The following is a 112,578-nucleotide window of genomic DNA, read 5'->3' as shown; positions in this document are numbered from 1 at the left end:
GGAGCACGGGCTGGACTTCTATCTGAGCAAGTACCGCCGTCCCGACGGCTTCATGCGCACCCTGGTGGCCAGCGACGGCTCGCCCCTGGACGACAAGGTCGACCTCTACGACCAGGCCTTCGGGCTGTTCGGCCTGGCCATGGCCAGTTCGGTGCTGCCCGAGCGCGCCGACCTGCCGGCCCTGGCCGTCGCCTTGCGCCAGGCGCTCTACGCCAAGCTCAAGCATCCGACGGCCGGCTTCGAGGAAAGCGTCCCGCGCACCCTGCCCCTGCTGTCCAATCCGCACATGCACCTGTTCGAGGCCAGCCTGGCCTGGATCGACGCGGGCGGCGACAGCCAATGGCGGGCCATGGCCGATGAGATCGCCGAGCTGGCGCTGGCCAAGTTCATCGATCCCAAGAGCGGCGGCCTGCGCGAGTATTACGACGGCGACTGGAACCCCGCGCCGGGCGTGGACGGCCGGATCGTCGAGCCCGGCCACCAGTTCGAATGGGCCTGGCTGCTGCTGCGCTGGGGCAAGCTGGCCGGTCGCGACGACGCCATCGCCGCCGCCCTGCGGATGATCGCGATCGGCGACGGTCCCGGGGTCGACCCGGCCCGCGGCGTGGCGATCTTCGCCCTGCTGGACGACATGAGCGTGCACGATGACATCGCCCGCCTCTGGGCCCAGACCGAGCGGATCAAGGCCGGCGTGCTGGCCGCCCAGGTCGACGGCGATCCGCGCTGGTGGACCACCGCCGCCGAGGGCGCCGAAGGGCTGATCAAATATTTCGACGTGCCGGTGAAGGGTCTGTGGCGCGACAAGCTGCGGGCGGACGGGACCTTCGTCGAAGAAGCCGCGCCGGCCAGCTCGTTCTACCACATCGTCTGCGCGATCCTGGAGCTGGACCGGGCCGTCAGCGCCAGGTCGTGACCAGGAGCGTGGCCGAAGTGCTGGCCGTGACCGCCGTCTGAGCGTCGAGCGCGAGGTGGTCGCCGGCGGCCCAGGCGCGGCCGTCGCCCAGCAAGGCGCCGCTCAGGACCTGGATGCTGGCGATCGGCAAGGCGGCCGTCGCGCCGGGCTCCAAACGCCAAATCTCGACGCCGGCCTGTCCGGTCTGGGCGACGGGCTGACGCTCGACGCCGCCGTTGACGGTCACCGGGTGACGGTGCGCCAGGTCCCGGCCCTTGGCCTTGAGGCCGTCGACCAAGAGCTTGACCGACTGGGCGTCGTCGCGACGGCACACCAGCACCGCGTCCGGCTCGGCCACGATCATCAGGTCCGCGACGCCGATCACCCCGACGAACGGACCGGTGGACCGGGCCAAAACGCCGCGGGTCTCGACCAAGGTCACATCGCCGTGGGCAGCGTTGCCGAAGCCGTCCTGAGGCGAGGCGCCCCAGATCGCGTCCCAGGCGCCCAGATCCGACCAGCTGAAAGCGGCGGGCGCCACGGCGGCCTTGTCGGTGCGCTCCATCACCGCGTAGTCGAGCGAGATTTTCTTGGCCCGGCCGAAACCCTCGGGATCCAGACGCAGGACGTCGCCGTCCGAGACGGCCGAGGCCAGGGCCGCGCGCGCGCCTTCGGCGATCGTCGGCTCGAAACGCTCCAACTCGCCCAGCAACACCGAGGCGCGAAAGGCGAAGTTGCCGCTGTTCCAGAGATAGCCGTCGGCGACGTAGCGCTCGGCGGTGGCTAGGTCGGGCTTCTCGACAAAGGCGGCGACCGTGAAGACCCCCTCGCCCGCCGGGGCGCCAGGACGGATGTAGCCAAAGCCCGTGGCCGGTCCGGTCGGGCGCACGCCGAACGTGACGATCAGCCCCTCGCTGGCGGCCTTGCACGCCAGACGCGCGGCGTCGCGGAACACTTCGGGCTCGCCGACATGGTGGTCGGCGGCCAGCATCAGGACCACGCCTTCCGGATCGCGGGCCTCGACATAGGCGGCGGCCGCGGCCACGGCGGGCGCGGAGTCGCGCGCCTCCGGCTCGATCAGCACCGCAACCGGGGTCTCGATCTCGGCCGCCTGGCGGCGCACGAAGTCGGCCATGGCGGCGCCGGTGACGATGACCACCTCGCGCCCCTCGGACAGGTCGCGCACGCGCAGGAGCGTTTCCTGAAAACTTGAATGGGGTCCCAGAAGCTTGAGAAATTGCTTGGGACGGTCCGGACGCGAAGCCGGCCAAAGACGGGTGCCGGAGCCGCCGCACAGGATCACGGGGTAGATCGCGCTCAAAACAAATTTCCCTAGACATCGCGGCGACGCCCTCGTCCCCGGAATCGCTCGTAGCATGGGCGCGCTACGGACTCATAACGCCGCTCTCGGCAACCGGGAAAAATCTCAAACTGGCGTTCCGGCGTGCAACTCCGCCAGCCAGGCGTCAGCCGTCGCGTCCGAAGGCATGCGCCAGTCGCCGCGCGGCGACAGGGCGCCGCCGGACGAGATCTTCGGGCCGTTGGGCATGGCCGAGCGCTTGAACTGATTGGCGAAGAACCGCGTCAGGAACAGCTCCAGCCAGCGCTTGATCTCCGGCAGGTCGTAGGCGCGCCTGGCCGCTTCGGGGATGCCGACCGGCCAGGCGCCGGCGGCGGCGTCACGCCAGGCGGTCCAGGCCAGGAAGGCGATCTTCGACGGCGCCATGCCGTAGCGGGTCAGATAGTAGAGGTTGAAGTCCTGCAAGGCGTAGGGGCCCACGAAGCTCTCGGTGGCCTGGACCGCTTCGCCAGGCACCAGCTCCGGCGAGATCTCGGTGGCCAGGATGTCCTCCAGCAGGTCGCCAGTGGCTTCGTCGACGTCGCCCGAGGCCGCCACGAAGCGGATCAGGTGCTGGATCAGGGTCTTGGGCACGCCGGAATTGGGATTGTAGTGGCTCATCTGGTCGCCGACCCCGTAGGTGCACCAGCCGAGCGCCAGTTCCGACAGGTCGCCGGTGCCCACCACCATGCCCCGGTGGTGGTTGGCCAGGCGGAACAGATAGTCGGTGCGCAAGCCCGCCTGGACGTTCTCGAAGGTCACGTCATAAACCGGCTCGCCCTTGGCGAACGGGTGGCCGAGGTCGGCCAGCATCTGCTTGGCGGCCGGGCGGATGTCGAGCTCCTCGGCGGTGACGCCCATGGCGGTCATCAGCTTCCAGGCGTTCGACTTGGTGCCTTCGGAGGTCGCGAAGCCCGGCAGGGTGTAGGCGCGGATGTCGGAACGCGGCCGGCCCAGCTGGTCCATGGCCTTGGCCGCGACGATCAGGGCGTGGGTCGAATCCAGGCCGCCGGAGACCCCGATCACCAGGCTTTTCGAACCGGTGGCCTCGACGCGGCGCGCCAGGCCCTGGACCTGGATGTTGTAGGCCTCGTAGCAGTTCTCGGCCAGCTTGGCGGGGTCGGACGGGGTGAACGGGAAGCGCTCGATCGGCCGGACCAGGACCAGGTCGCCGGCCGGCGGCGTGAAGTCCAGCGAAACGATCCGGAACGGCGCTTGCGGCGGGTTCAGCGCCATGGCGTCGCCGAAGCTGCCGACCCGCATGCGCTCCTGGCGCAGCCGCGCCACGTCGACGTCGGCCACGGCCATCACCGGTCCGGTCGAGAACCGCGGGCTCTGGGCCAGCAGGTTCCCCATCTCGTGGATGTCGACATGACCGTCCCAGGCCAGGTCGGTCGAGCTCTCGCCCGCTCCGGCGGCCGAATAGACATAAGCGGCCACCGCCCGGGCCGACTGGCTCGCGCACAGCAGGCGGCGGGTCTCGGACTTGCCGATGGTGATGTTGCTGGCCGACAGGTTCAGCAGGATCTCGGCCCCGGCCATGGCCTGGGCGGTGCTGGGCGGGGTCGGGGTCCAGACGTCCTCGCAGATCTCGACCCCGACCGTGAAGGCGACCTCGCCCAGATTGCGCAGCAGGATGTCGGTTCCGAACGGCACGGCCTGGCCGGCCAGGTCCAGGGTGCGGCCGACCACGCCCGCGCCCGGCGTGAACCAGCGGCGCTCGTAGAACTCGCGATAGTTGGGCAGGAAGCTTTTCGGGATCACCGCCCGCACCCGGCCGCCCTGGATGGCGACCGCCGTATTGTAGAGCCGGCCGTTGTCGCGCAGCGGCGCGCCGACCACGAACAGCGGCGCCAGGGTCTTGCTCTTCTGGGCCAGGGCGGCGATCGCGGTCTCGACCGCGTCGAGCAGGGCGTCCTGCTGCAGCAGATCGTCGATCGTGTAGCCGGTCAGGCCCAGCTCGGGCAGCACCAGCACCGCGACGCCGGCCTCGTGGGCCTCGCGCACCAGGGCCAGCGCGCTGGCGGCGTTGGCCGCCGGATCGGCCAGCTTGACCTTCGGAACCGCCGTGGCGACCCGGACGAAGCCGTGACGATAGGGCGAGAAGAACGACGGCTTGCTCAAGCGCTGGCCTTCCTCTGTGTCTAGAGACTCTGCCCTATCGGTCTTGCCCGGGGAGAGCAAGGAACACCGCGACGCGGGCGGCGGGGCGACGCTACACTCGCGGCATCCGAGTCACACAGTCCGACAAGACCTTCATGCAACAGCCTGCTTCGCCCTCCGAAACGCTCGATGGGATCGCGTTCGACGCTCCGGCGGGAGCCGGCCGGGTCGTCTTCCAGGGGCTCAAGGCCATCACCGGCGTGACGTCACAGCGCTATCGCGTCCAGTTGCCGCGAGGCGTCGAACGTCGGGTCCAGCTTCGCTTCGACGCCGAGGGCCCCCAAGGCGCGTCGTACGACTGGACCATCGTGTCCGACTGGTCGACAGAGCCGAGGATCGATATCGATCTGGCCGCGGCCGGAACCTACAGCCTTCATCTGGACCTTCGCGCCGGCGAAGAGATCAGCGCCCATTTCGTGGCGCAGGCGACGGCGATCGACATCGGGCGGTTCGGCCAGCTCTGCAATCAGACCGCCGCGCGGGTGCGGCGGCGGCACATCGTCGATCCGGCTTGCAACTGGTCGCCCACCGACATCAAGGCGCTCGGCTCGATCCAGGCCTTGGCCGACGCGATCAAGGATACCTATCCCGCCCGCTCCACGGCGCTGCGCGCCGCCACGGGGCTGGACTCCGAGCGAGTGCTGCTGGCCGTCCACGCCATGAACGTCGTCTCTGGGCTGTACATTTTCGGCCACCAGGATTCGAACCGCTCGGGCTGCGTGCTGAACGAGAGCGAAGGCCCGATCGTCAAGCCTCGTGACTACCTGGCCAGCCGCATCGGATGCTGCCTGGACTTCAGCTGCATCCTGGCCGCGGTTCTCGACGCGCTCGGCGTCGAGAACCGCGCCGTCAGCATCAAGCGCGACCATGTCTTCAACGAGATCACCGTCGAGGGCCGGACCTTCACGCTGGATCCGAGCATCAACACGCTCTACACGCGCGCCTATGCCGAGGCGCTGGTCGAGCCGGTCGAGGTCTTCGCCTGGCCCGTCTTGTCGCTGGCCAGCGAGCAGGCGCATCGCGCGCCCCTCGACGCCCTGATCGCCTTCCTCGCGATCGCGATCGATCTCTATGGCCCCAGCGACCTGCTCCACCACGACCCGAAGGCCGTCTTCGCCGAGAACTATCGGATCCTGCGACCCTGACCCCGAAAGGACGGGCCGTCCATCAGGCCCGCGCCTCCGCGAACTTGCGGTCGTAAGCGTCGCGGTTGGCCAGGACGTGGTTCATGTAGCCGATAAAGCGCTCGTACTCCGCGCTCTTCCGCTCGGCTTGGACCTGCCTCAGGCTCCGCAGCTTGTCGTCGGCGGTTTCGCCCTCCGCGATCCACCAGACCGGGTGGGCGTTGAACTGCACATCGCCGCCCTCTGCGAACAGGTCCAGCGGCGTCTTGGCCCGCCAGCGCATCGAGCTGTCCGCGACATAGGTGAACCGTTCCCGCATCGCGGCGGAATAGGCTTCGACTTCGAACAGGCTTTCGATGTCGAAATAGGCGGAGTCAGTCGGCACGTGCTGCGACGCGCTGACGACTGGTTTTCCGGCGATCGCCGAAAGGAGGTCGCGTTCGCGGCGGACCCGGTCCACGGCCGCCTCGGCGTCAGCGATGTAGGACGAGTCCCAGTGCAGGCCAACCTCGTGGCCCATGTCGACGATGGCGTTGATCGCGGCGCGCCCTTGGGCGTCGGTCGCGGCGTAGAAGTCGCAGCCCATCAGGACGAAATAGGTGGACCTGACACCGAGGCCGGCCTCGATCTCCCCCATGCGGCGCGCGTAATCGAGGTCGAAGTCGACGTCGTGCCGCAGCGCGATAGTCTTGCCCGTCCGCGACAGCGACTCGCCGACGGGCGAATAGACGTAGCCGGCGTCGAGCCCGGCGCGGAGAACGGCGGCGTAGCCGTCAGCGGAGAACGAGATCATGGGACGTCCTGCTTCTGGGCGTTGGGCGGGTTTTCATATCGGGCCCGGATCCGCCGCGCGGGCGAGCCGACATAGATGCTGTTGGGCTCGAGGTCGCGAATGGCCACCGCGCCGATGCCAAGCATCGTGTCGTCGCCGATCTTGATCCCCTCGGCGATCGAGACGTTGGGCGACAGCCAGACGCCCGCGCCAAGCTTGACGCTGCCGCTCAGCTCGGCGTGCGCCGTGAGGATGCAGTTCTTGCCCATGACCACGTTGTGCGCCACGTGCACATGGTCATCAAACTTGCAGTAGTCGCCCACGACGGTGGGCTCGATAGTTCCGGCGCAGACCGTGGTCTGGCCGCCCACTTCCACGAAATCGCCCAGCACCACGCCGCCTAGGTGCGGAAGCCTGATGTTGTTGCCGTTCTCGTCGGTGTCGACGCCGAAGCCCTCGTCGCCGACCACGGCGCCGCTTTTGATCAGGCAGCCGCGACCGATCCGGACCCTGGGACCAATCACGGCGTTGGCTCGTACCTCGGTGTCGGCTCCCACGATGCTGAAGGCGCCGACGGCCGCGCCGGGACCGATCGAGGCCGTGGGATCGATCGTCGCGGTGGGGTGAACGTACGCGGTCGGTGAAATCCCCGCTTCGGGCTTGAAGACGAACAGGCTCGTCGCCCGGGCGAAGGCGCCGCGGGGGTTGGGCATGCGGATATGCGGCGGCGCGAACGTGACGTCCGCGGCGGACGGGATTAGGAACAGTGTCTGGGTGTGGCCGGCCACGCGCTCGAACAGGGCGGCCGAGTCGCGGTTGATGAAGCCCAGATGGTCGGGCAGGGGACGATCCAGCGTACAGGGGCCCTTGATCGGCCGATCCTCCCCCACCAGCTCGGCGCCAAGCAAGGTCGCGATATTCGAGGCGTGAACTTTCATGCGCCTTTCCTCCTGGCTTTGCCGCTACTCATAGAGCTCGATCAGTCGACGCGAAACGACGCGGCGTTCATGGCGGGCCTCGACGTAGCGGCGGTTGCGCGCACCGATGTCGGCCCAGCCGTCGGAGCGTTCGATCGTTTGAAGGATGACGTTCCCGATATCCTGCGGCGTCGCGCTGATCACGGGCAGGTCGTCGCCATACAGCGATCGGAGATCGTCGCGTATGTAGCCAATGGTCGGCACACCGAGCGCCATGGCCTCGACCGCGAACACCCCGTAGGCGCCGGCCAGGAGCTGGTCGACCACCAGATCCGCGTTGGCGACCTCCTCCAGCACTTCCTCGTGGGTTCTTTGGGTCATCAGTCGCAGTTCGACGTTCACGCCTCGAGCTTTCAGTTGGGCGCAGGCCTGCTGCAGATAGACCGAGCCCTTCAGATCAACAGCGGACGGCGCGTGGACGATGCGGACGACCTTCGGGTCGCGATCGTGAACCTCGAAGCGAAGCTTCGCCGCGTCCAGCGCTTCGAGATCAACCGGTTGGGGCAGGAAGGTCGCGTTGGGCACGAACTCATGGATGTCGGGGGTATAGACCACCACGCGCCGTCCGAGGCTCTGGGCCACCTCGCGGGCATGGGCGCGATTGCGGTTGCACGCCATCGGCCAGCAAGCCTGGCACGGGTTGATGGCGTATTTCTGCTGGGCGACCTTGGAATCACGGATGTCGCATCCGTGGAAGTGCATGACGACCTTCTTGCCGGCCAGTCTCAGGGCCGGGATGTCCTCCAGGCCGTCACCCCAAAGCGAATAACCGAAATGGAAGTTGAAGACGTCGTAGTCGATCAGCGCGGCGACGGCGTTGTCGGCGGTGAACCCGGTGATGGTCTGGTCAACGTCCCGCTGGTAGACGCCGGCCGGAAAGCAGACCGCCTTTGAACCGTATCCCGCTTCGCGCTCGGTCTTGGCCAGAATCCCGGGGATCCCGGCGATATTGAACGGACCGTGGTAAACCCTAGGCTGTTTCTTCATTGCGAGGCCATTGGCGATTCAGCTCGTTATCTGTGTATGGCGCGTATGTCAGCCTGTCGGCCGCATCTAGCTCGATTGAAGCCAAACGATCAACCGTATTGGAACTCGGGGTTGCGCCCGGTAAGTGATGATGCGACATCGATTGCCACTTTAAAGCTCGCAGGACATCGTTATCCATGCGCATCGTCATGCTGACGGACGATTCCAGCTCGATAGATCGCCGTATTCTTCTCGAGGCCGACTCTCTTATCGCCAAAGGGCACGAGATAATCCTTCTGGCCCGTCACATAGACGGTTTGCCGGACGGCGCGAGGATTAACGAACTCAAGGTCGAATACGTCAAGTTGAACCCCTACAGGCTGGCAAAGCCGGCCTTCCGGGACTTCGCCTTCGGCATGGCCCGGGAGATCAAGCGCTTCGTCAAGAAACGAGCGCCCGCCAGCGCCTGGAAGCCGCTTCGGCGGAGCAAGGCGTTTCTCGGCAAGACCTATCTGTGGGTTTCGATGGTGCGTTCGGCGCCGGAAGCCTATGTCCGCCGCGACGCGACCCGGACCTTCGACTCCTGGACGCCTTTGCACCGGCGGGCCGCGATCGGCGCGAGGCTGATGGCCATCATGGCGATCGGGGCCGCCGCCCAGACCGTCCGCTTCGTCCGCGCCCTGCGCAATACGCCCAAGGTGGGCCAGGTCTCGTTCCTGGCCCAGCCCATGAAGCCCCACGCCTGGGACCAGGCGCTGATCGATCGGGCGATCTACTACGACCCCGATCTCATCCACGCTCACGATCTTCCGCAGTTGTTCGCCGGCGTGACCGCGGCCCGCAAGCTGGGCGTGCCGCTGATCTACGACGCCCACGAGGTCTATCCGGAAATCTCGACCCTCACCCCGGCCGAACAGGAGTTCCTGGTCATTCGGGAACGGACGCTGGTCAAGCACTGCGACGCGCTGATCACGGTCAACCCGTTCTGCGGCGAGTTCATGGAGAAACGCTACGGCTGCAAGCCGTTCAACGTGATCACCAACGCCACCGAACGCACGCCGGCCCTGGAAGCCAACCCCCGGCCACGGCGCTTTCACGAACGTCTCGGTCTGCCCCCCACTGTCCGGATCCTCTGCTATCAGGGCTGGTTCTCGAAGGATGGGCGCGGTCTGGCCGAGTTGGTCGCGGCCATGGCGGATGTCCGCCACGACGTGCACCTGGTCATGATCGGCTATGGCGACCACGACTATTTCAGGGACATCGCCAAACGCACCGGCGGTTCAGCCCGGGTCCACACCCTGGAAGCCGTGCCCTGGACCGAACTGCTCGAATGGAGCGCGTCGGCCGACGTCGGGATCATCCCGTACCAGCCGATCGACTTCAACCATAAGTTCTGCTCGCCCAACAAGCTCTACGAGTTCATCGCCGCCCGGTTGCCGGTCCTGGCCAACGACCTGGTCTATTTGCGCCAAGTCGTCGAGGGCGAGGGCTTCGGGCTCGTGCGCAACCTGACCGACCCCAAGGGGATGGCCGCGGCGATCAACGAGATGTTCGACCCAGCGACCGACATCGTCGGCCAATCGCGCCGCAACCTCATGGCCAAGGGCCCGGGTTGGGAATGGCCGGTGGAGGCGGAGAAACTCCTGCGGATCTACGACGGCGTGATCGCCTCGTCCCGGGACGAAAGATTGCGCGGCCCGCCTGTTCACCCTCGCCTGCCGGCCGCCGGCGAGATTTCGCTCGTCGAGGAAGCGGCCCAATGACCAAGCCCGTCGCCGCCTCCGTCGCGGACATGAGCCTCGCGGGCAGCGCGTGGGACCGCGCGTGGGCCGAGGTCTTCGCGAGCTCCCTCGAAGATCCGCTGCGCCCCGCCGCGGAGTGGACGCGCGCGCCCCTGCAAGGGCTTCACAAGGCCTCAAGCGCCGAGGTGTACGCGACGGCCCTGGCGGTTCACGGGCCGACCAAGAGCGCGGCGCCCTGCGGCCTGTTCCTGCCCGGCTCCGCGATCAAGGGCCGCCGCGTTGTCGAACTGGGCTGCGGCTACGGCTGGCTCGGCCGGCAGGTCGCGCCATGGACCTCGCGCTATCTGGGCGTCGACGTCTCGCGCCTTTCGCTGTGCGTCGCGCGGTCGGCCCGCGGTCCCCGCATGCGCTACGCCCATATCTCCGACCAAGCCGTGTTCCGCGACCTGAGGGGCACGTTCGACACCCTGTTCACGCGCAACACCTTCTTCCACTTGAACCGCGCCCACGCTCTTGGGGCGCTGCTTCGCGGTCGGGAGCTCCTGCGCCCCGGCAGCCTGGCCGTCGTGGACTTCTGCACGATACGGCCGGGCTCGATCGCCGGTACCATCCACGACCACGATGCGCCCTTCGATCACGCCGCGCCCACCTGCGGCTATTCCTTCACCGAATCTCAAATCGCGACGCTTGCGCGGGACGCAGCGTTTGATCTGGAGGAAATCAAGCAAGACAGTACGGGCACGCACTGTTATGCGCGCTTGAGATTGCGTTAGCCTGACGCACGCTTCGCTGCGGCAGGCCGGAAGATGGACGCTGATGTGACGCCTTTGCTTACCGTGACCGGCCTGTGCCTCTGCCTCTGCGGCGCGATCCTGGCCTTACAGACCTTCTCGCTGATCGAACGACGGCGGGCGCGAGTTCGCGAAGCGTCCGACCGGCAAGCGGCCTTTCGTGAAAACCAGGACCTGCTCGCCGAGCGCTTCAGGGCCGAAGGCCGGCGCGCGGAAAGCGATCGCGCGGAGATGCTCGAGCGGCTGGATCGGCTGGAGGCGTCTTGGCGCGCCGCGAGCGACGATCTGCGGGCGGGTCTGGAGCCTCTCGTGCGAGCCGACGATCTGCGGGCGGGTCTGGAGCCTCTCGCGCGAGCCGACGAGCTGCGGGCGGGCCTCGAGGCCGCCGCGGAGCGGGACACGGCGACGCGCGCCGGGCTGGCGGGATTGATCGAAACCCTACGTGGCGACGAAACGGCCTGGCGCGGCGCCCATGACGAGCTGCTGACCCGGTTGGCGGCCCAGGATTTGCGCGGCGGCGAGGACCGGGCGGCCGTCCTGGCGCGAGTAGACGCGCTGGACTCGGCGCGCGCGGCGAATCACGAGAATTTCCTGACTCGGTTGGACGCCCTGCGGGACCGGATCGACGACGATCGGAAGGCCGTGCTGAACCGCCTGGACCAGGATGACGTCGCGCGCCAGGCGAGCCTGGTCGAGAGCCGCGCGGCGCGGCAAGCACTGCAGGGCGGCCTGCGCCGGATCGAGGCGCTTCAAGTCATCCCCGCCGTCCAGCACCTGAAGATCGAGCAGATCGGCGGCCAAGCCGTGAAGGTGATGGACCAGCAGCTCGACTTCGGCGTCGACATCCTGCGGGCGGTCGATCTCTCCCACGCGCATCGGGGATGGAAGCCCTCGAAGGACGGGCGCCCGCCCTATCCCGTGTTCGCGCCCGGCGCGGAAGTGGGCCAGACCATATTCAGCACCCACGCCTTGGCGATCAATTGCGCCGTCCTGGCCGACCTCATCAACATCAACGGCGCGGCCCCGTACAAGGCCACGCTCGACGCCTTGGTCGCGGATATCACCCGAAATTCGGACCCCGCCGCGGTCGGCGGCCGGAAGATCCGGCTCGATTACGATCACTCCCTGCTCGGCGCGACGATCCCCGCGGGCTGGGCCAGCGCGTCCGCCCAGGCCGAGGCCGCGCTGGGCGTCCTGCAGCTCGCCCAGGCCAAGGCCATGCCGGAACCGTATCGCGCGCTGGCGCGCGAACTGATCACGCCGCTGATCGCGGGTGACGAGGACCTCGTGCGGCGGGACGCGGGCGGCTATCTCTGGCTGGAGGACATGCCCCCGATCCACGGCAAGCCCCTGCAAAGCCTCCACGGCCATCTGCTCGCGACCCTGGCGGTCTATCGTTATGTCCAGTGCACCGACGACAGGGCGGCCGAGCCAGTGCTCCGCGCCTGCCTGGCCACGGCCGCCCGCTATCTTCCGGAGACGCGCCGGCCTGGCGAAACGCCGATCTTCTCGCTGGCCTATCCGGAAACAGGTACGCCGCAAGGGATGGCCCTCCGCGCCCTGGTCATTGACCTAGGCCTGATTTCCCGCCACCCGATCTTCGACTCGATCGCCAGCGCCTTCGCCAGCGACGTCCCGCCCGCTAGTTGAATTTCGGGATTTCGAGCCCGTGCAGTGTGAAGTGATCCTCGGGCTGCACGTCGATCGCGACGGTCTCGGCGTCCAACGGCCTGTCCAGCAGCGCGCTTAGGCTGGCCGCTGACTCCAGGCTGGCCGCTGAACCGGGCGCGAAGCCGTACACGGGCAGGGCGTCCAGCTGGGCCTGGATATGCTCGTAGTAGGACTGCTGGTAGTGGTACGGCGCGGGTCCCCACTTGTGTTCGGCGTCCCCCAGGGTTTCGGCCCGCGGCGCCGACACGACCCAGCAGTTCAGGCGGCGCTTGAGCCCCGCATAGCAGAGGGCCAGCAGGTCGTTGTTCCGCGCCACCCAGTTGACGTCGTAGTTGACGCTGGTCTCACCGGCCACCGAGCGCGGCGCCCAATAGGCCTCGTGCAGGACCAGGGGCCTGCCGCGACACGCCTTGCGAAGACCCTCGGCGAAGGCGTCGAGCGCGGCTTCCCGCTGGTCCATGTAGGGCCACGCCTCCACCAGCGGTCGCAGGCCGTTGTGCTCCAGGAACGGCGTACCTTCAGCGATCTCCTGCAGCTCCGGCGAATAGGTCATCATCCGCCCGTCCGCCGTCGCCACGCAGGCGCACCGCTCATCGATCAGGTCGACCACCAGGCAGTCGAAATCGGTGTCGCGGAGCGTTTCGAAAACACGCTTGGAGGCGTTCAGGGCCACCGTCTCGCCGCGCCAGCGGGTGGCGGGTTCCTGGGCGACCGAAAAGTCCGGCTGTACCGGGGGCGTGTTCAGGGCGATCATGGACTGCCGTCCGAGGTAGCACTCGACGGACCAGCCCTTCTCGGGAACCAGACCGAATATGTCACGAGTGACGCAGCTGCCCAGTATCGCCACACGCATGAAACGCTCCCTGACCCGCCTCGCGGCCTTCAGTCGACAGCCATGGCGGATTCTTCCGCAAAATCCCAGAGCAGAATAGCCCCTTGGGGCGCGGTCTGGGTGCTAGGCGCTTTTCGACGGTTCGACCGGCATGGCGTGCTCAAGGATCGTTTCCATCGGATCCGCCTCGGCCGATTGCGGTTCCGGTTGCGCTTCCGGCTGGCCCCAAGGCAAGGAATCGGGGCCGACATATTGCTGGCTCTCGACCTCGCCCCCGGCGCCCTCCACCACGACGCCCGCGCCGCCGTCGGACTGCTCGGCTAGGCTGGTCGCGAACGCCATGGCGTCGCCGTAGTCGTTGGTCTGGAGCAGCGTGTCGCCTTGCCGGCTGACCCGCCAGCCGTCTCCGTCCGCGGCGACATTGATGAGTTGCTGGAGCACGAAAAACCTCAAGCTTGTGAGGAACTCAACGCCCGCCGCGCACCCACCGTTCCTTTTCAGGCCGCCTCGCCGCCGATGCAGGACAGGGCGATCTCCAGATTGCGCAAACCGTCCCAGCCCGTGACCGGCGCGGGCGCGCCGTTGCGGATCGCCTCGAGGAACGCCTCATGCTCCAATTGCAGCGGCTCGGCTTGGCGCACGAACAGATGCCGCGTCGTATAGGCGCCATTGGGCATGAATGCGGAGTGCTCAACGACCTGTCGCGTGATCAGATCCGCAACGATGAACTTCGTCGCCGTCGCGATCTTCATCTGGCGAACCCGGAACGGCGTCAGCCAGTTGCAGTCGATCTGGGCGCTGGCGCCGCTTTCCGTTCGCGCGAGGATCAGCGCCACGTCCTGGCGCGAACCGTGCACGCGATCGTGCTGGCACGACACCTCGGCGATGTCCGACCCCGTGATGTAGCGGACGATATCGACGTCGTGCACCGCCAGGTCCATGATAACGCCGACGTCGGCCATGCGCGGCGGGAACGGACCCGCCCGGGTGATCGAGACCGACACCACCCGCTCGCCTTCGCAGGCGGCCTTGGCGGCCAGGACGGCGGGATTGAAGCGCTCGACGTGACCGACCATCAGCAGCCGGCCCGCGACGTCCGCCGCCGCGATCAGGCGCCGGGCTTCTTCGGGAGTGTTGGCGATGGGCTTTTCGACCAGGACGTGGACGCCGTTGGTCAGCAATTGCTCGGCCAGGGGCGCGTGCAGATGGTTCGGCGTCGCCACGACCGCGAAATCCAGGCCCGCATCCAACGCCTCGGCGATGTCCGCGAAACCGCCGCAACCGAGCGCGCCGGCGACCTGCGCCCGCTTGTCGGCGTCCGTGTCGACGACCCCTACAAGCTCGACCCCGGCCGCCTGGCGCAGCATGCGAGCATGATAGGCGCCCATGACGCCCGCGCCGAAGACGGCGCCGCGAAGCGTTTTCATCTCTGTTTCCGGTTTAAGGCGCGGGTTACGCCGCCGCGTGGGTGGACGCCATGTAGGCCGCCACGGCCTCCTGATAGGGGCCGTCGAACGCGATGCGGCCATCCTTCATGAAGATGCCTCGCTGGGCGATCGCGTCCGATAGCGACAGCGCGTGCGTGGCGAGAACGACCAGGCCGGCGTTCTTGATGATGTTGGTCATCCGCGCGGTGGCCTTGTCGATGAAAGCCGCATCGCCGGCGCCCAGCACCTCGTCGATCAGCATGACATCGGCGTTGAAGCTGGTCGCGATCGAGAAGGCCAGGCGGATGCGCATGCCGGCCGAATAGGTCCGGATCGGCAGGTCGATGAATTCGCCCAGCTCGGCGAAGTCGACGATCTCGTCGACCAGCGCCTTGGCTTGTTTGGTGCTGGCGCCCATGTAGCGCGCGCGGATGACGATATTGTCGCGGCCGCTGGTGTCTTCCTCCATGCCACTGCTCATGTCGAGCAGGGTGCGGATGGTGCCGCGACGCTCGATGACGCCCGACGTCGGTTCGTAGATGCCGGCCATCAGCTTCAGCAGAGTGGACTTGCCCGCGCCGTTGCCGCCGATCAAGGCGATGCGGTCGCCGGCGCTGGCCGACATCGTCACCGAATTGAGCGCGCGCACCAGCAGACGGTTGTGGTCGGCGGAGCTGCGGCCCAGCTTGAGCGGCTTGATGATCTGCGACCGGAACTGTCGCGCGGCGACGCCATAGACCGGGAAGTTCAGGGTGACGCTGCGGAGGTTGAGGCTAGCCATGGGTCAGATCCAGAAAGGCAGACGTCGACGGGTGAGGACGAAGGTGCCCACACCGACGAGCAGGCACACCAGGGCGATCACCACCGCGGCGCTCCAGGCATGGGGCATGGTGTGCTCGTTGATCAACGGCGCCCGCAGCACGTCGAGCAGATAGGTGATGGGGTTCAGGGCCACGATCCCGCGGTTGCGGACCAGGGATTCGGGCCGCCAATAGACCGGCGACAACAGGGCGCCGATGCCCATGACCATGGTGATGAGGGGCATCAGATCGCGGAATCGCGGGGTCAGGCACGCCACCGCGAACACCAGGCCCGTCACCGCCGTCACGACGAGGAGGGCGCCGGGGATGATCAGCAGCATCGACCAGTCCGGACGAATCCCGACGAAAATGGCGACCAAGATGAACGCGAACAGGTGGTGGGCGCTGACGATCACGTTGCGGATGACCGTCGACATGATCATCAGGCCGTAGGGCATGGGCGCACCGGTCAGGTGTCCACGCGCCACGATCAGGGTCGTGCAGGCCTCGATCAGCGACTGGGACAGGAACGACCAGATGATGATGCCGGTCAGCACGAAGGGCAGCGCCTTGCGCAACTCGCCGCCAAACAGGCCGGTCATGACGAAGCTCAGCGCGCAGGCCGTCACGAGGATAGAGATACTGACCCAGAACGGGCCGATCAACGATCGCGAATAACGCAGCCGGATGTCCTGCCAGGCCAGGAAGAAGGCCAGCGGGAGACGGGCGATGCTTTCCCGCAGATCCCGAAAACTAGTATTGAGTGCGTTTTTCATCATCCGTCCGAGCGGCAAGCGACCGCGAGCTGAGCCCCCCGGAGGAAGCCGGGAAACCGGGCCAAATTTAGACTGTCGCCACCGAGCCGCTGATCTCGAGTTCGAAGCCACAGGGCGAGGCCAGGAACACGCGGTCGCCATCCTGCGACACCACAGACATCCGGCGCCCGGCGGGAGAAATGTAACCGATGATGCGGGCGGGGTTGCCCACCACGAGCGCGTGGTCGGGCACGTCCTTGGCCACGACCGAGCCGGCGCCGACCAGGGCCCAACGGCCGATCGTCACGCCGGGCGTCAGGATCGCCCCGCCGCCGATGGACGCGCCATAGCGGACGGTCACGCCGGAGACGACCCAGTCGCTGGCTGATTTGAACGAACCATCAGCATTGATCGCACGCGGAAAGCGGTCGTTCAGCAGTACGCAGTGAGGACCAAGCAGGACCCCGTCTTCAACGACCGCCCCCAGATATACGCTGACATTATTTTGAATCTTACAGTCAGATCCAACTTGTACGTCCATGTCGACAAATGCATTTTTGCCAACCCCAGTCCTGTCGCCGATCACGGCGCGCTCTCGGACTTGGGCGTTATTCCAAACCTTTACACCTTCACCCAGTTTCGCCAGCGGATGGACTTCGGCCGTCGGGTGGATCAGAACGGTCATTAATTTATCATCTAGTCCGCGATTTGGTGGCGACGGAATGGCCTAAAAAGCGTCTACGTGTCAAGCGAGCACACACAACCCACACCCGCTCTCGCTCAACGGAATCTGGAGCTTCGCATAATGCAACGCCGTGTTTTCAGTGTAGTCGGCGCACGCCCCCAATTTATCAAAGCCGCTCCAGTGGAACGCGCGTTTCAACAAAGCGCCGTATCGAATTCGTATCTCGTCCATACCGGTCAGCACTACGATACGAACATGTCCGACGTATTCTTCGACGAGCTGCGAATTCCCGCGCCGTCGTTCAAACTGAACATCTCGGGCGGCTCTCACGGCCAGATGACAGGCCGCATGTTGGAAGCTCTAGACCAGCTGTTCATCGCCGAGAAGCCAGACGGCGTGCTGGTCTATGGCGACACCAACTCCACGCTCGCGGCGGCCCTGGCCGCCAGCAAGCTTTCCATCCCCGTCTTCCACGTCGAAGCCGGTCTGCGGTCGTTCAACCGCGTGATGCCGGAAGAGATCAACCGGGTCCTCACCGATCATGTCAGCGACCTGCTCTTCTGCCCCACCGAAACGGCGGTGACGAACTTGCGGCGAGAAGGCTTGCTCAAGGGCGTGCACGCCATCGGCGACGTCATGCAGGACGCGACCCAGCAGGCGGCGGCCCGCGCCAACGAGGTCTCCACCATCGTGAAAGACCTGGGGCTCGAGGGCACGCCTTACGTGCTCTGCACCATCCATCGCGCCGAAAACACCAACGACCTGAGCCGGCTGCGGGAGCTGCTGGACTATGTCCGCGCCACAGCGGGAACGCGGCCTATCGTGTTTCCGGTGCACCCGCGGACGCGCAAGATCTGCGAGGAGGCCGGTATCGGCCTTGACGGCTTCATGCCGATCGATCCCGCAGGCTATCTGGACCTGCAGCGCCTGATCAACGGCTGCGAGCTGGTCTGTTGCGATTCCGGCGGGCTGCAAAAAGAAGCCTACTTCCACCGCCGCCCCTGCGTCACGCTGCGCGACGAGACCGAATGGGTCGAGACGATCGACGCAGGCTGGAATCGTCTCTGGCGGACACCCGAATACACCGCGCCGCGCCGCGAGATCGCCGACTACGGCGACGGCCACGCCGCCGACCGCATCGTCGAGCGGATCGACGACTGGTTCGCGAGCGCGGACCGATAGAGCCCGGGACGGAGCCTCCTGGTTCGGCTCGCGCCGAACTCAGGAGGCCATCGCCTCGACCGTCCGGCGGTGTTGGTGGGCCACATCGTGGAACTGCTGGTACCACAGCTCCAGAGACAGCATTCCCCACGCGGTCCGCGAGAACGAACCCATCTGGGTCATGTTCTTCAGCACGACGTCGCGGCGCATCCACGGCCGCGAGCCGGCCCGGGCGCTGTGGAACGTGTCGTGGACGAAGCTCTTCAGCTCACCGCCGAACCACTCCTTGAGAGGCACGGGGAAGCCCATCTTGTCGCGGCGGGTGAGCAGCGATGGAGGCAGGCGGTGGCCGAAGGCCTCGCGCAGGAGGTGCTTGGAGACCCCGCCTTTGAGCTTGATCCCCGGCGACAACGACGAGACAAACTCGACGACGGGACGGTCGAGGAACGGCACGCGGGACTCGATGCCGTGCGCCATGCCCATGCGGTCCTCGACCTGCAGCAGGGCCGGGAGCAGGAACCGCATGTCGAACCGCATCATCTTGTCGAAATAGGCTCGCTCGCCCACCCCGTCCGCGTTGAACTCGGCGGTGAAGCGCTGATGGACGTCGGCCATCGGGAGATCTTCGATCTCCACCTCGCCGGCCATGTCGACAGTGCGGTTGATCAGGCGGAAGTAGCGCTCGTCGAACGCCCCGAACAGGCCCGACGACCAGCTCGACTTGATCATCGGCTGGTATTCCCGCAGCGAGTCCAGCTGCGGGAGGATGGTTTCGAACCTGAGGTCGCGCGTGCCGGGATCGTCCTCGCCCTGGATGGCGGACCGCAGGCACTGCTCCAGATAGGCGACCATGTAGCGGCTGTAGCCGCCGAAGATCTCGTCGCCGCCCTGTCCGCCGAGGACGACTTTCACATGCTGGCCGGCCAGCTTGGAGACCATGTATTGCGGGAACGAACCTGGCCCGGCCACCGGCTGGTCCAGGTGGTAGATCACCTTGGGCATGGACTCGATGAAATCGGCCGCGGTGATGTCGATCTCGTGCAGCCGGCCCGAGGCTAGGCCGGCGGCTTCGCGCGCATAGCCGCTCTCGTCATAGCCCGGGAACTGCGTGAACTTGCCGTGGAAGAAGTCACGGTTTTCGTGGTGGCTGTCGGCGGCCATGATCGCGATCAGGCTGGAATCCACCCCGCCCGACAGATAGGCGCCGACCGGCACGTCGCTGCGCAGGTGCAGCGCCAGGGAGTCCTCGATCAGGGCCGACAGCCGATCGGTCGCCTCAGCCTGGCTGATGTCGATACAATTGTACTCGGGCCTCCAGTAGGCGCGGATCTTCACCTGACCCTTCTCGCAGACCAGCGTATGGCCGGCCGGCAGCTGGCGGATGCCCGCGAACAGGGTGCGGTCGCTGAGCGGGATCTGCAGCGCCACATATTCGGCGAACGCGTGCGGGTCAGTCTCGACGTCGGGTAGGAAGGGCAGCAGGGTCTTGGCTTCGGACGAGAACATCAGCGTCCGCCCGACCTGGGCGTAGTAGAGCGGCTTGATGCCGAACGGGTCGCGCGCGATGACCAGGCGCCGGGTCTCCGGCTGCCAGTGCGCGTAGGCGAACATTCCGCGGAAGCGCTCGACGGCCGCGTCGCCCAGCTGGCTGTGGGCGGCGAGGATGACCTCGGTGTCGGTGCCGCTCTTGAACGTCCAGCGCCCGGCGAACGTCTCGCGCAGCTCGTGGAAGTTATAGACCTCGCCATTGTGGACCAGGACCGAACCGTCCTCGCCCTTCATGGGCTGGGCGCCGCGCTCAGATAGATCGACGATCGCCAAGCGACGGTGCGCAAGGCCGACCGAGCCGTCCGGCGAAGTCCAGATGCTGTGACCGTCGGGGCCGCGGTGGGCCTGGATGTCGTTCATCATCTGCAGCCGTCGCGCGAGTTGAGGCACGCGTTCACCATCAAGGTGGATCATGCCCGCTATTCCGCACATACCGATCTCCGACGACGAGCTTGGATTGAGCTGGGTTCTTATATGGGTGAAGGCCGGTTTCCAACCATCAGTTCCCTAGACGCGGAACGTCAAGGCCCAGCTCCTGAAATGTCTTAATCTCGTTGCTTTACGTGCGGTTGTTGAAAAGGTATGCCCGACCCTCCAAACGGGAGGCGTTATTTTGGTCGGACGTATCGCGGTCGTCGGATGTGGTTACTGGGGCAAGAATCTCGTCCGTAATTTCTCGGAATTGGGCGCCCTGGCCGCGGTGATCGATCAGCAACCGGAAGTCGCCCAAGCCCTGGCCTCCACGTACGGCGTCCGCGCGCTCTCCCTGGAAGCGGGCCTGGCGGATTCGTCGATCGAAGGCGTCGCCGTGGCCGCGCCGGCCGAGCTGCATGCCGAGATCTGCATCGCCGCCTCGCGCGCTGGCAAGCACGTCTTCGTCGAAAAGCCGATCGCCCTGACCGTAGAGGACGCCGAGCGGATGAAGGCCGCCGCCGAGGCCGCCGGCAAGGCGCTGATGGTCGGCCACCTGCTGCGCTACCACCCCGCGTTCGAAACCCTGGCCGGCATGATCAAGGACGGCGCCATCGGTCGGGTGCTCTACGCCTACTCGGATCGCCTGAGCCTGGGCAAGTTCCGGGTCGAGGAAGACGTCTGCTGGAGCTTCGCGCCTCACGACCTGTCGATGCTGCTGACGATCATGGACGCCGACCCCGTCGAGATCTCGGCGACGGGCGTCTCGTCCGTCACTCCAGGCGTCGACGATATGAGCCGCATCGAAATGGCTTTCCCGGGCGGCGCCCGCGCTCACGTCTTCACCTCGTGGCTGCACCCGTTCAAACGCCACATGCTGACCGTGGTCGGCGAGACCGGCATGTTGGTCTTCGAGGACTCGGCCGCCGCGGACAAGCTTCGCCTGTATCGCCACGGAATCAAGAGGACGTCGGGCGCGCCGGAGCCCGTCAAGGGCGACGCCGAGGTCATCCCCTACCCCGCCGACGAACCCCTGAAGCGCGAATGCCAGCACTTCCTCGACGTCGTGACGGGTCGTGTGGCCGCACCGGAGACCTCCGCTGACGAGGGCATCCGCGTGCTCAAGGTTCTGGCCGCCGCCACGGCTAGCGCGGCCAACGCGCTCTAAGATCCTCACACTCTCAAAATCGGACTCAAATTGGAGCTTCCTTGATGGCCACCTCTCCCTCCACGCCGCTCGCGTTCATCGACCTTCTTGCTCAACGCCGCCGCCTGGGCGACCGCATTGACAAGGCCGTCATGGGGGCCGTCGACGCCGGCCAGTGGATCATGGGCCCGCAAGTTCGCGAATTCGAAAAGCGCCTCGCCGACTTCGGCCAAGCCAAGCTGGCGCTGTCCTGCGCCAATGGCACCGACGCGCTCGCCCTGCCGCTGATGGCCTGGAACGTGGGTCCGGGCGACGCCGTGTTCTGCCCCAGCTTCACCTTCGCCGCGACCGCCGAGGTCGTTCCGTGGGTGGGCGCGACGCCAGTGTTCGTGGATGTCCTGGCCGACACCTACAACATGGATCCCGCAGACCTAGAGGCCGCCATCGAGAAGGTGAAGGCCGAAGGACGCCTGACGCCGAAAGTCGTTATCGCCGTGGACCTGTTCGGCCAGCCCGCCGACTATCCGGCCATCGCGGCCATCGCCAAGAAGCACGGCCTGAAGCTGATCGCCGACTCCGCCCAAGGCTTCGGCTGCACCCTGAACGGCCAGCATCCGATCCACTGGGCCGACTGCACCACGACCAGCTTCTTCCCGGCCAAGCCGCTGGGCTGCTACGGCGACGGCGGCGCGGTGTTGTCCAACGACGCCGGCCTGGTCGAACTGATGGACTCCCTGCGCGTGCACGGCAAGGCGACCCAGAAGGACATCGAGGGTCGCTCGTTCACCCACGATCCCAAGTACCTGAACATGCGGGTCGGCATGAACAGCCGTCTCGACACGATCCAGGCCGCTATCCTGCTCGAAAAGCTCGACGTCTACGCCTGGGAGATCGAGCAGCGTAACGCGATCGCCAATCGCTACGCCGAACAGCTGGCCGGCGTCGTCAAGACCCCGATCGTCATCGCCGGCGGCGTTTCGAGCTGGGCGCAGTACACCATCGAGGTCGAGGACCGCGACGACTTGGCCCAGAAGCTGAAGGCGGTGGGCGTGCCGACCGCGGCCTACTATCCGATCCCGCTGCACCTGCAACCGGCCTACTCCGAGCACCCGCTCGCCCCGTCGGGCCTGCCGGTCACGGTGGACAAGGCTTCGCGCGTCATCAGCTTGCCGATGCACCCCGACCTGTCGCCGGAAGATCAGGCTTACATCACCCAGAGCGTTCGCAACGCGATCGGCCAAAACGCATGAAAATCGACCTGTTCTCCAAGCACGACACCGACGCGGCGTTCGAGGCCCTCGCGGTGGAGTGGGTGCGCCGCGCCGAGGCGCGCGACGTCACGGTCGGCGTCATGGGGCTGGGCTATGTCGGTCTGCCCCTGGCCCGCGCGTTCGTCGAGAGCGGCGTGCGCGTCATCGGTTATGACATCGACCAGCCGCGCGTCGGACTGCTGAACGCCGGCAAATCCTACTTCGCCCACATCGGCGACGAGGTGGTCTCCCAGATGCGCGCCAGCGGCCGCTTCGAGGCGACCTTCGAAGCGCAACGCCTGGCCGAGGCCGACGCGATCTTGCTCTGCGTCCCCACCCCGCTCGACAGTCACCGCGAGCCCGACCTGTCGTTCGTGCGCGACACGACCGAGGCCGTGGGCAAGGTTCTGCGTCGCGGGCAGCTGGTGGTTCTGGAATCCACCACCTATCCCGGCACCAGCTCGGAAGTGCTGATCCCGATCCTGGAGCGAGCTTCGGGCCTGAAGGTGGGACGTGACTTCGCCGTGGCCTACAGCCCCGAGCGAGAGGATCCCGGCAACCCGCACTTCAACACCAGCACCATCCCCAAGGTGGTGGGCGCCGACACCGACGCGGAGCGCGCCATCGGCGTCGCCCTGTATGGCCTGATCACCACGCCGGTGCCGGTCTCGAGCCTGCGCGCTGCCGAGGCGGTGAAGCTGACCGAGAACATCTATCGGCTCGTCAACATCGCCTTGGTCAACGAACTGAAGGGCGTCTACAACAACATGGGCATCGATGTCTGGGAAGTCATCGACGCCGCCAAGACCAAGCCGTTCGGCTTCCACGCCTTCTATCCGGGTCCGGGCCTGGGCGGTCACTGCATCCCGATCGACCCCTTCTACCTGACCTGGAAGGCGCGGGCGTTTGGCCTGTCGACGCGCTTCATCGAGCTGGCCGGCGACGTGACCAACCAGCTGCCGCGCAACGTAATCGAAGCCGTGGCTGACGGACTCAGCGATCGCCTGTCGAAGGCGATCAATGGCGCGAAGATCCTGGTGATGGGGCTGGCTTACAAGAAGAACATCGACGACATGCGTGAAAGCCCGTCGCTGATCCTCATCGATCTTCTGCAGTCCCGCGGCGCCAAGGTCTCGTACCATGACCCGTATCTGCCGGTGATCCCCGCCACCCGCGAACATCCTGAGCTGGCGGGCTGGGAGTCGACCCCGCTGACGGCGGAGAACCTGGCGCAATTCGACTGCGCGCTGATCTCCACCGACCACGACAACGTCGACTACGAACTGCTGCTCGAACAGTTGCCGCTGATCGTCGACACGCGCAACGCCACCGCGCGTTACGCCAAGACCCACGGCTGCAAGATCGTTCGGGCCTAAGCCTCCGGGCTATCGATCCGCGGCGAGGCGCGCGACCTCCGAGACGAAAGCCTCGGCGTTCGCGCGCCAGCTGTGAAGGCGGGTGAACGCCGCCGCCCCGACGCGCGCCTCGGCCAGATCGGCGTCGGTCAGGCTAGCCACCCGGGCGGCGATATCCGTCGCCCCCGCCCCCGACGGCACGAAGAAGGCCACGCCGTACGGCGACGCGAGTCGCTGGATCTCGGGCAGGTCCGTCGCCAGCATTGGAACGCCGGCCGCCGGATACTCCCAGAGCTTGTTTGGGCTGCAGTGGCGCTGATTGAGGTTCAGGTCCTCGTAGAGCAGCGCGCCCAGGGCCGCGCCCACGGTCCATTGAGGCAATTCGGCGAACGGCGCGGGCGCCACGAAGCGCACCCGATCGGCGTCTGCCCGCGCCCGCAAGCTGGGCTCCAGGCGCCCCGACCCCATCAGCACCAGGGCCCACCCCTCTGGAAGCCGGGCGCCGGCGTCGACCAGCGCTTCGAGCCCGCGCATCGGCGCCAGTCCGCCCTGGAAGAGCAGGATGCGGGTCGAGGCCGGCAAGCCGGCCGCGCGGTGGAGGCGGCCATCATAAGCCGGCGGCGTCTCCAGCTCGCCGGCGTTGTGGACGATGACCGCAGGTGGCAGGCCGGGACGTCGTTCCGCATAGAGCGCCGCGATGCCCGCATTGACCGTGACGAAGCCGTCGATCGCGCCCGCCGCCCGGGTCTCCACCTTTTGAACCCAGGCCTGCCGGCCGGAATCGGTGTGGTCTTCCTCCTCATGGAACTCGTGCGCGTCATAGAGCACGGCCCCGCCGCCCAGAGCCTTGAAGCGGACCACCGCCGGGAGGGTCTCCGGATCGGAGCAGACGACGACGTCAGGGCGCCAGGCGGCCAGGACGTCGGCCAGGGCCCGAACCTGGCCGCGATAGGCCAGCCAGCTGGAGGCGTCACCTATCGCATCGCGCGTCGCCCGGCCCGCCGCCAGACGGGCCCCGAACACTCCCGCGGCCAGCACGATCCCGCCCGTCATCGCCGTCCGCGTCCGCGCGGCCCGCCAGTCGGGTGTCGTGACGTCCGGCGCGGACCGGGCGTGGTCGATCATCGCGAAGCATCCGACTTCAGCGCCAGCGGCCCGCAGGGCGGCGCGCTGCTTGAGAAGGCGGCCGTCGCCGCGATCAAAGAGTTTCGCGACCAAGGCTATACGGCGGCCCGCCAGGATCTGGCGGGGTTCTCGGGCTTGCGGCATGGTTTCGTATACCCTAGGCCTCGCCGCGACGGACAGGCGATTTGTCCACGCTATCGCCCAACCGGGAGTCGGAGTCGAAGACCATGTGCGGCATCTGGGCCTCGATCGGCATTATTCGCGACGGCAGGATGCTGGCGCCGATCCAGCGTCGCGGACCGGACGGCGAAGGCTGGCGAGAAGGCCTCGACGGACAGGTTCCGGTCGTCCTGGGCTTCCGCCGGCTGGCGATCTACGATCTTTCGACGGCGTCCGACCAGCCCATGACGCGACGCGTGTCGGCCGACGATCCCGGCCTCCACATGGTGTTCAACGGCGCGATCTACAATTACCGCGCCTTGCGGACGGAGCTCCAGGCGTTGGGGCATGCCTTCCACACCGAGGGCGACAGCGAGGTCCTGCTGGCCGCCTGGGACCACTGGGGCCCGGGCGCCCTAGCCAGATTCGACGGCATGTTCGCCTTCGCGATCCACGACGCGCGCCGCCGCAAACTGATCGTGGCCCGCGATCGGTTCGGCGAGAAGCCCGTGCTGTGGGCCCGCGTCGGCCTGGGCCAGGACCGGGGCTTCGCCTTCGCGTCCGACGTCCGGCAGCTCCTGCCCTTCCTGCCCGACGGCCGGCGGCTCGACGCCGACGTCGCCGCCGATTTTCTGAACGTCGGCTCGGTTGACACCGGCGACGACACCTTTTTCGCGGATATCAAGCGCGTTCCCGCCGGCTGCTGGGGCGAGTTCGATCTCGACCCCGCCCGCCCGCCGACGCGCGAAGCGTTCACATCGTGGACCCAGCTGACGGCGCCGCCGGCACGGGGAGACGACCTTGCCGAGCAGCTGCGTTCGGCCCTGGACGATGCGGTCGCGCTGCGACTGCAAGCCGATGTTCCGGTCGGCAGCTGCCTGTCTGGCGGCCTGGACTCAACCCTGCTGGTGAGCCTGGCCCAGAACACCCTGGAGGCGCGAGGCTCGCGCGGTATCCACACGATCAGCGCCGTCTATGATGACGACGACGCCCTGTCCGAGCGCCCCTATCTCGAGGCCGCCCTCGCCGGCGACCGCCATCCCGCGCGTCTGATCACGCCGACTGCGGACCAGATGCTGGACCATTTGGACGACGTCATCGAAGCCCAGGGCGAACCGTTCGGCCACAGCTCGATCTGCCTGCAATGGTTCGTGTTCCGCAGCGCGCGGGAAGAAGGCCTAAAGGTCATGCTGGACGGCCAGGGCGCCGATGAGCTGTTCGGCGGCTATGACCATATGATCGGCTACCACCTGGCGGATCGCCTCGCCGCCCTCGACCTCGGCGGCGCGCTGAGGTCCAGCCGGGCCCATGCCGGCGACGGCGGCGTGTTCTCGACCTCCACCCTGGCGAAGTCGGCGCTGATCAGGCTGCTGCCCGAAACCGGCCTGCGCAAGATGGCCCGCCTAAGGGGACGGTATCCGCCCCAGGATTGGCCGGTCCGCGGCCGCGAGCCGGACGCCGCGCCCCACCGCCCGGGCTGCAATCGCTACGACGCCATGACACGGGACATGCTGGCCCGGGCGTCGCTGCCCGCCCTGCTGCGCTTCGAAGACCGCAACGCCATGGCGCACGGCGTCGAAAGCCGCTTGCCCTACCTGGCGCCGCGCGTGGTGGATCTGGCCCTGGGCATGACGGCCGAAACCAAGATGCGCGACGGCTGGACGAAGGACGTCCTGCGCCGCGCGGCGACCGGCCTGATCCCGGACAAGATCGCGCGCCGCCGTCGCAAGCTGGGTTTCGTGACCCCGCAGGACCAGTGGATGGCCGACCGCTGGCGGCCCTGGGCCCTGGAACGCCTGGCCGAGGCGCGCAAGAGCGATATCTTCGACCCCGCGGCCCTGGACGCGATCACGGCCCGGGTCGGCCTGTCCGGAGACGCCAACGCCGCGGCGTTCCGCATCGCGGTTTTCCTTCGTTGGGCCGCGATCTTCGAGATCAGCCTCTGACCACGGCGCGCATCATCGCCAGCAGGCGCCGCGCGGCGTCCTCCGGGGTGTCCGCGACAGGACCGTCGCGCTCGCCAGGCCGCCGCTTGGCCAGGCTCGACAAACGATCGGCGGCGTCGCCCGGATCGTAGCCGCCGATCGCGCGCCAAGGTCCTTCGCCGACCGCGATGATCGGCGCGCCGACCGCGCGGTATTCGTAGACCTTGCCCGGTATGGCCGTCGCGTCGGGCGCGGCGGTGACCAGAAAGCCGTCCGCGGCCGCCTGCATCGCGCGCGTCTCGTCATAGGGGCGCGGTCCGTGCAGGCGCACGGCGTCTCCCGCCCCGGTCGCCCGCAGCGCGGCCCTCTCTTCCGGGGTCAGCCGGCCAACGAAATGGAATACCAGGTCCGAACGTCGGCGCACGGTGGCGGCGATCGCGGCGCACAGCGGCTCGATCCCGCAAGCCGGATCCGAAAGCGACACGCTGCCGGTATAGAGGACGTGGACTCCTCCGGGTCCCAGGTCGACCGGCGGAGGCGGCGGCGCCGCGAACTGGGCCAGCACCTCGATCGGGCGACCAGGCGCCAGACGTCGCGCCTCCCGTGCGACCACCGCGTCCACGCCGATAATCAGGTCCGCCCGGACTAACAACCGCCGCGCGATGACGCCTTCCACCATCCGGCGCCACGGATGGGACAGCTCAGCGCGGAACGGACGGGCCAGCCACTCGTCGCGCAGGTCGGCGACCCAGCGGGCCTGGTGGCGGCGGCGCAGGGCTGGGCCGGCGCAATGGATCGATTCCGGCGGGCTGGTGGTAAGGATCCAGTCGGGGCGGAACCCCTCCAGCGACCCCGCGGCCCGAACCGCTCGCCGCACCCAGCGGATCTCGGCGTCAGGCCACAGCAGCCATGATCGCGCCAGGTCGCGGAGCCGCGCCGACAGGGTCGGGGGCGGCGCGGGGACCGGAGGGGCGTCGGCTTGCTCGAGGGGCGGCGCGTGAAGCAGGGGCGCGACGACGCCCTTCACGCCAGGCGGCAGGCCCGGCGCGACGACGCGGACCTCGGCGCCTAGCGCCTCCAGGGCGAGGGCCAGCAGATAGGGACGTCGCGCGCCGCCCGACACGAGCGGCGGAAAGTGGCGAGCGATCAGGAGGACGTTCAAGCCCTCACCGGGTCGGTCGACCTCAGCCACCGACGCGTTGGAGCTGCCCGTCGACGACCTCGTACTTCTCGCCTGTCCGGGGACAGGTCAGATCGGCGCGCAGCACTTCGCCGGCATGGCTGACCCAACCGATGCGGCGGGCGGGAACCCCGGCCATCAGGGAGAACGGCTTGACGTCCTTGGTCACCACCGCGCCGGCGGCGATGAAGGCGTACTCGCCCAGTTCCGAGCCACAGACGATGGTGGCGTTGGCGCCGATCGTCACGCCCTTGCGAACCCGGGTGGGCGCGAACTCACCCCGCCGGTTCACGCCCGAGCGCGGGGTCACCACGTTGGTGAACACGCAGGACGGCCCGCAGAACACATTGTCCTCCAGCTCGACACCCTCGTAGAGGCTGACATTGTTCTGGACGCGACAGTTGTCGCCGATCGTGACGTTGGGTCCGACCATGACGTTCTGGCCGAAGGAACAGTTTTTGCCGATCCGGGACCCGCTCAGGATATGCGAGAAATGCCAGATCGACGTGCCTTCCCCCAATTCCACGTTGTCGTCGACATACGAGGACGGATGGACGTTGACCGACATATTTCAATCCATGGCAAGCTTCGGGGCTGGTTCGACCTAATCCCTCCCGTCGCCCTTGGCAACATGCCCCCGCGCTTGCGCGTTCCCTTGCGGGTCGAGGCGCAATAGGGCAGAGAGGCGCTCTTTTTCCGATCCGACAAAAGACGGCCATGAGCTCTTCGCAACTCCCCTCCGAGCCGCGTGACGCGGCTCTGGTCATGGCCGATGCGATCCGCGTCCTGGCGATGGACGCGGTCGAGGCCGCCAACTCCGGCCACGCCGGCATGCCCATGGGCATGGCCGACGTCGCGACCGTGCTCTGGACGAAGTTCCTGAAGTTCGACGCGGCCAAGCCCGACTGGGCCGATCGCGATCGCTTCGTGCTCTCGGCCGGCCACGGCTCGATGCTGCTTTACGCCTTGCTGCACCTGGTCGGCGTCAAGGAAGTGACGATCGAGCAGCTGAAGCGGTTCCGCCAGCTGGGCTCGCTGACACCCGGCCACCCCGAATACGGCCACACCCCCGGCGTGGAGACCACGACCGGCCCGCTCGGCCAGGGCCTGGCCACCGCCGTGGGCATGGCCATGGCCGAACGCTCCATGGCCGCTCGGTTCGAAGGCCTGGTCGATCACCGGACCTGGGTGATCGCCGGCGACGGCTGCCTGATGGAAGGCGTAAGCCACGAGGCCATCAGCCTGGCGGCCCGCCTGCGCCTGTCGCGACTGACCGTGCTGTGGGACGACAACGACGTCACGATCGACGGCAAGGTCAGCCTGTCGGAGAGCGGCGACCAGATCGCCCGGTTCAAGGCCGCCGGCTGGGCGACCAAGGCCATCGACGGCCACGACCACGGCCAGATTCGCCGGGCCCTGGCCTGGGCGACCAAGCAGGACCGTCCGACCCTGATCGCCTGCAAGACCCAGATCGGCCGTGGCGCGGGCGCGATGGAAGGCCACTACAAGGCGCACGGCGTGCTCGGCGCCGAGCACACCGCCGCGGCGCGCCAGACGCTTGGCTGGTCCCACGCGCCGTTCGAACTGCCCGAGACGGTGGCCAAGGCTTGGCGGGCGGCGGGCAAGCGCGGCGCGCGGGTGCGCAAGGCCTGGGAGCGCGAGGTCGCCGCCTCCCCGAAGTCGGCGGAGTTCCGGCGCGCCGTGACCGGCCAGCTGCCGGCCGACGCCTTCGAGGGCCTGGACGCCCTGATCGCCAAGCGCGTCACCGAAGCGCCCAGCAACGCGACTCGGGTCTTCTCGGGCGAGGCGCTGGCGGCTCTGGTCCCGGCCATTCCGGAGATGATCGGCGGGTCGGCCGACCTGACCGGCTCGGTCAACACCCTGGTGTCGGGCATGGGCACGTTCGACCAGCCCGACTATGCCGGACGCCACGTCAATTACGGCGTCCGCGAGCACGCGATGGCGGCGGCGATGAACGGCATGGCGCTGCACGGCGGCGTCATCCCCTACGCCGGCACCTTCCTGGCCTTCGCCGACTATTCGCGGCCAGCGATCCGCCTGGGCGCCCTGATGGGAGTTCGCGTCGTCCATGTGATGACCCACGACTCCATCGGCGTGGGCGAGGACGGCCCGACGCACCAACCCGTCGAACAGGTCGCCAGCCTCCGGGCGATGCCCAATCTCAACGTCTTCCGGCCGGCCGACGCCGTGGAAGTCGCCGAATGCTGGGCGCTGGCGCTGAAGAACCCCAAGGCCCCGTCCGTGATGGTGCTGTCCCGCCAGAAGACCAACGCGGTTCGGCGGCAGGCTTCAGACGGCAATCTCAGCGCCCGCGGCGCCTACGAGCTGCGCGCGGCGTCCCGCGAAGCCCAGGTCACGCTCTTCGCCACGGGGACCGAGGTCGCCGTCGCCGTCGCGGCGTACGACCAACTGGAGGCCGAAGGCGTCGCCACCCGCGTCGTCTCCATGCCCTGCTGGTCGCTTTTCGAAGCCCAGGACCAGGCCTATCGCTCGACCGTGGTCGGGACCGCTGGCGTCCGCATCGCCGTCGAGGCGGGGGTTCGCCAAGGCTGGGATCGCTATATCGGCGCCGACGGCGGCTTCGTCGGCATGACGGGCTACGGCGCCAGCGCGCCGGCCGCCGAACTGTTCGAGACCTTCGGCATCACGGCCAAGCACGTCGTCGAACTGGCCAGGACGAAACTGGCCGAGACGCACCGCACATGAGCCGAACGCTCGACATCGACAGCATCCGCGCCGCCGCCGCCCGCCTCGCGGGCCAGATCGAGCGCACGCCGTGCCGCTATTCCCGGACGCTGTCCAAGATCACCGGCGCGGAAGTCTGGGTGAAGTTCGAGAACCTGCAGTTCACCGCGGCGTACAAGGAGCGCGGCGCGCTCAACAAGCTGATGCTGCTGTCCAATTCCGAGAAGGCCCGGGGGGTCATCGCCGCCAGCGCCGGCAATCACGCCCAGGGCCTGGCCTATCACGGCGCCCGCCTCGGCGTGCCGGTGACCATCGTCATGCCCAAGACGACCCCGTTCATCAAGGTGCAGCACACCCGCGACTTCGGGGCGACCGTGGTCATCGAGGGCGAGACCTATGACGACGCGTCCACCCACGCCCGCAAGCTGCAGGTCGAGCAGGACCTGACCTTCGTCCATCCGTTCGACGACTACGACATCATGGCCGGCCAGGGCACGATCGCCCTGGAGATGCTGGAGGACGCGCCCGACCTCGAGGTCCTGCCGGTGCCGATTGGCGGCGGCGGCCTGATCAGCGGCGTGGCCACGGCGGCCAAGGCCGTCAAGCCCGACATCCGCATCATCGGCTGCGAGCCGGCCATGTACCCGTCCTTCACCGCCAAGATGCGCGGCGTCGCCGCCCACTGCGGCGGCCAGACCATCGCCGAGGGCGTGGCGGTCAAGCAGGTCGGCGAGCTGACCTACGGCGTCGCCCGGCCGCTGATCGACGACGTGCTGCTGCTGGAAGAGCCGCACATCGAGCAGGCCGTGGCCCTCTACTGCAACGTCGAAAAGACGATCGCGGAAGGCGCCGGCGCGGCCTCCCTGGCCGCCCTGCTGGCCTATCCCGAGCGTTTCCGCGGCAAGAAGTGCGGCCTGATCCTGTGCGGCGGCAATATCGACACCCGCCTGCTGGCCTCGGTCCTGACCCGCGAGCTGGTGCGCGCCCAGCGCCTGGTGTCCCTGCGCATCGTCGGCGACGACCGCCCAGGCCTGCTGTCGACCGTGGCCAATGTCATCGGCACGATGGGCGCAAACATCATCGAGGTAAACCACAACCGCCTGGCCCTGGACGTGCCCGCCAAGGGCGCGGAGTTCGATATCACCATCGAGACCCGCGACGCCCAGCACACCCAGGAGGTCATGGACGCCCTGCGCGAGAAGGGCTACCCGCCGCGGACGGTTTAACATCCTTCTCCCCTTGCGGGAGAAGGTGGCGCGAAGCGCCGGATGAGGGATCTCTCAAACAGAAAAGCCGCGACCGGCCCTTCGGCCTGTCGCGGCTTTTTGCGTTCTTCAACTCCTCACCAGACCTCCTTCGGAGGCCACCCTCTCCCGCAAGGGGAGAGGGAGCGGCGCGAACTACAGCAGCCCCTTGATCATTTCCCGCGCCGCGTCGGCCAGGTCGGGGCGCTTCAGGGCCAGGGCGACATTGGCCCGCAGCAGGCCGATCTTGTCGCCGCAGTCATAGGTCTCGCCCTCGTATTCCAGGGCGTGGAAGTCCTGGGTCTTCAGCAGCGAGAGCATCGAGTCGGTCAGCTGGATCTCGCCGCCCGCGCCCTTGCCCTGCTTTTCCAGCAGGTCGAAGATCTCCGGCTGCAGGATGTAGCGGCCCGAAATGAACAGGTTCGAGGGCTCGGTCCCCTTCGGCGGCTTTTCGACCATGCCGGTCATGCGGTTGAGGCGCCCGTCCCGGCCGTCCAGCGCCACGATGCCGTACTGGTGGGCCATGCCCTCGGGGGCCGGCTCGACCACGACGATGTTGCCGCCCTTCTGGTCGTAGGCCTCGATGGCCTGGGCCAGGGCCGGGGTGCCGGCCGACATCACCATGTCCGGCAGCATCACCGCGAACGGCTCGTCGCCGACGATGTCGCGGGCGCACCAGACCGCGTGGCCCAGGCCCAGCGGGGCCATCTGGCGCACGAAGCTCATCTCGCCGGGCCGGGGCAGTTCGCCCAGCAGCTCTTCCAGGATCTCGGTCTTGCCCTTGGCGGCCAGCGCGGCCTCCAGCTCGACCTGGTGGTCGAAATAGTCCTCGATCGCGCCCTTGTTGCGCCCCGTCACGAAGACGAAGTGCTCGATGCCCGCCGCGCGGCCTTCCTCGACGATGTAGGACAGGATCGGCCTGTCCACGACGTTGAGCAGCTCCTTCGGGGTGGTCTTGGTGCCGGGCAGGACCCGGGTGCCGAAGCCCGCGACGGGAAGGACGGCTTTGCGGACGGGTTTCATGAGGGCCTCGTGAAGGGTCGCTGGGAGGATCACTGGGTGGGGACGGTTTCTAGGGCGCGCCGCGATCCCGCGCCACCACTGTTCTGTGACTGTCCGTCTCAAACCGGGGCCAAACTTGGGAGCGCCCAAAATCGGCGCGCGGGCGAACGCGAATTGGTCTAGCACGGACGAATATCCGTCGGAGCCCGTCGTCTCATGGTTCGCCCCCTCAGCTTCGCCCTCGCCCCCAAGCTTCTCCTTGCCGCCGTCCTCGGCGCGGCCCTGGCCCTGTCGGCCTGCGGTCCCAGCAAGAAGCAGCAGGAAAGCCTGGCCGCCGCGCAAGTGTTCATGGCCCAGAACGCCAAGCAGCCCGGCGTCGTCACCCTGGCCGACGGCCTGCAGTACAAGGTCGTGCGCTCGGGTCCGCCGGGCGGCGCCAAGCCCAACCCGACCGACGAGGTCAAGGTCAATTACGAGGGCAAGCTGGTCGACGGCACGGTGTTCGACAGCTCCTACGCGCGCGGCGTGCCCGCCTCGTTCCCGTTGCAGGGCCTGGTGCCGGCCTGGAGGGAAGCCCTGGTCATGATGCGCCCCGGCGACGAATGGACCCTCTATGTCCCGCCGGAACTGGGCTACGGCGCCCAGGACAAGGGCCCGATCCCCGGCAACAGCGTGATGATCTTCCGGATCGAGCTGATCGACGTGCTGCCCTCGGAGATCCAGGCGCCCAAGCAACGCGCGCCGGCCTAGGGCTGATCGACATTCGGTCTCGAAAGCGAAAACCTCGTCCTTCGACAGGCTCAGGATGAGGTTTTCTACCGCCGCGACCTGCAAAATGGTCCTCATCCTGAGCTTGTCGAAGGACGAGGACCACGCACCGGGCTTGAACGTCGCTCGCCTCACACCTTCGGCACGGCCATGCCGCGCCGCACGGCGGCCCGCTCGCCCACTCGCTCCAGCCAGGCCCGCGCGGCCGGTAGAGGGGGACGGTCGGGCTGGATCTGCTCCAGGATCTCCAGCGCGGCCTGGGTCCAGGCGAAACTGGCGATGTCGGCGATCGAATACTCCCTGCCGGCCAGGTAGGGGACCTTTTCCAGCCGCCCCTCCATCACCCCCAGCAACCGCCGCACCTCGTCGGCGAAGCGGTCGATGGCCAGCTCGACCAGCTCGGGCGCCCGCAGCGCGAAATAGCCCAGCTGGCCGGCCATCGGCCCCAGGCCGCCGACCTGCCAGAAGGTCCATTCCAGCGCCGCCACCCGGTCCGGACCCGAAGGGGCCAGGAGCTTGCCGGTCTTCTCGGCCAAATAGATCAGGATCGCCCCGCTCTCGAACACCGATTGAGGACCCTCCGGCGCGTCGTGGTCCACGATGGCCGGGATCTTGTTGTTGGGCGAGATGGTCAGGAAGTCGGGCGCGAACTGCTGGTTCTGCCCGATGTCAATCGGATGGACGCGGTACTCCAGCCCCAGTTCCTCCAGGGCGATCGGGATCTTGCGGCCGTTGGGCGTGGTCCAGGTGTAGAGGTCGATCATGGCGCGCGTCTCCGCTCATCTTCGAAGCATAGAACGCGAAGCCGGCCGTTAAGGCTCAGCCCCGGTAGGCGCGCGCCGAGACCCGCGCTAGGGTCGCGCCATGGTCCCGTCCTCCGAAATCTCGTCCTCCGAAGTCCTGGCCGCCCGCGCCGTCGACATCCTCTCCACCCTGGTGGCCTTCGACACCACCTCCCGGCTGTCCAACCTGGCCCTGATCGAGTGGGTCGAGGCCTATCTGGCGGACCTGGGCGTCGGCTCGCGCCGGGTGCCCAACGCCGACGGGACCAAGAGCAACCTGCTGGCCAGCATCGGTCCGGAAATCCCCGGCGGCGTCGTGCTGTCGGGCCACACCGACGTGGTGCCGGTCGACGGCCAGCCCTGGAGCAGCGACCCGTTCGTCCTGACCGCGCGCGACGGGCGGCTCTACGGCCGGGGGACCTGCGACATGAAGGGTTTTCTGGCCCTGGCCCTGGCCGCCGCCCCGGACCTGGCCAAGGCCCGCCTCGACCGCCCGGTCCACCTGGCCTTCTCCTATGACGAAGAGGTGGGCTGCCTGGGCGCGCCCGACATGATCGCGGTGATCGACCAGGAACTGCCCCGCCCCGCCCTGGTGGTGGTCGGCGAGCCCACCGACATGGTCGCCGTGCGCGGCCACAAGGGCATCGCCAGCTTCCGGGTCACGGTCACGGGCCGCGAGGCCCATTCCAGCCTGACCCATCTGGGCGTCTCGGCCAACATGGTCGCCATCAAGCTGATGAGCCATCTGGTCGAACTGTCCGAGCGGCTGGAGCGCGAGGCCGACCCCGCCTCGCCGTTCACCCCCAAGGGCGCGACCCTGACCGTCGGCCAGATCAACGGCGGCACCGCGGTCAACATCCTGGCCCGGGAATGCGTGTTCATCTTCGACCTGCGGGTCCCGGCGGGCCAGGACCCCAAGGCGATCCTGGCCGACTTCTTCGCCCTGGCGCGAACGCTGGACGCCGAGGTCAAGGCCAAGGCCCCGGAGGGCGGGGTGCGGGTCGAGACGCGGTCGATGACCCCGGCCTTCGCGCCGGAGGTCGACGGCGCGGCCGAGACCTTCGCCCGCCGCATCGCCGGCGACAACGGCCCGCCGCGCGTGGTGCCCTACGCCGCCGAGGCCGGTCAGTTCCAGGGCGCGGGCTTCTCGACCGTGATCTGCGGTCCCGGCTCGATCGACCAGGCCCACCAGCCCGACGAATATGTCGAGATCAGCCAGATGGAGCGCGGCGCGGCCTTCATGCGCCGCCTGATCGAGGACCTCTCAGCGGCTTGATCACGCTGCGCATGCGCAGCAGGTCCAGGGGATTCCAGGTCATGGCCGCGGCGATCTCGCCGACGGCGGCGGTGCGTCCGGCCTGAAGTTCGCGCCGGGCGGCCAGGGCGGGGCCCAGGTCCTTCAGCGCCGCCACGATCCCTCGCCAGGCGGGCGCCGCCTCGCCGCGCGTCAGGTGCCGGACCAGCAGGACCAGGGTGGCCAGCACGTGCAGCGGCGCGGTCCACCACAGGGCCGACGGCGTGTTCTTCACATAGACCCAGATGCGGTTGCGCGATCCGTGGAAGAGCGAGAAGTCGGACCGCACGCCGGTCGAGGCCGAGCCGACGTGATCGACCACCGCGCGCGGCGCCAGCAGGGTGGGCTCCCCGATTAGCCGCAGGCGATAGCCCAGGTCGACGTCCTCGCAGTAGCAGAAGAACCGCTCGTCGAACCCGCCCATCCGCAGGAACAGCGCGCGGTCGATCAGCATGGCCGCGCCGCAAGCCGAGAAGGTTTCGCCTTCGGGCACGGCGGGCGGGGCGGGGTTGTGATAGCCGCCACGATAGGGAAAGCCCGCCAGGGTCATGACGTCGCCCGTGCCGTCCAGCAAGGCGGGTTCGGCGGCATCGCGCTGCAGCGAGGCGAAGCAGTTCACCTCGGGGCGCCGCCGCGCCATCGCCACCAGTTGGTCCAGCCAGTCGGGGGCCGGAAAGGCGTCGGGGTTGAGCAGGGCCAGCCAGCGGCCGCGCGCTTCCCGCGCCGCCAGGTTGTTGCCCGCCGCGAAACCGAGATTGGCGCCCGGCAGCAACAGCCGGATCGCCGGATCGGCCGCCGCGGCCGCCTGGGGCGCGCCATCGCTCGAGGCGTTGTCGACCAGCAGGATCTCGAAATCGCCGAAGATCTGCTCCCGCAGGCCCTTCAGGCAGCGCGCCAGGGTCGGGCCGCTCTGATAGGCGACGATGACGACGCTGATCAGAGGCGGCGCCTCGCTCTTGCCATTGCCGGTCGGGCGAGCCATGCGTGGCGAACTCATTCCAAGGGGTCCGATTGATGAAGATCACGCCGGCGGCGATTCCCGAGGTGCTGCTTATCACGCCCACGCGCCATGGCGACGAGCGTGGTTGGTTTTTGGAGACCTTCCGCCAGTCGGCCCTGGACGAGGCCGGCTTTTCGGGCGGCGTCTTCGTGCAGGACAACCACGCGCGCTCGACCCGGCGCGGCGTGGTGCGCGGCCTGCATTTCCAGGCGCCGCCGCGCGCCCAGGACAAGCTGGTCCGCTGCGTGCGCGGCGCGATCCTCGACGTCGCGGTCGACATCCGCCGAGGCTCGCCGACCTTCGGCCGCTGGGTCGGCGCCGAGCTCTCGGCCGACAACGGCCGCCAGCTGCTGGCCCCTAAGGGCTTCGCCCACGCCTATTGCACCCTGACCGACGACTGCGAGGTGATCTACAAGGTCACCGACTACTACGCGCCGGAGACCGAGGGGACCTTGCGCTGGAACGACCCGGCCCTGGCTATCGACTGGACCCTGCCGGCCGACGCGATCACGACCAACGCCCGCGACGCCGCCGCGCCGCTGTTGGCCGAACTGAGCACGCCCTTCGCCTACGGCGCGTCCGCGTGAGCGTCGCGGACCTGACCTGGAGCTCGCCGGACGGCCTTGCCCTGCACGCCCGCGACTACGCGCCGACCGCGCCGGTCTCCGGCGCTCCGGTGATCTGCATCCACGGCCTGACCCGCAACGCCCGCGACTTCGAGGACCTGGCCCGGCGCGTCGCCGCTCTCGGCCGCCGGGTCATCGCCGTCGACGTGCGCGGCCGAGGCCGCTCCGCCCGCGATCCGCAACCGCTGAACTACCATCCCGGGACCTACGCGATGGACGTCGTGGCCCTCCTCGAGGCGACGGGGATCGAGCGGGCGACATTCATCGGCACGAGCATGGGCGGGATCATCGCCATGGTGCTGGCCTCGATTCGGCCCGAGGCCATCGCCGGCGTGGTGCTGAACGACGTTGGTCCCGAACTCTCGCCGGTGGGCCTGGCCCGGATCGGCGGCTATGTCGGCGGCGACTCGGCCTTCGCGACCTGGGACGAGGCGGCCGCCTACGCCAAGACGATCAACGGCGCGGCCTTTCCCGACCACGACGACGCCGACTGGGCGGCGTTCGCCCGTCGATTGGTGGACGAGACGCCGGAAGGCGCCCTGGTCCTGGCCTACGACCCCGAGATCGCCGCGCCGTTCAAGGCCGCCGACCCGGAGGCGCCGCCGGCCGACATGACCCCGCTGTTCCGCGCCCTGGCCGCCTGCGGGCCGGTGTTGCTGGTGCGTGGCGAAATCTCCGACCTGATCGATCCGCCGATCGTTGAGCGCATGCGCGCCGCGGCGCCGGCCATGACCTATGCCGAAGTCCCGGGCGTCGGCCACGCGCCGATGCTGACCGAGCCCGAGGCCTGGGACGCGATCGCCGCCCTCCTGGCCGAGGCCGACTGACCGTCCGGCGGCTATCGAAGCCTCGCGGCAGATGATATTCCGCAAGCGTGCGCAGGCTGAAGGATTAGGGCGTGAAGATACTGGTCACCGGCGGCGCGGGCTTCATCGGCTCGGCGGTCTGCCGCCTCCTGCTCGGCGAGACGGGCGACCAGGTCGTCAATGTCGACAAGCTCACCTATGCCGGCAGCCTGACCTCGGTGGCCGAGGTCTCGGCCTCGCCCGACTACGTGTTCGTTCAGGCCGACGTCGCCGATCGCGCCGCGATGCAGGCCGTCTTCGAAACCCATCGCCCCGACGCCGTGCTGCACCTGGCCGCCGAGTCCCACGTCGACCGCTCGATCTCCGGGGCCGGTCCGTTCATCGAGACCAACATCGTCGGCGCCTATGTGATGCTGGACTGCGCCCTGGACTACTGGCGCGGCCTGACCGGCGCGGCCAAGGACGCCTTCCGCTTCGTCCATGTCTCCACCGACGAGGTCTATGGCAGCCTCGGGGCCGAGGGGCTGTTCGAGGAGACCACCGCCTATGCCCCGACCTCGCCCTATTCGGCCTCCAAGGCCGCGGCCGATCACCTGGCCCTGGCCTGGTTCCACACCTACGGCCTGCCGGTGCTGGTCTCCAACTGCTCCAACAACTACGGGCCCTATCACTTCCCCGAGAAGCTGATCCCGCTGATGATCCTGAACGGCCTGGAGCGCCGGCCCCTGCCGGTCTACGGCGACGGGGGCAACATCCGCGACTGGCTGTTCGTCGAGGACCACGCCCGCGCCCTGCGCATGATCCTGGAGACGGGCCGGCCGGGCGAGAAATACAATGTCGGCGGCCGCAACGAGCGCAACAATCTCCAGGTGGTTCAGACGATCTGCGATCTGCTGGACGAGCTGGCCCCCAGCGTCGACGGCTCGCACCGCGACCTGATCACCTTCGTCGCCGATCGGCCCGGCCACGACCGCCGCTACGCCATCGACGCGACCAAGGTCGAGACCGAACTGGGCTGGCGGGCCCGCGAGACCTTCGAGACCGGCATCCGCAAGACCGTCGAATGGTATCTGGCCCGCGCCGACTGGTGGGCGCCGCTGCGAGCGGCCTATGACGGCCGACGGCTGGGCCTGCCGGCCGCCAAGGCCGGTTGAGGCCGATGACCGGACCCATCCTCGTCTTCGGCCGCGACGGCCAGGTGGCCCGCGAACTGGCCGACCTCGCCGAGGCGAGCGGCCGCGCCATGACCTTCGCCGGGCGTGGGACCCTGGATCTGTCCGACCCCAAGGCGGTCGACAGCGCCATCGAGGGCCTGATCGCCGAGATCGGCCCCGGCGCGGTGATCAACGCCGCCGCCTACACAGCCGTCGACCGGGCCGAGGGCGAGCCGGACGCCGCCTTCGCTCTCAACCGCGACGCTCCGGCCGCCATGGCCAGGGCCTGCGCGGCGCGCGGCCTGCCTTTCACGCACTTCTCGACCGACTACGTGTTCGACGGGACCCTGGACCGGCCCTATGTCGAGACCGACCCCACCGGTCCGACCGGCGTCTACGGCGCCAGCAAGCTGGCCGGCGAACAGGCCGTTTCGGCGGCCGGCGGCCCGGCGATCACCTTGCGCACCTCGTGGGTGTACGGCGCCCATGGGGCCAACTTCGTCAGGACCATGCTGCGCCTGGCCGGCGACCGCGACGAGATCGGCGTCGTCGCCGACCAGATCGGCCGCCCGACCTGGGCCCGCGACTGCGCGCAGGCGGCCCTGCTGGCGACCGACGCCCTGGCGCGCGATCCCGGGCTGGCCGGGGTCTATCATCTCAGCGGCGCCGGCGACGCCAGCTGGGCCGACCTGGCCGCGGCGATCTTCGCGGAGTCGGCGCGACGCGGCGGCCCGACCGCCCGCGTGCGAGCGATCACCACGGCCGACTATCCCACCCCCGCCAAACGCCCGGCCAATTCGCGCCTGGACTGCGGCAAGATCGAAACCGCCCTGCCCTGGCGCTGTCGCCCCTGGCGCGAAAGCCTGGCCGCCTGCATGAACGAGATGGAGTTCTAGTCGCCCATGAAAGGCATTGTCCTCGCCGGTGGATCCGGCACGCGCCTCCATCCCCTGACCCTGGCCGTCTGCAAGCAGCTGCTGCCGATCTACGACAAGCCGATGGTCTATTACCCGATCAGCACCCTGATGCTGGCCGGGATCCGCGACATCCTGATCATATCCACGCCCCGCGACGTCCCGCTGTTCAAGGCGCTGCTGGGCGACGGCTCGGCCTGGGGCGTGCGCTTCGACTACGCGGTGCAGGACACCCCGCGCGGCCTGGCCGACGCCTTCATCGTCGGCGACGCCTTCATCGGCGACGACAAGTGCGCCCTGGTGCTGGGCGACAACCTCTATTTCGGCCACGGCTTGAGCGAGGCCCTGGCCCAGGCGGCCGCCTCCGACGCCGGCGCGACGGTCTTCGCCTATCACGTCACCGATCCGCAGCGGTATGGCGTGGTCGATTTCGACGCCGACGGCCAGGCCGTGTCGCTGGAGGAGAAGCCCGCCGCGCCGCGCTCCAACTGGGCGGTGACGGGCCTCTATTTCTACGACCGCCAGGTGGTCGAGATGGCCCGCGCCCTCAAGCCCTCGGCCCGGGGCGAGCTGGAAATCACCGACATCAACCAGCTCTATCTCGAAAAGGGCCAGCTGTCGGTCGCCAAGCTGGGCCGCGGCTACGCCTGGCTCGACACCGGCACCCACGACAGCCTGGTCGAGGCCACCGAATTCATCCGCGCCATCGAAAAGCGCCAGGGTCAGAAGGTCGGCTGCCCCGAAGAGGCCGCCTTCAGCCAGGGCTGGATCTCGGCCGAGCAGGTCGCCGCGCTAGGAGCGGCGATGGGCAAGACCGAATATGGCCAGTACCTGGTGCGGCTGGCGGGAGGCTAGGCGGCGCCCGCCCACTCGACTCGCACCTCTGGATCATCCTCGACCCTCGTCGCTTCCAACCGCGCGAACGCCGCCGGGTCCAACAGCCGCCCCGCCGCCCAGACCGCCGCCCCCCGCACCACGGGCGACGGATCGGCCAGCAGCGGCTCGACCACCGCCATCAGCCCCGCGTCGCCGCTGTTGCCGATCGCGTAGAGCACGTTGCGCACGAACCGGTCGCGGCCGATGCGCTTGACCGGGCTCTTGCTGAACAGGGCGCGGAACGCCGGGTCGTCCAGCCCGGCCAGCTCCGCCAGGGACGATCCCTTCAGGGTCTCGCGGGCGTGGAAGGCCATCTCGCTGGAGAGGCTGGCGAACTTGTTCCACGGGCAGGCGGCCAGGCAGTCGTCGCAGCCGTAGATGCGGTTGCCCAGGGCCTGACGGAACTCGACCGGGATCGGGCCCGACAGCTCGATGGTCAGGTACGAGATGCAGCGCCGCGCATCCAGCTGGTAGGGACCGGGAAAGGCGTTGGTCGGGCAGATGTCCAGACAGGCCTGGCACGAGCCGCAATGGTCGCGCTCGGGCGGATCGGCCGGCAGGTCCAGGGTGGTCAGCACCGAGCCCAGGAACAGCCACGAGCCGAACTGACGCGAGACCAGGTTGGTGTGCTTGCCCTGCCAGCCCAGGCCGGCGCGCTGGGCCAGCGGCTTTTCCATCAGCGGCGCGGTGTCGACGAACACCTTCACCTCGCCGCCGAACCGGCCGTGCATCCAGCGGGCCAGGGCTTTCAGCCGCTTCTTGATCACCTCGTGATAGTCGTCGCCCTGGGCGTAGACGCTGATCGCCGCCCGCGAGCCGTCCTCGAGGGCCAGCAGCGGATCGTGCTCGGGGCCGTAGTTGACGCCCAGCACCACCGCCGTCCTGGCGTCGGTCCACATGGCGGTGGGGTGGGAACGCCGGTCGAGCGTCTCCTCCATCCAGCCCATGTCGCCGTGGAAACCCTCGGCCACGAATTCCCGCAGCCAGCCGCCGTTGGGCCAGGCGTCCGAGGCGCTGGCGAAGCCGCACGCGTCGAAACCCAGCCGCAGGGCCTCGGCTCGGATCTCGTCCCTCAGCGCTTCATTGGGGTGGCAAGGATCTGAGAACACTCGGCTGACCGGTCTGTGGGCCGCCCTCTTCCTTCGACAAGCTCGGGATGAGGGCTACTTTTGCGGCGTCGGCGGTCGTATTCCTCATCCTGAGCCTGTCGAAGGACGAGGACTACGCTCCACCGGTCTTACGCGCCGGAACGCCTAGAAGTCGAGATCGTCATAGTGCGCGACCGGCGCCAGGCCCGGCCAGCGATCGGCCAGGATGGGTCGGAAGGCGGGCCTGGACTTCAGCTTCATGTACCAGGTCTTGGTCGTCGGGAAGTCCTTCCAGGGCACGTCGCCGAAATAGTCGATCACCGACAGGTGGGCGGCGGCGGCGAAATCGGCCAGGCTCATGCGCCGGCCGGCCAGCCAGTCGCGGGTGTTCAGCAGGCCTTCGATGTAGTCCATGTGCTGGCGCAGGGCGTCACGGCCCCGACGCAGCGACGACAGGTCCGGCGCGCCCAGCCGCAGCAGGCGCTTTTCCATCTTCTCGTGCAGCAGGAAGCCGTTGACCTCGTTGTCGAACTTGCGGTCGAACCACTGCAGCAGGCGGCGCGCCTCGGCCCGCTCGCCCGGCTCGCGGCCCAGCAGGGCCGGTTCCGGATCCTGTTCCTCGATGTGCTCGAGGATGGCGCGGGTCTCGGCGATCACCGTGGTGCGCTGGTGCTTGGTCTCGACCAGCACCGGCGGCACGCCCGACGGGTTGAGCTTGAGGAATTCCTCCGGGCCCTCCCAATAGCGCACCTGGACCTCGACGAACGGCAGGCGCTTCTCGGCCAAGGCGAGGCGCACCTGGCGCGAGGCCGGATCCAGGGGGAAGTGGTGAAGGGTTCGTTCGACGCTCATGCCCACGCGCATTCAGGCTGCATCGTTCGATCGATGCGCCGTTTTGTTTAACAAGAACTTGCTGAACACCGGTCTTCCGTCGACTTCGCGACTAAATTCGGGCCGTTTGACCTGAAGGGCCGGCGTTAACTCTTACGCTCAAGCTTTGGCGTTCATCCGGCCGATCAGGTTGGTCGTGCTCTGGCCGGCCTTCAATTCGGCCAGCACCACCTTGCCGCCGTAGCCCAGCACGACGTCGGAGCCGACCACGGTCTCGACCGTGTAGTCGGCGCCCTTGACCAGCACGTCGGGGCGGAAGGCCCTGATCAGGTTCAGCGGGGTCTGCTCGTCGAACAGCACCACCAGGTCCACCGACGACAGCGAGGCCAGCACGGTGGCGCGGCCGGTCTCCTTCTGCACGGGCCGGGTCGGACCCTTCAGGCGCTGGACCGAGGCGTCGGTGTTGAGGCCGACGATCAGCCGGTCGCACGCGGCCTTGGCCTGGGCCAGCAGCGAGACGTGGCCGGGGTGCAGCAGGTCGAAGCAGCCGTTGGTGAAGCCCACCTTCAGGCCCCGCGCCCGCCAGCTGGCGACGACGGCCAGGGCGCCGTCGAGGTCGGCGATCTTGTCGGCGATCGGGTCGGCGTGCTCGCCGTGGGCCAGGCCGACCAGCTCGTCGGCGGTGACCACGTCGGTGCCCAGCTTGGCCACCACCAGCCCGGCGGCGAGGTTGGCCAGGCGAGCCGCGTCCAGCGGACTGGCGCCGCGAGCGAGCGAAAGCGCCAGGGTCGCGGCCACGGTGTCGCCGGCCCCGGAGACGTCGAACACCTCCAGGGCCGTGGCCGGCAGGTGGACGGGGGCCTCGCCGCGCACGGCCAGGGTCATGCCCGCCCCGCCCCGGGTGATCAGGGCGGCGGCCAGGTTGGGGGCCGTGGACAGGATGGCGTCGGCGGCCTCGGCGGCGGCCTCGTCGCCGGCCCCGGCCACGCCGGTGGCCTCGGCGGCCTCCCGGCGGTTCGGCTTGATCAGGGTCGCGCCGTCATAGCGCGTGAAGTCGCGGCTCTTGGGATCGACGATCACCGGCTTGCCGGCGGCGTTGGCCGCGGCGATGGCGGCCTTCAGCACCACCGGGGTCAGCACGCCCTTGGCGTAGTCGGACAGCACCACCACGTCGACCTCGCGCAGGTGGGCGCTGAACGCCGCCAGCAGGGCCTGGCCGTCGGCCTCGCCCTTGTCCTCGCGATCGGCGCGCAGCATCTGGTGCGAGCCGGAGATGTAGCGGGTCTTCTCGGTGGTGCGGCGCTGGGCGTCGACGATCAGGGCCGAATCCAGGCTGGGCTCGCGGTCGATCAGGCCGGTCAGCACCCGGCCGGCGTCGTCGTCGCCGACCACGCCCACCAGCACCGCCCGCCCGCCCAGGGCCGCGACGTTGCGGGCCACGTTGCCCGCTCCGCCCAGCATCACCGTCTCGCGCTCGACGGCGATCACCGGCACCGGCGCCTCGGGCGAGATGCGGTCCACCGCGCCATAGACGAAGCGGTCCAGCATCACGTCGCCCAGCACCAGCACGGTGGCGCCCGAAAAGGCTCGCGGCAGCTTGGCCAGGGTGTCGTCCATCAGGTCGGTCGCTCTAACGTCACAGGGAGTAGCGCCATTTGGCCCCGTGGAGCGCGGTCGGCAAGCCCGGCGATGCGCGTTCAGTGCGGCGGCGCCTCGCCGAACGCCCCGCCATGCGGCTCGGCCACGCCGCGCGGATCGGGATGCAGCAGGATGTCGGCGGCCGGAAACCGCTCTAGAACCCGGTTTTCGGCCGACACCATCACCGCGTGGGCGACGCTCAGGGGCAGGGCCGGATCCAGGTCCATGTGCGCCTGGACGTGCATGTAGGGTCCCGAGGCGCGCGTGCGCACTTGGTGGACGCCCAGCACGCGGGGGTCGGCGGTCATCAGGGCGATGATCGTCTGGCGGTCCTCCAGCGGCAATTCGTGGTCCATCAGCTGGTGGGCCGCCTCGCGGAACACGCCGATCGCGCCCCACAGCAGCCACAGCGCCACGATCAGGCCGGCGGCGGCGTCCACCCAGGCCAGGTGCAGCAGGCTGGCCGCGCCGACGCCCACCAGCGACACGGCGTTCGAGGCCAGGTCGGCGGCGTAGTGGGCGCGGTCGCCCGACACCGCCACCGAGCGGGTCTTCTTGGTCACCTCGGTCTGGGCGCGGATCAGCATCAGGGTCAGGAGGATCGAGGCGACCATGACCCCGACGCCCAGCATGCCGTGCTCCGGCGGCTGGGTCCTGAACAGGGCGCGGATGGCCTCCTGGCCGATCAGCGCCGCCGAGGCGAACACCAGGCCGCCCTGGGTCAGGCTGGCGAAGGCCTCGGCCTTGCCGTGTCCGAAGCGGTGCTCGGCGTCGGGCGGTTCGGCCGCGTAGCGCACCGCGTAGAAGGTGATCAGCGAGGCCACCAGATCCAGGCTGCTGTCGGCCAACGAGGCCAGCATGGCCACCGAGTGGCCAGCCAGCCAGGCCGCGCCTTTGATCAGGATCAGCACCGCCGCCACGGCCACCGACAGGGTCGTGACCCGGCGGGTGAGGACCAGGGACTCGGCGGCGGTCAGGGCGGGCGTGGAGACGGACATGCCCGCTGTTTAGCAAGGCTGAGCGCGCAGCCACAGCGCGAACGACTCGCGCTTTCCTCCCCGCATCGCGGGGGAGGTGGCGCGATGCGAATACACATCGTGACGGAGGGGGCGTTCCCGCCGCACGACGCCCCCTCCGTCTCGTCGCTTCGCGCCGAGCCACCTCCCCCGTTGCACGGGTGAGGAGAGGTTCAAGCCGCCGCCTTCGTCCTCGGCCCCACATAGACCGACTGCGGGCGCACCAGCTTGCCGGTCGCCAGCTGCTCGCGCGCGTGGGCGATCCAGCCGGCCGTGCGGCCCATGGCGAACACGCAGGTGAAGCTGGCCGGCGGCAGGCCCAGGGCCTCCAGCAGCAGGGCGGTGTAGAACTCGACATTGGTCTCCAGCGCGCGGTCGGGCTTGCGCTCGCGCAGGATCCGCAGGGCGGCCTGCTCCACCGCCTCCGCGAACGCCAGGCGGCCGGGCACGGCGTTCGAGGCCAAGCTCGCATTTTGGGCCAGCTGGCGGATCGCGGCCTTCAGGGCGTCGGCGCGCGGGTCGCGGACCCGGTAGATGCGGTGGCCGAAGCCCATCAGCCGGTCGCCGCGCGCCAGGGCGTTCAGGAGCCAGGCCTCGGCGTTGTCGGGCGTTCCGATGGCGTCCAGCATCTCGATCACCGGACCGGGCGCGCCGCCGTGCAGCGGGCCCTTCAGGGCCGAGATCCCGGCCAGCACCGCCGAGGTCAGGCCGGCGCGGGTGGAGGCCACCACCCGGGCGGCGAAGGTCGAGGCGTTCAGGCCATGGTCGCAGACCGTGACCAGATAGGCGTCCAGCGCCCTCGCCTCCCCGTCCGTGGCCGGGACGCCGCGGGTCATCGCCAGCATGTCGGCGGCGTGCGACAGGGCCGGGTCCGGGGCGACCGGCGACTGGCCGCCGGCGACCCGCAGCACGGCGGGGGTGAAGACGGCCGGGGCGGCGATCAGCAGCAGGGCGGTGTCCAGCCCGTCGCCGTCCGGCAGGCGGGCGATCAGGGCGCGGACGGCCTCGACGGGATCGCGCTTGGCCAAGCCCTCGTCCAGGGCCGCGACCTCGGCGAAGGCGCGGACCCGGGCCGCCCCCAGGGCGGGGGCCAGGTCCGAAGGCATGGCGTCGAAGAAGCCGTCGAGCAGCAGGTGGGCGACGTCCTCGAACCCAGCGCGGTGCGCCAGGTCCTCGACGGCGTAGCCCCGGATGGTCAGGCGGCCGGCCTGGCCGTCGACATCGGACAGCACGGTGTGGGCGGCGACGACGCCTTCCAGGCCTTCAGCGGCATGGGCGGCGGCTTGGGGGGTGGAAAGACCCTTGGACATGGAAATAGGTCTCCTTTCGCCGCCCAATCCACGCCCGCGAGACTTGATCGTCAATCTTGATCAATGTAATCAATATAAATGGCCGAATGGATCGACGCGGAACAGGCGATGGCGACGCTGGGGGTGCGGGCCCAGACGCTGTACGCCTATGTCAGCCGGGGCCGGGTCGGCGCGGCCGCCCATCCGGACGATCCGCGCCGCAGCCTCTACCGCGCCTCCGACGTCGCCGCCCTGGCCGCCAAGAAGGCCCGGGGCCGGCGCGCCGCCGACGTGGCGGCCGAGGCCATCGCCTGGGGCGAGCCCGTGCTGCCCTCGGCGATCACCACGGTGGAGGGCGGGCGGCTGTTCTATCGCGGCCAGGACGCCGTGGACCTGGCCCGCATGCACAGCCTGGAGCAGGTGGCCCGCCTGCTGCGCGGCGGCCACGGCGCGCCGCTGACCGGGTCCGAACCGAAGAAGCCCAAGAAGGGCGAGACGCCGCGCGCCCGGCTGTTCTCGACCCTGGCCGCCCGGGCCGGGATCGATCCGCCGGCCCGGGGCCGCGCGCCTCTAGCCTTGGCCATGGAGGCCGCTGGCCTCTTGGAGGCCGCCGCCGACGCGGTGGCCGGCGCGGTCGGCGAAGGCGCGATCCATCGACGGCTCGCCGACGCCTGGAGCCTGGACGCGTCGGGCGCGGACCTGGTGCGCCGGACCCTGGTGCTGCTGGCCGACCACGAGCTGAACGCCTCGACCTTCGCGGTACGGGTCGCCGCCTCGACCGGCGCCTCGCTGGCGGCGGCCTCCCTGGCCGGGCTGGCGGCGCTGTCGGGACCCCTGCACGGCGGCATGGCGGCGCGGGTCGAGATGTTCGTCGACGAGGCCGAGCGGCGCGGACCGGCCAAGGCCGTGGCCGAGCGCCTGGCCCAGGGCTCGGCCATGCCGGGCTTCGGCCACCCGCTCTATCCGGACGGCGATCCGCGCGCGGCGGCGTTGCTGGGCGCGTTCAAGGTTCCGGCCATGCTCGCCGAGCTGCGGGCCGAGACCGAGGCCGCCACCGGCCTGGCCCCCAACATCGATTTCGCCCTGGTCGCCATGGCCCGCGCCCTGTCCCTGCCCGCCGACGCGCCGTTCAGCCTGTTCGCGGTGGGGCGGATGGCGGGCTGGCACGCCCACGCGATCGAGCAGCTGCAGACGGGCAAGCTGATCCGGCCGCGGGCGCGGTACATCGGTCCGAAGCCGGCAGCCTAAGTCCCTCCCCCCATGGGGAGGCGGCGCGAAGCCGCCGGTGGGGGGAGAAGACCCACCTCGGCCAACTCCCCCCACCGTCGGCTGCGCCGACACCTCCCCCACAGGGGGAGGGCCTGATTTAAGCCCGCTCGTGGACCGCCTCTTCCGCCGCCAGGGGCTGCGGCAGCCGCGAGACCATCTCCTTCGGGCAGACCTGCCAGAACAGGTCCCGCACCCGGTCCCAGTCGCGCAGCAGGCTCTCGGCGAAGGCCGAGTCGGTCTCGCGGGTGTGTTCGGCCACCAGCGAGCGCAGCACGCCTTCCCAATAGGGCGAGGCCAGGCGCTGGACCAGGATGCTGTCGGGATTGACCAGGTTCTCGAACCGGCCGTGCTGGTCCAGGACGAAGGCCATGCCGCCGGTCATGCCGGCCCCGAAGTTGCCGCCCGTCGGGCCCAGGATCACCACCTGGCCGCCGGTCATGTATTCGCAGCCGTTGGCGCCGCAGCCTTCGACCACCGTGGTGGCGCCGGAGTTGCGGACCCCGAAGCGCTCGCCGGCCTGGCCGGCCGCGAACAGCCGGCCCGAGGTGGCCCCGAACAGCACGGTGTTGCCGATCAGGGTGTTGGTCTCGGGGGCCGCCAGGCCGCGGGCCGGTTTGATGACGATCGTCGCGCCCGACAGGCCCTTGCCGACATAGTCGTTGGCCTCGCCGGTCAGCTCGATGCGCAGGCCCTGGACCGCGAAGGCGCCCAGGCTCTGGCCGGCGGAGCCCTTGAGCTGGACGGTCAGGTGACCCGCGGGCAGGCCCTTCATGCCGAACTTGCGCACGATGTGGCTGGAGGTGCGCGAACCGATCGACCGGGCGGTGCTGCGGACCGTGTAGGTCAGCTGCATCTTCTCGCCGCGCTCCAGCAAGGGCGCGGCGTCGCGGACGATCTGGGCGTCCAGCGTGTCGGGCACCGGGTTGCGGCCGCCTTCGACGGTGCAGTAGGGCTTGTTCTGGCCGGGATCGGCGCGGACCAGCAGCGGGTTGAGGTCCAGGTCGTCCAGGTGCTCGCCACCGCGCGACACCTGGGCCAGCAGGTCGGTGCGGCCGACGATTTCCTGGAGCGACTTGAAGCCCAGGCCCGCCAGGATCTCGCGGACTTCCTCGGCCACGAAGCTGAACAGGTTGATGACCTTTTCCGGCGTGCCGGTGAACTTGGCGCGCAGGGCCTCGTCCTGGGTGCAGACCCCGACCGGGCAGGTGTTGGAGTGGCACTGGCGCACCATGATGCAGCCCATGGCCACCAGCGAGGCGGTGCCGATGCCGAACTCCTCGGCGCCCAGCATGGCGGCGATCACCACGTCGCGGCCGGTGCGGATGCCGCCGTCCGTGCGCAGCACCACCGAGTGGCGCAGGTTGTTCAGGGTCAGCACCTGGTTGGCTTCCGACAGCCCCATCTCCCACGGACCGCCGGCGTACTTGACCGAGGTCTGCGAGGAAGCGCCGGTGCCGCCGACATTGCCGGACACCAGGATGACGTCCGCTTTCGCCTTGGCCACCCCGGCCGCGATCGCGCCGATGCCGGTGGCGGCCACCAGCTTCACCGTGACCCGGGCGATCGGATTGATCTGCTTGAGGTCATAGATGAGCTGGGCCAGGTCCTCGATCGAATAGATGTCGTGGTGCGGCGGCGGGCTGATCAGCATCACGCCGGGCGTGGCGTGGCGCAGACGTGCAATCATCTCCGTGACTTTAAAGCCAGGAAGTTGCCCGCCCTCGCCGGGCTTGGCGCCCTGAGCGACCTTGATCTCGATCTCGCGGCACTGGTTCAGATATTCGGCGGTGACGCCGAACCGGCCCGAGGCCACCTGCTTGATGGCGCTGTTGGGGTTGTCGCCGTTCGGCAGGGGCTTGTAGCGCGCCGAGTCCTCGCCGCCCTCGCCCGACACCGACTTGGCGCCGATCCGGTTCATGGCGATGTTCAGCACGCCGTGCGCCTCGGGGCCCAGGGCGCCCAGGCTCATGCCGGGGGTGACGAAGCGCTTGCGGATCTCGTTGACGCTCTCGACGTCGTCGGTCGAGATCGGGTTGCGGTCCGAGCGCCAGTCCAGCAGGTCGCGCAGCTGGATCGGCTTTTGGGTGCGCAGGCCGTTGGACCAGCGGCGATAGAGCTCGAAGTCGCCGGTGTCGCAGGCGCTCTGCAGGGTGTGGATCAGCCGCGCCTCGAAGGCATGGGCCTCGCCGGAACGGCGCACCTTGTACAGCCCGCCGACCGGCAGGGTCACGGCCGGTTCGCCCCAGGCCTTGCGGTGCAGCTCGACCGCCTTGCTCTCCAGGCCCGCCAGGCCGATGCCCGAGATGCGCGAGGGCATGCCGGGGAAGAACTCGGCGGCCAGGGCGCGCGACAGGCCGACGGCTTCGAAATTGTAGCCGCCGCGGTACGAGGAGATGACGCTGATGCCCATCTTGGAGATGATCTTCAGCAGACCGCCCTCGATGGCCGTCTTGAAGTTGATGCAGACGTCGCGCAGCGACTTGTCGCCGATCAGGCCGCGCTCCAGGCGGTCCTGGAAGCTTTCCTGGGCCAGATAGGCGTTGACCGCCGTGGCGCCGACGCCGACCAGCACCGCGAAATAGTGGGTGTCCAGGCACTCGGCCGAGCGGACGATGATCGAGACGTACGAGCGCAGGCCCTTGGCGACCAGGTGGGCGTGGACGCCGCCGGTGGCCAGGATCATCGGCAGGGCGACGCGGTCCTCGCCCGAGCCCTCGTCGGTCAGGACGATGGCCCCGCAGCCGCGCAGCACCGCGTCCTCGGCGTCGGCCCGGATGCGGTCGAGATTGGCGCGCAGGGCGTCGCCGGGACGGGCCTCCGGGGCCGGCAGCGGCATGGTGCAGTCGATGACCACCACGCTCTTCTCGCCCAGCAGGCCGTGGATGCGCTCGTACATGCCGGTGGTCAGGACCGGGCTTTCCAGCACGTAGACGTCGGCCTGGGCCGCGTCCTGCGCCAGGATGTTGCCCAGGTTCTTGAACCGGGTCTTCAAGCTCATCACGCCGGTCTCCCGCAGGGGATCGATCGGCGGGTTGGTCACCTGGCTGAAGTTCTGGCGGAAGAAGTGGCTGAGCGGCCGGTACTTTTCCGACAGCACGGCCAGGGGCGCGTCGTCGCCCATCGAGCCGACCGCTTCCTTGCCCTCCTCGACCATCGGGGCCAGAACCATTTCCAGGTCCTCGAGGCTGAAGCCGGCGGCGGCCTGGCGGCGGGTCAGCTCCTCGCGGCCGTACTTGCGCGGCTCGGGGCCGGGGCCGATTTCCTTTTCGAGATCGACCATGTTGCCCAGCCAGTCGGTATAGGGGTGCCGGCCGGCCAGTTCGTCGATGATGTCGTCTTCGCCGTAGAGTTTGCCGCCCGCCAGGTCGATGGCGATCATCCGCCCCGGCGAGATCGCCAGCTTGCGGGTGATGCGGCTTTCCTCGACGCCGCACATGCCCGCTTCCGAGCCCATGATCACCAGGCCGTCGTCGGTATAGGCCACGCGCAGCGGGCGCAGGCCCGAGCGGTCCTTGCCGGCCACGACCCAGCGGCCGTCGGTGGCGCACAGGGCGGCCGGGCCGTCCCACGGCTCCATCACCGCGTTGCAGTAGCTGTAGAGGGCCTTGTGGGCCGGCTTCATGTGCGGGCTGTTGGCTTCCGGCACCAGCAGGGTCTTGGCCATCGGCGCGTCGCGGCCGGCCCGGACCAGCACCTCGAAGGTGTTGTCCAGGTTGGCGCTGTCCGAACCGCCCGGCTGGATTACCGGTTTGACGTCGTCCCCGAACTCGCCGAAGGCGTCGGCCGCCATCTTGATCTCGTGGGACTTCATCCAGTTGATGTTGCCCTTGATGGTGTTGATCTCACCATTGTGGGCCAGCATCCGGAACGGCTGGGCCAGGCGCCATTCGGGGAAGGTGTTGGTCGAATAGCGCTGGTGGAAGATCGCCACCGCGGCGCTGAACCGCTCGTCCTTCAGGTCCGGATAGAACTCATCGATGTGCTCGGCCAGGAACATGCCCTTGTAGATCAAGGACTTGGCCGAGAACGAGCAGATGTAGAAGCCCGACAGGTTCTGGGAATGGACGCGCTTTTCGATGCGCTTGCGGCACAGGAACAGGGCGCGCTCCAGGGCCTCGCCTTCCAGGCCGGCCGGGGCGGCCAGCATGATCTGCTCGATCTCGGGACGGGTGGCGTTGGCCTTCTCGCCGATCACCGCGGTGTTCACCGGCACCTGGCGCCAGCCATAGATGTAGAAGCCGAAGCGCAGGGCCTCGGCTTCGACGATCGTGCGGCAGGCCTCCTGGGCGCCCAGATCGGTGCGCGGCAGGAAGATCTGGCCGACGGCGATCGGGCCCTGGCGCAGGGCGTGGCCGGTGCGGCGCACCTGGTCGATGAAGAAGTCCTGCGGCACGCTGACCAGCACGCCGGCCCCGTCGCCGGTCTTGCCGTCGGCGTCGACCGCGCCCCGGTGCCACAGGGCCTTGAGGGCCTTGATCGCCAGTTCGACGACTTCGCGGCGCGGCTGGCCGTCGATGGCGCAGACCAGGCCCACGCCGCACGCGTCGCGCTCGGTGGTGGGATCATAGGCGTGGCCGTCGATCAGGGCCTGGCGGTTCTTCAAGTACAGGTCGATGTCTTGGGCCATAGCGGCCTCCGAAGAGTTTCTTGGTCCGCCCTCGTCCTTCGACAAGCTCAGGATGAGGGCTACTGAAGCGTCACTGGCGGTCTGGTTTCCTCATCCCGGGCTTGTCGAAGGACGAGGGAACCAGCCGCCTACTCCGCCGCGATCAGCGCCGCGGCGCCGGTCTTGGTCATCAGGTAGCGGTGCATGGCGTCGGCGGCGTCGCGGCCGTCCTTGATCGCCCACACCACCAGCGAGGCGCCGCGCACGATGTCGCCGGCCGCGAACACGCCGTCCAGATTGGTCATCTGGTGGCGGACGTCGGCCTTGACCGTGCCCCAGCGCGTGGTCTTCAGGTCGGGGGCCGACCAGGCCTCCGGCAGGTTCTCGGGCTCGAAGCCCAGGGCCTTGACCACCAGCTGGGCCGGACGGTCGAAGTCGCCGCCCTCGATCTCTTCCGGGGTCTGGCGGCCCGAGGCGTCCGGGGCGCCCAGGCGCATGCGGATGGCGCGCACGCCGGTGACGCCCGTGGCCTCGCCCATCACCGCGCGCGGGGCGGCCAGCCATTCGAAGATCACGCCCTCTTCCTCGGCGTTGGCCACTTCGCGCAAGGAGCCCGGCATATTGGCCTTGTCGCGGCGATAGAGGCAGGTGACCGAGGTCGCGCCCTGGCGGATGGCGGTGCGCACGCAGTCCATGGCGGTGTCGCCGCCGCCGACCACGACCACGTCCTTGCCGTCGGCGTTCAGCACGCCGCTCTCGAACGCGGGGACGCTGTCGCCCAGGCCCGTGCGGTTGGAGGCGATCAGATAGTCCAGGGCCGGCACCACGCCCTGGCTGCCGGCGCCCGGGGCCACCAGGTCGCGCGCGGCGTAGACGCCCACGGCGATCAGCACGGCGTCATGCCGGTCGCGCAGGTCCTGCAGGGTGGCGTCCTTGCCGACCTCGAAGCCCAGCTTGAACACCACGCCGCCGTCGGCCAGGCGCCGGGTGCGGCGCTCGACCACGTCCTTTTCCAGCTTGAAGCCGGGGATGCCGTAGATCAGCAGCCCGCCGGCCCGGTCGTGGCGGTCGTAGACGGTGACGGCGTAGCCTTCCTCGCGCAGCTTCTCGGCGGCGGCCAGGCCGGCCGGGCCGGCGCCGATGATCCCGACCGACTGGCCGCGATCGGCCTTGGCCGTCAGCGGCTTCACCCAGCCCATCTCCCAGGCCTTGTCGGTCAGGTAGCGTTCGACCGAACCGATCGTCACGGTGCCGTGACCCGACTGCTCTATGACGCAGTTGCCTTCGCACAGTCGGTCCTGAGGGCAGATTCTGCCGCAGACCTCCGGCATGGAGTTGGTCGCCTGCGACAGCTGGTAGGCCTCTTCCAGACGGCCTTCGGCGGTCATCCGCAGCCAGTCGGGGATGTTGTTGTGCAGGGGGCAGTGGGTCTGGCAGAACGGCACGCCGCATTGCGAGCAACGCGAGGCCTGCTCGGTGGCCTTGGCGTCGATGAAGTCGGCGTAGATCTCGTGGAAGTCGCCATTGCGCTCGCTGGCCGCCCGCTTTTCGGGCGTCGTGCGGGCGACGGTCGTGAATTTCAGCATGCGCTCGGCCATGCGACTTCCCTCGTCCCCGCTTCCGGGGAAAAATTTGCGTGCGCGGGCCTCATACGGACTCTTCGCGGCAAGAAGAATGCGTCAGTCAAAATTGTGGACAAATATATCCGTGATGGGCCCCGGGTTATTGCGAGCCACTCTCAGTTATGACCCAAAATAGTCAACTTTATGGATAAACCGATTGTTTACCGTGTCGGGCGCACGCCCGGCCCAGGGTTTTGAGGCCGTGCGCCTGTAAGGAATGACGATGCCGGATTGGCTGATCGCGATCGTGCTGGGCCTGGTCGAGGGCCTGACCGAATTCATCCCCGTCTCGTCGACGGGACACCTGCTGTTGACCAAGATCGCCCTGGGCCTGACCGATCCGACCTGGGACACCTTCATCGTCCTGATCCAGCTGGGCGCGGTCCTGGCCGTGGTGGCGGTCTACTTTCAGCGCCTGTGGCAGGTGGTGGTCGGCCTGCCGACCAAGCCGGAGGCCCGGCGCTTCGCGCTCAGCGTGATCATCGGCTGCATCCCCGCCTTCGCCGCCGGCCTCCTCCTGCACGGCGTGATCAAGCACTTCTTCGAGAACCCCTACCTGCCGCAGGTGATCTGCGTGTCGCTGATCATCGGCGGCTTCCTGCTGCTGATCGTCGACAAGAAGGCCCCCGCCCCGCGCGAGATGGACGGCATGGCGTTGAGCCTGAAGACCGCGTTCTTCATCGGCCTGTTCCAGTGCCTGTCGCTGCTGCCGGGCGTGTCACGCTCGGGCTCGACCATCGTCGGCTCGATGCTGATCGGCGTCGAGCGCAAGGCCGCGGCCGAGTTCAGCTTCTTCATGGCCATCCCGATCATGGTCGGCGCCTTCGCCCTGGACCTGCTCAAGAGCTACAAGGACATCGACACCAGCCACGCCGGCACGATCGCCGTCGGCTTCGTGGTGTCGTTCCTGTCGGGCCTGCTGGTGGTCAAGACGATGATCGCCTTCATCGGCAAGCGCGGCTTCGCCCCGTTCGCCTGGTGGCGGATCGTGGTCGGTGTGATCGGCCTGGGGCTGATCTACATCCCGCGCTGACGGGCGCGGGCCCTCCCCCTGCGGGGGAGGCGGCCGAAGGCCGGTGGGGGAGTCTCGGGATCGTCGATCCGGACAGCGGTCGAGGTCCGATCACTCCCCCCTCCGCCGGCTGCGCCGACACCTCCCCCACGGGGGGAGGACCTTGAATTCCTAGAACGCCCCCGCCGGGACCTCGGCGTACTGGCCGCCCTTGCGGTAGCGGTAGAGGTAGGACGGGACCACCGACTCGACGGTGGTCGGCACGACGCCGGCCTCGGCCAGGCCCGGCAGGCCGTGATCGGCGACATTGTCGGTCTTCAGCGACTCGACCTGGTCCGAGGTCAGCGGCGGCGCGATCGGCGACAGGTCGCCGATCTTGCCGATCAGGCCGGCCGCGAAGAACGGGATCGGAGCCAGGACGCGGTTGCGGCCGGTCTCGCGCAGGATGAACTCCAGGATCTCCTTGAAGCTGTAGACGGCCGGGCCGCCCAGCTCGTAGGTCAGGCCCTCGGCGGCCGGATGGGCGACGGCTTTCGCCACCACCTGGGCCACGTCGCCGACATAGACCGGCTGGAATTTCGTCTCGCCGCCGCCGATCAGCGGCAGGGCGGGGAACAGGGCGGCCATCTGGCCGAACTTGTTGAAGAACTTGTCCTCGGCGCCGAACACGATCGACGGACGGATCACCACCGCGCCGGGGAAGGCCGCGCGGACGGCCGCTTCGCCCTCGGCCTTGGTGCGCTGGTACTTCGAGGGCGAATTGGCGTCGGCGCCGATGGCCGAGATCTGCACCAGGCGCTTGACGCCGGCGGCCTTGGCCTGCTCGGCGACCGTCTTGGCGCCCATGACGTGCAGGGTCTGGAACTTCTGCCGGCCGCTTTCCCACAGGACGCCGACCAGATTGACCACCGCCTCGGCGCCGTCCACGGCGCGGGCCACCGACGGGGCGTTGCGGACATTGGCCTGCACGACCTCGATCTGGCCGACATCGCCCAGCATGCGCATGCGATAGGCCAGGTTCGGATTGCGCACCGCCACCCGCACGCGATGACCCGCCTTGGCGAGCGCGCGTACGACCTGGCCGCCGACGAAGCCGGAGCCGCCGAACACCGTGACCAGACCTTGCATAATCAACCTCGTCCTAAACTCGTGAGGCGGGGGATAGACGACCCCGCGACCAATCGCAACGAAATGCGCAACTAAGCGATTGACGCGGTCAAAACCTTTGCATAAACGTCCCGGCCTCGCGGCGCTCCACGGATCGCCCCGCAGGCCCAGGTGGCGGAATTGGTAGACGCGCTGGCTTCAGGTGCCAGTGACTGAAAGGTCGTGGAGGTTCGAGTCCTCTCCTGGGCACCACCCCCTACCAACCTTCGGAAGAAGGTCGGGGTGGCGCCGAATGAAATCCAACATCCCTAGATGGTGTTTCGCCCCCTCGGGGGCGCGATCCAGCCGCGCGCAACCCTATCGTGCGCCGCGGTCTTGTGCGCGGGATGGGCTGGCGGTCGCGCTGGCCAGGCGTTAGATATCCTGTTCATCCGGCCGACAGGGTCGGCGCCCCACTATTCAGGCGTATCGGGAATTCGCAGCGTCCGCGCGACGAGACCGAGGCGCGGAGACGAAGAGACTTGGCCAACTTTCTGCATGAAGGCGACCTTCCGGACGGCGCTTTCGCCGGCGCGACCGCGGTCGCCATCGATTCCGAGACCATGGGCCTTCGGCTGGGCCGCGATCCGCTCTGCGTCGTCCAGCTGTCGTCGGGCGACGGCGACGCCCACGTGGTGCGCCTGGACCGCTCGACCTACGACGCTCCCAACCTCAAGCGCCTGCTGACCGATCCGGCGGTGGTGAAGCTTTTCCACTTCGGCCGCTTCGATATCGCCATGTTCCTGTTGCACTTAGGGGTCATGACGGCTCCCGTGTACTGCACCAAGATCGCCAGCAAGCTGGCCCGCACCTATACGGACCGCCACGGTCTCAAGGACGTGACGCGCGAACTGGTCGGGATCGAGCTGTCCAAGGTCCAGCAGAGCTCGGACTGGGGCGCGGCGACGCTGTCGCCCGAGCAGGTCGCCTACGCCGCGTCCGACGTGCTGCATCTCCACGCCCTGCGCGAGCGCCTGGACGCCATGCTGGTCCGCGAGGGCCGCATGGCGCTGGCCAAGGCCGCCTTCGACTATCTTCCCCATCGGGCGGCCCTCGACCTGGCCGGCTGGGAAGACGTCGACATCTTCGCGCACAGCTGAGGCCGGAGGCATGACCACCCTCGAGGCCGACCAGGCGGGATACAGACGGGACCTGCGCCGTTGGCGCCGCCGTTCGCGCCGCGTCAAGCTGGCGCGCGTGGTGCTGCCGGCCGCGATGGCCGCCCTGCTGGCGACGGTCGGCGGCCAGGTGGCCTGGCGATCCTTCACCGCCGGCGACCGTCGGCCGGCCGAGAGCAAGGCCCAGATCCGCATGGTCTCGCCGCGCTTCTACGGCCAGTCCAGCGACGGGCGGCCGTTCATCATCACCGCCCGCTCGGCGGTGCGCGACGAAAACGACCTAAAGCGGGTGTTCCTGGACGCCCCGACCCTGACCCTGGGCGTGGGCAGCCCCGCCCCCACCCGCTCGACCGCCGATCGCGGCGTCTATCGCGAAGACACCCTGAAGCTCCAGCTGTACGGCAATGTCCGCATGGACGACGGCGCCGGCTACCGCTTTGCTTCGGACGAGGCGCTGGTCGACACCCGCAACGGCAACACCACCGGCGAAACCTCGCTTCAAGGCGAAGGTCCAACTGGACAGGTGCAATCCAACGCTTACTCCGTATATGACAAGGGCGACCGCATCATCTTCCGGGGCGGCGTCAAGACACGGATCGACCGGAAGACGGGCGAAACCGTCCCGGAACAAGGCCAAGACCCCGGGACGGCTCCGGAATAGACATGAGGACCTGGTTGATGAATCGATGGATGGCGCCGACGGCGATCGCCTTCAGCCTGTTGAGCGGCCCGGCCCTCGTCGTGGGTTCCTGGGGCGGCGCCGCCATGGCGCAGACGCCCGGCGGCGGCGGCAACAACTCCAGCGCGCCGGTGGACATCTCCGCCGACGAGCAGGAGGTCATCAACAGCCAGTGCAAGACCATCTTCCGCGGCGCGGTCGAGGTTCTGCAGGACAAGGCCCGCATGCGAGCCGCGACCATGACCGTCTACAACCGCCGCAAGGTGCCGGGTAAGGCGTCCGCGACGCCAGGCGGCAACGCCGACTGCGGCGACGTCGATCGCGTCGAGGCCGACGGCAACGTCTTCTACGTGACGCCGGAACAGACGGTGCGCGGCGATCACGCCGTCTACGACTACGCCACCGACACCGTCGTGGTGACCGGCGACGTCGTGGCCGTCCAGGGTCAGGACGTCGCGCGCGGCGACCGCATGACGATCAAGACCAAGACCAACGACGTGAAGATGGAATCCAACGCCACGGGTCGCGGCAAGACGCGTGTGCGGGCGGTGCTCTATCCCGACCAGAACAAAGACAAAAAGCCCGCCGGCAAGCCGTAGGAACCCATGGCGTTTTCGATGCAATACCCGGGTGTTAGCGACCTAGCCTCAGACGGCCTCGTCGTCGACGCCATCGGCAAGTCGTTCGGCGACCGCCCCGTCGTCAAGAGCGTCTCCCTGCGCCTCAAGCGCGGCGAGGTCGCGGGCCTGCTGGGCCCCAACGGCGCCGGCAAGACCACCTGCTTCTACATGATCACCGGCCTGGTCGCCGCCGACTACGGCTCGATCTATCTGGACGGCGAGGACATCACCAGCCAGCCGATGTTCCAGCGCGCCCGCATGGGCGTGGGCTATCTGCCGCAGGAAGCCTCGATCTTCCGGGGCATGACGGTCGAGCAGAACGTCATGGCCGTGGTCGAGATGCGCCAGAAGGACCAGCGCAAGGCGCGCGAGCATGTGACCGAGATCCTGGAAGAGCTGCGGATCACCCACATCCGCAAGTCGCCGGCCGTCGCCCTGTCGGGCGGCGAGCGCCGGCGCGTCGAAATCGCCCGGGCCCTGGCCAGCGAACCCTCGTTCATGCTGCTGGACGAACCGTTCGCAGGCATCGACCCCCTGGCGATCTCCGACATCCGCGAGGTGGTCAGCTATCTGAAGAACCGCGGCATCGGCATCCTGATCACCGACCACAACGTCCGCGAGACGCTGCAAATGGTCGATCGCGCCTCGATCATCCACGCCGGCGAGGTGCTGTTCGAGGGCGCCCCGCAGGAGATCGTCGACAACCCCGAGGTCCGCCGCGTCTATCTCGGCGACAGCTTCGACGAGCGGGTCTAGGCGCCCTTCGCCTCGACCTTTCGGGTCGAGGCCCTCCGTCCTGGGCAAATTTAACGGGCCGCGCGTTCCGACATCCGGCGCGCGCGGTCCGTGCGTCGAGGTTTCGACACAGCAGAAACCTCGCAATATCAACGGCTTGATGTTCAGGATCGAGAAAGACGCCGGGTTTCGCGGGCGGATGGTCGCAGTGGCCCGCTTTTTGCTGGCGTTGGCGCCCCGTTAACCAACTGGCCTTTCAATGGCGATCAACAGGTTCGTTGATTTGCCCAGGAGGGCGCATTGGCTCTCGGCCATCGATTGGAGCTTCGTCAAGGCCAGGGCCTTGTCATCACGCCGCAGCTTCAGCAGGCGATCAAGCTCTTGCAGCTGTCGAACCTTGAACTCGACGCCTTCGTCGAGGCCGAACTCGAGCGCAATCCCCTGCTCCAGCGCGAAGACGGCCCGGTCGAGGCCGAGCGCGCGCCCGACGAGATCGAACGCCCGACCGAGAACCTGGGCCTGGACGCGGTCTCCGACAGCGCCGCCAGCGGCCAGATGGACGCCACGCCCGACGACGTTTCCCCAGGTGAACGCGCCACCGGCGACGGCGCCGAAGCCGGGGCTGAACAGGCCGGCGGCCAGATCGACTGGTCGCGCACCGGCGGCGGCGGCAATTTCGAGAGCGACGACAATTACGAAGGCGCCCTGTCGCGCCCGCCGACCCTGGTCGAGCACCTGACGCAGCAGCTGGCCGTGGCCGGCCTGTCGCCCGCCCAGAACGTCGTGGCCGGGGTGCTGATCGACGCCGTCGACGAGACCGGCTACCTGCGCGCCGACATCGCCGAAGTCGCCGAGCGCCTGGGCTGCGCCCTGGACTTCGTGGAAGGCGTCCTGACCGTGCTGCAAGGCTTCGAGCCGGCCGGCGTCATGGCCCGCGACGTGCGCGAGTGCCTGGCCCTGCAGCTGAAGGACGTCAACCGCTACGACCCCTGCATGGCCGCCCTGCTGGACAATCTGGACCTGCTGGCCAAGCGCGACATGGCGGCCCTGCGCAAGCTCTGCGGCGTCGACGACGAGGACCTGCGCGAGATGGTCGCCGAGATCCGCGCCCTGACCCCCCGCCCCGGCGCGGCCTTCCACAGCGATCCGCCCCAGACCCTGGTGCCCGACGTCCATGTGCGCGAGACGCCGGGCGGCCTGTGGCACGTGGAGCTGAACACCGACACCCTGCCCAGGGTGCTGGTCGACCAGCGCTACCACGCCCGCGTCAGCAAGGGCGCGCGGACCGACCAGGAAAAGACCTTCGTCTCCGACAGCTTCGCCACCGCCAACTGGCTGGTCAAAAGCCTCGACCAGCGGGCCAAGACCATCCTGAAGGTCTCCAGCGAGATCGTCCGCCAGCAGGACGGCTTCCTGGCCTACGGCGTCGAGCACCTGCGACCGCTGAACCTGAAGACCGTCGCCGACGCCATCGGCATGCACGAGTCGACGGTCAGCCGGGTGACCTCCAACAAGTACATCGCCACCCCGCGCGGGGTGTTCGAGCTGAAATACTTCTTCACCTCGGCGATCCAGGCCACCGAAGGCGGCGAGGCCCACTCGGCCGCCAGCGTGCGCCACAAGATCAAGGGCCTGGTCGAGGCCGAACGCACCGAGGCCGACGTCCATTCCGACGACCGCATCGTCGAGATCCTCAAGGACAGCGGCGTGGACATCGCCCGCCGCACGGTGGCCAAGTACCGCGAGGCCCTGCGAATTCCCTCGTCAGTTGAACGGCGGCGCTTGATCAAGGAAACCGCCTGACCCCATGGTGCCGAACAGTCGTGCTCCGCGTTTCGTGAAGACGACTAAAGGCGAAGCATGACCACCGAGAGCTTGTCCGACGTCATCGAGGGGTTCGGCGAGGACACGCGTCCCGTCCTGACCGTCGGCCAGATGCTGGAGCAGTTCGACAGCCGCGCCTTCGGGGCCATGCTGCTGGTGTTCGGCCTGCTCAACTGCCTGCCCCTGCCCCCGGGCTCGTCCACGATCCTCAGCCTGCCGATCTTGTTGCTGGCCCCGCAGATCGCCTGGGGTTCCGACATTCCGTGGCTGCCGCGCAAGTTGGTCGAGCACCCCCTGAAGCGCGACGACCTGCGCGGATTGTTCCGTAGGCTGACGCCGATCGTCCGCCGGATGGAGCTGGTCACCCGTCCCCGGCTGGAGATCCTGTTCGGCCGGGTCGGCGAGCGCCTGATCGGCGTGGTCTGCACCCTGCTGGCCCTGGTGCTGGTGCTGCCGATCCCGCTGGGCAACCTGGCGCCGGGGGCCACGGTGGCCGTCCTGGCCCTGGCCCTGCTGCAGCGCGACGGCCTTCTGGCCCTGCTGGGCTACCTGATGGCGTCGATCAGCGTCGGCCTGCTGGTGGTCAGCGCCGGGGTCGTGACGGCGGCGGTTCAGAGGCTCCTGCATATGATTCCGGGGCTGTTTTAAGTCGTTTTTGCGACGCTTGACACCGGGCCGAGACGGGCGCGTTGATAGGCCATGCAAGTCCAAATCTCCGGCAAGCATGTCGACGTTGGTGAGGCTCTGCGAGCGCGAGTCTCCGACGAAATCGCCCTGAGCATCGGCAAGTATTTCGACCGCGGCGGTGACGCCGAGGTCGTGATCAGCAAGGAGGGCTTCGCCTTCCGGGTCGATTGTTCGGTCAAGCTGGCTTCGGGCCAGCAGCTGATCAGCCATGGTTCGGGCGGCGACGCCCACGCGGCCTTCGACGCCGCCCTGGCCAAGATCGAGACGCGCATTCGGCGCTACAAGCGACGACTTAAGAGCCACTCCATCGCCGCCACCGCCAAGCAGGCGGAAAACGCGGCGATGTACGTGCTGCGGGCCCCCGACAGCGACGAGATCGACGACGACGACTGGAGCGCGGAGGACGATCACCCCGCCGGCGCCCCCGCCGGCATGATCATCGCCGAAACCCAGTCCTCGCTGAAGATCATGACTGTTTCCATGGCGGTCATGGAACTGGACTTGACCGAGTCCCAGGCAATCGTGTTTAGGAACGCCGCCCACGACGGTTTGTCTGTGGTCTACAGGCGGCCTGACGGAAATATCGGCTGGATCGACCCCGAACGCACGAAGTCGCTAAACGGGCACGCACCGGCCATGGGCTGATCGAACCTCGGGTCGGTCGGCGCGTTTTGGTAGGTCCCAATCCCGAGGCTTTCTTGGGGCGACGATACGCGACGACCGACTGCGAGCGAGTTTCCACACCATGACCATCGGCGATCTACTGGAGCCCGGCGCGGTCACCCTGCGGGTCAGCGCCGCCAACAAGCGTCAGGTTCTCGGCGTGATCGCCGACGTCGCCGCCCGCGCGTTCGGCGTCGACGCCGACGAGGCGCTGGAGGGTCTGATCGAGCGCGAGAACGCCGGCTCGACCGGCGTGGGCCAGGGCGTGGCGATCCCGCACGCCCGCCTGCGCGGCCTGGACCGGGTCCGCGCGGTGTTCGTGCGTCTGGAGACCCCGGTGGCGTTCGGGGCCGTGGACGACAAGCCCGTCGATCTGCTGGTGGCGCTGTTCGCGCCCAAGGACGCCGATTCCAGCCACCTGCGGGCCCTGGCCCGCATCTCGCGGCTGATGCGCCAGCCGGAAATGCGCGAGCAGCTGCGCAAGGCCCGCTCGGCCGACGCCGTGCACGTGACGCTGACCCAGGCCCACGAGAGCAAGCCGACGGCGGCCTGAGGGTCCTCCCCCTTCAACACCCCACAACCCACCGTCATCCCGGGCCTTGTGCCCGGGCCCCCTCTGTCCGCCGCAGGTGCGAGGGGAGTGGCGCGCCAGCGCGCCAAGGCGCTTCACCGTCAGCTGAACCAGGGGTCCGGGGCACAAGGCCCGGGATGACGGTTGAATGGAGGTTCGTTGCTAGCGAGCTCGAGCTCCGATCAAGCCCGCTTCATTCCGATGATCTTCACCGGCGGATTGAGCATCTGGCCCTTCATGGCCGGATAGGGCGCGGGGCCGTCGGCCTTCAGGGCCAGGATCTTCTTCACCACATCCAACCCCTGGACCACGCCGCCGAAGGCCGCGAAGCCCTGGTTGTCGCCCGCCGCGCCTGGATGGGCGTCCAGATAGGGCTGGGGGCTGGCGCAGATGAAGAAGTCGCAGGTGGCGCTGCCGGGGGCGTTGCGAGCCATCGAGATCGTCCCGGCCCGGTGCTTGATCCCGGTCAGGCGGGTGCTTTCGTGGGCGATGGGGGCGAAGCGGCGCACGCGGTCGGGCGGTCCGCCCTGGATCGAGCCGGCGCCCTTGACGCCCTTGGTCTTGGAGGCCCGGTAGAAGCTCCCGCCGTCGTATTTGCGGGCGTCGACATAGCGCAGGAAATTGGCGCAGGTGACCGGCGCCTTGCCGCTCTCCAGTTCGACGACGATCACGCCGTGATCGGTCTGGATCGCCACGCGGGGCTTGGCCAGAGGCTTGGGTTGGGCGGCCCAGGCTGGGCTCGCGATCAGCAGTCCGGCCACGCCCAGCAGGCCCCGGCGCCCGATCCTCGCGTCGTTCATGCGTCTTCCTCGTCCTATCGAAGGTCACGCCTGCTTACCCTGCCTGAAGGGGGCGCGTCGACAGAAGGTGGTCGGCTCGCTGCCGAGACCTGCGAAGATACCGATGGGATCGAAAAAGTCCTGGCGCGGTCGGCGCTCGCCCCCCCCCCCGCAAGCGAGAACCTCGTCCTTCGACAAGCTCAGGATGAGGTTCTCTACTGCAAAGCTTCTAAAATGGTCCTCATCCTGAGCTTGTCGAAGGACGAGGACCAAGCACGGCGATAGGACTTAGTGCACCGAGACGGGCGCCAGTTCGTGGGCGAGGGCGGCGGCGACGGCCGCGTCCTTGTCGGTCAGCACGGCCAGGCGCGCGCCGTCGGCGCGGAACACCGCGTAGAGCGTCTGGTCAGGAGAAAGGTCGACCTCGTCGCTGACGCCGACGGGCACGTCGGCCAGGATCTCCGCGGCCTTGATCGGTCGCACATAGACCAGATCCGGGGCGCCCAGGGCCGCGAAGGCTTCGGCGGAGAAGAACGGGGTAGCGGGGTTCGGTGTCATAAGACCACCTCCTTCGGAAAGGGAACGCCCCGTGGCGCGTCTCGGTTCAGACCGCGTCTGGGGATCGTGATGAGAAAGCGTCGACGGGCCGCCGTAAGGCCTATCCCGCCGAGCGGATCGGGATGCGGCGGACCAGCCGTTCGGGCTCCGGACGGGCCAGGTCCACGTGCAGCAGGCCGTGCTCGAGCGTAGCGGCCGTGACCTCCATGCCGTCGGCCAGCACGAAGGTCCGCAGGAAGCCGCGGGCGGCGATGCCGCGATGCAGATAGGCCTTGTCGGCCTCGGGCTTGCCTTCGTTGTCGCGCCGCCCGGCCACGATCAGCTGGCCGCCTTCGACGGTCACGTGCAGCTGGTCGGGCGAGAAGCCGGCCACCGCCAGGGTGATGCGCACCCCGCCGTCGTCGGCCTGTTCGACGTTGTAGGGCGGATAGCTTTCGGCGGCGGCCTTGGCCGCGCGCTCGATCAGGTCTCGTGTGTGCTCGAAGCCCAGTAGAAAGGGGCTGTCGAACAGGATCGTCCGGGTCATCGCGAAGTCCTCGCTCAAGCGACTTCGTTCGCGAGGATCAGGCCCAAGATCGGCGCCCGGCCTCGCAACGTAACTCCTAGGTGGCGACGCGCGCGGGCGGGTTCAAGAGGGAAGCAAGGTCCTCCCCCCGTGGGGGAGGTGTCGCCCAAAGGGCGACGGAGGGGGGAGTAATGAGGCCCCGACCGCACGAAAAGGCCGCCTGCCCAAACTCCCCCCACCGGCCTTCGGCCGCCTCCCCCACAGGGGGAGGACCAGCCTGGCCGTTCGCGCCTATTTCTTCGTCCAGCCGCCGTCCAGCGGCTTCCAGTACTGGCCGGGCGCCAGGCGGGCGTAGAGCTGCTTGGCGGTGGCCTGGCCGGCGGCTTCGGGGGTGACGCCGGTCTTGGCGGCGATGTCCTTGTAGGCGGCCGCGCGGCCGGTGTTGATCTCGGCCACGGCGGCGCGCAGGGCCGCGTCGCCGCCCGAGACGACGCCCAGATAGCCGTCGGCCTGCTCGCCCACGGTTCCGGACGCCTTGGCGGCGTCGACGGCGGCCTTGGCGGCGGGCGACTGGGCCAGGGCGGGAAGGGCCCCAAAGCTCACGGCGCCCAGCGAGGCGGCCAGGGCCAGGACCGTCATAGTCTTGCGGATCATGTCGGTTCCTCCTCTAGAACAGGTTCGGGTTTTGCTGGATCAGCGTCTGGACTTCCTTGTCCAGTCGCACGCGCACGTCGGCGTCCAGCTTGGCGTAGATGTTGATCGGGTCGACCTTGACCCGCACCGTCGGTGTGCACGCCGCCAGGGCGCCCACCGCGAGGAGGGGAAGGATCAGAGCGCGCTTCATGCGGGTGTCTCCAGTTCTCGAGAAAGGTGCGGCTTCACGGCTGAACCGCGTCTGAACGCGGCGCTTGCGCGGCGGGAGGGGTCGCGGGCGTTTCGGGCTCGCTTTCCTGCCATCCGCGCCGCCAGGCCGCGAGGAGCTCGTCGAAGTTTAACGACGTATCCAGCGTCAGGTCGACCGGCGTCTTGGCGGGCAGGGGAATGCGGCGCTGGAAGGCGCTGCCGTTCAGCAGCTCCATCAGGCCGATCCGGGCCTTCTCGACGATCTTGGGATCGTGCTCGCCCTTGATGTGGAACAGCACGCCCAGCCGCCCCTTGTCGGTGCTGTTGACCCCGGCCTCCAGCGTGTCGAAGCTGAGGTTCTCCATGGCCTGGTAGGCGAAGTCCTGGATGGCGTTGACGGGCGCGTCCTTCTTGGTGGTCAGCGGATCGTTGGGATCGACGGCGGCCCCTTGCCCCGCCTGCACCCCGGTCAGGGCCTCGCGGGCGATCGACAGGCGGCCGGGGCCGACGGCGTAGACCTTGCCGTCGACGAAGCGGAAGCCGGCCGGACCGGCCTCGAACGGCAGGCGGCCGTCGATCACCGCCTCAACCTTGACCTTGTCGGCCAGGGACGAGTCGGCGACCAGTTGGCCCAGATCCAGGCCCGCGATCGTCACCACGCCCTTGATCACGCCCTTGCCGTCCAGCGGCACGTCGAGCGGTTCGAGGGTGATCTTGCCCTTCGAGGCCTCGAAGGTCGTGGCCTGCAGGTGCAGCGCCTCCGCGCCGAGGGCGAGGCTGGCCTGGACCGATTGGATCGGCACGATGGCGTCGATGCTGTCGATGGTCAGGACCTGGCCGGGCGGGGCGGTCAGCGGGGCCAGGCTGTCGAACACGATCTGACCCTTCAGCCGGTGGACCTGGCCCAGCGGACTGCGGAAATCCAGGCCCGTGGTCGTGATCTTGCCGGAGCTGGTCATCACCTCGCCGGCCCAGGCGAAGCGCCCGGTGAAGGCGGCCGGACCCTCGGCGTCGCGGGCGACCGCGGCCAGGGGCGTCAGGCCCAGCGGCTGCAGCCCGCCCTTGGTGAAGGTCAGCTTGGAGGCGTCGATATCGGCCTGGCCCCGACCGCTGGCCACCTCGTGGCGGATCGTGACCCGGCCCAGCGCGCGGCCGTCCAGGGTCTTGGCGTCCAGCCCGCCGGTCCACTGGCCGCGCGCCAGGTCGACCTGGCCGGTCGCGGCGATGGTCTCGAAGCGCTTGCCCTCGGTCGAGGCCTCGACCACCCGGCCGCCGGTGACCTTGATCTGGGCGGCGTCGAAGCCGCGCCCGCCGCCCACGAAGCTGGCGTCGACGCCCTCCAGCCGCGCCTGGGCGACATTGACCAGGGCCGCGCCGTCCTTGACCAGGGCCGAGGCCCGCCAGATCCCGCCGGCGGCGACCACCAGGAGCTGGGCGGCGGGGCAGAGGTCGAAGGTCACGTCGCTGATCGGCGGCTCACCCATGGCGATCGCCCGGGCGGTCATCGGCGTGCAGCGATTCAGGCGGACCGTCAGTCCGCCGTCGGCCAGCCGCGCCCGGCCGGCCAGGGTTCCGGCCACGCCGATGAACGGCGGGACGTCCAGCGTTCCCGCCACGATCACGTCGCTGGTCAGGCCCGAGGCGTCGGACCGCCAGTTGGGGGCCTTCAGGGTCAGGTCGGGCAGGCCGCCGCCGCTCAGGGCGACCGCCGCCCGCCCGTCGGCCGCGCCGTCCCGCGCCGCCAGCAGCGGGCCGCCGGGCGCGCTCAGCACGGCCTTGGCCCCGGTGGCGGCGGTCAGGGACAGCGGACGGGGCAGGGACAGGATCGTTTGGCCGCCGGTGATCCCCAGCTTCAGGGCCGGAGCGCTGAGCTCGAAACGCGACAGGGCCCGGGCGGCGGCCTGGGCGTAGGCGGGATTGGGCAGGGCGGCGGTCACGCGCGCGGCGTCCGGACCGGTCATGGCCCCGTCGGCGTCGGCATTGCCGTCCAGGGCCAGGGCGATCCCGTCGGTCCCGACCGAGAACCGGCCCTTGCCGTCGGCCGCCAGGCTGGACAGCACGACCCCGCCCGCCGCCACGCGGCCGCCGCCCAGGGCCACGGTCAGCGGACCGCTGATCGAGCTGCGGGCCTTGTCCGAAACCAGGGTCAGGCTGGAGGACCGGACCTCGACCGAGGTCCGCGACAGGGCCGCGCCGCCGGCCACCGCCCGCTCGGCGTTGGCGGTCAGGCGGGTGCGGGCCGAGCCGTGCGCGCCGGCCGGATCATAGGTCAGGGCCAGGTTCGACAGGTCGAGGTCGGCGACCACGTCGCGGCTGTCCAGGCCGCCGCCTGGTCCCGTGGCGGTCAGGCTTTCGCCCCGCGCGTGCAGGGTGGTCTTGCCGGTCAGGCCGCCGCGCTTGAGGTCGCCGCTCAGCAGCCCGGCCACCGCCAGATTGGCCTCCAGCCCGCCCAGGCTGGCGGCCCCGACCTCGGCGCCCCGGGCCTTCAGGGCGAGCCGCGCCTCCGCGGGTCCGACCATCGACAGCTTTTTCAGGTCCGGATAGGTCAGGTCGGCCTGCAGGGAGCCTTGCGCCTCGGTCAGGTCCAGCTGGCTGGCGCCCGAATGGCTGACGCTGAGCGTCTTCAGGGCCAGCTGGACGTCGAGGGTCAGGCGGTCGCCGCGCTTGCGGGCCTTGATCAGGGCGCCGTCGGTCTCGAACGACAACCCCGGGGCGGCGTAGCGCAGGGCGCCCAGCCGGCCGTCGAAGCGCAGCAGCTTGCCGTCGTCCAGGCTGGCGTCGCCGGTCAGACGGGCCGGGCCGCCGGGCGTGCGCAGCAGCACCCGGGCGTCCTCGATCAGGATCGCCGGACCGGGCGTGGTCGGTTCGGCCGGCGACTTCAGCGCCGCGTCGATCAGCGGCTGCAGGGTTCCGAAGTTCAGGCCGTTCTGGTCGAGCCGGGCGTTGACCCTCGGCCGCACCAGCCGCACGGCCCGGGTGTTCAGCGCGAACGGGCCGCCGCTCCAGGGCGTGACCAGGTCATAGGCCACCTCGATGCGCTCGGCCGAGAACACCGGAGCGTTCTTGGGACCCAGGCGAATGGCGCCGGCGAAGCCGGTGGCGTCAAGGTCGTCGAGGTCGAGCGTCGCCTCGATCCCCTTGTTGTTCAGCCAGGCCAGGGCCAGCTCGCGGCTGATCTCGCGGCGGCCGGCATAGGTGGCGAAGCCCAGGGCGATGAAGGCCAGGGCGGCCAGCGACATCACCTCCAGCACGACATCCCTCAGCGTCGCGCCCGCGGCCTCCACGATTTCGATCGGGGAAGCCGGCTCGGCGTCGGGCTGGGGATCGGGCGGTAGCGGTTCAGCCATCGAGGAGCACAATGCCGCAAGCTGCGGCGATTGTTAGGCCTAGTTTTGAAACCCCAGCACATCCTGCATGTCGTAGAGCCCGGGCGGCTTGCCCTTGACCCACAAGGCGGCGGCCACCGCGCCCCGCGCGAACAGCCCCCGATCGGTGGCCGAGTGCGACAGGGTCAGCACCTCCTCCTCGCCGGCGAAGATCACGCTATGCTCGCCGATGATCCCGCCGCCGCGCACCACCGAGAAACCGATCGCGCCTTCCTTGCGCGGGCCGGTGACGCCGTCGCGGCCGCGGTCGGCCACCTGGCCCAGCCCAACGCCGCGCCCGTCGGCCGCCGCCTGGCCCAGCATCAGGGCGGTGCCGGACGGGGCGTCGATCTTGCGCTTGTGGTGGGCCTCGTACACCTCGATGTCCCAGTCCGAGGCGGGCAGGGCGGCGGCGGCCTGCCTGACCAGGCCCATCAGCATGTTGACGCCCAGCGAATAGTTGCCGGACTTGACGATGGCGACCTTGGTCGCCGCCGCCGCGATCCGGGCGTTCTGTTCGTCGGAAAAACCGGTCGAGCCGATGACCAAGGCGGGGCCGCCGCCATCTCTTTCAGAAAGGAGGGCGGCGGCTTCGGCCAGGGCCACGGAGGCCTCGGGAATCGTGAAGTCGATGGCCACCTCGGCGGCCTTCAGGGCCACGTCGCGCTCGACCAGGCCCTCTCCGGTCGCGCCGGGCCGATCAAATCGTCCGACGACCGTCGCGTCCGACCGCCCGTCCAGAGTCCGCGCCAGGGCCTGGCCCATCCGCCCGAGGGCGCCCGCCAACGCAATGGTAACGGTACCTTTCGATCGGCTTTGCGGCGGCGCTAAGTCGTTCTGGCTCAAGGCGATCTCCCGGGATTGACCCGCGCGGTAGTCTCCCGACCCGCCCCCTCAGGTCAAGTCAAAGGACCGCGCCGGAGGGGCGAAATGACAACGTTGGACAGAACTAATCCCAAGCAGAACAAGCGTTTGCGGCCAAAAACTTACCCCGGGTAAGGTTGTGACGACCCCGCCCGGTCGCTACGGTGCGCCCACATAAGGACGCGCCGCATTGTTCGGCCCGTCCCCAGACACTTGCGCAGGACAGGGGAACCGCATGAGCGACGCGGAAAAGAAGACCTTCACGGACGAGGAAGCGCTGAATTTCCACCGCTATCCGACCCCCGGGAAGATCGGCGTCGTCGCCACCAAGCCGATGGCCACCCAGCGCGACCTGTCCCTGGCCTATTCCCCCGGCGTCGCCGTGCCCGTCCACGCCATCGCCGCCAATCCGGACATGGCCTACGAATACACCTCCAAGGGCAACCTGGTGGCGGTGATCTCCAACGGCACCGCGATCCTGGGCCTGGGCGACCTGGGGGCCCTGGCCTCCAAGCCGGTGATGGAGGGCAAGTCCGTCCTGTTCAAGCGCTTCGGCGACGTCGACTCCATCGACATCGAGATCAGCTCCAAGGACGCCGACGAGATCATCACGGTGGTCAAGAACATCGGCGTCACGTTCGGCGGCATCAATCTGGAGGACATCAAGAGCCCCGAATGCTTCCGCATCGAGACCGAGCTGCAGGAGCTGCTCGACATCCCGGTGTTCCACGACGACCAGCACGGCACGGCGATCATCTGCGCCGCCGGCCTGATCAACGCCTGCCACATCACCGGCAAGAAGATCGAGGACGTCAAGGTCGTGCTCAACGGCCCCGGCGCGGCCGGCATCGCCTCGATGGAGCTGATCAAGGCCATGGGCGTCAAGCCCGAGAACGTCATCGCCGTCGACAGCAAGGGGGTGCTCTATCGCGGCCGCGCCGAGGGCATGAACCAGTGGAAGAGCGCCCACGCGGTCGACACCCCGCTGCGCACCCTGGCCGAAGCCGTCGTGGGCGCGGACGTGCTACTGGGCCTCTCGGCCAAGGGCGCCTTCACGCCGGCGATGATCGCCAGCATGGCCCCCAATCCGGTGATCTTCGCCATGGCCAACCCCGATCCGGAGATCACCCCGGAAGAGGTCCACGCCGTGCGCAAGGACGCCATCATGGGCACCGGCCGCAGCGACTATCCCAACCAGGTCAACAACGTCCTGGGCTTCCCCTACATCTTCCGCGGCGCGCTGGACGTGCGGGCCCGCCGCGTCAATCACGAGATGAAGATCGCCTGCGCCAACGCCCTGGCCATGCTGGCCCGCGAGGACGTGCCCGACGAGGTCGCCGCCGCCTATCACGGCCGCCAGCTGAAGTTCGGCCCGCAATACATCATCCCCTCGGCCTTCGACCCGCGCCTGATCTGGTACGTGCCGCCGTTCGTCGCCCAGGCCGCCATGGACACCGGCGTGGCCCGCAAGCCGATCGCCGACATGGACGCCTACCGCGCCAGCCTGGCCCAGCGCCTGGATCCCACCGCCGGCTTCCTGCAGAAGATCAGCGGCGCGGTGCTGGCCAATCCCAAGACGATCGTGTTCGCCGAGGGCGAGGACCCGTCGGTGATCCGCGCCGCCTACGCCTACCAGACCGGCGGCTACGGCAAGGCCATCCTCTGCGGCCGCGAGAACCTGGTGCAGGAAAACATGCGCGTGGTGGGGCTGGACCCCGAGACCGCGGGCCTGGAGATCGTCAACGCTCGACTCAGCGACCGCAACCCGGACTATGTCGACGCCCTGTACCTGCGCCTGCAGCGCGAGGGCTACCTCAAGCGCGACGTCCAGCGCCTGATCAACCAGGACCGCAACAGCTTCGCCGCCTCGATGGTCACCCTGGGCGAGGCCGACGGCATGGTCACCGGCGTCACCCGCAGCTTCGACCAGGCCCTGGAAGAGGTGCTCCGCGTCGTCGACCCGGCCCCCGGCGGGCGGATCATGGGCATGTCCGTCGTCCTGGCCAAGGGCCGCACGGTGTTCGTGGCCGACACCAACGTCACCGAACTGCCCGACGCCGACGAACTGGTCGAGATCGCCTGCGAGGCCGCCCGCGCCGTCAAGCGCCTGGGCTTCAAGCCGCGCGTGGCCTTCATGAGCTACTCCACCTTCGGCAACCCGATGGGCGAGCGCTCCGACAAGGTGCGCGAGGCCGTGGCCATGCTCGACGAGATGGACGTCGACTTCGAATACGAGGGCGAAATGCCGCCCGAACTGGCCCTGGACCCGGAAAAGCGCGCCAACTACCCGTTCATGCGCCTGACCGACAGCGCCAACATCCTGGTCATGCCGGCCATCCACTCGGCCTCGATCGCGACCAAGCTGGTGCAGTCGCTCGGGGGCGCGACGGTGATCGGGCCGGTGCTGCTGGGCTTGTCGAAGCCGGTGCAGATCGCGCCATTGAGCGCGTCGGTGTCGAAGATTCTGAATATGGCGATGATGGCGGCGTACGAGGGGGCCGGGGATTTGGCGGCGGGGGAGTGATCTGACCGCACGGCGACAGGAGGCGCGGCTCCGACGCGGCCCGCATCGCCCTCGCTACGCCCCCTCGATCACGCGCCTCAACGGAAGAGGAAGTCGTCCGACACCAGGCTTCCGATCAGCGTGTGGTGGAGCGTCAGCGACGTGTGGTCATCGACGGTGATCACGACGTCCAGGCCCACCTGCTGGGCATGCGCCATCACATCCCCGTAGCTGGTGAAGACCGACTTGCTGAAGCCGATCAGGTCGTGGTCGGCGCCGTCGGTGTCGAAGTTTACGATCGTGTCGTTGCCGAAGCCGGCCGGGAACACGAACTTGTCGACATGGTCGTCCTGGCCCACGAACTGGTCGGCCGTTCCCTTGTTCTGGGCCAGTTCGACGCTGATCGACGCCGAAGCGCTGGGGCTGGTGAAGATGTCGTCGAGCCCGTCGCCGTTGAAGTCGCCGACGAACCAGCCGCGCAGGCCGGGATCGCTGGAGCTCCTCAGGCCTTGACCGTGGAACGAGCTCCCGTCGGAGAGCAAGACCTCGTTGCCGCCCGTCGCCGCGTCGCGCCGCAACAGATCGTCCTTGCCGTCGCCGTTGAAGTCGCCGATCGCCCACTTGTCGGCCCCGTTCCCCGTCGTCGACCAGATCGCGACCGTATCGAACCCGGCGCCGTTCGATATCAAGACCTGGAACCCCGAGTCGTTGATGACGCGCCCCAGGTCGTCCTTGCCGTCGCCGTTGAAGTCGCCGATCAGCCAGCCCGTCGAGCCGTTGCCCGCCGAGGTCCATGACCCAGCGCTCGCGAACGACGACCCCGTCGACAGATAGACCTGGCCGCCGGAAACGCCGGGTGCGTAGTTGAGGATGTCGCTGCGCCCGTCGCCGTCGAAGTCGCCGATGTACCAGCGACCGGCGTTGAGGTTGGGCTGAGCCCAGCTGCCCGCGCCGACAAAGGTCGCGCCGTTGGACAGGAAGACCTGGGCGCCGGAAGCGTCGGGGATCACCCGGAAGATGTCGTCCTTGCCATCGCCATTGAAGTCACCGACGTACCAGCCTTGCGAACCGTTGCCCGCGCCGGTCCAGCTGGCCGGCGTCGAGAAGCCCGAGCCGCTGGACAGCAGCATGTTGGCGCCGGAGACGCCGGGCACGTAGGAGAATACGTCCGCCTTGCCGTCGCCGTCGAAGTCCCCGAGGTTCCAGGGCGTGGTGCTGGACTGCTCGGTCCACGAACCACCGTTGAGAAACAGCGTCTTCGTCGCGGCCAGACCGGCCAGGACGTCGCCGAAGCCGTGGGTCAGCGCCCAATCGGCGACCGCGTAGCGCTGGAAGTCGTATTCCACGCCGTTGGCCACGGAGGTCATGTAGACGCGCACCAGGTTATCAACGACGTCCTGGTAGTGTTCGCCCATATCAAGGTGTGCGTTGTCGAAGAGATAGACCGTCGGCATTCCCGAGGTGTCGACCACCTGGTTCCAGGCCCCTTCGACGGCCACCCCGGTCGCCGCGTTCAGCGACCACCAGTGTCCGTCGAGATTGACTTCGTTGATCACGAAGTTGGGCGTCACGATGATTCGGCTCTCGATGCCGGCTTGGTTCAGGAGGGCGGCGAGCACGGTCGCGAAGTCGGACTGCGACGCGGTCGAGGCCGACAGGAGGCCGGCGACATCGCTGGCCCCCGCGTCCGCGCCCAGGTTCCACAGGCCGGAGACCGCCTGAAGATAGAAGAACGCGTGGCTTTCAGCGGTGGAGAAGGCGCTGTTGGGCGCCGCGGCGGCGAACTGCTGCTCCACATAGCCGACCAGACCGGAGAAGCTGGTGATCCCGACGCGCCATCCGCCGTCGGCGAAGGCGGTGCTGACGTCGCTGTCCACCTGCGCGGCGTGCAGGCGCTGAAGCGGGATGTTGAGTATGGCGTAGTACTGGTCGAGCGTCAGTCCGTTCAGATCGGAGTTGAGGGTCAGATAGCCGTTTTGGCTGTTGTCCGACGTCGGCCAGTCGGCGAGGTTGATCTCGGACAGGAAGGCGTCGCCGTAGGGCAGGCTGTGGAAGAAGTCGACGGTGTTGTATCGGTAGCCGTCCGCGAAGAAGCCGTCGTCGAAATAGGCGAGTATGTTCTGGCGGAATTCGACCAGCGCCTCGCGGTAGATCGAGGAACCCAGCTGCATGCCTTCGTGGTCGAAGCTGATGGCCTTCACGGTGGTGCTGGTGTCGACGATCTGGTCGACCGACGCCTCGTAGGCGATCCCCACATTGGCGTCCAAGGTCCACCACTTGCCGTCCAGCGAGGCCTCGACCAGGACGTGACCCACGCCGCCGACCACCCGCGTCTCGATGCCAGCCTGCGAAAGCAGGAAGGTCAGAACCGTGACGTAGTCCGTGCAGCAACCGATAGGCGAGTCGAGGTAGGTGCGAACCGACATCGTCGCGGGGTCGATGGCGCCCGTTATCTCGTTGTCCTGGACAGCGCCCGGCGCGTAGATGTCGGTCAGGTTGCCGTAGCTCCACAGACCCGAGACCCACTGCATGTAATAGAGAGCGCGGCTTTCCTGCGTTGAAAATGCGTGCGTGGTCTCCGCCGCGTAGGCGTCGGTGAATTTGTCCGCGACGAAGTCGGCCAGTTCCGTGAACGAGTGGATGTCCGCGCGCCAATCCTTGGCGCTGGCCTCGTGCGAGACGTTGCTTTCGAGGTTGGCGATCTGGATGCGCTGGGCGTTGTCCGTGATGGTGTCCCGCGCGGTCTGCGCGTCCATGACCCACCAACCGCCAACCCAGTTACTCACCAGGTTAATATTAAGGTCGAAGGAATCGTTCACCCACTGAGTGACGCCGCTGACCCCCAGAGTGTCCATCTTGATGATGGTCGCGCCGGAATTGCTCCACCCGCCAACCGTATTCCAAACTCCGTCTTCCAGCGTGAAGGTCAGATATTGCACGTCATCATTTTGTACTTTGATGTCAAAGTACAAGCTCTGGCCAAGATAGGCGATGAGTGGTGATGCGGAATACGTGTATTGCAACTTGTTATAAACCTATCCGTGTTCGATCTGTAGCTCAATCGTTATAATACAGCCTTAGGCTTAACGGGTACAGACACAACTTAGAGCGCATCCCATCAGCCGGAACCGCCCTTTATTTCGGCGCCGACGCAAGGAGCGTTTCGTCGTTCAGCCGACCGCCCTATATGTCGAACGTCGCCGAGCCGTTAACGGCCAAGCTCTTCTTCCCGCCCTGTTGATAACCCCATGCCTCATGCAAAGATCTGCGGCCTTTCGACCCTCCAGGCCGTGACGGCCGCCCTGGACGGCGGCGCGACGCATCTGGGTTTCGTGTTCTTCGCCAAGAGCCCCCGCAACCTCGACCCCGAGGCCGCCGCCCGGCTGGCCGCGCCGCTGCGCCAATCACCAGTCAAGACCGTGGCCGTCACCGTCGATCCCGACGACGCCCTGGTCGACCAGCTGATGGCCACGCTGAAGCCCGACCTGATCCAGGTGCACGGCAAGGAGACCCCCTCGCGGGTCCGCGAGATCGCCCGGCGCAGCGGGGCCGGGGTGATCAAGGCCTTTTCGGTCTCGTCGGCGGCGGACGTCGACCAGGCCTCGGCTTTCGACGGCGTGGTCGAGCACCTGATGTTCGACGCCAGACCGGTGGAAGGATCCGCCCTCCCCGGCGGAACCGGCGCAAGGTTCGACTGGAGCCTGCTGGAAGGCCGGCGATTTTCTCGCCCGCATTTCCTGGCCGGGGGGTTGGATCCGTGGAACGTAGCCCTGGCGATCAAGGCCTCCGGCGCGCCGCTGGTGGACGTTTCCTCTGGCGTCGAGCGGGGTCCCGGCCTAAAGGACCCGGCTCTGATCACGGCGTTCCTCGACGCCGTCAAACGCGCGTGATGTTTCGCCTGATGTTTCGGAAGAGCTCGTGAACGTTCCGACCAAACCTAATGACTGGTCCGCCTACCCCGACGCCAGGGGCCGCTTCGGCGACTACGGCGGCCTCTATGTGGCCGAGACCCTGATGCCGCTCGTGCTCGAGCTGGACCGGGCCTACACGGAAGCCAAGAACGATCCGAGCTTCCAGAAGGAGCTGAGCGGCTACCTGACCCATTATGTCGGCCGCCCCAGCCCGCTGTATTTCGCCGAGCGCCTGACCCGGCATCTCGGCGGCGCGAAGATCTATTTCAAGCGCGAGGAGCTGAACCACACCGGCGCGCACAAGATCAACAACTGCATGGGCCAGATCCTGCTGGCCCAGCGCATGGGCAAGACCCGGATCATCGCCGAGACCGGCGCGGGCCAGCACGGCGTGGCCAGCGCCACCGTGACGGCGCGCTTCGGCCTGCCCTGCGTGGTCTATATGGGCGCCGTCGACGTGGCGCGTCAGAAGCCCAACGTCTTCCGCATGAACCTGCTCGGGGCGGAAGTGCGCCCGGTGACCTCGGGGGCCGCCACCCTCAAGGACGCCATGAACGAGGCGATGCGCGACTGGGTCACCAACGTCCACGACACCTATTACATGATCGGCACCGCGGCCGGTCCGCACCCCTATCCGGCCATGGTCCGGGACTTCCAGGCGGTGATCGGCAACGAGACCCGCGAGCAGATCCAGGAGGCCGAGGGCCGGCTTCCGGACGCGGTCGTCGCCTGCGTCGGCGGCGGTTCGAACGCCATCGGCATGTTCCACCCGTTCCTGGCCGACGAGAGCGTCAAGATCTACGGCGTCGAGGCCTCGGGCCACGGGTTGGAGACCGACAAGCACGCCGCCTCGCTGACCGGCGGCCGCCCGGGCGTGCTGCACGGCAACAAGACCTACCTGCTGCAGGACGCCGACGGCCAGATCCTGGACGCCCACTCGATCTCGGCCGGCCTGGACTATCCGGGCATCGGGCCGGAGCACTCGTTCCTGCACGACGTCGGCCGGGCCCAGTACCTGACCTGCACCGACGACGAGGCCCTGAAGGCGTTCCAGCTGTGCGCCGAGCTCGAGGGCATCATCCCGGCCCTGGAAAGCGCCCACGCGATCGCCAAGCTGCCGCAGCTGGCCAAGGAGATAGGCGAGGGCGGGGTGATCGTGCTGTGCCTGTCGGGCCGAGGCGACAAGGACATCTTCACCGTGGCCGACGCCCTCGGGCGGACGATCTAGATGCGTTCGACTCCGCGCTCCACGCCCTCGTCCTTCGACAAGGGTTTTGGCTCCACCGCTTTTCCAGGCGGGAACTGAGATCATGACCAAAGACCGTATCGATCGCCGGTTCGCGGCCCTGAAGGCCGAGAACCGCGCCGGCTTCGTCTCCTACGTGATGGCCGGGGATCCCGACGCCGCCACGGCGCTGGCCATCCTGAAGGGCCTGCCGGCCGCCGGGGCCGACCTCATCGAGCTGGGCTTCCCGTTCTCGGACCCGATGGCCGAGGGCCCGACCATCCAGCGCGCCAGCCAGCGCGCCCTGGCCCAGAAGATGACCCTGAACGGCACGCTGGACCTGGTCCGCGCCTTCCGCGAAGGCGACCAGGACACCCCGCTGATCCTGATGGGCTACCTGAACCCGCTGGTGAACAAGGGCTTCGAGGCCTTCGCCCATGACGCGGCGCAAGCCGGGGTCGACGGCCTGATCGTGGTCGACTGCCCGCCGGAGGAGGCCGATCCGCTGGCCGACGCGCTCGAGGCCGCCGGGATCTCGCTGATCCGCCTGGCCGCCCCGACCACCGACGACGCGCGCCTGCCGGCCGTGGTCCGCCGCACCTCGGGCTTCCTGTACTACGTGTCGGTGGCCGGCGTGACCGGCGTGAAGTCGGCCGACGCCGGCGACGTGGCCCCGGCCGTGGCCAGGCTGCGCGCGGCTTCGGGCCTGCCGGTGGCGGTCGGTTTCGGCATCCGCACCCCGGCCCAGGCCGCCGCCGTGGCCCGCGTCGCCGACGCGGCCGTGGTCGGCTCGGCTTTGGTGGACGAAATCGAGTCCGCGGCCAAGGTGAACGAAAACGTGACCGAGAAGGTTCTTCTCAAGGCGTCGGAGCTGGCTAAGGCTGTGCGGTCGGCGCGACTCGAATTGGCGTGAGGCTGAAGGCTATGGCGATGGCTGAACCCCAGGGGCCCAAGAAGGGCGACAAGACCAAGGCGCCGGCGGAGGGCCGTCGCGGCGGCTGGCTGTCGCGGATCGCGCCCGGCGTGCGCGGCGCGTTCGCCAAGCGCGAGACCCCGGAGAACCTCTGGGTCAAATGCCCCGACACGGGCGAGATGATCTACCGCTCCGACCTGGAGGCGGCCCTGTGGGTCACCCCGGCCGGACGCCACATGCGCATCGGTCCCGAACTGCGCTTCAAGTTCACCTTCGACGAGGCGCTGTTCTCGGTCCTGCCGACCCCGGCCGTGTTCGAGGATCCGCTGAAGTTCTCGGACGGCAAGTCCTACAAGGACCGCCTGGCCGCCGCCCGCAAGGCGACCGGCGAGCAGGACGCCATGGCCATCGCCTTCGGCAAGGTCGGCGGCGTCGACGCCGTGGTGCTGGTCCAGGACTTCGCCTTCATGGGCGGTTCGCTGGGCATGGCCGCGGGCGAGGGCTTCATCGCCGCCGCCGAGGCCGCGATCGAGCGCCAGGTTCCGCTGGTGGCCTTCACCGCCGCCGGCGGCGCGCGGATGCAGGAAGGGGCCCTGTCCCTGATGCAGATGGCCCGCACCACCCTGGCCATCAACGCGATGAAGGACGCCGGCCTGCCCTACGTCGTGGTGCTGACCGACCCGACCACCGGCGGCGTCACCGCCTCCTACGCCATGCTCGGCGACGTGCACCTGGCCGAGCCGGGCGCCCTGATCGGCTTCGCCGGTCCCCGGGTGATCGAGCAGACCATCCGCGAGACCCTGCCGCCGGGCTTCCAGCGCTCGGAATACCTGGTCGAGAAGGGCATGGTCGACCGCGTCACGCCGCGCAAGGAGCTGCCGGCCGTGCTGGGCTCGATCCTGGGCACCCTGATGATGGGACGCGGGCTCAAGGCGGCCTAGGACGTTCGTGAACGAACCTCGTCCTTCGACAAGCTCAGGATGAGGTTTGAATTTGGCGCTGAGTGAGCAATAGCCCTCATCCTGAGCCTGTCGAAGGACGAGGGCGGACCCTCATGACCGACCACCTCCGCGCCCATGACGCCGCGCTGGCGCGGCTGCAGGCCCTGCATCCCAAGCTGATCGACCTGTCGCTGGAGCGGATGGTCCGGCTGTGCGCGGCCCTGGGCGACCCGCAAAGGCGCCTGCCGCCGGTGATCCACGTGGCCGGCACCAACGGCAAGGGCTCGACCGTCGCCTATCTGCGGGCCATGGCCGAGGCGGCGGGGCTCCGCGTCCACGTCTTCACCTCGCCCCACCTGGTGCGCTTCGCCGAGCGCATCCGCCTGGCCGGGTCCCTGATCACCGACGAACACCTGGCCGAGGTGCTCGAGCGCGTCGAGACCGCCAACGCCGGCCTGCCGATCACCTTCTTCGAGATCACCACCGCCGCGGCGTTCCAGGCCTTTTCCGAGGTCCCGGCCGACCTGTGCCTGGTCGAGGTGGGGCTGGGCGGGGTGCTGGACGCCACCAACGTGGTCATGCCCGCCGTCAGCGTCATCGCCCCGATCGACATCGACCACCGCGAGTTCCTGGGCGACACCCTGGCGGCCATCGCCCAGGAAAAGGCCGGGATCATCAAGCCGAACATCCCGGTGGTCAGCGCCCGCCAGGCCGAGGAGGCCGAGCGGGTCGTCGAGCGCGAGGCCGACCTCGCCGAAGCGCCCCTGACTCTGATGGGCCGCGACTTCGACGCCTGGAGCGAGCGTGGACGGCTGCTGGTGCAGCTGCAGGACCGCCTGCTGGACCTGCCGGCCCCGTCGCTGCCCGGCGAGCACCAGTTCGCCAACGCCGGCCTGGCGGTGGCGGCGATGCTGGTCCTGAACGATGCGCGCATCGACGAGGCGGCCATGGCCCGAGGGATCGCCGCCGCGACCTGGCCCGCGCGGTTCCAACGGCTGACGGCCGGACCGCTGGCCGCGCGCGCCAAGGCGGCCGGGGCTGACCTCTGGCTCGACGGCGGTCACAATCCGCACGCCGGCCAGGCCGTGGCCAGGGCCCTGGGCGACCTGGCCGCCCGCGACGGCCGGCCCGTGGCGCTGATCTCCGGCCTGCTGGCCAACAAGGACGCCGCCGGCTTCTTCGCGCCGTTCGCGGCGCTCGAGGCCAAGGTCTTCACGGTCACGTTCGAGGGCCACGCCGCCGCCAGCGCCGCCCAGACGGCGGCGGCGGCGGAGCTGGCCGGCCTGCGGGCCCAGGCCTGCGACAGCGTCGAGGCGGCCCTGGACAAGGCGCTGGCCGTCGCGCCGACGCCGCACGTGCTGATCTGCGGCTCGCTCTATCTGGCGGGCGAAGTGCTGGCGATGAGTCCGGAGACGTGGCCGGTCTAGGGGTCGGTCTAGGCGCCGGTCCGAACTAGACCAGGATGTTCAGCAGCGAGCCGGGGCGCAGGATGCGTTGCGGCTGTTCGGCCGGCTGGACGAACGGGCGGGCCGGCGGCTGGCGCTGCGGCTGGGCCTGGGTCTGCAGTTGGACGGCGATCGGCGGCGTGGTCGGCCGGGTCGCGGCGGCGTCGCCGACGGCCGCCTGGAAGAACGCCGCCGCGCGCGAGCCGCCGGCCCCCGTCGTCCCTTGGGACGAGGCGGGTCTCTGCGGAACGGCCGGCAAGCCGGTGGGGCGGATCGTGCTCATGAACGCGACTCTATCATGGTTAACGCAAAGTCGGCGAGCATGGTCAACGCGCGGTTAATGGTCGCGGTTCGGCGCCGGAAAACTAGGGCAAAACCCGGAGAAAAATGAACGCCGGATGAAAGTTGGGTTGTCGACGCCGTTCAGGCTCGGCCGCCTAGGCTGTCCCCAGGATCGACCCGGATCGGGGCCGGGCGGTCGGACACGAACTGATCTGAAAGGGACACCCGATGCGCACCACCGCAAAAACCACCGTTTCGCTGCTCGCCGCCGCCACCGCGGCCCTGAGCCTGGCTTCGGTCCCGAGCTTCGCCTCGGCCCATGACGGCCGCTATTATCGCGACCACCATCGTTACGAGCGCTACGACAGCCGTTACGACAGCCGTTATCGCAGCTACGACAGCTGCCGCTCGCACCGCAAGAACGGCAAGGCGACCGGCGCGATCATCGGCGCCGTGGCCGGCGGCCTGCTGGGCAACTCGGTCTCGCACGGCAACCGCACCCCCGGCACCCTGCTGGGCGCGGGCGTCGGCGCCTACGCCGGCAGCCAGATCGGCAAGGGTTCGCGCTGCTGACGGCTGGAACCGCTGAAACTGAACGCGGGCCCGGACCGGCATGGCCGTCCGGGCCTTTTCGCGTCCAGAGTCTTTGATTTTAGGCGTCTTCTTCGCGCGAGCCGGCGTCCACCTCGCTTGAAAACCCTTTAGCGCAGCTTGCCCAGCATCTCCTGGACGTCGGCGTCGGTCAGCGGGCCGCTGTGCTTGGCCAGGATCACGCCGTCGGCCCCGACCAGGAAGGTCTCGGGCACGCCGGTGACGCCGAACTCGATGCCCGCCCGGCCCGTGCGGTCCGCCAGCTTGACGGCGAACGGGTCGCCCAGCTCGGCGAGGAAGGCCTGGGTTCGGGCCGGCTCGTCCTTGTAGGCGACGCCGACCACGGTGACGCCCCGGGCCTTGAGCGCCATCAGCTGCGGTTGCTCCACCCGGCAGGGCGCGCACCAGGAGGCGAAGAAGTTGATCAGCCGCGGACCAGCCGGCGCGTCGCGCACCGCGACCATCGCGCCGGTGTCGAGGTCGGGCAGGGTCACGGCCGGGACCGGCTTGCCGACCAGGGCGTGGGGCTGGACATGCGGGTCGTGCTTGAGCGCGTAGCCGGCGAACAGCATGCCCAGGCCCAGCAGGACGATCAGCGGCGCGTAGCCGATCCAGCGGTTCACGGCTTCCCCGCCTCGCCTTGGGTCTCGCCTTGGACCTGGCGGCGCGCCTGCAGCCGCTCGGCCTCGCGCCGCCAGCGGCGGGCCGAGGCCAGGCTGTCGGCGATCATCCAGACGAAGGCGGCGGCCGTAAGGGCGAAGGCCGGCCAGACATAGACCGCGTACTTGCCGGCGTCGAAATCGAAGTGCACCCCTTAGCCCTCCGCCGCTTGCAGGGCCAGGGCCCGGGCCTTGCGCCGCCAGACCAGGGCGCGGATCCGCACCAGCCACAGCGATCCGAACGCCGACAGATAGGCCAGGCTCATCACCAGCATGGGCCAGGCATAGACCGCCGGCAGGGCGTCGCCCGGCTTGGCGAACAGCGTGGAGCTGCCCTGGTGCAGGCTGTTCCACCATTCGACCGAGAACTTGATGATCGGCAGGTTGATCAGGCCGACCAGGGCCAGGATCGCCGCGGCGCGGGCCGCCTTCTGCTCGTCCTCCAGGGCCGAGCGCAGGGCCAGATAGCCCAGATAGAACAGCAGCAGCACCAGCACCGAGGTCAGGCGGGCGTCCCACACCCACCAGGTTCCCCACATCGGCTTGCCCCACAACGAGCCGGTGACCAGGGCCAGGACCGTGAAGGCCGCGCCCAGCGGCGCGCAGGCCACGGCGGCGGCGTCGGCCAGGGCGTGGCGGAACACCAGGGCCAGGAAGCTGGCCACGCCCAGGCACAGATAGACGAACATGCTGATCACGGCGGCCGGCACGTGGATGAACATCATCCGCACCGTGTCGCCCTGCTGGTAGTCCTCCGGCGCGACAAAGGTCAGCACCAGGCCGACTCCGGCCAGCACCGCCGCGATCACGCCGAACATCGGCGCGGCCCAGCTGGAAAAGGCCATGAACCGCTCGGGGTTCGTCAGGAAATCCAGCGGATGATGTCGGTCACGGGCGTCCATTTCCGAGCCTTAGAAGACCTGGAGGACGCCCGCAATCGTCGAGACGGTCCAGCCGGCTCAGGGCTTGCCCGGCATGCTGTCCGGACCGCCCTCGAAGCGCCGGGTTTCGAGGTGGCGCATCATCGCGCCGTGACCGCCGACCATCGGGCCCAGGGCGTCGAAGGCCTTCCTCTGGCTGGGCGACAGGGCCGCGTAGAAGGCGCGGGTGGCGTCGATGCGCGCCTTGGCGCGGGCCAGGTGCTCGGTCTCGCGATCCAGGCGTTCGGGCGTGGTCAGCGCCTTGGGCGGACCGTCCCCGTCCCCCTTCTTCGGCCGGTCGCCGTCCCAGTCCTTGGGCTCGGTCGCGGCCAGAAAGGCCTTCAGGGCGCCGTCCTGGTCGGATCGCAGCTGCAGCACGTCGCGCAGGTGCTGGGCGCGGGCTTCGGGATCCATGTGATGATGGCGCATCATCATCATCGGACCGCCGGGGCCATCGTGGGACATCGGCATGCCGGAGGGGGGCATGCCGGAAGGGGGCGGGCCGGGCGGCGGCGGACCGTCCTGGGCGACGGCGGCCGTCGCGGTGGAGAGGAGGATCGCGGCCGCGGCCGTCAAGGCCAGGCGGCTCGGTTGCATGCGCATCTGATTGCTCCGTGGAAAACACCTTGAGCAGAACCTCAATTCCCCATGTAACGCCGGAATGTCAGAATCTTCGAGGAATGTTGCAGGACTGACGGACTGATCGTCGATAACGCTTTGACGCCGCGCCGGAGTCTCGCGGCCCCGCGCCCCAAGGGAGGTCCCCGGAATGCTCTACCTGCTGGTCAAGGCCGCGATTTCGGGGGTGATCATCGCCCTGGTGTCCGAGATCGCCAAGCGTCAGCCGGGCTTCGCCGCCCTGGTCGCCTCGCTGCCGCTGATCTCGATCCTGGGCATGCTGTGGCTGTGGCGCGACACCCGCGACGTCGGACGGATGGCCACCCACGTCGAGGCGACCTTCTGGTACGTGCTGCCGTCCCTGCCGATGTTCCTGATCGTGCCGGCCCTGCTGCGGCGGGGCGTGAACTTCTGGATGGCGCTGGGCGCGGGTTGCATCGTCACCGTGGGCCTCTATCTGACCATGACGGCGATCGGACCGCGCTTCGGCCTGAAGCTCTGACTGCTGTCATGCGCTGACGGCGGTTCGGGCCAGAGTGGGCATCGACAACATTCAGGCTCGGTGCGTGGTCCTCGTCCTTCGACAGGCTCAGGATGAGGACCATTTATAAGTCCGAGGCGTAGAAAAACCTCATCCTGAGCTTGTCGAAGGACGAGGTTTTCGTCCCAGCCGCCGAATGTCGATGCGGGCTAGACCGCGCGCCTATCTCCGCCCCTCCGAACACGGTTAGAAGCCCGGCCATGAACCGCCCCGCCAAACGCATCGCCTTCCTCGCCCTGATCGTCGCCGGCGTCTGCTGGGGGCTGGGCTTCCCGTTGGGCAAGCTGGTGCTGCGCGAGACCGACGCGGCGCACATGGTGTTGCTGCGGTTCGCGGTGGCGGCCCTCGTCGCCGCGCCGTTCGCCCTGCGCACCGCGCAGGCGCGGGCCCTGTTCCGCTCGCCGGTGATCCTGGCGGCCGGGGCGCTGTACGGGATCGCCTTCATGGTGCAGTTCGAGGGCCTGGCCCATGTCAGCGTCACCCTGGCGGCCCTGCTGGTCGGGGCGATGCCGGCCCTGATCGCCATTTCCGCCAAGCTGCTGGGCGAAAAGGTCAGCCGCGCCTCTTGGGGCGGGGTGGCGGCCGCGACCCTGGGCGCGGCCCTGATCGCCGGCAAGCCGGACGGGGCCGGCTCGCCCCTGGGCGTGGCCCTGTCGCTGGGCTCGCTGTTCATCTTCCTGGCCTGGCTGATCGTGCTGCGCCGCGCGCCCAAGGCCCCAACCCCGATGGCCATACCGGCCGTGACGGTGATCATCGCCGCCGCCACCGTGCTGCCGATCTCGTGGGTCATGCACGGGCCGCCCAAGCTGGATCTCAGCCCCATGGTCTGGCTCGGCATCCTCGGCCTGGGCGTGCTGGGCACCCTGCTGGCCACCGCCGCCTGGCAGTTCGGCTCGGCCCGGGTGGGCAGCGCCAGCGCCGGGGTGTTCATCAATATCGAGCCGCTGATGGGCGCCTGCATCGGCGTGTGGCTGTTCGGCGACCACCTGACCTGGTCGCTGGCGGCCGGCGGACTGATGATCATCGCCGGCAGCTTCGCGGTGGTGCTGGGCGAGCGTCACGCGCCGGCGGTCACGGCCAGCGCGGGGCCGATCTAGTCGGCTATGGGTGGACGTCTGACCCCGGACTTCCTTCGTATGACCATCCCACTTTCAGGATGGCGGGGCGAGAAATCGCGGGCGGGCGCTATTGTATCGCCGCCACCCATGATCTCTCGCCCGCTCGCGACATCACCGGCCTGTGCGCGAGGGCGCTCCTTGGCTTAGAGCGGCGGCGGGTAAAGGGGATCGCACGCCGTCAGGGTTTCGCTGTACCAGGGCGTCCGCTGGCCATCCAGCCAAGTGTGTCCGGTGCAGTTGATATTGAAATATCCCACAATGGTCGTGGAATCCGGGCCATCGTAATAGATGAGGGACCGCTCGTACGGTATCGCCGCCAGGACCGCCGCCGGCATGAACGACACGCTGGCGGCGAAGGCCAGGGCGGCGAGTTTGGCGGTTTTCAACAGGGCTTTCATGTGCGACGCCTCGTGCAGGGTTCATTTCCCAAAGCAAAGGTTGCGCCCTTAGATTGTGTCTTTCAACCTTAAACTGCGCCTCGCTACAGCTTGGATCGCGCGGCGGTTCGAACGACGCCTCAGGGTCGCAAGCGGACCTTTAGTCCAGCGCGTTCCGGCACGCCGCCGCCATGGCGATCGGCCCCAACGCCACCGCCGCGGCCGAATAGGCCAGCAGCAGGAACAGCCCGCCCGTCCACGGCAGGCCGCCGGCCAAGGCGTCCAGGGCGCCGGCCCCGAAGATCACCGGCGGCACGTAGAGCGGCAGGACGATCACCGCCACCAGCAGGCCGCCGCGCTTGCTGCCCAGCGCCAGGCTGGCCCCCAGTCCGCCCAGGAACGAGAAGGCCAGGCCCCCGGCCAGGGCGCAGGGGATCAGCAGCGGGATGATGTGCGACGAGGCGCCCAGGGCCAGGGCGGCGATCGGGGCGGCGAAGGCCAGGGGCGCGCCGGCCGCCAGCCAGTGGGCCAGGCACTTGGCCACGGCCACCGCCTCGAGCGGGGCGGGACCGAGGGCCAGCAGGTCCAGGGCCCCGTCCTCGAAGTCGCGCTCGAACAGGCGCTCCAAGGAGAGCAGGGCGGCCAGGGCCAGGGCCAGCCAGGCGATGCCGGGGGCCAGCGAGGCCAGCCGCTCGGGCGCGCGGCCGGCCGCCAGCGGCAGCAGGGTCACGACGCAGGCGTAGAAGGCCAGGGCCAGCAGCGGCCCGCCGCCATTGCCCCAGGCCAGGGCCAGCTCGCGGCGCAGCAGGATCAGGAACGCCTTCATCCGCCGACCTCCACCACGCGGCAGGGAACGGGCAGGGGATCGTGGACGGCGGCCAGCACCATGCCGCCGCCTTCGAGGTGTCGAGCCATCAGGGCGCCGAAGCCCTCGCGATGGCCGGCGTCCAGCGGGGCCATCGGCTCGTCCAGCAGCCACAGCGACCGGGGGCTGGCCAGCAGCCGGGCCAGGGCCACGCGCCGGCGCTGACCGGCCGACAGACGACGGATCTCCAGGTCGAGCAGGCGGTCCAGGTCCAGCTTCGTCGCGGCCGCGCGCGCCGAGGCCTCGGACCCGCCGGTCCAGCGGGTCTGGAACAGCAACTCCTCCCAGGCCGAACGCGTCGATTTCAGGCCGTCGTGATGGCCGACCAGGTGCAGCCCGTCGGACCGCGCGACCTCGGCCTCCAGCGGGCCGGCCTCGCCGTCGAAGCCGATGACGCCCCGCGACGGCCGCAACAGGCCCGCCACGGCCCGCAACAGGCTAGTCTTGCCCGCGCCGTTGCGTCCCGTCAGGGCCACGGCCTGTCCCGCCGAGATCTCCAGATCCAGACCCGAGAACAGCCGCCGCTCGCCGCGAACAAGACTTAAGTCCTTGATGCGAATAGCTCTCAACATGGACGGGAAGCCCTCAAGACCCTGCCCTGTGCATGGACGTTGCCGACGACGACCGCTAAGAAGCCCTCGGCCGTCACCCTCCGCATTGGATGGGGCGTACGCGGCGCGAGGATGGACGCTGTGGGTCCGCCTCGATCGCGCGATCCCTGGAGAGGTTTTCCGGCGGCCGTGGACAGAGAAGGGATCCTTCGAAATGGCGTCTGTAGACAGCCTCAAAACCCGCCGCGAACTTGTCGTCGGCGGCAAGACCTACGTCTATTACAGCCTTCGCGCCGCTGAGGAAGCGGGTCTGAACGGCGCCGGCAAGCTGCCGGTCTCGATGAAGGTGCTGCTGGAGAACCTGCTGCGCTACGAAGACGGCGTTTCCGTCAACGAAGCCGACCTGAAGGCCGTGGCCAACTGGCTGGACAACAAGGGCAGCGTCGAGCACGAAATCAGCTTCCGCCCGGCCCGCGTCCTGATGCAGGACTTCACCGGCGTTCCGGCCGTCGTCGACCTGGCCGCCATGCGCGACGCCATGGTCGCCCTGGGCGCCGACCCGGCCAAGATCAACCCGCTGAACCCCGTCGACCTGGTCATCGACCACTCGGTGATGGTCGACAACTTCGGCAATCCCAAGGCCTTCGAAGACAACGTCGCCCGTGAATACGAGCGCAACCTGGAGCGCTACCGCTTCCTGCGCTGGGGTTCGTCGGCGTTCAACAACTTCCGCGTCGTGCCCCCGGGCACCGGCATCTGTCACCAGGTGAACCTGGAATACCTGGCCCAGACCGTCTGGACCAACGAAGCCGAGGGCGAAACCACCGCCTATCCCGACACCGTCGTCGGCACCGACAGCCACACCACCATGGTCAACGGCCTGTCGGTCCTGGGCTGGGGCGTGGGCGGCATCGAGGCCGAGGCCGCGATGCTGGGCCAGCCGATCCCGATGCTGATCCCGGAAGTCATCGGCTTCAAGCTGACCGGCGCCATGCCGGAAGGCGCGACGGCCACCGACCTGGTGCTGACCGTCACCCAGATGCTGCGCAAGAAGGGCGTGGTCGGCAAGTTCGTCGAGTTCTACGGCGACGCCCTGGCCAACCTGACCCTGGAAGACCAGGCGACGATCGCCAACATGGCTCCGGAATACGGCGCCACCTGCGGCTTCTTCCCGATCAGCGCCTCGACCGTGGCCTACCTGAAGGGCACCGGCCGCGACGCCGCCCGCGTCGCCCTGGTCGAAGCCTACGCCAAGGAGCAGGGCCTGTGGTGGGAGCCGGGCGTGCCCGAGCCGACCTTCACCGACACCCTGGAGCTGGACCTGTCGTCGGTTCTGCCGTCGCTGGCCGGCCCCAAGCGTCCGCAGGACCGCGTGCTGCTGACCGAGTCCGCCGCCAAGTTCGCCGAGAGCCTGGCCGGCGAGTTCGGCAAGGCCGAGGCCCCCAACGCCCGCGTGCCGGTCGAGGGCGAGACCTTCGACGTCGGCCACGGCGACGTGGTCATCGCGGCCATCACCAGCTGCACCAACACGTCGAACCCCTCGGTCCTTATCGCCGCCGGCCTGCTGGCCAAGAACGCGGTGGCCAAGGGCCTGAAGGTCAAGCCGTGGGTGAAGACCTCGCTGGCCCCCGGCTCGCAGGTGGTCACCGACTATCTGCTGAAGGCCGGCCTGACCAAGCACCTCGACGCGCTCGGCTTCAACCTGGTGGGTTACGGCTGCACCACCTGCATCGGCAATTCGGGCCCGCTGCCCGAGAACATCAGCAAGGCCGTCAACGACGCCGACCTGGTGGCCTGCTCGGTGCTGTCGGGCAACCGCAACTTCGAAGGCCGCGTGAACCCGGACGTGCGCGCCAACTACCTGGCCTCGCCGCCGCTGGTGGTGGCCTACGCCCTGGCCGGCTCGATGAAGATCGACCTGGCCACCCAGCCGCTGGGCCAGGACAAGAAGGGCAATGACGTCTTCCTGAAGGACATCTGGCCCTCGAACGAGGACATCGCGACCCTGCAGCGCAAGTCGGTCACCGAAAAGATGTTCGCCAGCCGCTACGGCGACGTCTTCAAGGGCGACAAGAACTGGCAGGGGATCAAGATCACCGGCGGCCAGACCTACGCCTGGGAAGGTGACTCCACCTACGTCCAGAACCCGCCCTACTTCCCCAACATGTCGATGACCCCGACCCCGGTCACCGACATCGTGGAAGCCCGCGTCCTGGCCGTGTTCGGCGACTCGATCACCACCGACCACATCAGCCCGGCCGGCTCGATCAAGAAGACCAGCCCCGCTGGCCAGTACCTGATCGACCACGGCGTCGACCCGCTGGACTTCAACGGCTACGGCGCCCGTCGCGGCAACCACCAGGTGATGATGCGCGGCACGTTCGCCAACATCCGCATCCGCAACAAGATCACCCCGGACATCGAAGGCGGCGTGACCAAGCACTTCCCCTCGGGCGAGGTGATGTCGATCTACGACGCGGCCATGAAGTACCAGGCCGAGGGCCGTCCGGCCGTGGTGTTCGGCGGCAAGGAATACGGCACCGGTTCGTCGCGTGACTGGGCGGCCAAGGGCACCAAGCTCCTGGGCGTCCGCGCGGTGATCTGCGAAAGCTTCGAGCGCATCCACCGTTCCAACCTGGTCGGCATGGGCGTTCTGCCTCTGCAGTTCGTCCAGGAAGGCTGGCAGAAGCTGGAGCTGACGGGCGAGGAGATCGTCTCGATCCGCGGCCTGCAGGACCTGGCGCCGCGCAAGCAGCTGATCGTCGAGCTCTATCGCCCGACCGACGGCCGCATCGCCCGCTTCCCGGTCCGCTGCCGCATCGACACCCCCACCGAGCTTGAATATTTCAAGAACGGCGGCGTGCTGAACTACGTGCTGCGCAACCTGGCCAAGGCCGACTAAGCGCGACGCGCTCGAAAAGACGAAGCCGGGTCCCCACGGGGCCCGGCTTTTTCTTTGGGTTTTTCGTGCGGCGGATTTCTTCTTTTGCGCGAGAAAGCCGCCTTCACGGCCTCGTGAACGGCCATCGACCACGATCTTGGCTTAAGTGCCCCGCACATGCGTCAGGCCCTGCTCTTTCTCGCTCTCACCACCCTCGCGGGTTTTTCAGCCGCGCCCGCGCTCGCCGCGAAACCGCCGGTGGTCGTCGAGCTGTTCACCGCTCAAGGTTGCTCCTCCTGCGGCAAGGCCAACCAGGTCATCGCCGACATGGCCGACGACAAGGGCGTCCTGGCCCTGACCTATTCGGTCGACTACTGGGACTACCTCGGCTGGACCGACACCTTCGCCAAGCCGGCCTTCGCGACCCGCCAGCGCGCCTACGCCCAGAAGTTCTCGCTGCGCGACGTGCCGACCCCGCAGGTCGTGGTCGCGGGCCGCCAGCAGGCGTCCGGCGCCAAGGCCGAGGCGGTCGAGACCCTGGTCAAGGACGCCGCCAAGGCGCCGTCCAATCCGCCGGACATGGAATTCATCGGCGACGGCGGCCGCGTGGCCGTCGGCTCGGGCCCCGCGCCGCGCGGCGGGGGCGAGGTCTGGCTGGTGCGCTACGACCCGCGCGAGCAGGACATCGCCGTCAAGCGCGGCGACAACCGCGGCCAGACCCTGGTCCACCGCAACGTCGTGCGCGAACTGGTCCGCCTGGGTCCCTGGAACGGCCGGCCTAAGCTCTACCGCCTGCCCGTCGCCGCCGACGAGGCGCTGAAGACCGTGATCATCGTCCAGGGCGCCAAGGGCGGCCGGGTGATCGGGGTGCTGCAGGAAGTTTCGGAAAAGTAGGGTCCTCCCCCAGTGGGGAGGTGTCGGCGAAGCCGACGGAGGGGGAGTGATCGGCAGATGCCGAATTCCTCGATCGATCCCACAACTCCCCCCACCGGCGCTTCGCGCCGCCTCCCCCACAGGGGGAGGACCTATGTCCAAAAGAAAAGCCCGCGCGGGGAGGGGACACCGCGCGGGCCTCTTAGGGGGAGGGGAAATGTCTAGTCCGTCGGCTGACCAGAGCCCGAATCAGGGGGGCTGGGGGGCTGTTCAGGGTCCGGATCCGAGGCGTCCGATCAGCCGACACTGACCTTATGGCGGGCCAAATCGGCGGTGGAAGGGCGCGATAAAGGTCGTTTCGCGGCGGTTCGTGTCGTGGATGTGTCCGAGCCGCGCTGAACGTCGCGGTGGCGCGCACGCGAAAACCCCGCGTGGAGAGGGGCGCCACGCGGGGGTCTCGGGCAATGCTTTAGAGGGTGGTCTGTCGGCCGACCGGCCCACGATCGAGGGGGCTGGGGGGGCTGTTCAGGATCCTGAACCGCAGGATGTCCGATCGGCCGACCAGTCGAAGATGGTGGGCCAACCGGGCGGCGAGGGGTCGAAATTAAGGTCATTTCGTGGCCCATCGCGACCGTACCGAGATTATCAAGCGCCACTGTAGCAAGGCCGCAACGCCGGTCTCGGCTCGCACGCCGCCCTTCGCCGAGGGGCGCTCGCCTCGAAGCCCGATTTGGGGTTAGGATTCGTCCGATGGCCCTGGATTCCCGCCCCCCGGTCACCGTCAAGGACGGTGTCGTTTTCTTCGAGCGTCGCGAGATCGACCAGCTCTTGCGGCTCTATGGCCGGATGGTCGCCGCCGGCGAGTGGCGCGACTACGGCATGGCCGGCCTCAGCGACCACGCGGTGTTCTCGGTGTTCCGCCATGCGGCCGAGGCGCCGCTCTACCGGATCGAGAAGCACCCGGCCCTGGCCCGCAAACAGGGCGAATGGGCGGTGATCGGCCAGGGCGGCCTGACCCTCAAGCGCGGACACGACCTGGCCCAGGTGCTGCGGATGTTCGACAAGGGCCGGTTCAAGGTCATCGACTGAGGCGCTTTTGAACCGATCGCGGGGCCGCCGGCGTTCCCATGGGACCGGGCGCCGGCTCGGCCTGACGGGAGCCCCGCATGATCGCCGAACCCCTTTCCGTGGCCCATCTGCTGGCCCGCACCTGGTGGCTGGTGCTGCTGCGCGGCCTGGCGGCGATCCTGTTCGGGGCCCTGGCCCTGCTGTGGCCGCACCTGACCCTGGTCATCCTGGTGATCCTCTACGCCGTCTACGCCCTGAGCGACGGGGTGTTCGCCCTGGCCGAAGCGCTGCGCGGCGGCGGCATTGTCCCGCGATGGTGGCTGGTGGTGATCGGGGTCGCGAATCTCGTCGCGGGCGTGGCCGCCCTGGCCTGGCCGGCGCTGACGGCGATCCTGCTGATCATCCTGATCGGCGTGTCGGCCGTGGCGCGCGGCCTGTTCGAGATCATCGGCGCCGTCCATATGCGCAAGGTCATCGACAACGAATGGATGCTGATCGCGTCGGGGACGATCTCGGTGCTGTTCGGGGCGGGGGTGGTCCTGGCGCCGCGGGCCGGCGCCTTGGCCCTGGCCTGGCTGATCGGCGTCTGGGCCATCGCGCTGGGCGTGCTGATCGTGGCCCTGGCGCTGCGGCTGCGCCGGCTTCGCCGTCGCCTCTAGGCCAGGAAAAAGGCCCCGGCGGTTTCCCGCCGGGGCCCTCGTCTCGAGTTCCGGACCTGGCGTCTAGCGGCGGCTGCCGAAGATGCTGAGCAGGAATTGGAACAGGTTGATGAAGTTCAGATAGAGGTTCAGCGCGCCGTAGTTGGTGGCCACCGCCATCGAGTTCTGATCACCGCCCATTTCGTAATAGGCCATCTTAAGCCGCTGGGTGTCGTAGGCGATCAGGCCCGCGAAGATGAGCACGCCCAGGATGCTGATGATGAAGCTCAGGCCCGGCAGGTGCAGGAACATCTGGACCAGCGAGGCCAGAACCAGACCGATCAGGCCCATGATCAGGAAGCTGCCGAAACCGGTCAGGTCCTTCTTGGTGGTGTAGCCGAACAGGCTGAGGCCGCCGAAGGCGATCGAGGTGATCAGGAACGTCGTGAACACCGACTGGATGTTGTAGACGATCAGCCACAGGCCCAGGCCCGCGCCGATCGAGGCCACCAGCGCCCAGTACAGCGCGCCGGACGAGCGGGCGGTCGGGTTACGCATGGCGAAGATCGACACCAGGATCATGACCAGCGGCGCGAAGCGCAGCACCATGCCCAGCACCGTGAAGCCCGCCAGGCGGCCGTCCGGAGTGAGGACGTAGAGGAGGTTGGCGACCGGCGCGTAGGCGGTGGTCAGGAAGGCCAGGGCGGCGGACAGCAGAAGACCCAACGCCACCTTGTTGTAGACGCCGAGCATGAAACTGCGCAGGCCGGCGTCAACCGACATGTCGGCGCGATCCGCGGGGATCGAGCGCGCGTAGCCGCGGTTGAAGTCGTTCATCGGGGTAAGGCCCTTCGAAAAAAGCAGCGCGCCCATCTTGGACGCTCCCCGAATATCGGGGTCCTGCGAGTATCATGCAAGATGTTGCGCTTTCCGTGGCGCGCGCCGCCCGTAAGATGGATTCGACAGATCCTTGAAAGGGGCGACATGGACTACGTCGAACTCGGCCGGACCGGCATCCAGGTCTCGCGCTGCTGCCTGGGCACCATGACCTGGGGCTCGCAGAACAGCGAGGTGGAAGCCCACCAACAGATGGACTACGCGCTCGACCAGGGCGTGACCTTCTGGGACACCGCCGAGATGTATTCCAGCCCGCCCAATCCCGAGACGCAAGGCAACACCGAGCGCCATATCGGCTCGTGGCTGAAGACGACCGGCAAGCGCCAGCAGATCGTCCTGGCCTCCAAGGTGGCCGGCCGGGGCGCGGCGTTCGGCGGCCTGTCGTGGATGCGGCCTGACGGCGGCCCCACCCGCCAGACCAGGGCCCAGATCGACTATGCGGTGGAGCAGTCGCTCAAGCGCCTGGAGACCGACTATCTGGACCTCTACCAGCTGCACTGGCCCGACCGGCCGGTGCGGGTGTTCGGCGGCCAGACCTTCAAGGACTACGAGCAGGACTTCGAGGCGTTCGGCGACATCCTCGAGGCGCTGGACGCCCATGTGAAGAAGGGGACGATCCGCGCGATCGGCGTCTCGAACGAGTTTCCGTGGGGCGTGATGCGCTTCCTGGCGGAGGCCGAGACCCGGGGCCTGCCACGCATCGCCTCGATCCAGAACGCCTACCACCTGGCCAACCGCACGTTCGAGTACGGCCTGGCCGAGATCGCCATGCGCGAACAGGTCGGCCTGCTGGCCTATTCGCCCCTGGCCCAGGGCGCCCTGACCGGCAAGTACCTGGACGGCAAGCTGCCGGCCGGCTCGCGCAAGGCGCTCTACAACCGCATGCAGCGCTACGAAGGCCCCGGCGCCGAGGAGGCGATCCGCGGCTATGTCGACCTGGCCGCCCATTTCGGCGTCGACCCCGCCCAGCTGGCCTTGAAGTTCTGCGACACCCGCCCGTTCGTCACGGCCACCATCATCGGCGCCACCTCGATGGACCAGCTGAAGACCAACATCGCCGCCTTCGACCTGACCTGGACCGAGGAGATGGAAAAGGCGGTCAACGCCCTGCACGCGCTGCAGCCCAATCCCTGTCCGTGAGAACCTAGGCCCTCCCCGTGTGGGGGGGCGGCCGAAGGCCGGTGGGGGGAGTTGTGGGACGATCGATCCGAGTTGCGGTCCATGGCCTATTACTCCCCCCTCCGTCGGCTGCGCCGACACCTCCCCCACGGGAGGAGGATCGGCTAGAACAACGCCATGATCCGCCTGTTCACCGCCATCGCCATTCCCGCCGAGGTCGGCGAGCACCTGCCGCCCCGCCAGCACGGGATCGAGGGCGCGCACTGGCGGCCGCGCGAAGCGTTCCACATCACCCTGAAGTTCATCGGCGACGTGCAGGAGACCATCGCCGCCGACCTGGACGAGCAACTGCGGGGAATCGAGGCCCCGGCCTTCGACCTCGAACTCCAGGGAGTCGGCCATTTCGGCGAGGGGATCGAGATCCACGCGGTCTGGGCCGGGGTCGCCGAGAACCCCGACCTGCGGCGCCTGGCCAAGGCCAATGAGAGCGCCGCCCGCCGGGCCGGCCTCAAGCCCGAGACCCGGGTCTACACCCCGCACCTCACCCTGGCCTATCTGAAGCGCCCCGCCGCGCCCGAGGTCGCCGCCTGGATCCAGGCCAACAACCTGCTGCACTCGCCGCCGTTCCGCGTCGACCGCTTCGGTCTTTATTCCAGCTGGCGCACCCACGAGGGCTCGGCCTACCGGCTGGAGGCGGAATACCCGCTGGGCTGAACCGGCCACCGTGCGTCCTTCGAGGCTCGGCTGCGCCTCGCACCTCAGGATGAGGAATTCAGTGGCAACAAAGCTCCTCATCCTGAGGCGCCCGCGAAGCGGGCCTCGAAGGACGCACGGCGCTTAAGCCGAAACGTTCAAGAACGGCGTTCGCTCTTGCGATTTGATCGCGCGGCGGGCCAGATCACGGCGGCGTTCAACGGAGACCCGCATGTCCCTCTATCTGTTCGCTCTGCTGATCGGCGTGGTCGCCGGCCTGCGCGCCATGACCGCCCCGGCCGCCGTCGCCTGGGGCGCGCACCTGGGCCTGATTCCGCTGACGGGCACGCCGCTGGAGTGGGTGGGCGGCACGATCGCCACCTGGGTGTTCACCGCCCTGGCCGTGCTGGAGCTGGTCGGTGACCAGCTGCCCCAGACCCCCAGCCGCAAGGTTCCGGCGCAGTTCGGGACGCGGATCGTCAGCGGGGCCTTCTGCGGCGCGGCGATCGGCATGCTGGGCGGGGCGTGGATCGGCGGCGCGGTCGCCGGGGCGATCGGCGCGGTGATCGGCACGCTGGGCGGAGCGGACGTCCGCGGCCGCCTGGCCAAGGCGGTCGGCAAGGACCTGCCGGCCGGCCTGATCGAAGACGTCGTCGCGGTCGGCGGCGCGATCCTGATCGTCACCGCGGTCAAGTAGATGTCGGGCCCCATTCCCGAAAGGCGCGCCTTCGACGCCATCATCATCGGGGCCGGGCAGGCGGGTCCGTCCCTGGCCGGGCGGCTGACCGACGCCGGCTGGACCGTCGCCGTGATCGAACGCAAGGACTTCGGCGGAACCTGCGTCAACACCGGCTGCATGCCGACCAAGACCCTGGTGGCCAGCGCCTACGCCGCCCACCTGGCGCGGCGGTCGGCGGAGTACGGCGTGGTCCTGCAGGGTGAAGTCGGCGTCGACATGAAGCGCGTCCACGACCGCGCCCGGACCGTCACGCTCAACGCCCGGGGCAACCTGGAAAAGTGGCTGGGCGGCATGAAGGGCTGCACGGTCTTCCGGGGCCACGCCCGCTTCGAGGGCGCCGAGACCGTGCGGGTCGGCGACGACCTGCTGACCGCCCCGAAGATCTTCCTCAATGTCGGCGGCCGCGCCAACGCGCCCGACATGCCGGGATTGGACCAAATCAGATACCTGACCAATGTCGGCATGATGGAGGTCGAGGCGTTGCCCCGGCATCTGGTGATCGTCGGCGGCAGCTATATCGGCCTTGAGTTCGCCCAGATGTACCGGCGCTTCGGCGCCAAGGTCACCGTGGTCGAGATGGGTCCGCGCCTGATCGGCCGCGAGGATCCCGAGATCTCCGACGCCGTGCGCGAGATCCTCGAGGCCGAGGGGGTGAACGTCCGCCTCAACGCCGAATGCATCGCCTTCGCCCCCTGTGACGAAGGGGTTTGCGTCCATGTCACCTGCGAGGACGGCGCGCCGCAGGTGACCGGCTCGCACCTGCTGCTGGCCATCGGCCGCAAGCCCAACACCGACGACCTGGGTTTGGACAAGGCCGGTATCGACCTCGATAAACGCGGCTACGTGGTCGTCGACGACCAGCTGAGGACCAGCCATCCCGGCGTCTGGGCGATGGGCGACTGCAACGGCAAGGGCGCCTTCACCCACACCGCCTACAACGACTTCGAGATCATCGCCGCCAACCTCCTGGACAACGACCCTCGGAAGGTCAGCGACCGCATCACCTGCTACGGCCTGTTCATCGACCCGCCGCTGGGCCGGGTGGGCATGACCGAGGCCGAGGCCCGCGCCACGGGCCGCCCGCTGCTGGTCGGCAAGCGCCCGATGACCCGGGTCGGCCGGGCGGTCGAGAAGGGCGAGACCCAAGGGTTCATGAAGGTGGTGGTCGACGCCGAGACCAAGCAGATCCTCGGCGCGGCGATCCTGGGCCTGAACGGCGACGAGGCGATCCACGGCATGATCGACATCATGTACGCCAAGGCGCCCTACACGACGATCCAGCGCGCGGTGCACATCCACCCGACGGTGTCGGAGCTGATCCCGACGATGCTGGGGGAGTTGAAGCCGCTGGTCTAGGCCGATCCACACTGGCCCCGGTGCGAGGTCCTCGTCCTTCGACAGGCTCAGGATGAGGACCTTTGACAGGCCGAGCGACAGAAAAACCTCATCCTGAGCTTGTCGAAGGACGAGGTTTTCGTCTCAGACCTTGAATGTCCTCACGCCGCCGCGTGGTCCTTCAGCACGCCCAGCGGGACCACCGCCAGCATCTCCTCGTGGCTGGCCTCCAGCACCACCGGTGGGGCGACGCCGGCGTCCAGGGCCTCCTTCCAGCGGCCGGCGCACAGGCACCAGCGGTCGCCGGCGACCAGGCCCCGGAACGCGTATTCCGGACGCGGGGTCGACAGGTCGTTGCCGGTGGCCGCCGAGAAAGCCAGGAACTCGGCGGTCATCACCGCGCACACCGTGTGCAGGCCCAGATCGTGCGGCCCGGTCTCGCAGCAGCCGTTGCGGTAGAAGCCGGTCACCGGGTTCAGCGAGCAGGGCTGCAGCTCCTGACCCAGGACGTTCTTGGCGGTGTCGTCGTAGCGCGTGGTCATGCCCCGAGCTTAACCCCGTTCCCGGGGATTGTGTCTGGCGAATCTGGACGCCGTTCTGCTGTTGTCGCGTGTGACGGCTTCCGGTGCGGCGCTTCAGATGCTTAAGAGGAAGCACAAGACCAAGAAGTCCAGCGGGAGCCTCATGTCCGACATCGCCCGGCCGCGCCGCAGCGCCCTCTACATGCCCGCCTCCAACGCCAAGGCGGTGGACAAGGCGCGCACCCTGGACGCGGACGTGATCATCCTGGACCTTGAGGACGCCGTCGCTCCGGACATGAAGGAAGCGGCCCGCGACGCCGCCGTCGCGGCGGTCAAGGCCGGGGGCTTCGGCCCGCGCGAGATCGTCATCCGCACCAACGGCCTGGACACCCCCTGGGGCGAGGCCGACCTGAAGGCCGCCGCCGAGGCCGGCCCCGACGCGGTCCTCGTGCCGAAGGTCAACGACGCCGCCGACGTCTACGCCTACCAGGCCGCGCTGCACGCCGCCCCGGCCGCCACCAGGCTGTGGACCATGATCGAGACCGGCAAGGCCGCCTTCCACCTGTGGGAGATCGCCGCGGCGTCGCGCACCACCCGCCTGACCGGCTGGGTGATGGGGGTCAACGACCTGGCCAAGGAGATGCGGGCCCGCCAGACGCCGGGCCGCGAGGCCTTCCTGCCGATCCTGTCGCTGTCGGTGGCCGCCGCCCGGGCCCACGGCCTGACCATCCTGGACGGGGTGCACAACGACATCGAGGACCTGGACGCCCTGGCGGCGGTCTGCGGCCAGGCCGTCGACTTCGGCTTCGACGGCAAGACCCTGATCCACCCCAAGCACCTGGAGATCTGCAACCGCGCCTTCTCGCCGACCGCCGACGAGATCGCCTGGAGCCAGGCGGTGATCGCCGCCTTCGCCGCCCCGGAGAACGCCGGCAAGGGTGCGCTGCGGGTCGAGGGCAAGATGGCCGAGCGGCTGCATCTGGTTCAGGCGCAGCGGCTGGTGGCGGTGGCCGCCGCCATCGCCGAACGCTCGGCCGCCTAGACCGAAAGCCCGATGCGCGCGCTCCTGATCTCCCTGCTGGCCCTCGCCGCCGCCCCCGTTCTGGCTCAGGAGGCGCCGTTCGCGACAGCGCCCGTGCAATCCGCGCCGGCCGGCCCGTCGGCCCAGGCCGCGCCCGTCGATCCGAACACCCCGCCCGTCGTGGCCGCGCCGCCGGCCCCGGACACCGCGACCTCGGCCGACCAGGCCGTCGACCCGCTGGCCGACCTGATCGCCCAGAGCGGTCCGCAGACCACCGACGAGGAGGACGCCGCGCCCCAGGCGCCGGCCCCGCCGCACAAGCCCACCATCCTGCCGATCCCCGCGCCGGATCCGGACGAGCTGCCCAACCACGCCATCGCGCCGGGCGGCTATGTGCCGACGGCCGAGGCCTACGACCTGCGGGTCAAGGGCTCGATCCTGGCCGCCCAGGGCCTGCAGGGTCCGCTGGACGGCGGCTGGTCGATCGAGGGTCCGGACGGCGCGTCGCTCTATGCGCTGCAGCTGGTCGACAAGGTCGGCGGCTATGACGGGCTGGAAGGCGCCTGGCGCGACGTGCGCCGGCCCGGGACGGTGGGCTCCACCGGCCTGATCGATTTCGTCGACCGCTCCTACAACGGCTTTCTCGCCCGGTTCTCGCCGCGTCCCGGCCAGCTGGCGACCCTGGACCTGACGCCGCGCGGCGACGGGTCGTGGAGCGGCAAGCTCAACGAGAACGGCGTCGAGACCCTGGTCACCGCCCATCGCGTGGCCCAGGCCACCTTGCCGCCCGGCTATGTGCCGACCGGCCGCGGCCCGGTGATCTGGGGCGCGCCCCGCGCCGCGCCGCGCGCGGTCGCCGAGGCCCCCGCCAAGGCCCCGGCCTGCTCGACCAAGGGCAAGACCGGCAAGGCCCTGAAAGCCGCCAAGGCCAAGTGCGCGGCCGCCGCCAAGAAGGGCGGCAAGGGCAAGGCGACGACGGCCAAGGGCAAGAAGGGCGCGAAGGGCAAGGCGACCGCCGCCAAGGGCTCGAAGGCCAAGGGCAAGGCGACGGCCAAGAGCTCGGCCAAAAAGAAAAAGAAGTAGGCCTCCCCCTTTCAACCGTCATCCCGGGCCTTGTGCCCGGGACCCCTCCGTCCGCCGCAAGGGCAGGGGTGTGGCGCGCCAGCGCGCCATTTCACTTCACCGTCAGCTGAACCAGGGGTCCCGGGCACAAGGCCCGGGATGACGGCGGTTATGGGTGTGGGTTCAGAGCCCCAGCGCCGCCCGCGCCGCCGCGACCGCCCGCTCCAGCGTCGCGGCCTTGTAGGCCGCGCCCGGCGAATGCCCCCAGACCGGACCCGGCCAGGCCGGATCGCCGCGCCGGCGACCGACCACGTGGACATGCAGCTGCGGCGTGACATTGCCCAGGGCGCCGACATTGAGCTTGTCGACCGGCACGCCCAGGACTTCCGCCACGGCGCGGACGGCCGCGCCGGCCAGCACCGTCTCCTCGATCAGCCGCGCGCGGTCGGCGGCGGACAGGTCCTCCAGCTCGCGGGCGCCGGCGACGCGGGGAACCAGCACGATCCAGGGATAGCGGGCGTCGAGCTGCAGCCGGGCATGGCACAGCGGCAGCTCGCCCAGGTCGGCGGCGGTGGCGACGAAGGCCAGATCGAGCGAGAACTCAGCCACGTTTCGGAACCGCCGCCCAATAGTCGAAGTCGAGGATGACGCCCGGAGCATAGGCCCCGGCCCCATCCTTGTCGGGGAAGTCGGCGCAAGGCTGGTCCACCGTCGCCACCAGCCGCAGGCGCAGGGCGCCGATCCCGTGGCCGAGGTCGGCCTTGTCGAGGATCTCGGACCACGCGAACACCGTGCCGCCGGCGAAATAGGGGCTGACATGGCGGCCGCCGTTGATCGCCAGGATCAGTCCGGCGTTCTGCAGGCCGTTGAACGACAGGGCCTTGGCCGTGGAGATCACCACCCCGCCATAGACCAGCCGCCGGCCCGACGGGTCCTTGGCCCGCTCGAACTGGTTGAAATGGACCTTGGCGGTGTTCTGCCACAGGCGCGTGGCCATCTGGGCCTCGGCCTCCTCGACGACCATGCCGTCGACGTGGTCGATCTTCTCGCCGACCGCGTAGTCCTCGAAGGCGTGCGGCGCGCCGGCGTGGGCGAAGTCGTAGCGCTTGAAGTCCAGGCCCGGCGGCGGCACGAGGTCGGCGGCGGCCACCGCGCCCGCCAGATCCGGAACGCTCTGGCCCTCGACCACCGCGCCCGGGTCGCGCTTGCGCACCATCACCCAGCGCACATAGCTGAGCACCGCCACCCCGCGCTGATTGGTCCCGGTGGTGCGGACATAGACCACGCCGGTCTTGCCGTTGGAGTTCTCCTTCAGCCCGATCACCTCGGACTTGGCCGACAGGGTGTCGCCCGGATGCACCGGGGCCAGGAGCCGCCCCTCGGCGTAGCCCAGATTGGCCACGGCGTTCAGGCTGATGTCCGGCACGGTCTTGCCGAACACGATGTGAAACGCGACCAGCGGATCGACCGGCGCGGTCTCCAGCCCGCAGTCGCGGGCGAAAACGTCGGACGAGAACAGCGAAAAGCGCGGCCCGTACAGCGCCGTATACAGCGCCACGTCGCCGGCGGTGACGGTTCGAGGGGTGGCGTGGACGATCACCTGGCCCAGGCGGAAGTCCTCGAAATAGTTCCCCGGATCGGTCTTGCTCATCCCCGTGCCTCCTTATCGTTGTTCAGGCAGTTTTGCCGCACTGCAGCGAAACGGGAAAGGGGGCTTGAGGCCGAGCCGTTGCGGGCGTAGACCCCGCCGCGACATTCATCGTCCACAGCCTTGACGGAGACCCCATGGCTCGCGCGAAGATCGCCCTCATCGGCGCCGGCATGATCGGCGGCACCCTGGCCCACATCGCCGCGCGCGAAGAGCTGGGCGACATCCTGCTGTTCGACATCGCCGAAGGCACGCCCCAGGGCAAGGCCCTGGACATCGCCGAGGCCTCGGCCGTGTTCGGCAAGGACGTCGCGCTGAAGGGCGTCAACGACTACGCCGACATCGCCGGCGCCGACGTCTGCATCGTCACCGCCGGCGTGCCGCGCAAGCCGGGCATGAGCCGCGACGACCTGCTGGGCATCAATCTGAAGGTCATGAAGGCCGTCGGCGAGGGCATCAAAGCCCACGCCCCCGACGCCTTCGTCATCTGCATCACCAACCCGCTGGACGCCATGGTCTGGGCTCTGCAGCAGTTCTCGGGCCTGCCCAAGGAAAAGGTCATCGGCATGGCCGGCGTCCTGGACTCGGCGCGCTTCGCCTACTTCCTGGCCGAAAAGACCGGCGTGTCGGTCGAGGACATCCACGCCTGGACCCTGGGCGGCCACGGCGACGACATGGTGCCGATGGTCCGTCACTCGACGGTCGGCGGCCTGCCGCTGCCGGAACTGGTCAAGCAAGGCTGGATGACCCAGGACGAGCTCGACGGCATCGTCAAGCGCACCCGCGGCGGCGGCGGCGAGATCGTCGCCCTGCTGAAGACCGGCTCGGCCTTCTACGCCCCGGCGGAATCGGCCATCGCCATGGCCACCAGCTACCTGAAGGACAAGAAGCGCGTCCTGCCCTGCGCCGCCTTCCTGACCGGCCAGTACGGCCTGAACGGTCTCTATGTCGGCGTGCCGGTCGTGATCGGCGCCGCCGGCGTCGAGAAGATCGTCGAGTTCGAAACCAACGACGACGAAAAGGCGATGTTCGCCAAGTCCGTCGAGTCGGTGAAAGGCCTGATGGAAGCCTGCAAGGGCATCGACGGCTCGCTGAAGTAGGCGATCCTCGATCCAGAACGACAAAGGGCGGCTCCGCGAGGGGCCGCCCTTTTCTTTTGTGCGGCGGACACTTGCCCCCTACGGGTCGCTTCGCGACCGTCTTCCCCCAAAGGGGGAAGAGGAGTCCGCGCTTTCGTCCTCCGCCCCCTATGGGGGCGGACAGACGGCGAAGCCGTCAGGTGGGGGCAAGGGGGTGAGCTACTGCGCCGCCGCGTCCGCCGGTTCCGCCGAGATGTCCTCCAGCGTCTTGCCCACCTGCTTGGCGCCGTAGTCCTTGGCCACGTCGCCCAGCGACAGGATGCCGGTCAGGTTTCCCGCCTCGTTGAGCACGACCAGGCGGCGGATCTGGTGGCTGGCCATCTTGGCGGTGGCGTCGGCCAGGACGTCGTCCTCGCGCACGCTCTGGACGTCGCCCTCGCTCATCGCCTCGGAGATGGGGCTGTCGAAGCTGCGGCCCTCGGCGACCACGCGCAGGACGATGTCGCGGTCGGTGACCAGGCCGACCACCTTGCCGCCCTCGACGATCGGCACGGCGCCGGTTTCGACATGGGCCATCACCTGGGCGACCTTGCGCACGGTGTCGGTGGGGGCGGCGGTGGAGACCTGGCTGGTCATCGCGTCGCTGACTTTCATGGGGAAGCTCCTGAAGGAGTGAATTGAACCCCTGAGAAACCCCGCGAGGCGAAGCCCGTTCCGTTCCGGCGGCGCTTGGACGGTTCCGACCTAGCCGGCTTTCTCGCCCAACGCCTCGCGCGCGGCCGCCTCCTGGGCTGGCAGATCCAGCTTTCGCGCCAGGTCCAGGGCCTCCTGGCGATGGGCGCGCGCCGCCTCCGCCTCGCCCACGGCCTGTTCGGCGTCGGCCAGCGACAGCAGAGAATAGGGGACGAAGACCTGGAAGCCGACCCGTTGGCGAATGGCCAGGGACTCGGCCATCAGGTCGCGCGCCCGGACCTTGTCGCCCGCCGCGTCGCGCTCGACGGCCTGGTGGCGCAGCACGTAGGAGACCTCCAGGTCGCAATGGCCCGCCGTGGCGATCCGCAGCGCCTCGGCCAGGGGCGGACCCGAGGCGGCGGGATCGCCAGCGATCTGCGGCATCAGCCCGACGAAGAACTGGGCCTCGGCCCGCAGGCAGGGGTCGGTCAGACGCCCGGCCGCCGCGCGATAGGCCGGCTGCAGGGTCATCACCTCGGACGTCTGGTCGCGGGTCAGGCGCTCGAAATAGTCCGAGGTGGTTTCGCGCAGGCCGACCAGGCCCAGCAGGGCGGGGTCCTGGATGCCCGGCGTCAGGGCCTTGACCGCCGCCGACACGGACGCCTCGTCGGGGCTGATCTTGCCCGACAGCCGCTGGGTCTGGTGGACTCGCATCTGCTGCAGCAGCAGCCGCAGGCGATCGTCGGGCGCCGGGTCGGCGGCCAGGGCGGCGCGCAACGGCGCGACGGCCGCGTCGAATTTCCCCGCGTACAGCGCCTGTTCCGAGGCCTGCAAGACGTCGGGGATCTGGGCCTCGGCGGCGGTCGCGGCCAGCATCACGGCCGTGGCGGCCAAAATGGCGGGCGCGACCAGGCGGCGGAAGGAGGTGGCGGCTCGGACCATGAAATGCGTTCCCAGGCGACGAATTGGAAACCGATGTTCGCCGGATCGGGCGGTGCGGTGAAGGCTTTTTCTAGGCGCTCTGGCTCCGGACGACGGCGCGCGTTATGGCTCGCGCTCCCCGAGCCGGAGTTCCCATGACCCTCACCATCCACCAGGCCAGCGTCCCCGTCTTCGTTCAGGGCCTGAAAGGCCTGAAGGGCGTGCTGACCAAGGCCGCCGCGCATGTTGAAGCGAAGAAACTCGACCCCGAGTCCTTGCTGAAGGCCCGGCTGTTCCCCGACATGTTCCCGCTGCTGCGCCAGGTGCAGATCGCCACCGACTTCGCCAAGGGCTGCGCCGCGCGCCTGGCCGGCGAGGAGGTTCCGGCCTGGGACGACGTCGAGACCACCTTCGACGAGCTGATCGCCCGCGTCGATCGCGCCGTCGCCTATGTCGAGGGCCTGGACCCCGCCAAGTTCGCGGGCGCCGAGGACCGCGACATCAGCCTGACCCGCCGCGGCGAGACCACCGTGGTCAAGGGCCTGGCCTATCTGCAGACCCAGGCCCAGCCGAACTTCTTCTTCCACCTGACCACCGCCTACGCGATCCTGCGCAAGAACGGCGTCGAGATCGGCAAGAAGGACTATCTGGGCGCGGCCTGAGGCAGCATTCGGCGGCGGCTAAGGCCGCCGCCGAAACGCCCAAACCAGGGTCGCAAGGGCGGTGAACACCGTCGCGACCGCCGACAGAACCATCGGCAACTGACTCAACAACTCCTTGTCCATGACCGGCGCCCAACTGACCCGCCAACCAGCGGCGGGTTACGCGCCAGAATGACTCTCGGCCACGTCGAGTCCGGACGTATGTTCTCTTTTTGTTCTTATCTTCGATCTTTCCCTCCCCCTTGTGGGGAGGGTGGCGGCGAAGCCGACGGGTGGGGGATCGGTGCAGGGTGTTGGACGGGCCTATCCGCTGGCTCAGCAGGCCCCACCCGACCTGGCGCCGCCAGGGCCACCCTCCCCACAAGGGGAAGGGAAGGACGCCCTGACCGCGACTCCAAACCGCACGGCCGCCCGGTCATCGTAAACGCCCCTTAACCCTCTTGCGGCACAACATCCGGGTTACACGAGTGCAAGGTGACTTCTGATGGCGCGAGCGGCGCGGCGATCGAGCGTTGAACTGGTCTGGGACGCGGTGCGCTACGGCTGGGCCCAGCCGTGGTCGGCACGGTTCCGGGGCGGGGTGATCTGCGTGGTCGGCGCGGGCCTGCTGCTGTCGGTCGCCACCTACAACGCCGCCGATCCCAGCCTGAACGCCGCCACCGGCCTGCCGGCCACCAACGCGCTGGGCGGGGCCGGCGCGGCCCTGGCCGACATGGTCATGCAGTCGATGGGCCTGTCCGGCTGGGTCGCCGCCGCCCTGATGCTGGTGTTCGGCATGTCGCGCGTCACCCAGCCCGATCCGGCCGCCCATCGCCGTGACCTACGGGTCCGCGCCCTGGTCGGGGGCCTGGGCCTGCTGGCCCTGGCCGGCATGCTGGCCGCCCCGCCGCGTCCCGCCGCCTGGCCGCTGGCCAAGGGCCTGGGCGGGTTCTGGGGCGACGGCCTGCTGAACCTGCTGACCGGCCTGCTCGGCTTCGCCCGCCTGCCCGGCGCCCACCTGATCGCCGCCCTGCTGCTGGCGATCGGGGCGATCGTGGCCCTGGGCTACGCGATCGGCGTGCGCCGCATCGATCCCGAGGCGATCGGCGAGATGATCCACGGCCTGATGCAGCCGCGCGAGCGCGCCGCCGCCCCGGTCCCGGTCGCCGCGCCCGAACCCGCCGCGCGCCCGCGCGCGCCGCGCAAGGCCGCTCCGTCCACCAGCGCTTCTGGCGTCGAGATCGAGCCCGAAACCCGCAAGCCCGCCAAGCCGGCCAAGGCCGCGCCGCCGCCCGTGGAAGACGACGACGCCTTCGAGCCCAGCTTCGAGCCGCGCCCCCTGGCCATCGCCCAGCCCAAGGTCCCGGGCCGCTCCAACGCCCGCGAGCAGCGCGAACAGCAGAAGGCCTTCGACTTCGAGGCCGAGGGCTTCCAGCTGCCCGAGCTGGCCATGCTGGCCAAGCCCAAGCCGCGCTCGGCCGAGTTCGACGAGGAGGCCCTGCGCCAGAACGCCCGCCTGCTGGAAAGCGTGCTGGCCGAGTTCGGCGTCCGCGGCCAGATCGACCAGATCCGCCCCGGCCCCGTCGTCACCATGTACGAGCTGGTGCCGGCCGCCGGCACCAAGACCGCCCGGGTCGTGGCCCTGGCCGACGACATCGCCCGCTCGATGAGCGTGATCTCTTGCCGCGTGGCCGTGGCCCAGGGTCGCAACGCCATCGGCATCGAGATGCCCAATTCGCGCCGCGAGACGGTCTATCTGCGCGACCTGCTGTCATCGTCCGACTACGACAAGGCCACCCACATCCTGCCCATGGCCCTGGGCGAGACGATCGGCGGCGAGACCTACATCGCCGACCTGGCCAAGATGCCCCACCTGCTGATCGCCGGCACCACCGGCTCGGGCAAGTCGGTCGGCGTCAACGCCATGATCCTGTCGATCCTCTACAAGCTGCCGCCCGAGAAGTGCCGCTTCATCATGATCGACCCGAAGATGCTGGAGCTCAGCGTCTATGACGGCATCCCGCATCTGCTGGCCCCGGTCGTCACCGATCCGAAGAAGGCGGTCGTCGCCCTGAAGTGGACGGTGCGCGAGATGGAGGACCGCTATCGCCGGATGTCGAAGATCGGCGTGCGCAACATCGGCGGCTTCAACGAGAAGGCCAACGAGGCCCTGGAGAAGGGCGAGCACTTCGAGCGGACCGTCCAGACCGGCTTCGACGACGCCGGCCGCCCGATCTACGAGACCGAGAAGATCCGCCCCGAGCCCATGCCCTATCTGGTCGTGGTCATCGACGAGGTCGCCGACCTGATGATGGTGGCCGGCAAGGACATCGAAGGCGCCGTCCAGCGCCTGGCCCAGATGGCCCGCGCCGCCGGCATCCACCTGATCATGGCGACGCAGCGGCCGTCGGTCGACGTGATCACCGGCACCATCAAGGCCAACTTCCCGACCCGGATCAGCTTCCAGGTCACCAGCAAGATCGACGCCCGCACCATCCTGGGCGAGCAGGGCGCCGAGCAGCTGCTGGGCCAGGGCGACATGCTGTACATGGCCGGCGGCGGCCGCATCACCCGCCTGCACGGCCCGTTCGTCAGCGACGGCGAGGTCGAGGCCGTGGCCAAGTTCCTGCGCGACCAGGGCATTCCCAACTACCTGGAGGAAGTCACCGCCGGCGGCGACGAGGAGCAGGAAGAGGCCATCGAGGGCGCCTTCGCCGGCGAGGGCGGGGCCAACGACCTCTACGACCACGCCGTGGCGGTGGTCACCCGCGACCGCAAGGCTTCGACCAGCTACATCCAGCGCCGCCTGCAGATCGGCTACAACCGCGCCGCCTCGCTGATGGAGCGGATGGAGAAGGAGGGCGTGGTCGGCGCCGCCAACCACGCCGGCAAGCGCGAAATCCTGGCCCCGCCCCCGCCGCCGATGTAGGCGCTCGCGGGCCCGCCCTCGTCCTTCGACAGGCTCAGGATGAGGGCTATCGAGGCGCTGGCGTTCGAATTCCTCATCCTGAGCTTGTCGAAGGACGGGGAATTCGACTCACGGCGAGGACCGGAAACCTAGACCGTTCGCCCGCGTTTCCCTTCGCTCCAACCCCCGAACCTGAACGGCGCTTCATCGCAGCGCCGGAAAATGGTCGCGCGACGGCCTTTCGCTCGTCGCATGGTCAGGGCAAAGGTTGAAGCCTAGGAGATCGCATGACCGACACGACCCGCCGTCTGATCCTCGCCGCCGGCCTGAGCCTGGCCGCCACCCTTGGGCTCGGGGCCGGCCCCGCGCTCGCCGCCCAACCCTCGGCGCCGGTGCTCTCGGCCGAGGAAAAGGCCCTGGTCGACAAGGCCACGGCCTATATCCAGACGCTGGGCTCGGCCAAGGGCCGCTTCATCCAGACCGACGCCCGAGGCGGCCAGACCCAGGGCGACTTCTACCTGCAGCGCCCCGGCAAGGCCCGCTTCGCCTATGACGGCCCGGCCGGCCTGCTGGTCGTCAGCAACGGCAACAACGTCAACCTCTTCGACCCCCGGCTGAAGACCTTCGAAAGCTATCCGCTCAGCCGCACGCCCCTGGCCCTGCTGCTGGCGCGGGAGGTGCGGCTGGACCGCGGCGTGACCATCACCGGCGTGCGCAAGCTGTCGGACGGCTTCACGATCACCGCCGTCGACGCCCGGCGCCAGACCCTGGGCCGCATCGCCCTGGACTTCAGCAGCGAGCCGAGCCTGATCGGCTGGACCGTCACCGACGTGAAGGGCGGCGAAACCCGCGTGCGCCTGGTCGACTTCGAAAAGACCTCGGGCCTGGATCCGAAGCTCTTCGTCCTAAGCGATCCGAGGCGCAGAGTCGGCAAGCCCTAGTTGCATTAAGGCCGTTTGACACGCCAAAATGCGACAATTTCACAACATGCAAGGTGTTAACGCGATTGTTCTTGACTTAGATTCCAGCCGTGGCAGATTTAACACGCATGGCGAGGAGCGCCCGACCCGCTCTTCGCAACCGTGCCGGACCTATCCCCTCCCGGCGGCGGCATGAGAGACCCGACTTTCGCCCAGGCGCTCAGCGTCTGGGCGTTTTTCGTTTTGGTCCGTCCGCAAGCCCAGACGATGAGCAATCAGCGTCCAGGGACCGTCCCCGTCCTTCGACAAGCTCAGGATGAGGGCTACTGCTGACGCCGCGCTCGAAAGCCTCATCCTGAGCTTGTCGAAGGACGAGGTTTTAGCGCTCGGAAGCCTATTGGACCTGGATGTCGATAACCTCTAGAGGAACGGCATGCGCCTCCGTATCGCCACCTGGAACGTCAATTCCGTCCGCCTGCGCGCCGAGCAGGCCGCCCGTTTCGTCGACGAGCAGGCCCCCGACGTGCTGTGCATGCAGGAGATCAAGTGCCAGGAGGGGGAGTTCCCCCGCGAGGCCTTCGAGGCCATGGGCCTGCCGCACCTGAAGATCGCCGGTCAGAAGGGCTGGCACGGCGTGGCCATCGCCTCGCGCCTGCCGTTCGAGGACGTGCCGACGCTGATGAACTGCCGCGAGGGCCATGCCCGCTGCGTCGCGGTCAAGGTGGCCGGCGTCGACATCCAGAACTTCTACATCCCGGCGGGTGGCGACACGCCCGATCGCGTCGGCAATCCGAAGTTCGACCACAAGCTCGACTTCTACGAGACCCTGACCGCCGCCCTGAAGAAGCGCGATCCCAAGGCGCCGCTGATCGTCACCGGCGACCTCAACATCGCGCCCGGCGAGAACGATGTCTGGAGTCACCGCCAGATGTTGAAGGTTGTCAGCCACACGCCGGCCGAGCTCGAAGCCTTCGACGCGATGATCAAGTCGATGGATCTCCTGGACCTGCCGCGCCTGGCCACGCCCGAGCCGGAAAAGCTGTTCAGCTGGTGGAGCTACCGCGCCGCCGACTTCCGCAAGTCCAACCGCGGCCTGCGCCTGGACCACATCCTGGCCAGCCCCGGCCTGCGCGACGCGGCGATCGTCGACGGCAAGGTCTCGTCCAAGGTCCACGACACGGTGCGGGAGTGGGAGCGTCCCAGCGACCACGCGCCGGTGACGGCCGATCTGCTGGTCTAAGCGCTGTGCTGGACGGATCGGAATATCGAACCGTCTGCACGCTCTACAGCGCGGACGGCAAACGCGCGGCCGAGGTCCGGGAGTTTTCCCATGGCGAGACCTACCTGGTCGAAAGCGAATGGGTAGAGGGAACCACCTTCATCGACCGACACGCGGGCCGCATGGTGGGACCATTCGCGTCGCCGGAGCACGCGGAGCGCTTCATCGTCGCGACAGAATGGTTCATCGGCCATAGGCGCTAGGTCCGCTTTTCGCCCGAAGTGGACCTTCAAAAGGTCCCCTCGGCGGCAACGGCGCGACCACCCGCCTTCCGGCTTCGCCCCAACTTCCCTTTTGGGTTCGAGTCGGCCATGCCTTGCTGACATACCGCCAAGCTTGGCTGGAGCAGGGACACGATGATCGACTTTCCCGACGACATCTTCACCGAACCGGCGGACGTGGATCCCGACACCCTGGCCAATCTGGGGCCGCTGCGACGCCTGGCCGGCGTTTGGGAAGGGCGCAAGGGCGTCGACCTGAATCCCAAGGCCGAGGGACCCGAGCGGCGCGAGTTCCTCGAGCGCATCGAGATGCAGCCGATCGACCCCCAGGCCAACGGGCCGCAGCTGCTCTACGGCCTGCGCTATCACGTCCATATCGTCGCCTCGGACGAGGACACCACCTTCCACGACCAGGTCGGCTACTGGCTGTGGGAGCCGGCCACCGGCATCATCATGCAGACCCTGGCCATTCCGCGTGGCCAGGTGGCGCTGGCCAGCGGCCGCGCCCTGCCGGACGGTTCGGGCCTGAAGGTGCGCGCCGAGCGGGGCGGCCCGGGCTACGGCATCTGCTCGGCCGATTTCCTGGAATGGGCGTTCCGGACTGACTCCTATCAACTCGACATCGGCTTCAACGCCGAGGGCGGCTGGTCCTACGTCTCCACCACCATGCTTCAGGTGCGCGGCCGGGCCGCGCCGTTCCGCCACGTCGACATCAACACGCTGCACAAGGTCGGCGAACCCCGGCCCAATCCCTCGGCCCGGATCGCGGCGGGCGAGGCTTTGGCGCGGGCGCATGGCTTCGTTTCTGTGGGCGGGGCGGCGTAGGGCGACCCGGAGGGGAGAGATCAGCTGGGGGACATGCACTCACGGCGGTGCATCGACCGGTTTCGCAGAGCCCTTGATGTGAGTGCGTGTCCCCAAAGTCGTCCGCTGAGCCTGGTCACTATTCAGGATCGAAGTTCGACGCCGTGGGTGACGATGGGGACACGCACTCACCCCACGCTTCGGAGGCGATTTGGCGAGGCCTTGCCGTGAGAGCATGTCCCCGGCTGGGCGACTTACGCTCGGCGCATAGCCAACAAACCCCCGCGATTTCAACGCCCTGAACTTTCTCGACCCGATTTGGTCCTCACCCCTCCAAACCGCCCGTATCCTTGACCCACCTCGCCGCATGGAAAGGGCGCAAGGCCAGCGACCGATGCGGCGGCGGGGGGCGATCGAGCGGGAAGCTCTGTCGGCGGCGCGGTTCGCGTGCGTAGGGACCTCGTCAAACCTCACGTCTCCA

The 112,578-nt window shown here is 68.7% G+C and carries 103 protein-coding genes, 1 tRNA gene and 3 pseudogenes (1 of these 107 only partly in view); 57 read left to right on the top strand and 50 right to left on the bottom strand.

What is annotated here, in order from left to right:
- Window positions 1-913, top strand: the 3' portion of a protein-coding gene (locus ASD38_RS01595; protein ID WP_056457007.1) for an AGE family epimerase/isomerase. The gene continues 245 nt to the left of window position 1, outside the view; only the last 913 of its 1,158 coding nucleotides appear in the window; the start codon falls outside the window, past its left edge; it ends in the stop codon at window positions 911-913.
- Here the strand turns inward: ASD38_RS01595 and ASD38_RS01590 are convergent.
- Both ASD38_RS01590 and ASD38_RS01585 read right to left on the bottom strand, forming a co-directional pair.
- Window positions 897-2,213, bottom strand: a complete 1,317-nt coding sequence (locus ASD38_RS01590; RefSeq protein WP_056457005.1) for a mannose-1-phosphate guanylyltransferase/mannose-6-phosphate isomerase — start codon at window positions 2,211-2,213, stop codon at window positions 897-899. The two genes, ASD38_RS01595 and ASD38_RS01590, sit on opposite strands and share 17 nt — an antisense overlap.
- Before the next feature lie 105 nt (window positions 2,214-2,318).
- On the bottom strand, window positions 2,319-4,355 hold the full coding sequence (locus tag ASD38_RS01585; RefSeq protein ID WP_056457003.1) for an NAD(+) synthase: 2,037 nt from the start codon (window positions 4,353-4,355) through the stop codon (window positions 2,319-2,321).
- Window positions 4,356-4,489: 134 nt separating this feature from the next.
- Between ASD38_RS01585 and ASD38_RS01580 the strand changes: the two genes are divergently transcribed.
- Window positions 4,490-5,539 carry a transglutaminase-like domain-containing protein gene (locus ASD38_RS01580; RefSeq protein WP_056443484.1) on the top strand — a complete coding sequence of 350 codons (1,050 nt, stop codon included), beginning with the start codon at window positions 4,490-4,492 and terminating at the stop codon, window positions 5,537-5,539.
- A gap of 22 nt (window positions 5,540-5,561) precedes the next feature.
- Here ASD38_RS01580 and ASD38_RS01575 read toward each other — a convergent pair whose 3' ends face one another.
- From ASD38_RS01575 to ASD38_RS01565, 3 genes are read right to left on the bottom strand one after another with little or no spacing between them, the layout of a single operon-like run.
- On the bottom strand, window positions 5,562-6,311 hold the full coding sequence (locus ASD38_RS01575) for a hypothetical protein (RefSeq protein WP_056443481.1): 750 nt from the start codon (window positions 6,309-6,311) through the stop codon (window positions 5,562-5,564).
- Entirely contained in the window at window positions 6,308-7,228 is a 921-nt protein-coding gene (locus ASD38_RS01570) for a hypothetical protein (RefSeq protein WP_056443477.1), read from the bottom strand. The genes ASD38_RS01575 and ASD38_RS01570 overlap by 4 nt, the downstream gene beginning before the upstream one ends.
- Before the next feature lie 24 nt (window positions 7,229-7,252).
- Complete coding sequence (locus ASD38_RS01565) at window positions 7,253-8,254, bottom strand: glycosyltransferase (RefSeq protein WP_056443474.1); 1,002 nt, start codon at window positions 8,252-8,254, stop codon at window positions 7,253-7,255.
- Window positions 8,255-8,598: 344 nt separating this feature from the next.
- On the opposite strand from ASD38_RS01565, the gene ASD38_RS01560 reads away from it, so the two are divergent.
- The 3 genes from ASD38_RS01560 to ASD38_RS01550 are packed head-to-tail and all read left to right on the top strand — an operon-like array spanning window position 8,599 to window position 12,416.
- Window positions 8,599-9,996 carry a glycosyltransferase gene (locus tag ASD38_RS01560; protein ID WP_162250246.1) on the top strand — a complete coding sequence of 466 codons (1,398 nt, stop codon included), beginning with the start codon at window positions 8,599-8,601 and terminating at the stop codon, window positions 9,994-9,996.
- A complete protein-coding gene (locus tag ASD38_RS01555; RefSeq protein ID WP_056457000.1) occupies window positions 9,993-10,748 on the top strand; it encodes a class I SAM-dependent methyltransferase in 756 nt (251 codons plus the stop codon). Before ASD38_RS01560 ends, ASD38_RS01555 begins: the two co-directional genes overlap by 4 nt.
- 33 nt (window positions 10,749-10,781) lie before the next feature.
- The gene (locus tag ASD38_RS01550; protein WP_156390521.1) at window positions 10,782-12,416 is read left to right on the top strand and encodes a hypothetical protein; all 1,635 of its coding nucleotides are present in this window, start codon (window positions 10,782-10,784) and stop codon (window positions 12,414-12,416) included.
- On the opposite strand, the gene ASD38_RS01545 is transcribed toward ASD38_RS01550, so the two are convergent.
- From ASD38_RS01545 to ASD38_RS24975, 6 genes are all read right to left on the bottom strand, one after another.
- Window positions 12,409-13,290, bottom strand: coding sequence for a DUF6270 domain-containing protein (locus tag ASD38_RS01545; protein WP_156390520.1), 882 nt, complete (start codon window positions 13,288-13,290; stop codon window positions 12,409-12,411). The two genes, ASD38_RS01550 and ASD38_RS01545, sit on opposite strands and share 8 nt — an antisense overlap.
- A 102-nt stretch (window positions 13,291-13,392) precedes the next feature.
- On the bottom strand, window positions 13,393-13,710 hold the full coding sequence (locus tag ASD38_RS01540; protein ID WP_056443460.1) for a hypothetical protein: 318 nt from the start codon (window positions 13,708-13,710) through the stop codon (window positions 13,393-13,395).
- Between the two features lie 56 nt (window positions 13,711-13,766).
- Window positions 13,767-14,696: a Gfo/Idh/MocA family protein gene (locus ASD38_RS01535; protein ID WP_056456992.1), complete on the bottom strand. Its 930-nt coding sequence runs from the start codon at window positions 14,694-14,696 to the stop codon at window positions 13,767-13,769.
- 25 nt (window positions 14,697-14,721) lie between these two features.
- Window positions 14,722-15,477: an ABC transporter ATP-binding protein gene (locus tag ASD38_RS01530; protein WP_056443455.1), complete on the bottom strand. Its 756-nt coding sequence runs from the start codon at window positions 15,475-15,477 to the stop codon at window positions 14,722-14,724.
- A gap of 3 nt (window positions 15,478-15,480) precedes the next feature.
- The gene (locus ASD38_RS01525; protein WP_162252115.1) at window positions 15,481-16,290 is read right to left on the bottom strand and encodes an ABC transporter permease; all 810 of its coding nucleotides are present in this window, start codon (window positions 16,288-16,290) and stop codon (window positions 15,481-15,483) included.
- 49 nt (window positions 16,291-16,339) lie between these two features.
- Window positions 16,340-16,936, bottom strand: coding sequence for an acyltransferase (locus ASD38_RS24975; RefSeq protein WP_056443448.1), 597 nt, complete (start codon window positions 16,934-16,936; stop codon window positions 16,340-16,342).
- A 120-nt stretch (window positions 16,937-17,056) separates the two neighbouring features.
- On the opposite strand from ASD38_RS24975, the gene wecB reads away from it, so the two are divergent.
- Entirely contained in the window at window positions 17,057-18,118 is a 1,062-nt protein-coding gene (gene wecB, locus ASD38_RS01515) for a non-hydrolyzing UDP-N-acetylglucosamine 2-epimerase (RefSeq protein WP_056456987.1), read from the top strand.
- A 39-nt stretch (window positions 18,119-18,157) separates the two neighbouring features.
- On the opposite strand, the gene asnB (ASD38_RS01510) is transcribed toward wecB, so the two are convergent.
- A complete protein-coding gene (gene asnB, locus ASD38_RS01510) occupies window positions 18,158-20,077 on the bottom strand; it encodes an asparagine synthase (glutamine-hydrolyzing) (RefSeq protein WP_082554808.1) in 1,920 nt (639 codons plus the stop codon).
- Window positions 20,078-20,258: 181 nt separating this feature from the next.
- Between asnB (ASD38_RS01510) and ASD38_RS01505 the strand changes: the two genes are divergently transcribed.
- From ASD38_RS01505 to ASD38_RS01495, 3 genes are read left to right on the top strand one after another with little or no spacing between them, the layout of a single operon-like run.
- A complete protein-coding gene (locus ASD38_RS01505) occupies window positions 20,259-21,224 on the top strand; it encodes a Gfo/Idh/MocA family protein (RefSeq protein WP_162250244.1) in 966 nt (321 codons plus the stop codon).
- A gap of 44 nt (window positions 21,225-21,268) precedes the next feature.
- Window positions 21,269-22,453 carry a DegT/DnrJ/EryC1/StrS family aminotransferase gene (locus tag ASD38_RS01500; RefSeq protein ID WP_056456984.1) on the top strand — a complete coding sequence of 395 codons (1,185 nt, stop codon included), beginning with the start codon at window positions 21,269-21,271 and terminating at the stop codon, window positions 22,451-22,453.
- Complete coding sequence (locus ASD38_RS01495) at window positions 22,450-23,829, top strand: nucleotide sugar dehydrogenase (RefSeq protein ID WP_082554806.1); 1,380 nt, start codon at window positions 22,450-22,452, stop codon at window positions 23,827-23,829. Before ASD38_RS01500 ends, ASD38_RS01495 begins: the two co-directional genes overlap by 4 nt.
- A gap of 9 nt (window positions 23,830-23,838) precedes the next feature.
- Here the strand turns inward: ASD38_RS01495 and ASD38_RS01490 are convergent, their stop codons facing one another.
- A complete protein-coding gene (locus tag ASD38_RS01490; RefSeq protein WP_082560639.1) occupies window positions 23,839-25,077 on the bottom strand; it encodes a glycosyltransferase in 1,239 nt (412 codons plus the stop codon).
- A gap of 83 nt (window positions 25,078-25,160) precedes the next feature.
- Between ASD38_RS01490 and asnB (ASD38_RS01485) the strand changes: the two genes are divergently transcribed.
- Entirely contained in the window at window positions 25,161-27,038 is a 1,878-nt protein-coding gene (asnB, locus tag ASD38_RS01485; RefSeq protein WP_056443435.1) for an asparagine synthase (glutamine-hydrolyzing), read from the top strand.
- On the opposite strand, the gene ASD38_RS01480 is transcribed toward asnB (ASD38_RS01485), so the two are convergent.
- Complete coding sequence (locus tag ASD38_RS01480; RefSeq protein ID WP_056443432.1) at window positions 27,028-28,179, bottom strand: glycosyltransferase; 1,152 nt, start codon at window positions 28,177-28,179, stop codon at window positions 27,028-27,030. The genes asnB (ASD38_RS01485) and ASD38_RS01480 overlap by 11 nt on opposite strands.
- A 22-nt stretch (window positions 28,180-28,201) precedes the next feature.
- Window positions 28,202-28,765, bottom strand: coding sequence for an acyltransferase (locus ASD38_RS01475; RefSeq protein WP_056443429.1), 564 nt, complete (start codon window positions 28,763-28,765; stop codon window positions 28,202-28,204).
- 197 nt (window positions 28,766-28,962) lie between these two features.
- Between ASD38_RS01475 and tkt the strand changes: the two genes are divergently transcribed.
- Window positions 28,963-30,924 carry a transketolase gene (gene tkt, locus ASD38_RS01470; RefSeq protein ID WP_056456977.1) on the top strand — a complete coding sequence of 654 codons (1,962 nt, stop codon included), beginning with the start codon at window positions 28,963-28,965 and terminating at the stop codon, window positions 30,922-30,924.
- Window positions 30,921-32,129 carry a threonine ammonia-lyase gene (locus ASD38_RS01465; RefSeq protein WP_056443418.1) on the top strand — a complete coding sequence of 403 codons (1,209 nt, stop codon included), beginning with the start codon at window positions 30,921-30,923 and terminating at the stop codon, window positions 32,127-32,129. Before tkt ends, ASD38_RS01465 begins: the two co-directional genes overlap by 4 nt.
- A 174-nt stretch (window positions 32,130-32,303) precedes the next feature.
- Here the strand turns inward: ASD38_RS01465 and ASD38_RS01460 are convergent, their stop codons facing one another.
- The gene (locus ASD38_RS01460) at window positions 32,304-33,170 is read right to left on the bottom strand and encodes a UTP--glucose-1-phosphate uridylyltransferase (protein WP_056443415.1); all 867 of its coding nucleotides are present in this window, start codon (window positions 33,168-33,170) and stop codon (window positions 32,304-32,306) included.
- Between the two features lie 195 nt (window positions 33,171-33,365).
- On the opposite strand from ASD38_RS01460, the gene ASD38_RS01455 reads away from it, so the two are divergent.
- Window positions 33,366-33,899, top strand: a complete 534-nt coding sequence (locus ASD38_RS01455) for an FKBP-type peptidyl-prolyl cis-trans isomerase (RefSeq protein ID WP_056443412.1) — start codon at window positions 33,366-33,368, stop codon at window positions 33,897-33,899.
- Between the two features lie 149 nt (window positions 33,900-34,048).
- Here ASD38_RS01455 and ASD38_RS01450 read toward each other — a convergent pair whose 3' ends face one another.
- Window positions 34,049-34,681, bottom strand: a complete 633-nt coding sequence (locus ASD38_RS01450) for a glutathione S-transferase N-terminal domain-containing protein (protein WP_056456974.1) — start codon at window positions 34,679-34,681, stop codon at window positions 34,049-34,051.
- Between the two features lie 100 nt (window positions 34,682-34,781).
- Here ASD38_RS01450 and argE point away from each other — a divergent pair, with 100 nt between their 5' ends.
- Entirely contained in the window at window positions 34,782-35,975 is a 1,194-nt protein-coding gene (gene argE, locus ASD38_RS01445; RefSeq protein WP_056456971.1) for an acetylornithine deacetylase, read from the top strand.
- Here argE and ASD38_RS01440 read toward each other — a convergent pair.
- A complete protein-coding gene (locus ASD38_RS01440; RefSeq protein ID WP_056443403.1) occupies window positions 35,938-36,975 on the bottom strand; it encodes a glycosyltransferase family 2 protein in 1,038 nt (345 codons plus the stop codon). The two genes, argE and ASD38_RS01440, sit on opposite strands and share 38 nt — an antisense overlap.
- 32 nt (window positions 36,976-37,007) lie before the next feature.
- Between ASD38_RS01440 and rfbC the strand changes: the two genes are divergently transcribed.
- The 5 genes from rfbC to rfbA all read left to right on the top strand — a co-directional run bounded on the left by rfbC (window position 37,008) and on the right by rfbA (window position 41,348).
- Window positions 37,008-37,580 carry a dTDP-4-dehydrorhamnose 3,5-epimerase gene (gene rfbC / locus ASD38_RS01435; RefSeq protein ID WP_056456969.1) on the top strand — a complete coding sequence of 191 codons (573 nt, stop codon included), beginning with the start codon at window positions 37,008-37,010 and terminating at the stop codon, window positions 37,578-37,580.
- The gene (locus tag ASD38_RS01430) at window positions 37,577-38,446 is read left to right on the top strand and encodes an alpha/beta fold hydrolase (RefSeq protein WP_056456964.1); all 870 of its coding nucleotides are present in this window, start codon (window positions 37,577-37,579) and stop codon (window positions 38,444-38,446) included. The genes rfbC and ASD38_RS01430 overlap by 4 nt, the downstream gene beginning before the upstream one ends.
- A 71-nt stretch (window positions 38,447-38,517) precedes the next feature.
- Entirely contained in the window at window positions 38,518-39,579 is a 1,062-nt protein-coding gene (rfbB, locus tag ASD38_RS01425) for a dTDP-glucose 4,6-dehydratase (RefSeq protein ID WP_056443392.1), read from the top strand.
- A 5-nt stretch (window positions 39,580-39,584) separates the two neighbouring features.
- Complete coding sequence (gene rfbD / locus ASD38_RS23645; RefSeq protein WP_056456963.1) at window positions 39,585-40,475, top strand: dTDP-4-dehydrorhamnose reductase; 891 nt, start codon at window positions 39,585-39,587, stop codon at window positions 40,473-40,475.
- A 6-nt stretch (window positions 40,476-40,481) separates the two neighbouring features.
- Window positions 40,482-41,348: a glucose-1-phosphate thymidylyltransferase RfbA gene (rfbA, locus tag ASD38_RS23640; protein ID WP_056443387.1), complete on the top strand. Its 867-nt coding sequence runs from the start codon at window positions 40,482-40,484 to the stop codon at window positions 41,346-41,348.
- Here rfbA and queG read toward each other — a convergent pair.
- From queG to ASD38_RS01390, 6 genes and pseudogenes are all read right to left on the bottom strand, one after another.
- On the bottom strand, window positions 41,345-42,478 hold the full coding sequence (gene queG, locus ASD38_RS01410; protein ID WP_056456962.1) for a tRNA epoxyqueuosine(34) reductase QueG: 1,134 nt from the start codon (window positions 42,476-42,478) through the stop codon (window positions 41,345-41,347). The two genes, rfbA and queG, sit on opposite strands and share 4 nt — an antisense overlap.
- Window positions 42,442-42,567 (bottom strand): annotated as a pseudogene (locus ASD38_RS24970) (hypothetical protein); the annotation flags it as partial. The gene queG and the pseudogene ASD38_RS24970, both read right to left, overlap by 37 nt.
- A 55-nt stretch (window positions 42,568-42,622) precedes the next feature.
- Window positions 42,623-43,309: an FtsZ-binding protein FzlA gene (gene fzlA, locus ASD38_RS01405; RefSeq protein WP_056444149.1), complete on the bottom strand. Its 687-nt coding sequence runs from the start codon at window positions 43,307-43,309 to the stop codon at window positions 42,623-42,625.
- A 138-nt stretch (window positions 43,310-43,447) separates the two neighbouring features.
- Window positions 43,448-44,905, bottom strand: coding sequence for a D-glycero-beta-D-manno-heptose-7-phosphate kinase (gene rfaE1 / locus ASD38_RS01400; RefSeq protein WP_056443381.1), 1,458 nt, complete (start codon window positions 44,903-44,905; stop codon window positions 43,448-43,450).
- Between the two features lie 80 nt (window positions 44,906-44,985).
- Window positions 44,986-45,924, bottom strand: coding sequence for a cation diffusion facilitator family transporter (locus tag ASD38_RS01395; protein WP_056443377.1), 939 nt, complete (start codon window positions 45,922-45,924; stop codon window positions 44,986-44,988).
- 191 nt (window positions 45,925-46,115) lie between these two features.
- The gene (locus tag ASD38_RS01390) at window positions 46,116-47,252 is read right to left on the bottom strand and encodes a citrate synthase/methylcitrate synthase (protein ID WP_056443374.1); all 1,137 of its coding nucleotides are present in this window, start codon (window positions 47,250-47,252) and stop codon (window positions 46,116-46,118) included.
- Between the two features lie 78 nt (window positions 47,253-47,330).
- On the opposite strand from ASD38_RS01390, the gene ASD38_RS01385 reads away from it, so the two are divergent.
- Complete coding sequence (locus tag ASD38_RS01385) at window positions 47,331-48,479, top strand: citrate synthase (RefSeq protein WP_056456959.1); 1,149 nt, start codon at window positions 47,331-47,333, stop codon at window positions 48,477-48,479.
- 118 nt (window positions 48,480-48,597) lie between these two features.
- Here the strand turns inward: ASD38_RS01385 and gltB are convergent, their stop codons facing one another.
- The gene (gltB, locus tag ASD38_RS01380; protein WP_056456957.1) at window positions 48,598-53,127 is read right to left on the bottom strand and encodes a glutamate synthase large subunit; all 4,530 of its coding nucleotides are present in this window, start codon (window positions 53,125-53,127) and stop codon (window positions 48,598-48,600) included.
- A gap of 128 nt (window positions 53,128-53,255) precedes the next feature.
- Window positions 53,256-54,704, bottom strand: coding sequence for an NAD(P)-dependent oxidoreductase (locus tag ASD38_RS01375; RefSeq protein WP_056443366.1), 1,449 nt, complete (start codon window positions 54,702-54,704; stop codon window positions 53,256-53,258).
- A 247-nt stretch (window positions 54,705-54,951) separates the two neighbouring features.
- On the opposite strand from ASD38_RS01375, the gene ASD38_RS01370 reads away from it, so the two are divergent.
- Window positions 54,952-55,761: an undecaprenyl-diphosphate phosphatase gene (locus tag ASD38_RS01370; RefSeq protein WP_056458213.1), complete on the top strand. Its 810-nt coding sequence runs from the start codon at window positions 54,952-54,954 to the stop codon at window positions 55,759-55,761.
- A 150-nt stretch (window positions 55,762-55,911) separates the two neighbouring features.
- Here the strand turns inward: ASD38_RS01370 and ASD38_RS01365 are convergent, their stop codons facing one another.
- Window positions 55,912-56,868 (bottom strand): complex I NDUFA9 subunit family protein, encoded by a 957-nt coding sequence (locus ASD38_RS01365; RefSeq protein ID WP_056443363.1) that lies wholly within the window; start codon window positions 56,866-56,868, stop codon window positions 55,912-55,914.
- 144 nt (window positions 56,869-57,012) lie between these two features.
- On the opposite strand from ASD38_RS01365, the gene ASD38_RS01360 reads away from it, so the two are divergent.
- From ASD38_RS01360 to ptsN, 9 genes are all read left to right on the top strand, one after another.
- Window positions 57,013-57,099, top strand: a tRNA-Leu gene (locus tag ASD38_RS01360).
- Window positions 57,100-57,368: 269 nt separating this feature from the next.
- Window positions 57,369-57,986: a ribonuclease D gene (locus ASD38_RS01355; RefSeq protein WP_056456954.1), complete on the top strand. Its 618-nt coding sequence runs from the start codon at window positions 57,369-57,371 to the stop codon at window positions 57,984-57,986.
- A 10-nt stretch (window positions 57,987-57,996) separates the two neighbouring features.
- Window positions 57,997-58,665, top strand: a complete 669-nt coding sequence (gene lptC, locus ASD38_RS01350) for an LPS export ABC transporter periplasmic protein LptC (protein WP_056443359.1) — start codon at window positions 57,997-57,999, stop codon at window positions 58,663-58,665.
- Between the two features lie 17 nt (window positions 58,666-58,682).
- Window positions 58,683-59,282, top strand: a complete 600-nt coding sequence (locus ASD38_RS01345; protein ID WP_056444145.1) for an LptA/OstA family protein — start codon at window positions 58,683-58,685, stop codon at window positions 59,280-59,282.
- An 18-nt stretch (window positions 59,283-59,300) separates the two neighbouring features.
- Window positions 59,301-60,059: an LPS export ABC transporter ATP-binding protein gene (gene lptB, locus ASD38_RS01340; RefSeq protein ID WP_056444143.1), complete on the top strand. Its 759-nt coding sequence runs from the start codon at window positions 59,301-59,303 to the stop codon at window positions 60,057-60,059.
- A 279-nt stretch (window positions 60,060-60,338) separates the two neighbouring features.
- A complete protein-coding gene (gene rpoN / locus ASD38_RS01335) occupies window positions 60,339-61,841 on the top strand; it encodes an RNA polymerase factor sigma-54 (RefSeq protein ID WP_056456950.1) in 1,503 nt (500 codons plus the stop codon).
- A 57-nt stretch (window positions 61,842-61,898) separates the two neighbouring features.
- On the top strand, window positions 61,899-62,510 hold the full coding sequence (locus ASD38_RS01330) for an exopolysaccharide biosynthesis protein (RefSeq protein WP_056443352.1): 612 nt from the start codon (window positions 61,899-61,901) through the stop codon (window positions 62,508-62,510).
- A 51-nt stretch (window positions 62,511-62,561) separates the two neighbouring features.
- Complete coding sequence (gene hpf / locus ASD38_RS01325; RefSeq protein WP_056443349.1) at window positions 62,562-63,194, top strand: ribosome hibernation-promoting factor, HPF/YfiA family; 633 nt, start codon at window positions 62,562-62,564, stop codon at window positions 63,192-63,194.
- Window positions 63,195-63,294: 100 nt separating this feature from the next.
- On the top strand, window positions 63,295-63,765 hold the full coding sequence (gene ptsN, locus ASD38_RS01320) for a PTS IIA-like nitrogen regulatory protein PtsN (RefSeq protein ID WP_056443347.1): 471 nt from the start codon (window positions 63,295-63,297) through the stop codon (window positions 63,763-63,765).
- A 200-nt stretch (window positions 63,766-63,965) separates the two neighbouring features.
- Here ptsN and ASD38_RS01315 read toward each other — a convergent pair whose 3' ends face one another.
- The 7 genes from ASD38_RS01315 to dapB form a co-directional block, all read right to left on the bottom strand.
- Window positions 63,966-64,583, bottom strand: a complete 618-nt coding sequence (locus tag ASD38_RS01315; protein WP_056456947.1) for a peptidylprolyl isomerase — start codon at window positions 64,581-64,583, stop codon at window positions 63,966-63,968.
- Between the two features lie 267 nt (window positions 64,584-64,850).
- Window positions 64,851-65,120 carry a DUF1150 family protein gene (locus ASD38_RS01310; RefSeq protein ID WP_056443342.1) on the bottom strand — a complete coding sequence of 90 codons (270 nt, stop codon included), beginning with the start codon at window positions 65,118-65,120 and terminating at the stop codon, window positions 64,851-64,853.
- Window positions 65,121-65,220: 100 nt separating this feature from the next.
- Window positions 65,221-65,646 (bottom strand): Hsp20 family protein, encoded by a 426-nt coding sequence (locus ASD38_RS01305; RefSeq protein ID WP_056444140.1) that lies wholly within the window; start codon window positions 65,644-65,646, stop codon window positions 65,221-65,223.
- Window positions 65,647-65,916: 270 nt separating this feature from the next.
- Window positions 65,917-66,279 carry a YdbL family protein gene (locus ASD38_RS01300; RefSeq protein WP_056443339.1) on the bottom strand — a complete coding sequence of 121 codons (363 nt, stop codon included), beginning with the start codon at window positions 66,277-66,279 and terminating at the stop codon, window positions 65,917-65,919.
- 13 nt (window positions 66,280-66,292) lie between these two features.
- Window positions 66,293-66,469: a YnbE family lipoprotein gene (locus ASD38_RS23075; RefSeq protein ID WP_012288956.1), complete on the bottom strand. Its 177-nt coding sequence runs from the start codon at window positions 66,467-66,469 to the stop codon at window positions 66,293-66,295.
- Between the two features lie 34 nt (window positions 66,470-66,503).
- Window positions 66,504-69,815 carry an intermembrane phospholipid transport protein YdbH family protein gene (locus tag ASD38_RS01295; RefSeq protein ID WP_056458211.1) on the bottom strand — a complete coding sequence of 1,104 codons (3,312 nt, stop codon included), beginning with the start codon at window positions 69,813-69,815 and terminating at the stop codon, window positions 66,504-66,506.
- A 39-nt stretch (window positions 69,816-69,854) separates the two neighbouring features.
- A complete protein-coding gene (gene dapB, locus ASD38_RS01290; protein ID WP_082560638.1) occupies window positions 69,855-70,679 on the bottom strand; it encodes a 4-hydroxy-tetrahydrodipicolinate reductase in 825 nt (274 codons plus the stop codon).
- Window positions 70,680-70,932: 253 nt separating this feature from the next.
- Here dapB and ASD38_RS01285 point away from each other — a divergent pair, with 253 nt between their 5' ends.
- Window positions 70,933-73,221, top strand: a complete 2,289-nt coding sequence (locus tag ASD38_RS01285) for an NADP-dependent malic enzyme (protein WP_056456944.1) — start codon at window positions 70,933-70,935, stop codon at window positions 73,219-73,221.
- Between the two features lie 77 nt (window positions 73,222-73,298).
- On the opposite strand, the gene ASD38_RS01280 is transcribed toward ASD38_RS01285, so the two are convergent.
- Window positions 73,299-76,139, bottom strand: coding sequence for an FG-GAP repeat domain-containing protein (locus tag ASD38_RS01280; protein ID WP_056456941.1), 2,841 nt, complete (start codon window positions 76,137-76,139; stop codon window positions 73,299-73,301).
- A 309-nt stretch (window positions 76,140-76,448) separates the two neighbouring features.
- Between ASD38_RS01280 and ASD38_RS01275 the strand changes: the two genes are divergently transcribed.
- The 5 genes from ASD38_RS01275 (at window position 76,449) to ASD38_RS01255 (ending at window position 81,617) form a co-directional block, all read left to right on the top strand.
- Window positions 76,449-77,090, top strand: coding sequence for a phosphoribosylanthranilate isomerase (locus tag ASD38_RS01275; protein WP_056443329.1), 642 nt, complete (start codon window positions 76,449-76,451; stop codon window positions 77,088-77,090).
- A gap of 28 nt (window positions 77,091-77,118) precedes the next feature.
- A complete protein-coding gene (trpB, locus tag ASD38_RS01270; RefSeq protein WP_056456939.1) occupies window positions 77,119-78,339 on the top strand; it encodes a tryptophan synthase subunit beta in 1,221 nt (406 codons plus the stop codon).
- 82 nt (window positions 78,340-78,421) lie between these two features.
- Window positions 78,422-79,249, top strand: coding sequence for a tryptophan synthase subunit alpha (trpA, locus tag ASD38_RS01265; protein ID WP_056443323.1), 828 nt, complete (start codon window positions 78,422-78,424; stop codon window positions 79,247-79,249).
- Between the two features lie 11 nt (window positions 79,250-79,260).
- Window positions 79,261-80,190 (top strand): acetyl-CoA carboxylase carboxyltransferase subunit beta, encoded by a 930-nt coding sequence (locus ASD38_RS01260; protein ID WP_056443320.1) that lies wholly within the window; start codon window positions 79,261-79,263, stop codon window positions 80,188-80,190.
- A gap of 113 nt (window positions 80,191-80,303) precedes the next feature.
- Entirely contained in the window at window positions 80,304-81,617 is a 1,314-nt protein-coding gene (locus ASD38_RS01255; RefSeq protein WP_056456936.1) for a bifunctional folylpolyglutamate synthase/dihydrofolate synthase, read from the top strand.
- 25 nt (window positions 81,618-81,642) lie between these two features.
- On the opposite strand, the gene ASD38_RS01250 is transcribed toward ASD38_RS01255, so the two are convergent.
- A complete protein-coding gene (locus ASD38_RS01250) occupies window positions 81,643-81,918 on the bottom strand; it encodes a hypothetical protein (RefSeq protein ID WP_056456934.1) in 276 nt (91 codons plus the stop codon).
- Window positions 81,919-82,145: 227 nt separating this feature from the next.
- Between ASD38_RS01250 and ASD38_RS01245 the strand changes: the two genes are divergently transcribed.
- Window positions 82,146-82,490 carry a glycine zipper 2TM domain-containing protein gene (locus tag ASD38_RS01245; protein WP_056456931.1) on the top strand — a complete coding sequence of 115 codons (345 nt, stop codon included), beginning with the start codon at window positions 82,146-82,148 and terminating at the stop codon, window positions 82,488-82,490.
- Between the two features lie 128 nt (window positions 82,491-82,618).
- Here ASD38_RS01245 and ASD38_RS01240 read toward each other — a convergent pair whose 3' ends face one another.
- Genes ASD38_RS01240 through ASD38_RS01225 form a run of 4 tightly spaced genes read right to left on the bottom strand, consistent with a single transcriptional unit; the run spans window position 82,619 to window position 84,690 of the window.
- Window positions 82,619-83,131, bottom strand: a complete 513-nt coding sequence (locus ASD38_RS01240) for a DsbE family thiol:disulfide interchange protein (protein ID WP_056456928.1) — start codon at window positions 83,129-83,131, stop codon at window positions 82,619-82,621.
- A complete protein-coding gene (ccmD, locus tag ASD38_RS01235) occupies window positions 83,128-83,319 on the bottom strand; it encodes a heme exporter protein CcmD (RefSeq protein ID WP_056443306.1) in 192 nt (63 codons plus the stop codon). The genes ASD38_RS01240 and ccmD overlap by 4 nt, the downstream gene beginning before the upstream one ends.
- A gap of 3 nt (window positions 83,320-83,322) precedes the next feature.
- Window positions 83,323-84,069, bottom strand: a complete 747-nt coding sequence (ccmC, locus tag ASD38_RS01230) for a heme ABC transporter permease CcmC (protein ID WP_056443303.1) — start codon at window positions 84,067-84,069, stop codon at window positions 83,323-83,325.
- Between the two features lie 57 nt (window positions 84,070-84,126).
- Window positions 84,127-84,690: a Spy/CpxP family protein refolding chaperone gene (locus ASD38_RS01225; protein WP_056456925.1), complete on the bottom strand. Its 564-nt coding sequence runs from the start codon at window positions 84,688-84,690 to the stop codon at window positions 84,127-84,129.
- Window positions 84,691-84,856: 166 nt separating this feature from the next.
- Here ASD38_RS01225 and ASD38_RS01220 point away from each other — a divergent pair, with 166 nt between their 5' ends.
- Both ASD38_RS01220 and ASD38_RS01215 read left to right on the top strand, forming a co-directional pair.
- Entirely contained in the window at window positions 84,857-85,207 is a 351-nt protein-coding gene (locus ASD38_RS01220) for a DUF3147 family protein (RefSeq protein WP_056443297.1), read from the top strand.
- A 239-nt stretch (window positions 85,208-85,446) separates the two neighbouring features.
- Entirely contained in the window at window positions 85,447-86,343 is an 897-nt protein-coding gene (locus tag ASD38_RS01215) for a DMT family transporter (protein WP_056456922.1), read from the top strand.
- A 164-nt stretch (window positions 86,344-86,507) separates the two neighbouring features.
- Here ASD38_RS01215 and ASD38_RS01210 read toward each other — a convergent pair whose 3' ends face one another.
- From ASD38_RS01210 to ccmA, 3 genes are all read right to left on the bottom strand, one after another.
- A complete protein-coding gene (locus tag ASD38_RS01210) occupies window positions 86,508-86,762 on the bottom strand; it encodes a hypothetical protein (protein WP_056456919.1) in 255 nt (84 codons plus the stop codon).
- Window positions 86,763-86,901: 139 nt separating this feature from the next.
- Complete coding sequence (ccmB, locus tag ASD38_RS01205; RefSeq protein WP_056456916.1) at window positions 86,902-87,567, bottom strand: heme exporter protein CcmB; 666 nt, start codon at window positions 87,565-87,567, stop codon at window positions 86,902-86,904.
- Window positions 87,564-88,178: a heme ABC exporter ATP-binding protein CcmA gene (gene ccmA / locus ASD38_RS01200; protein ID WP_056456913.1), complete on the bottom strand. Its 615-nt coding sequence runs from the start codon at window positions 88,176-88,178 to the stop codon at window positions 87,564-87,566. Before ccmA ends, ccmB begins: the two co-directional genes overlap by 4 nt.
- A 193-nt stretch (window positions 88,179-88,371) precedes the next feature.
- Here ccmA and acnA point away from each other — a divergent pair, with 193 nt between their 5' ends.
- From acnA to ASD38_RS01180, 4 genes are all read left to right on the top strand, one after another.
- Window positions 88,372-91,059: an aconitate hydratase AcnA gene (gene acnA / locus ASD38_RS01195; RefSeq protein ID WP_056456910.1), complete on the top strand. Its 2,688-nt coding sequence runs from the start codon at window positions 88,372-88,374 to the stop codon at window positions 91,057-91,059.
- Window positions 91,060-91,215: 156 nt separating this feature from the next.
- Complete coding sequence (locus ASD38_RS01190) at window positions 91,216-91,932, top strand: DUF1223 domain-containing protein (RefSeq protein WP_056443284.1); 717 nt, start codon at window positions 91,216-91,218, stop codon at window positions 91,930-91,932.
- 729 nt (window positions 91,933-92,661) lie between these two features.
- Window positions 92,662-93,000: a DUF2794 domain-containing protein gene (locus ASD38_RS01185; protein ID WP_056456907.1), complete on the top strand. Its 339-nt coding sequence runs from the start codon at window positions 92,662-92,664 to the stop codon at window positions 92,998-93,000.
- A gap of 77 nt (window positions 93,001-93,077) precedes the next feature.
- Window positions 93,078-93,638, top strand: coding sequence for an HdeD family acid-resistance protein (locus tag ASD38_RS01180; protein ID WP_056456904.1), 561 nt, complete (start codon window positions 93,078-93,080; stop codon window positions 93,636-93,638).
- A gap of 63 nt (window positions 93,639-93,701) precedes the next feature.
- Here ASD38_RS01180 and ASD38_RS01175 read toward each other — a convergent pair whose 3' ends face one another.
- Window positions 93,702-94,454 carry a Bax inhibitor-1/YccA family protein gene (locus tag ASD38_RS01175; protein ID WP_056456901.1) on the bottom strand — a complete coding sequence of 251 codons (753 nt, stop codon included), beginning with the start codon at window positions 94,452-94,454 and terminating at the stop codon, window positions 93,702-93,704.
- A 147-nt stretch (window positions 94,455-94,601) separates the two neighbouring features.
- Here ASD38_RS01175 and ASD38_RS01170 point away from each other — a divergent pair, with 147 nt between their 5' ends.
- From ASD38_RS01170 to ASD38_RS01155, 5 genes and pseudogenes are all read left to right on the top strand, one after another.
- On the top strand, window positions 94,602-95,654 hold the full coding sequence (locus ASD38_RS01170) for an aldo/keto reductase (RefSeq protein WP_056456898.1): 1,053 nt from the start codon (window positions 94,602-94,604) through the stop codon (window positions 95,652-95,654).
- A 156-nt stretch (window positions 95,655-95,810) separates the two neighbouring features.
- A complete protein-coding gene (thpR, locus tag ASD38_RS01165; RefSeq protein WP_056456895.1) occupies window positions 95,811-96,347 on the top strand; it encodes an RNA 2',3'-cyclic phosphodiesterase in 537 nt (178 codons plus the stop codon).
- A gap of 30 nt (window positions 96,348-96,377) precedes the next feature.
- Window positions 96,378-96,473: pseudogene (locus ASD38_RS23630) on the top strand (hypothetical protein); the annotation flags it as partial.
- An 85-nt stretch (window positions 96,474-96,558) separates the two neighbouring features.
- Window positions 96,559-97,023 (top strand): hypothetical protein, encoded by a 465-nt coding sequence (locus tag ASD38_RS01160; protein ID WP_056456892.1) that lies wholly within the window; start codon window positions 96,559-96,561, stop codon window positions 97,021-97,023.
- Window positions 97,024-98,421, top strand: coding sequence for an FAD-containing oxidoreductase (locus ASD38_RS01155; RefSeq protein ID WP_056456889.1), 1,398 nt, complete (start codon window positions 97,024-97,026; stop codon window positions 98,419-98,421).
- A 140-nt stretch (window positions 98,422-98,561) separates the two neighbouring features.
- On the opposite strand, the gene ASD38_RS01150 is transcribed toward ASD38_RS01155, so the two are convergent.
- Window positions 98,562-98,942, bottom strand: a complete 381-nt coding sequence (locus tag ASD38_RS01150) for a DUF2237 family protein (RefSeq protein ID WP_056443262.1) — start codon at window positions 98,940-98,942, stop codon at window positions 98,562-98,564.
- A gap of 142 nt (window positions 98,943-99,084) precedes the next feature.
- On the opposite strand from ASD38_RS01150, the gene ASD38_RS01145 reads away from it, so the two are divergent.
- Both ASD38_RS01145 and ASD38_RS01140 read left to right on the top strand, forming a co-directional pair.
- Window positions 99,085-99,963 carry an HpcH/HpaI aldolase/citrate lyase family protein gene (locus ASD38_RS01145; RefSeq protein ID WP_056443259.1) on the top strand — a complete coding sequence of 293 codons (879 nt, stop codon included), beginning with the start codon at window positions 99,085-99,087 and terminating at the stop codon, window positions 99,961-99,963.
- A 12-nt stretch (window positions 99,964-99,975) separates the two neighbouring features.
- The gene (locus tag ASD38_RS01140) at window positions 99,976-101,025 is read left to right on the top strand and encodes a hypothetical protein (RefSeq protein WP_056456886.1); all 1,050 of its coding nucleotides are present in this window, start codon (window positions 99,976-99,978) and stop codon (window positions 101,023-101,025) included.
- 162 nt (window positions 101,026-101,187) lie between these two features.
- Here ASD38_RS01140 and ASD38_RS01135 read toward each other — a convergent pair whose 3' ends face one another.
- Window positions 101,188-101,613, bottom strand: coding sequence for an HIT domain-containing protein (locus tag ASD38_RS01135; protein WP_056456881.1), 426 nt, complete (start codon window positions 101,611-101,613; stop codon window positions 101,188-101,190).
- Window positions 101,606-102,655: a MaoC family dehydratase gene (locus ASD38_RS01130; protein WP_056456878.1), complete on the bottom strand. Its 1,050-nt coding sequence runs from the start codon at window positions 102,653-102,655 to the stop codon at window positions 101,606-101,608. Before ASD38_RS01130 ends, ASD38_RS01135 begins: the two co-directional genes overlap by 8 nt.
- A gap of 134 nt (window positions 102,656-102,789) precedes the next feature.
- Between ASD38_RS01130 and mdh the strand changes: the two genes are divergently transcribed.
- Entirely contained in the window at window positions 102,790-103,752 is a 963-nt protein-coding gene (gene mdh, locus ASD38_RS01125; protein WP_056456875.1) for a malate dehydrogenase, read from the top strand.
- A gap of 198 nt (window positions 103,753-103,950) precedes the next feature.
- Here the strand turns inward: mdh and ASD38_RS01120 are convergent, their stop codons facing one another.
- On the bottom strand, window positions 103,951-104,385 hold the full coding sequence (locus ASD38_RS01120; protein WP_056443244.1) for a CBS domain-containing protein: 435 nt from the start codon (window positions 104,383-104,385) through the stop codon (window positions 103,951-103,953).
- 90 nt (window positions 104,386-104,475) lie between these two features.
- Window positions 104,476-105,345 carry a hypothetical protein gene (locus ASD38_RS01115; protein WP_056456872.1) on the bottom strand — a complete coding sequence of 290 codons (870 nt, stop codon included), beginning with the start codon at window positions 105,343-105,345 and terminating at the stop codon, window positions 104,476-104,478.
- Between the two features lie 134 nt (window positions 105,346-105,479).
- On the opposite strand from ASD38_RS01115, the gene ASD38_RS01110 reads away from it, so the two are divergent.
- The 6 genes from ASD38_RS01110 (at window position 105,480) to ASD38_RS01085 (ending at window position 112,118) form a co-directional block, all read left to right on the top strand.
- Window positions 105,480-105,986 carry a DUF1993 domain-containing protein gene (locus ASD38_RS01110; RefSeq protein WP_156390517.1) on the top strand — a complete coding sequence of 169 codons (507 nt, stop codon included), beginning with the start codon at window positions 105,480-105,482 and terminating at the stop codon, window positions 105,984-105,986.
- Between the two features lie 484 nt (window positions 105,987-106,470).
- On the top strand, window positions 106,471-108,894 hold the full coding sequence (locus ASD38_RS01105) for an FtsK/SpoIIIE family DNA translocase (protein ID WP_056456865.1): 2,424 nt from the start codon (window positions 106,471-106,473) through the stop codon (window positions 108,892-108,894).
- A gap of 266 nt (window positions 108,895-109,160) precedes the next feature.
- Entirely contained in the window at window positions 109,161-109,814 is a 654-nt protein-coding gene (locus ASD38_RS01100) for an outer-membrane lipoprotein carrier protein LolA (protein ID WP_056443233.1), read from the top strand.
- Window positions 109,815-110,226: 412 nt separating this feature from the next.
- The gene (locus ASD38_RS01095; RefSeq protein WP_056456862.1) at window positions 110,227-111,033 is read left to right on the top strand and encodes an exodeoxyribonuclease III; all 807 of its coding nucleotides are present in this window, start codon (window positions 110,227-110,229) and stop codon (window positions 111,031-111,033) included.
- Window positions 111,034-111,038: 5 nt separating this feature from the next.
- Window positions 111,039-111,275 (top strand): hypothetical protein, encoded by a 237-nt coding sequence (locus ASD38_RS01090; protein ID WP_056456860.1) that lies wholly within the window; start codon window positions 111,039-111,041, stop codon window positions 111,273-111,275.
- A gap of 153 nt (window positions 111,276-111,428) precedes the next feature.
- Window positions 111,429-112,118: an FABP family protein gene (locus ASD38_RS01085; protein ID WP_056456857.1), complete on the top strand. Its 690-nt coding sequence runs from the start codon at window positions 111,429-111,431 to the stop codon at window positions 112,116-112,118.
- Between the two features lie 333 nt (window positions 112,119-112,451).
- Here the strand turns inward: ASD38_RS01085 and ASD38_RS25025 are convergent.
- A pseudogene (locus ASD38_RS25025) lies at window positions 112,452-112,525 on the bottom strand (hypothetical protein); the annotation flags it as partial.
- Window positions 112,526-112,578 lie beyond the last annotated feature (53 nt).

This window comes from Caulobacter sp. Root487D2Y, assembly GCF_001427165.1.
Taxonomy (GTDB): Bacteria; Pseudomonadota; Alphaproteobacteria; order Caulobacterales; family Caulobacteraceae; genus Caulobacter.
The sequence above is the reverse complement of the archived record's forward strand: the minus strand, read 5'-3'. Positions and strand labels throughout refer to the sequence as shown.

Bases quoted from the DNA above. Each gene is read 5' to 3' on its own strand.
- ASD38_RS01580 (WP_056443484.1), top strand. From the start codon at position 4,490: ATGCAACAGCCTGCTTCGCCCTCCGAAACGCTCGATGGGATCGCGTTC.
- ASD38_RS01575 (WP_056443481.1), bottom strand. From the start codon at position 6,311: ATGATCTCGTTCTCCGCTGACGGCTACGCCGCCGTTCTCCGCGCCGGG.
- ASD38_RS01570 (WP_056443477.1), bottom strand. From the start codon at position 7,228: ATGAAAGTTCACGCCTCGAATATCGCGACCTTGCTTGGCGCCGAGCTG.
- ASD38_RS01565 (WP_056443474.1), bottom strand. From the start codon at position 8,254: ATGAAGAAACAGCCTAGGGTTTACCACGGTCCGTTCAATATCGCCGGG.
- ASD38_RS01555 (WP_056457000.1), top strand. From the start codon at position 9,993: ATGACCAAGCCCGTCGCCGCCTCCGTCGCGGACATGAGCCTCGCGGGC.
- ASD38_RS01550 (WP_156390521.1), top strand. From the start codon at position 10,782: ATGGACGCTGATGTGACGCCTTTGCTTACCGTGACCGGCCTGTGCCTC.
- ASD38_RS01545 (WP_156390520.1), bottom strand. From the start codon at position 13,290: ATGCGTGTGGCGATACTGGGCAGCTGCGTCACTCGTGACATATTCGGT.
- ASD38_RS01535 (WP_056456992.1), bottom strand. From the start codon at position 14,696: ATGAAAACGCTTCGCGGCGCCGTCTTCGGCGCGGGCGTCATGGGCGCC.
- ASD38_RS01530 (WP_056443455.1), bottom strand. From the start codon at position 15,477: ATGGCTAGCCTCAACCTCCGCAGCGTCACCCTGAACTTCCCGGTCTAT.
- ASD38_RS24975 (WP_056443448.1), bottom strand. From the start codon at position 16,936: ATGACCGTTCTGATCCACCCGACGGCCGAAGTCCATCCGCTGGCGAAA.
- wecB (WP_056456987.1), top strand. From the start codon at position 17,057: ATGCAACGCCGTGTTTTCAGTGTAGTCGGCGCACGCCCCCAATTTATC.
- asnB (WP_082554808.1), bottom strand. From the start codon at position 20,077: ATGTGCGGAATAGCGGGCATGATCCACCTTGATGGTGAACGCGTGCCT.
- ASD38_RS01500 (WP_056456984.1), top strand. From the start codon at position 21,269: ATGGCCACCTCTCCCTCCACGCCGCTCGCGTTCATCGACCTTCTTGCT.
- ASD38_RS01495 (WP_082554806.1), top strand. From the start codon at position 22,450: ATGAAAATCGACCTGTTCTCCAAGCACGACACCGACGCGGCGTTCGAG.
- ASD38_RS01490 (WP_082560639.1), bottom strand. From the start codon at position 25,077: ATGCCGCAAGCCCGAGAACCCCGCCAGATCCTGGCGGGCCGCCGTATA.
- asnB (WP_056443435.1), top strand. From the start codon at position 25,161: ATGTGCGGCATCTGGGCCTCGATCGGCATTATTCGCGACGGCAGGATG.
- ASD38_RS01475 (WP_056443429.1), bottom strand. From the start codon at position 28,765: ATGTCGGTCAACGTCCATCCGTCCTCGTATGTCGACGACAACGTGGAA.
- tkt (WP_056456977.1), top strand. From the start codon at position 28,963: ATGGCCGATGCGATCCGCGTCCTGGCGATGGACGCGGTCGAGGCCGCC.
- ASD38_RS01465 (WP_056443418.1), top strand. From the start codon at position 30,921: ATGAGCCGAACGCTCGACATCGACAGCATCCGCGCCGCCGCCGCCCGC.
- ASD38_RS01460 (WP_056443415.1), bottom strand. From the start codon at position 33,170: ATGAAACCCGTCCGCAAAGCCGTCCTTCCCGTCGCGGGCTTCGGCACC.
- ASD38_RS01455 (WP_056443412.1), top strand. From the start codon at position 33,366: ATGGTTCGCCCCCTCAGCTTCGCCCTCGCCCCCAAGCTTCTCCTTGCC.
- ASD38_RS01450 (WP_056456974.1), bottom strand. From the start codon at position 34,681: ATGATCGACCTCTACACCTGGACCACGCCCAACGGCCGCAAGATCCCG.
- argE (WP_056456971.1), top strand. From the start codon at position 34,782: ATGGTCCCGTCCTCCGAAATCTCGTCCTCCGAAGTCCTGGCCGCCCGC.
- ASD38_RS01440 (WP_056443403.1), bottom strand. From the start codon at position 36,975: ATGGCTCGCCCGACCGGCAATGGCAAGAGCGAGGCGCCGCCTCTGATC.
- rfbC (WP_056456969.1), top strand. From the start codon at position 37,008: ATGAAGATCACGCCGGCGGCGATTCCCGAGGTGCTGCTTATCACGCCC.
- rfbD (WP_056456963.1), top strand. From the start codon at position 39,585: ATGACCGGACCCATCCTCGTCTTCGGCCGCGACGGCCAGGTGGCCCGC.
- rfbA (WP_056443387.1), top strand. From the start codon at position 40,482: ATGAAAGGCATTGTCCTCGCCGGTGGATCCGGCACGCGCCTCCATCCC.
- fzlA (WP_056444149.1), bottom strand. From the start codon at position 43,309: ATGAGCGTCGAACGAACCCTTCACCACTTCCCCCTGGATCCGGCCTCG.
- rfaE1 (WP_056443381.1), bottom strand. From the start codon at position 44,905: ATGGACGACACCCTGGCCAAGCTGCCGCGAGCCTTTTCGGGCGCCACC.
- ASD38_RS01395 (WP_056443377.1), bottom strand. From the start codon at position 45,924: ATGTCCGTCTCCACGCCCGCCCTGACCGCCGCCGAGTCCCTGGTCCTC.
- ASD38_RS01390 (WP_056443374.1), bottom strand. From the start codon at position 47,252: ATGTCCAAGGGTCTTTCCACCCCCCAAGCCGCCGCCCATGCCGCTGAA.
- ASD38_RS01385 (WP_056456959.1), top strand. From the start codon at position 47,331: ATGGCCGAATGGATCGACGCGGAACAGGCGATGGCGACGCTGGGGGTG.
- gltB (WP_056456957.1), bottom strand. From the start codon at position 53,127: ATGGCCCAAGACATCGACCTGTACTTGAAGAACCGCCAGGCCCTGATC.
- ASD38_RS01375 (WP_056443366.1), bottom strand. From the start codon at position 54,704: ATGGCCGAGCGCATGCTGAAATTCACGACCGTCGCCCGCACGACGCCC.
- ASD38_RS01370 (WP_056458213.1), top strand. From the start codon at position 54,952: ATGCCGGATTGGCTGATCGCGATCGTGCTGGGCCTGGTCGAGGGCCTG.
- ASD38_RS01365 (WP_056443363.1), bottom strand. From the start codon at position 56,868: ATGCAAGGTCTGGTCACGGTGTTCGGCGGCTCCGGCTTCGTCGGCGGC.
- lptC (WP_056443359.1), top strand. From the start codon at position 57,997: ATGACCACCCTCGAGGCCGACCAGGCGGGATACAGACGGGACCTGCGC.
- ASD38_RS01345 (WP_056444145.1), top strand. From the start codon at position 58,683: ATGAATCGATGGATGGCGCCGACGGCGATCGCCTTCAGCCTGTTGAGC.
- lptB (WP_056444143.1), top strand. From the start codon at position 59,301: ATGCAATACCCGGGTGTTAGCGACCTAGCCTCAGACGGCCTCGTCGTC.
- ASD38_RS01330 (WP_056443352.1), top strand. From the start codon at position 61,899: ATGACCACCGAGAGCTTGTCCGACGTCATCGAGGGGTTCGGCGAGGAC.
- hpf (WP_056443349.1), top strand. From the start codon at position 62,562: ATGCAAGTCCAAATCTCCGGCAAGCATGTCGACGTTGGTGAGGCTCTG.
- ptsN (WP_056443347.1), top strand. From the start codon at position 63,295: ATGACCATCGGCGATCTACTGGAGCCCGGCGCGGTCACCCTGCGGGTC.
- ASD38_RS01315 (WP_056456947.1), bottom strand. From the start codon at position 64,583: ATGAACGACGCGAGGATCGGGCGCCGGGGCCTGCTGGGCGTGGCCGGA.
- ASD38_RS01310 (WP_056443342.1), bottom strand. From the start codon at position 65,120: ATGACACCGAACCCCGCTACCCCGTTCTTCTCCGCCGAAGCCTTCGCG.
- ASD38_RS01305 (WP_056444140.1), bottom strand. From the start codon at position 65,646: ATGACCCGGACGATCCTGTTCGACAGCCCCTTTCTACTGGGCTTCGAG.
- ASD38_RS01300 (WP_056443339.1), bottom strand. From the start codon at position 66,279: ATGATCCGCAAGACTATGACGGTCCTGGCCCTGGCCGCCTCGCTGGGC.
- ASD38_RS23075 (WP_012288956.1), bottom strand. From the start codon at position 66,469: ATGAAGCGCGCTCTGATCCTTCCCCTCCTCGCGGTGGGCGCCCTGGCG.
- ASD38_RS01295 (WP_056458211.1), bottom strand. From the start codon at position 69,815: ATGGCTGAACCGCTACCGCCCGATCCCCAGCCCGACGCCGAGCCGGCT.
- ASD38_RS01285 (WP_056456944.1), top strand. From the start codon at position 70,933: ATGAGCGACGCGGAAAAGAAGACCTTCACGGACGAGGAAGCGCTGAAT.
- ASD38_RS01275 (WP_056443329.1), top strand. From the start codon at position 76,449: ATGCCTCATGCAAAGATCTGCGGCCTTTCGACCCTCCAGGCCGTGACG.
- trpA (WP_056443323.1), top strand. From the start codon at position 78,422: ATGACCAAAGACCGTATCGATCGCCGGTTCGCGGCCCTGAAGGCCGAG.
- ASD38_RS01260 (WP_056443320.1), top strand. From the start codon at position 79,261: ATGGCGATGGCTGAACCCCAGGGGCCCAAGAAGGGCGACAAGACCAAG.
- ASD38_RS01255 (WP_056456936.1), top strand. From the start codon at position 80,304: ATGACCGACCACCTCCGCGCCCATGACGCCGCGCTGGCGCGGCTGCAG.
- ASD38_RS01250 (WP_056456934.1), bottom strand. From the start codon at position 81,918: ATGAGCACGATCCGCCCCACCGGCTTGCCGGCCGTTCCGCAGAGACCC.
- ASD38_RS01245 (WP_056456931.1), top strand. From the start codon at position 82,146: ATGCGCACCACCGCAAAAACCACCGTTTCGCTGCTCGCCGCCGCCACC.
- ccmC (WP_056443303.1), bottom strand. From the start codon at position 84,069: ATGGACGCCCGTGACCGACATCATCCGCTGGATTTCCTGACGAACCCC.
- ASD38_RS01225 (WP_056456925.1), bottom strand. From the start codon at position 84,690: ATGCGCATGCAACCGAGCCGCCTGGCCTTGACGGCCGCGGCCGCGATC.
- ASD38_RS01220 (WP_056443297.1), top strand. From the start codon at position 84,857: ATGCTCTACCTGCTGGTCAAGGCCGCGATTTCGGGGGTGATCATCGCC.
- ASD38_RS01215 (WP_056456922.1), top strand. From the start codon at position 85,447: ATGAACCGCCCCGCCAAACGCATCGCCTTCCTCGCCCTGATCGTCGCC.
- ASD38_RS01210 (WP_056456919.1), bottom strand. From the start codon at position 86,762: ATGAAAGCCCTGTTGAAAACCGCCAAACTCGCCGCCCTGGCCTTCGCC.
- ccmB (WP_056456916.1), bottom strand. From the start codon at position 87,567: ATGAAGGCGTTCCTGATCCTGCTGCGCCGCGAGCTGGCCCTGGCCTGG.
- ccmA (WP_056456913.1), bottom strand. From the start codon at position 88,178: ATGTTGAGAGCTATTCGCATCAAGGACTTAAGTCTTGTTCGCGGCGAG.
- acnA (WP_056456910.1), top strand. From the start codon at position 88,372: ATGGCGTCTGTAGACAGCCTCAAAACCCGCCGCGAACTTGTCGTCGGC.
- ASD38_RS01190 (WP_056443284.1), top strand. From the start codon at position 91,216: ATGCGTCAGGCCCTGCTCTTTCTCGCTCTCACCACCCTCGCGGGTTTT.
- ASD38_RS01185 (WP_056456907.1), top strand. From the start codon at position 92,662: ATGGCCCTGGATTCCCGCCCCCCGGTCACCGTCAAGGACGGTGTCGTT.
- ASD38_RS01180 (WP_056456904.1), top strand. From the start codon at position 93,078: ATGATCGCCGAACCCCTTTCCGTGGCCCATCTGCTGGCCCGCACCTGG.
- ASD38_RS01175 (WP_056456901.1), bottom strand. From the start codon at position 94,454: ATGAACGACTTCAACCGCGGCTACGCGCGCTCGATCCCCGCGGATCGC.
- ASD38_RS01170 (WP_056456898.1), top strand. From the start codon at position 94,602: ATGGACTACGTCGAACTCGGCCGGACCGGCATCCAGGTCTCGCGCTGC.
- thpR (WP_056456895.1), top strand. From the start codon at position 95,811: ATGATCCGCCTGTTCACCGCCATCGCCATTCCCGCCGAGGTCGGCGAG.
- ASD38_RS01160 (WP_056456892.1), top strand. From the start codon at position 96,559: ATGTCCCTCTATCTGTTCGCTCTGCTGATCGGCGTGGTCGCCGGCCTG.
- ASD38_RS01155 (WP_056456889.1), top strand. From the start codon at position 97,024: ATGTCGGGCCCCATTCCCGAAAGGCGCGCCTTCGACGCCATCATCATC.
- ASD38_RS01150 (WP_056443262.1), bottom strand. From the start codon at position 98,942: ATGACCACGCGCTACGACGACACCGCCAAGAACGTCCTGGGTCAGGAG.
- ASD38_RS01145 (WP_056443259.1), top strand. From the start codon at position 99,085: ATGTCCGACATCGCCCGGCCGCGCCGCAGCGCCCTCTACATGCCCGCC.
- ASD38_RS01140 (WP_056456886.1), top strand. From the start codon at position 99,976: ATGCGCGCGCTCCTGATCTCCCTGCTGGCCCTCGCCGCCGCCCCCGTT.
- ASD38_RS01130 (WP_056456878.1), bottom strand. From the start codon at position 102,655: ATGAGCAAGACCGATCCGGGGAACTATTTCGAGGACTTCCGCCTGGGC.
- mdh (WP_056456875.1), top strand. From the start codon at position 102,790: ATGGCTCGCGCGAAGATCGCCCTCATCGGCGCCGGCATGATCGGCGGC.
- ASD38_RS01120 (WP_056443244.1), bottom strand. From the start codon at position 104,385: ATGAAAGTCAGCGACGCGATGACCAGCCAGGTCTCCACCGCCGCCCCC.
- ASD38_RS01115 (WP_056456872.1), bottom strand. From the start codon at position 105,345: ATGGTCCGAGCCGCCACCTCCTTCCGCCGCCTGGTCGCGCCCGCCATT.
- ASD38_RS01110 (WP_156390517.1), top strand. From the start codon at position 105,480: ATGACCCTCACCATCCACCAGGCCAGCGTCCCCGTCTTCGTTCAGGGC.
- ASD38_RS01105 (WP_056456865.1), top strand. From the start codon at position 106,471: ATGGCGCGAGCGGCGCGGCGATCGAGCGTTGAACTGGTCTGGGACGCG.
- ASD38_RS01100 (WP_056443233.1), top strand. From the start codon at position 109,161: ATGACCGACACGACCCGCCGTCTGATCCTCGCCGCCGGCCTGAGCCTG.
- ASD38_RS01095 (WP_056456862.1), top strand. From the start codon at position 110,227: ATGCGCCTCCGTATCGCCACCTGGAACGTCAATTCCGTCCGCCTGCGC.
- ASD38_RS01085 (WP_056456857.1), top strand. From the start codon at position 111,429: ATGATCGACTTTCCCGACGACATCTTCACCGAACCGGCGGACGTGGAT.